General features: G+C 39.7%; 104 protein-coding genes and 1 pseudogene (2 of these 105 cut by a window edge). 98 read left to right on the top strand and 7 right to left on the bottom strand.

The window, feature by feature from the left end; genetic code table 11:
• The 5 genes from dapA to BMY66_RS08565 all read left to right on the top strand — a co-directional run.
• A protein-coding gene (gene dapA, locus BMY66_RS08585) for a 4-hydroxy-tetrahydrodipicolinate synthase (RefSeq protein ID WP_090394851.1) crosses the window boundary here: on the top strand, positions 1 to 719 show its 3' portion. It extends 175 nt beyond the left edge of the window; only the last 719 of its 894 coding nucleotides appear in the window; its start codon lies beyond the left edge, outside the window; the stop codon is at positions 717 to 719.
• 2 nt (positions 720 to 721) lie between these two features.
• Positions 722 to 1393 carry a rhomboid family intramembrane serine protease gene (locus BMY66_RS08580; protein ID WP_242942692.1) on the top strand — a complete coding sequence of 224 codons (672 nt, stop codon included), beginning with the start codon at positions 722 to 724 and terminating at the stop codon, positions 1391 to 1393.
• Between the two features lie 3 nt (positions 1394 to 1396).
• Complete coding sequence (locus tag BMY66_RS08575) at positions 1397 to 2389, top strand: SCP-2 sterol transfer family protein (RefSeq protein ID WP_090394850.1); 993 nt, start codon at positions 1397 to 1399, stop codon at positions 2387 to 2389.
• Between the two features lie 12 nt (positions 2390 to 2401).
• Positions 2402 to 2818, top strand: coding sequence for an HIT family protein (locus BMY66_RS08570; RefSeq protein WP_044936516.1), 417 nt, complete (start codon positions 2402 to 2404; stop codon positions 2816 to 2818).
• Between the two features lie 114 nt (positions 2819 to 2932).
• Complete coding sequence (locus BMY66_RS08565) at positions 2933 to 3232, top strand: hypothetical protein (RefSeq protein ID WP_207645497.1); 300 nt, start codon at positions 2933 to 2935, stop codon at positions 3230 to 3232.
• Between the two features lie 44 nt (positions 3233 to 3276).
• Here the strand turns inward: BMY66_RS08565 and BMY66_RS08560 are convergent, their stop codons facing one another.
• The gene (locus tag BMY66_RS08560; protein ID WP_090394849.1) at positions 3277 to 4341 is read right to left on the bottom strand and encodes an undecaprenyldiphospho-muramoylpentapeptide beta-N-acetylglucosaminyltransferase; all 1065 of its coding nucleotides are present in this window, start codon (positions 4339 to 4341) and stop codon (positions 3277 to 3279) included.
• A gap of 155 nt (positions 4342 to 4496) precedes the next feature.
• Here BMY66_RS08560 and BMY66_RS08555 point away from each other — a divergent pair, with 155 nt between their 5' ends.
• From BMY66_RS08555 to BMY66_RS08495, 13 genes are all read left to right on the top strand, one after another.
• Positions 4497 to 4844, top strand: a complete 348-nt coding sequence (locus tag BMY66_RS08555) for a response regulator (RefSeq protein WP_044936511.1) — start codon at positions 4497 to 4499, stop codon at positions 4842 to 4844.
• An 83-nt stretch (positions 4845 to 4927) separates the two neighbouring features.
• Positions 4928 to 6121, top strand: coding sequence for a cell wall hydrolase (locus BMY66_RS08550; RefSeq protein WP_049960334.1), 1194 nt, complete (start codon positions 4928 to 4930; stop codon positions 6119 to 6121).
• A gap of 119 nt (positions 6122 to 6240) precedes the next feature.
• Positions 6241 to 7236: an ornithine carbamoyltransferase gene (argF, locus tag BMY66_RS08545; protein WP_044936509.1), complete on the top strand. Its 996-nt coding sequence runs from the start codon at positions 6241 to 6243 to the stop codon at positions 7234 to 7236.
• On the top strand, positions 7230 to 8000 hold the full coding sequence (locus tag BMY66_RS08540; RefSeq protein WP_090394848.1) for a biotin--[acetyl-CoA-carboxylase] ligase: 771 nt from the start codon (positions 7230 to 7232) through the stop codon (positions 7998 to 8000). Before argF ends, BMY66_RS08540 begins: the two co-directional genes overlap by 7 nt.
• Positions 7987 to 8328 (top strand): DUF6145 family protein, encoded by a 342-nt coding sequence (locus tag BMY66_RS08535; RefSeq protein WP_330371741.1) that lies wholly within the window; start codon positions 7987 to 7989, stop codon positions 8326 to 8328. The genes BMY66_RS08540 and BMY66_RS08535 overlap by 14 nt, the downstream gene beginning before the upstream one ends.
• A complete protein-coding gene (locus tag BMY66_RS08530) occupies positions 8328 to 9098 on the top strand; it encodes a type III pantothenate kinase (RefSeq protein ID WP_074791469.1) in 771 nt (256 codons plus the stop codon). The genes BMY66_RS08535 and BMY66_RS08530 overlap by 1 nt, the downstream gene beginning before the upstream one ends.
• A complete protein-coding gene (dusB, locus tag BMY66_RS08525; protein ID WP_177175627.1) occupies positions 9098 to 10075 on the top strand; it encodes a tRNA dihydrouridine synthase DusB in 978 nt (325 codons plus the stop codon). The genes BMY66_RS08530 and dusB overlap by 1 nt, the downstream gene beginning before the upstream one ends.
• A gap of 127 nt (positions 10076 to 10202) precedes the next feature.
• On the top strand, positions 10203 to 10682 hold the full coding sequence (gene greA / locus BMY66_RS08520) for a transcription elongation factor GreA (RefSeq protein WP_044936502.1): 480 nt from the start codon (positions 10203 to 10205) through the stop codon (positions 10680 to 10682).
• Positions 10683 to 10759: 77 nt separating this feature from the next.
• A complete protein-coding gene (locus BMY66_RS08515; RefSeq protein ID WP_090394847.1) occupies positions 10760 to 12145 on the top strand; it encodes an MATE family efflux transporter in 1386 nt (461 codons plus the stop codon).
• Between the two features lie 84 nt (positions 12146 to 12229).
• Positions 12230 to 14251, top strand: a complete 2022-nt coding sequence (gene lysS, locus BMY66_RS08510) for a lysine--tRNA ligase (protein WP_090394846.1) — start codon at positions 12230 to 12232, stop codon at positions 14249 to 14251.
• A gap of 213 nt (positions 14252 to 14464) precedes the next feature.
• Positions 14465 to 16018 (top strand): glutamate/gamma-aminobutyrate family transporter YjeM, encoded by a 1554-nt coding sequence (yjeM, locus tag BMY66_RS08505; protein ID WP_090394845.1) that lies wholly within the window; start codon positions 14465 to 14467, stop codon positions 16016 to 16018.
• A gap of 174 nt (positions 16019 to 16192) precedes the next feature.
• Positions 16193 to 17668, top strand: coding sequence for a methyl-accepting chemotaxis protein (locus BMY66_RS08500; RefSeq protein WP_090394844.1), 1476 nt, complete (start codon positions 16193 to 16195; stop codon positions 17666 to 17668).
• 138 nt (positions 17669 to 17806) lie between these two features.
• Positions 17807 to 18997: a pyridoxal phosphate-dependent aminotransferase gene (locus BMY66_RS08495; protein ID WP_090394843.1), complete on the top strand. Its 1191-nt coding sequence runs from the start codon at positions 17807 to 17809 to the stop codon at positions 18995 to 18997.
• Here the strand turns inward: BMY66_RS08495 and BMY66_RS08490 are convergent.
• Positions 18994 to 19869: a LysR family transcriptional regulator gene (locus tag BMY66_RS08490; RefSeq protein ID WP_044936490.1), complete on the bottom strand. Its 876-nt coding sequence runs from the start codon at positions 19867 to 19869 to the stop codon at positions 18994 to 18996. The genes BMY66_RS08495 and BMY66_RS08490 overlap by 4 nt on opposite strands.
• Before the next feature lie 85 nt (positions 19870 to 19954).
• Positions 19955 to 21328, bottom strand: coding sequence for an LVIVD repeat-containing protein (locus BMY66_RS08485; RefSeq protein WP_044936489.1), 1374 nt, complete (start codon positions 21326 to 21328; stop codon positions 19955 to 19957).
• Positions 21329 to 21659: 331 nt separating this feature from the next.
• Between BMY66_RS08485 and BMY66_RS08480 the strand changes: the two genes are divergently transcribed.
• From BMY66_RS08480 to BMY66_RS08210, 55 genes and pseudogenes are all read left to right on the top strand, one after another.
• Positions 21660 to 22511, top strand: coding sequence for a hypothetical protein (locus tag BMY66_RS08480; RefSeq protein WP_044936487.1), 852 nt, complete (start codon positions 21660 to 21662; stop codon positions 22509 to 22511).
• Between the two features lie 31 nt (positions 22512 to 22542).
• On the top strand, positions 22543 to 23241 hold the full coding sequence (locus BMY66_RS08475; protein ID WP_090394842.1) for a nucleotide-binding protein: 699 nt from the start codon (positions 22543 to 22545) through the stop codon (positions 23239 to 23241).
• 36 nt (positions 23242 to 23277) lie between these two features.
• Positions 23278 to 23493 carry a 4Fe-4S dicluster domain-containing protein gene (locus tag BMY66_RS08470; protein WP_074791453.1) on the top strand — a complete coding sequence of 72 codons (216 nt, stop codon included), beginning with the start codon at positions 23278 to 23280 and terminating at the stop codon, positions 23491 to 23493.
• Positions 23494 to 23496: 3 nt separating this feature from the next.
• Positions 23497 to 24585, top strand: coding sequence for a 3-methyl-2-oxobutanoate dehydrogenase subunit VorB (gene vorB / locus BMY66_RS08465; RefSeq protein ID WP_044936484.1), 1089 nt, complete (start codon positions 23497 to 23499; stop codon positions 24583 to 24585).
• A 1-nt stretch (position 24586) separates the two neighbouring features.
• Positions 24587 to 25342: a thiamine pyrophosphate-dependent enzyme gene (locus BMY66_RS08460; protein WP_044936482.1), complete on the top strand. Its 756-nt coding sequence runs from the start codon at positions 24587 to 24589 to the stop codon at positions 25340 to 25342.
• Entirely contained in the window at positions 25342 to 25905 is a 564-nt protein-coding gene (locus BMY66_RS08455; RefSeq protein WP_033152747.1) for a 2-oxoacid:acceptor oxidoreductase family protein, read from the top strand. Before BMY66_RS08460 ends, BMY66_RS08455 begins: the two co-directional genes overlap by 1 nt.
• A gap of 21 nt (positions 25906 to 25926) precedes the next feature.
• Complete coding sequence (locus BMY66_RS08450; protein WP_074791449.1) at positions 25927 to 26838, top strand: phosphate acyltransferase; 912 nt, start codon at positions 25927 to 25929, stop codon at positions 26836 to 26838.
• Between the two features lie 10 nt (positions 26839 to 26848).
• Entirely contained in the window at positions 26849 to 27916 is a 1068-nt protein-coding gene (buk, locus tag BMY66_RS08445; protein WP_044936478.1) for a butyrate kinase, read from the top strand.
• A 26-nt stretch (positions 27917 to 27942) separates the two neighbouring features.
• Positions 27943 to 29157, top strand: a complete 1215-nt coding sequence (locus BMY66_RS08440; RefSeq protein ID WP_090394841.1) for an MFS transporter — start codon at positions 27943 to 27945, stop codon at positions 29155 to 29157.
• Positions 29158 to 29159: 2 nt separating this feature from the next.
• Positions 29160 to 29591 (top strand): hypothetical protein, encoded by a 432-nt coding sequence (locus tag BMY66_RS08435; protein WP_090394840.1) that lies wholly within the window; start codon positions 29160 to 29162, stop codon positions 29589 to 29591.
• A 67-nt stretch (positions 29592 to 29658) separates the two neighbouring features.
• The gene (locus tag BMY66_RS08430; protein WP_044936475.1) at positions 29659 to 30603 is read left to right on the top strand and encodes a flavodoxin family protein; all 945 of its coding nucleotides are present in this window, start codon (positions 29659 to 29661) and stop codon (positions 30601 to 30603) included.
• A gap of 24 nt (positions 30604 to 30627) precedes the next feature.
• Positions 30628 to 31104, top strand: a complete 477-nt coding sequence (locus BMY66_RS08425; protein WP_044936473.1) for a hypothetical protein — start codon at positions 30628 to 30630, stop codon at positions 31102 to 31104.
• Between the two features lie 142 nt (positions 31105 to 31246).
• The gene (locus BMY66_RS08420) at positions 31247 to 34276 is read left to right on the top strand and encodes an EAL domain-containing protein (protein ID WP_090394839.1); all 3030 of its coding nucleotides are present in this window, start codon (positions 31247 to 31249) and stop codon (positions 34274 to 34276) included.
• A gap of 205 nt (positions 34277 to 34481) precedes the next feature.
• On the top strand, positions 34482 to 35234 hold the full coding sequence (locus BMY66_RS08415) for a DeoR/GlpR family DNA-binding transcription regulator (RefSeq protein WP_074791441.1): 753 nt from the start codon (positions 34482 to 34484) through the stop codon (positions 35232 to 35234).
• Between the two features lie 16 nt (positions 35235 to 35250).
• Positions 35251 to 36156 carry a 1-phosphofructokinase gene (pfkB, locus tag BMY66_RS08410; protein ID WP_033152758.1) on the top strand — a complete coding sequence of 302 codons (906 nt, stop codon included), beginning with the start codon at positions 35251 to 35253 and terminating at the stop codon, positions 36154 to 36156.
• Between the two features lie 64 nt (positions 36157 to 36220).
• Positions 36221 to 38137: a PTS fructose transporter subunit IIABC gene (locus BMY66_RS08405; RefSeq protein WP_090394838.1), complete on the top strand. Its 1917-nt coding sequence runs from the start codon at positions 36221 to 36223 to the stop codon at positions 38135 to 38137.
• A gap of 166 nt (positions 38138 to 38303) precedes the next feature.
• Positions 38304 to 38567 carry an HPr family phosphocarrier protein gene (locus BMY66_RS08400; protein WP_044936468.1) on the top strand — a complete coding sequence of 88 codons (264 nt, stop codon included), beginning with the start codon at positions 38304 to 38306 and terminating at the stop codon, positions 38565 to 38567.
• Between the two features lie 15 nt (positions 38568 to 38582).
• Positions 38583 to 40286, top strand: a complete 1704-nt coding sequence (gene ptsP, locus BMY66_RS08395; protein WP_090394837.1) for a phosphoenolpyruvate--protein phosphotransferase — start codon at positions 38583 to 38585, stop codon at positions 40284 to 40286.
• Between the two features lie 114 nt (positions 40287 to 40400).
• Entirely contained in the window at positions 40401 to 40625 is a 225-nt protein-coding gene (locus BMY66_RS08390; protein WP_074791433.1) for a Lar family restriction alleviation protein, read from the top strand.
• 21 nt (positions 40626 to 40646) lie between these two features.
• A complete protein-coding gene (locus BMY66_RS08385; protein ID WP_090394901.1) occupies positions 40647 to 42149 on the top strand; it encodes a nicotinate phosphoribosyltransferase in 1503 nt (500 codons plus the stop codon).
• A gap of 3 nt (positions 42150 to 42152) precedes the next feature.
• On the top strand, positions 42153 to 42842 hold the full coding sequence (locus BMY66_RS08380; RefSeq protein WP_090394836.1) for a class I SAM-dependent methyltransferase: 690 nt from the start codon (positions 42153 to 42155) through the stop codon (positions 42840 to 42842).
• 86 nt (positions 42843 to 42928) lie between these two features.
• Positions 42929 to 44344 carry a methyl-accepting chemotaxis protein gene (locus BMY66_RS08375; protein ID WP_090394835.1) on the top strand — a complete coding sequence of 472 codons (1416 nt, stop codon included), beginning with the start codon at positions 42929 to 42931 and terminating at the stop codon, positions 44342 to 44344.
• Between the two features lie 117 nt (positions 44345 to 44461).
• Positions 44462 to 44722, top strand: coding sequence for a DUF1292 domain-containing protein (locus BMY66_RS08370; RefSeq protein WP_044936461.1), 261 nt, complete (start codon positions 44462 to 44464; stop codon positions 44720 to 44722).
• An 83-nt stretch (positions 44723 to 44805) separates the two neighbouring features.
• On the top strand, positions 44806 to 45465 hold the full coding sequence (gene larB, locus BMY66_RS08365; RefSeq protein ID WP_090394834.1) for a nickel pincer cofactor biosynthesis protein LarB: 660 nt from the start codon (positions 44806 to 44808) through the stop codon (positions 45463 to 45465).
• A 34-nt stretch (positions 45466 to 45499) separates the two neighbouring features.
• The gene (locus tag BMY66_RS08360; protein ID WP_090394833.1) at positions 45500 to 46243 is read left to right on the top strand and encodes an alpha/beta hydrolase; all 744 of its coding nucleotides are present in this window, start codon (positions 45500 to 45502) and stop codon (positions 46241 to 46243) included.
• 11 nt (positions 46244 to 46254) lie between these two features.
• A complete protein-coding gene (locus BMY66_RS08355) occupies positions 46255 to 47622 on the top strand; it encodes a hypothetical protein (protein WP_090394832.1) in 1368 nt (455 codons plus the stop codon).
• On the top strand, positions 47619 to 48281 hold the full coding sequence (locus BMY66_RS08350) for a ribulose-phosphate 3-epimerase (protein ID WP_090394831.1): 663 nt from the start codon (positions 47619 to 47621) through the stop codon (positions 48279 to 48281). Before BMY66_RS08355 ends, BMY66_RS08350 begins: the two co-directional genes overlap by 4 nt.
• An 8-nt stretch (positions 48282 to 48289) precedes the next feature.
• Positions 48290 to 48991: an IspD/TarI family cytidylyltransferase gene (locus tag BMY66_RS08345; protein ID WP_090394830.1), complete on the top strand. Its 702-nt coding sequence runs from the start codon at positions 48290 to 48292 to the stop codon at positions 48989 to 48991.
• Positions 48988 to 50049: a galactitol-1-phosphate 5-dehydrogenase gene (locus BMY66_RS08340; RefSeq protein ID WP_090394829.1), complete on the top strand. Its 1062-nt coding sequence runs from the start codon at positions 48988 to 48990 to the stop codon at positions 50047 to 50049. Before BMY66_RS08345 ends, BMY66_RS08340 begins: the two co-directional genes overlap by 4 nt.
• A 38-nt stretch (positions 50050 to 50087) precedes the next feature.
• A complete protein-coding gene (locus tag BMY66_RS08335; protein ID WP_090394828.1) occupies positions 50088 to 50525 on the top strand; it encodes a DUF4869 domain-containing protein in 438 nt (145 codons plus the stop codon).
• A 9-nt stretch (positions 50526 to 50534) separates the two neighbouring features.
• Complete coding sequence (locus BMY66_RS08330; RefSeq protein WP_090394827.1) at positions 50535 to 51509, top strand: hypothetical protein; 975 nt, start codon at positions 50535 to 50537, stop codon at positions 51507 to 51509.
• 115 nt (positions 51510 to 51624) lie between these two features.
• Positions 51625 to 51903, top strand: coding sequence for a helix-turn-helix domain-containing protein (locus tag BMY66_RS08325; RefSeq protein WP_090394826.1), 279 nt, complete (start codon positions 51625 to 51627; stop codon positions 51901 to 51903).
• Positions 51890 to 53005: a type II toxin-antitoxin system HipA family toxin gene (locus BMY66_RS08320; RefSeq protein ID WP_090394825.1), complete on the top strand. Its 1116-nt coding sequence runs from the start codon at positions 51890 to 51892 to the stop codon at positions 53003 to 53005. The genes BMY66_RS08325 and BMY66_RS08320 overlap by 14 nt, the downstream gene beginning before the upstream one ends.
• Before the next feature lie 575 nt (positions 53006 to 53580).
• A complete protein-coding gene (locus tag BMY66_RS08315) occupies positions 53581 to 54108 on the top strand; it encodes a hypothetical protein (protein ID WP_090394824.1) in 528 nt (175 codons plus the stop codon).
• Positions 54109 to 54189: 81 nt separating this feature from the next.
• Positions 54190 to 55239, top strand: coding sequence for a hypothetical protein (locus tag BMY66_RS08310; protein ID WP_090394823.1), 1050 nt, complete (start codon positions 54190 to 54192; stop codon positions 55237 to 55239).
• A 469-nt stretch (positions 55240 to 55708) separates the two neighbouring features.
• Positions 55709 to 55858: pseudogene (locus BMY66_RS13980) on the top strand (sugar O-acetyltransferase); the annotation flags it as partial.
• An 11-nt stretch (positions 55859 to 55869) separates the two neighbouring features.
• The gene (locus BMY66_RS08300) at positions 55870 to 56850 is read left to right on the top strand and encodes a hypothetical protein (RefSeq protein WP_090394821.1); all 981 of its coding nucleotides are present in this window, start codon (positions 55870 to 55872) and stop codon (positions 56848 to 56850) included.
• Positions 56851 to 56873: 23 nt separating this feature from the next.
• Positions 56874 to 57971, top strand: coding sequence for a Coenzyme F420 hydrogenase/dehydrogenase, beta subunit C-terminal domain (locus tag BMY66_RS08295; protein WP_090394820.1), 1098 nt, complete (start codon positions 56874 to 56876; stop codon positions 57969 to 57971).
• A gap of 2 nt (positions 57972 to 57973) precedes the next feature.
• Positions 57974 to 58828 carry an aldo/keto reductase family protein gene (locus BMY66_RS08290; protein ID WP_090394819.1) on the top strand — a complete coding sequence of 285 codons (855 nt, stop codon included), beginning with the start codon at positions 57974 to 57976 and terminating at the stop codon, positions 58826 to 58828.
• 36 nt (positions 58829 to 58864) lie between these two features.
• Positions 58865 to 59275 (top strand): Rossmann-fold NAD(P)-binding domain-containing protein, encoded by a 411-nt coding sequence (locus BMY66_RS08285; protein WP_090394818.1) that lies wholly within the window; start codon positions 58865 to 58867, stop codon positions 59273 to 59275.
• A complete protein-coding gene (locus BMY66_RS08280) occupies positions 59272 to 60399 on the top strand; it encodes a polysaccharide pyruvyl transferase family protein (protein WP_090394817.1) in 1128 nt (375 codons plus the stop codon). Before BMY66_RS08285 ends, BMY66_RS08280 begins: the two co-directional genes overlap by 4 nt.
• Before the next feature lie 106 nt (positions 60400 to 60505).
• Complete coding sequence (locus BMY66_RS08275) at positions 60506 to 61879, top strand: glycosyltransferase family 2 protein (RefSeq protein WP_090394816.1); 1374 nt, start codon at positions 60506 to 60508, stop codon at positions 61877 to 61879.
• A 110-nt stretch (positions 61880 to 61989) separates the two neighbouring features.
• Positions 61990 to 63264: a glycosyltransferase family 2 protein gene (locus tag BMY66_RS08270; RefSeq protein ID WP_090394815.1), complete on the top strand. Its 1275-nt coding sequence runs from the start codon at positions 61990 to 61992 to the stop codon at positions 63262 to 63264.
• A gap of 18 nt (positions 63265 to 63282) precedes the next feature.
• Entirely contained in the window at positions 63283 to 64407 is a 1125-nt protein-coding gene (locus BMY66_RS08265) for a DUF4422 domain-containing protein (RefSeq protein WP_090394814.1), read from the top strand.
• 18 nt (positions 64408 to 64425) lie between these two features.
• Positions 64426 to 65712: a glycosyltransferase family 61 protein gene (locus tag BMY66_RS08260; protein WP_090394813.1), complete on the top strand. Its 1287-nt coding sequence runs from the start codon at positions 64426 to 64428 to the stop codon at positions 65710 to 65712.
• Positions 65713 to 65720: 8 nt separating this feature from the next.
• Entirely contained in the window at positions 65721 to 66659 is a 939-nt protein-coding gene (locus BMY66_RS08255) for a UDP-glucuronic acid decarboxylase family protein (RefSeq protein ID WP_090394812.1), read from the top strand.
• Positions 66660 to 66671: 12 nt separating this feature from the next.
• Positions 66672 to 67586: an FkbM family methyltransferase gene (locus tag BMY66_RS08250; RefSeq protein ID WP_090394811.1), complete on the top strand. Its 915-nt coding sequence runs from the start codon at positions 66672 to 66674 to the stop codon at positions 67584 to 67586.
• A 48-nt stretch (positions 67587 to 67634) separates the two neighbouring features.
• A complete protein-coding gene (locus BMY66_RS08245; RefSeq protein ID WP_090394810.1) occupies positions 67635 to 68723 on the top strand; it encodes a DUF4422 domain-containing protein in 1089 nt (362 codons plus the stop codon).
• A 109-nt stretch (positions 68724 to 68832) separates the two neighbouring features.
• Positions 68833 to 70008, top strand: a complete 1176-nt coding sequence (locus BMY66_RS08240; protein ID WP_090394809.1) for a hypothetical protein — start codon at positions 68833 to 68835, stop codon at positions 70006 to 70008.
• A gap of 311 nt (positions 70009 to 70319) precedes the next feature.
• A complete protein-coding gene (locus BMY66_RS08235; RefSeq protein ID WP_033152811.1) occupies positions 70320 to 70532 on the top strand; it encodes a helix-turn-helix domain-containing protein in 213 nt (70 codons plus the stop codon).
• A gap of 3 nt (positions 70533 to 70535) precedes the next feature.
• Positions 70536 to 71807, top strand: coding sequence for a type II toxin-antitoxin system HipA family toxin (locus tag BMY66_RS08230; protein WP_090394808.1), 1272 nt, complete (start codon positions 70536 to 70538; stop codon positions 71805 to 71807).
• Between the two features lie 362 nt (positions 71808 to 72169).
• Entirely contained in the window at positions 72170 to 74191 is a 2022-nt protein-coding gene (locus BMY66_RS08225; protein ID WP_177175626.1) for a methyl-accepting chemotaxis protein, read from the top strand.
• 117 nt (positions 74192 to 74308) lie between these two features.
• Positions 74309 to 75892, top strand: coding sequence for a glucose-6-phosphate isomerase (locus BMY66_RS08220; protein ID WP_074790861.1), 1584 nt, complete (start codon positions 74309 to 74311; stop codon positions 75890 to 75892).
• 99 nt (positions 75893 to 75991) lie between these two features.
• The gene (locus BMY66_RS08215; RefSeq protein WP_090394806.1) at positions 75992 to 76687 is read left to right on the top strand and encodes a hypothetical protein; all 696 of its coding nucleotides are present in this window, start codon (positions 75992 to 75994) and stop codon (positions 76685 to 76687) included.
• 3 nt (positions 76688 to 76690) lie between these two features.
• The gene (locus BMY66_RS08210; RefSeq protein WP_044936428.1) at positions 76691 to 77317 is read left to right on the top strand and encodes a YesL family protein; all 627 of its coding nucleotides are present in this window, start codon (positions 76691 to 76693) and stop codon (positions 77315 to 77317) included.
• Between the two features lie 64 nt (positions 77318 to 77381).
• On the opposite strand, the gene BMY66_RS08205 is transcribed toward BMY66_RS08210, so the two are convergent.
• Complete coding sequence (locus BMY66_RS08205; protein ID WP_090394805.1) at positions 77382 to 78245, bottom strand: hypothetical protein; 864 nt, start codon at positions 78243 to 78245, stop codon at positions 77382 to 77384.
• Between the two features lie 769 nt (positions 78246 to 79014).
• Here BMY66_RS08205 and uvrB point away from each other — a divergent pair.
• The 7 genes from uvrB (at position 79015) to recD2 (ending at position 89940) form a co-directional block, all read left to right on the top strand.
• The gene (gene uvrB, locus BMY66_RS08200; protein ID WP_044936427.1) at positions 79015 to 81003 is read left to right on the top strand and encodes an excinuclease ABC subunit UvrB; all 1989 of its coding nucleotides are present in this window, start codon (positions 79015 to 79017) and stop codon (positions 81001 to 81003) included.
• A 54-nt stretch (positions 81004 to 81057) separates the two neighbouring features.
• Complete coding sequence (gene uvrA, locus BMY66_RS08195; protein WP_090394804.1) at positions 81058 to 83880, top strand: excinuclease ABC subunit UvrA; 2823 nt, start codon at positions 81058 to 81060, stop codon at positions 83878 to 83880.
• Positions 83881 to 84235: 355 nt separating this feature from the next.
• Positions 84236 to 85219, top strand: a complete 984-nt coding sequence (locus BMY66_RS08190) for a rod shape-determining protein (RefSeq protein WP_044936425.1) — start codon at positions 84236 to 84238, stop codon at positions 85217 to 85219.
• Between the two features lie 149 nt (positions 85220 to 85368).
• Positions 85369 to 86175 (top strand): flagellar hook-basal body protein, encoded by an 807-nt coding sequence (locus BMY66_RS08185; protein ID WP_044936424.1) that lies wholly within the window; start codon positions 85369 to 85371, stop codon positions 86173 to 86175.
• Positions 86176 to 86287: 112 nt separating this feature from the next.
• Positions 86288 to 87106, top strand: a complete 819-nt coding sequence (locus BMY66_RS08180) for a flagellar hook-basal body protein (RefSeq protein ID WP_090394803.1) — start codon at positions 86288 to 86290, stop codon at positions 87104 to 87106.
• 90 nt (positions 87107 to 87196) lie between these two features.
• Positions 87197 to 87655: a hypothetical protein gene (locus tag BMY66_RS08175; protein WP_074790870.1), complete on the top strand. Its 459-nt coding sequence runs from the start codon at positions 87197 to 87199 to the stop codon at positions 87653 to 87655.
• A gap of 53 nt (positions 87656 to 87708) precedes the next feature.
• Positions 87709 to 89940, top strand: a complete 2232-nt coding sequence (recD2, locus tag BMY66_RS08170; protein ID WP_177175625.1) for an SF1B family DNA helicase RecD2 — start codon at positions 87709 to 87711, stop codon at positions 89938 to 89940.
• Here recD2 and BMY66_RS08165 read toward each other — a convergent pair.
• Complete coding sequence (locus BMY66_RS08165; RefSeq protein WP_090394802.1) at positions 89930 to 91057, bottom strand: HD-GYP domain-containing protein; 1128 nt, start codon at positions 91055 to 91057, stop codon at positions 89930 to 89932. The two genes, recD2 and BMY66_RS08165, sit on opposite strands and share 11 nt — an antisense overlap.
• Positions 91058 to 91240: 183 nt before the next feature.
• Between BMY66_RS08165 and metK the strand changes: the two genes are divergently transcribed.
• The 16 genes from metK (at position 91241) to BMY66_RS08085 (ending at position 109782) form a co-directional block, all read left to right on the top strand.
• On the top strand, positions 91241 to 92422 hold the full coding sequence (gene metK / locus BMY66_RS08160; protein WP_090394801.1) for a methionine adenosyltransferase: 1182 nt from the start codon (positions 91241 to 91243) through the stop codon (positions 92420 to 92422).
• Positions 92423 to 92487: 65 nt separating this feature from the next.
• Entirely contained in the window at positions 92488 to 93642 is a 1155-nt protein-coding gene (locus BMY66_RS08155) for a sensor histidine kinase (RefSeq protein WP_044936419.1), read from the top strand.
• Positions 93635 to 94324, top strand: a complete 690-nt coding sequence (locus BMY66_RS08150) for a response regulator transcription factor (protein WP_033152829.1) — start codon at positions 93635 to 93637, stop codon at positions 94322 to 94324. Before BMY66_RS08155 ends, BMY66_RS08150 begins: the two co-directional genes overlap by 8 nt.
• 79 nt (positions 94325 to 94403) lie before the next feature.
• Positions 94404 to 95060: an RluA family pseudouridine synthase gene (locus BMY66_RS08145; RefSeq protein WP_044936418.1), complete on the top strand. Its 657-nt coding sequence runs from the start codon at positions 94404 to 94406 to the stop codon at positions 95058 to 95060.
• A gap of 46 nt (positions 95061 to 95106) precedes the next feature.
• Positions 95107 to 97368, top strand: a complete 2262-nt coding sequence (locus BMY66_RS08140) for an EAL domain-containing protein (RefSeq protein WP_090394800.1) — start codon at positions 95107 to 95109, stop codon at positions 97366 to 97368.
• Positions 97369 to 98142: 774 nt separating this feature from the next.
• Positions 98143 to 99582, top strand: a complete 1440-nt coding sequence (gene proS, locus BMY66_RS08135) for a proline--tRNA ligase (protein ID WP_044936417.1) — start codon at positions 98143 to 98145, stop codon at positions 99580 to 99582.
• Positions 99578 to 100909 carry a CCA tRNA nucleotidyltransferase gene (locus tag BMY66_RS08130; RefSeq protein WP_442960175.1) on the top strand — a complete coding sequence of 444 codons (1332 nt, stop codon included), beginning with the start codon at positions 99578 to 99580 and terminating at the stop codon, positions 100907 to 100909. Before proS ends, BMY66_RS08130 begins: the two co-directional genes overlap by 5 nt.
• Positions 100910 to 100913: 4 nt before the next feature.
• Positions 100914 to 102134, top strand: coding sequence for a hypothetical protein (locus tag BMY66_RS08125; RefSeq protein WP_143064520.1), 1221 nt, complete (start codon positions 100914 to 100916; stop codon positions 102132 to 102134).
• 229 nt (positions 102135 to 102363) lie between these two features.
• Positions 102364 to 102636 (top strand): HU family DNA-binding protein, encoded by a 273-nt coding sequence (locus tag BMY66_RS08120; RefSeq protein WP_044936413.1) that lies wholly within the window; start codon positions 102364 to 102366, stop codon positions 102634 to 102636.
• A 74-nt stretch (positions 102637 to 102710) separates the two neighbouring features.
• The gene (locus BMY66_RS08115; RefSeq protein WP_033152845.1) at positions 102711 to 102950 is read left to right on the top strand and encodes an RNA-binding S4 domain-containing protein; all 240 of its coding nucleotides are present in this window, start codon (positions 102711 to 102713) and stop codon (positions 102948 to 102950) included.
• Positions 102951 to 102971: 21 nt separating this feature from the next.
• On the top strand, positions 102972 to 103280 hold the full coding sequence (locus BMY66_RS08110; protein ID WP_033152846.1) for a septum formation initiator family protein: 309 nt from the start codon (positions 102972 to 102974) through the stop codon (positions 103278 to 103280).
• Positions 103243 to 104601 carry a tRNA lysidine(34) synthetase TilS gene (gene tilS, locus BMY66_RS08105; RefSeq protein ID WP_044936407.1) on the top strand — a complete coding sequence of 453 codons (1359 nt, stop codon included), beginning with the start codon at positions 103243 to 103245 and terminating at the stop codon, positions 104599 to 104601. Before BMY66_RS08110 ends, tilS begins: the two co-directional genes overlap by 38 nt.
• A gap of 4 nt (positions 104602 to 104605) precedes the next feature.
• Positions 104606 to 105130 (top strand): hypoxanthine phosphoribosyltransferase, encoded by a 525-nt coding sequence (gene hpt / locus BMY66_RS08100; RefSeq protein WP_044936405.1) that lies wholly within the window; start codon positions 104606 to 104608, stop codon positions 105128 to 105130.
• Positions 105131 to 105163: 33 nt separating this feature from the next.
• Positions 105164 to 106999: an ATP-dependent zinc metalloprotease FtsH gene (gene ftsH / locus BMY66_RS08095; RefSeq protein WP_044936772.1), complete on the top strand. Its 1836-nt coding sequence runs from the start codon at positions 105164 to 105166 to the stop codon at positions 106997 to 106999.
• 202 nt (positions 107000 to 107201) lie between these two features.
• Positions 107202 to 109226, top strand: coding sequence for a glycoside hydrolase family 13 protein (locus tag BMY66_RS08090; RefSeq protein WP_044936403.1), 2025 nt, complete (start codon positions 107202 to 107204; stop codon positions 109224 to 109226).
• A gap of 106 nt (positions 109227 to 109332) precedes the next feature.
• Positions 109333 to 109782: a J domain-containing protein gene (locus BMY66_RS08085; RefSeq protein WP_044936401.1), complete on the top strand. Its 450-nt coding sequence runs from the start codon at positions 109333 to 109335 to the stop codon at positions 109780 to 109782.
• Here the strand turns inward: BMY66_RS08085 and BMY66_RS08080 are convergent.
• Entirely contained in the window at positions 109773 to 110660 is an 888-nt protein-coding gene (locus BMY66_RS08080; RefSeq protein WP_044936398.1) for an RluA family pseudouridine synthase, read from the bottom strand. The genes BMY66_RS08085 and BMY66_RS08080 overlap by 10 nt on opposite strands.
• A 119-nt stretch (positions 110661 to 110779) precedes the next feature.
• Entirely contained in the window at positions 110780 to 113215 is a 2436-nt protein-coding gene (locus BMY66_RS08075; RefSeq protein ID WP_044936396.1) for a glycoside hydrolase family 94 protein, read from the bottom strand.
• 320 nt (positions 113216 to 113535) lie between these two features.
• Between BMY66_RS08075 and BMY66_RS08070 the strand changes: the two genes are divergently transcribed.
• Positions 113536 to 114549, top strand: coding sequence for a LacI family DNA-binding transcriptional regulator (locus BMY66_RS08070; RefSeq protein WP_090394798.1), 1014 nt, complete (start codon positions 113536 to 113538; stop codon positions 114547 to 114549).
• A gap of 119 nt (positions 114550 to 114668) precedes the next feature.
• On the top strand, positions 114669 to 115343 hold the 5' portion of the coding sequence (locus BMY66_RS08065) for an ABC transporter substrate-binding protein (protein ID WP_044936392.1). The gene runs 723 nt beyond the window's last position; the window shows 675 of its 1398 coding nt (coding positions 1-675); the start codon lies at positions 114669 to 114671; the stop codon falls past the right edge of the window.

The raw sequence follows: 115343 nt of genomic DNA, 5'->3' as shown, positions 1-115343 counted from the left end.
TTTCGGTTATAGATTTTACAGTAAAACGTGTTAATCATAGAATTCCTGTTATTGCGGGAGCAGGCGCCAATTCTACAAAGCTTGTTATCGATTTTTCAAAGAAGCTTGAAAAGCTTGATGTAGATGGTCTTCTTATTGTTACACCTTTCTACAACAAGGCTACACAGCAGGGCTTGTACGAGCACTACACAGCAATCGCTCATGAAGTAAAACTTCCAATCATCATGTACAACGTGCCTAGCCGTACAGGATGCAACATCCAGCCAGAAACAGCTATGCGTCTTGGCCTTGAGAATTCAAATATCGTAGGAATCAAGGAAGCAAGCGGAGATATTTCTCAGATTACAAAGCTTGCCAGCCTCTGCAGAGGATGCCTTGATATCTATTCAGGAAATGATGACCAGGTTATTCCAATTCTTTCACTTGGTGGAATCGGAGTAATTTCTGTTCTTTCAAATGTTGCACCACAGGGTACACATGACATGGTTATGGAATACCTCAATGGCAACGAAGAAAAGGCTAGAAGATTACAGCTTGATTACCTCGAGCTAGTAGATGCATTGTTCTGCGAAGTAAATCCAATCCCTGTTAAATCCACAATGAATATGTTAGGATTTAATGTAGGAAGCCTTAGACTTCCACTTACGGAGATGGAGGAAGAGCACAAAGTGGCAATGAGTAAGCTCTTGCACAGAATGCCACAGGAAATGCTAGCATAGTTTTGAGGGACGAGTATTTTAATCCAAAGGAAACACCAATAACATATATATTGGTAGCTATAAATATCATTACATTCGTAGTGTTGGAAATCATGGGGGACACTACGGATGGTTTATTCATGCTGTTAAATGGTGCCATGAACCCAAACAAAGTACTTGCGGAGGGGGAGTGGTATCGTCTTCTTACAGCTACATTCATGCATTTTGGAATTGAACATTTGATGAATAACATGCTGCTTTTATTCTTGCTTGGTCAGATTTTCGAGCGAGCAGTGGGGCCAGTGCGTTATTTAGGAATTTATTTAGGGTCAGGACTTACTGGCTCTTTTTTGTCATTCTTTTTTATGTGTTTGATGGGAAAAAATGATATTGTGGCTGGAGCATCCGGCGGAATATTTGGAATAGTTGGTGGAATGCTTATCGTTATTCTTGTACATAAAGGCAAATATAAAGGAATAAGCACCAAGAGAATGCTGATTATGGCAGGACTTACACTTTATTTTGGATTTGCCTACGCCGGAACAGATAATGTAGGTCACCTGGGAGGACTTACTGCAGGCATAATCATTACATTCTTTACCTACGGAATTCCTACATTAATAAAGGGGTCACACGTTGATTTTGAGTCCGAAAAAAATTATACTTTAAAACAGGATGATATCAATGAGGAATGATGTATGAAAGTTAATATCTATTACGGCGGAAGAGGCCTTTTGGAGGACCCAACTTTATATGTAATTAACAAAATGGAGCAGGTTTTGACAGAGCTTCAGGTTGAGGTTCGCCTTTACAATATTTACGAACAAAAGAATGCAATCTCTATGCTTCCACAGACACTTAAGGATGCAGATGGAATCATTCTTGCAACCACAGTGGAATGGCTTGGAATTGGTGGCTATATGAACCAGTTTTTGGATGCATGTTGGTTATATGCAGACAAATCAGCCCTTGCTACCACATATATGCAGCCAGTTGTAATGTCTACAACCTACGGCGAGCGTGAGGCTATGGTTACACTTGAAAATGCTTGGGAGATTCTTGGCGGTTTGCCATGTTCTGGCTTCTGCGGATACGTGGAAGATCTTAAAGAATTCAGAGAAAATGCGGAATATGCTCACATCATCGAAAAGAAAGTTGAGACACTTTACCGTACAATTTCACAGCACACAAAGGGACTCCCTACCAGCAATCAGGCTGTCACACGAAGCATTCTTAGAACAGCTCAGCTTGAGCTTTCTCCACAGGAATCAGAGCAGCTTTCAAAGTTTGTATCTGACGATGAATATGTTCAAACACAGAAGGCAGATATCGCTGATTTGACAAGCATGTTCAGAGATATGATGGGACAGAAGCAGGAAGACAGCACCAATGAATACATAAATGATTTCAAGGTTCACTTTAGAGGAAACCCAGAATTCTATGCAAAATATCTCTTTATGGTAGAGGGAAAAAGCCAGCCATTATTTATGAATGTAATGGGTGAGCAGCTTGAATGTCACTACGGCAAAGAGGACAATATCGACGTTTACATGAAGCTTACAGGCTCAATCATGGACAACATCGTAGCAGGCCGCGAAACATTCCAGCGTGCATTTTCAGTAGGAGACATGACAGCAAAGGGCAATTTCAGAACCCTTCGCATGCTTGACGAAATATTCACTTTTAGCTAGGAGGATAATGTAATGAAGGACAACAATTGTATTTTCTGTAAGTTGGCAAATGGAGATATTCCAACAAATTCTATTTTTGAGGATAATGATTTTAAGGTAATTTTGGATGCAGATCCTGCTACAAAAGGACATGCCCTTATCCTTCCAAAGAATCATTTTGCAAACCTTCTTGAGGCAGATGATGATGTGCTTGAAAAGGCATTACCACTTGCTAAAAAAATAGCAAATAAAATGAAGGCAGAACTTGGCTGCGCCGGTGTAAATATCGTACAAAACAATGGTGAAGCAGCAGGTCAGACAGTCCATCATTTGCACATCCACATTATTCCAAGATATGAGGATGATCCTGATAAAACAATCTGCGGATGGAGCCATCAGTCATTTACTGATGAAGAGACAGCAGAAGTTGTAAAGAAACTATCATTATAAAAGAATAGTAAGAAGAATTATTTTAAATTATTTAACTAATCTCTTGACTCTGATTGTTAAGAAATTTATAATTTACAGGTATGTTAATTTCATAACAAAAAGGAGAGAAGAGATATGGACAACAATATGAACTTTGACCCAATGACAGGTCAGCCAGTTAATCAGCAGCCTGTATACCAGCAGCCTGTAGTTGATGAGACAGTTGGTGTAGGTGAGTGGATGCTTACAACACTTCTTTGCTGTATTCCAATCGTTAACATCGTTATGATGTTCGTTTGGTCTTTCAGCGCTAACACAAAGCCATCAAAGAAGAATTGGGCAAGAGCTGCACTTATCTGGACAGCTATCGTGTTAGTACTTTACATTATTTTCATCGCTGTTTTTGGCGCTGCAATTGCATCATCAATGTACTAAGATAAAAATAGGAGCAGGTACTTAATGTACCGGCTCCTTTCTTTTTACTTATTTATATCTGTTATAAGCTTCAAAATAGTGCTATTAGCATCTAGCAAATGGCTTGATGCCATGGTTTCTTTTATAGAATCTCTTCTATCATAAACATCTTTTACAGCATTAATAAGAATCTCTGATGTAAGTTCCTCTTCCTGAAGAACAGTTGAAAATCCTTGTTTTTTATAGCTTTCAGCGTTAAGAATCTGATCTCCACGACTAGCTGCAGCTGAAAGTGGAATAAGGATATTTGGAATCTTTAATGCAAGAATCTCGCAGATTGAATTTGCGCCTGCACGGCTAATCATCAAATCTGTCATAGCGAACACATCGTTTAATTGTTCACTGACAAACTCATATTGTTGATAACCTGCCTTGCCTTCCAAATCTTTGTTGATATTTCCCTTACCAACTAAATGAACAATCTGGAAATCTGCAAGTAAAGTATCAAGGGATTCCCAAACAGCATTGTTTATAAAACGGGAACCAATGCTTCCGCCCATAATTAAAATAACTGGCTTGTCGGCAGTAAATCCCGTGAACTCAAGCCCCTTTTCCTTTGAGCCAGTGAAAAGCTCGCGACGAATTGGTGAGCCTGTATGAACTGCTTTGCCTTCTGGAAGATACTGAAGTGTCTCAGGGAAGTTGCAGCACACTTTTGTAGCAAATGGAATAGCAAGCTTGTTGGCAAGTCCTGGAGTCATATCAGACTCATGAATAATAGAAGGAATATGCTGACGAGCAGCCGCCATAACAACTGGTACAGAAACAAATCCACCTTTTGAGAACACAACATCTGGTTGAATGTGCTTGAGCAATTGATTTGCCTCGGAAAAGCCCTTGATTACTCTGAAAGGATCAGTAAAGTTCTTCCAGTCGTGATATCTGCGAAGCTTACCAGATGAAATACCATAGTAAGTGATACCAGCATTTTCTACCAATTTCTTTTCGATTCCAGTGTATGAACCGATGTAGTAGATTTCATAGCCCTGCTCCTTGAGAAGAGGAGCCAAAGCTAGGTTTGGTGTGACATGACCAGCGGTGCCTCCGCCTGTCATTACTATCTTTTTCATATAGAACCTCTTATATAAATATTAAGTATTTTTATTTGAACATTTACATGATAACAATCGTGCATTAAAAGTCAAATAATAGTACAAACCTGCGAAAATACGTGATAGAATTAGTTATGGAGAATAACTATTATGAAAAAAGGGGAATATAGTTAATGAAAGTATTAATAGTTGATGACGAACTTTTTGCGAGACGCACTTTGGAAAGAATTCTTTCTGATGACGCAGAAATTATCGAGGCACAGGATTGTTACGACGCATACACTATGTATGAAGTATTTCATCCTGATGTAGTAATCACAGATATTATGATGAAGGGTGGCATCGGTGGAGATTGGCTGATAGATAAATTACTCCAGTTGGATGAGCAGGCCAAAATCATAGTTTGTTCAGGCAGACAGAAGACAGATTTGCTTAAATATAAGCTTATGGGAGCAAAGTATTGCATCCAAAAACCAATCAAATATCAAGAGCTTTGGGACTGTATTGATGCCGTAATTTGACAAAAAATTGTAAGAATGTTATATTAGCCTTCGTAACAAAGTTGTAATAAATAGAATTTTTTTGTAAAAAACAACGGAGGCTTATGGTTAAATTTAGCAATTATCTTGCTGCAGCGTACGATAAAAATCGAAAGTATATCAATAAACGTACTATGCAGTCAGGAGCTCTTGCAGTAGCATTGATGCTCTTATTTACAGGCGCATACACAGGCGCACCTGAGGAAGAGGTTTCTACTACAGCTGTAGAAGTTCAGCCAACTAGCACAGCAGGTGTATTCTCAGCAGTATCATCAATGGAGCTCACAGCAGGAGATTCAAGTCTGGTTTATGCATCAGCGGATGTTACAGTGGTTGCGTCTACAACAGATCAGGTTGAGCCTGATTTAGAAGATGAATATGATGAGTGGGCAGACAAGGTTATGGCACAGGTTGACGATTATCTTTCTATTCGTTCAGAAGCCAGCTCAGATTCAGAAGTTATTGGAAAGCTTCGTTCTGGCGATGTTGCTACACTCGTAGATGTTTTTGACGGATGGTACGAAATCGAGTCAGGTAATGCACACGGCTTTGTATCAGCAGATTTCTGCGTCACAGGCATCGAAGCTTACGAGCTTGCAATGGATGTATGTGATACATACGCTACAACAGATGTAGCAGGACTTCGCATTCGTAGCGAAGCTTCAGAGGATTCTAGCATCCTCAAGGTTGTTTCTAAGGGAACAAAGCTTACAGTTAATTCTGATGCAGAGGTAGTTGATGGCTGGGTAGCAGTTACATCAGCAGGCGTATCAGGATATGTTAAGGCAGAGTATGTCCAGGTGGACATGGTTACTGGCGAAGCTATCACTCTTGAAGAAGAGGCAGAGGCTAAGGCTGCAGCAGAGGAAGCAGCACGTCAGGCAAAGGAGGCAGCAGCTGCTGCCGCTGCAGCAAATCAAAGCATTATTGATTCTGCAGACGATGTTACTCTTCTTGCAGCAATCATTCAGATTGAAGCAGGAAACGAGATTTACGAGGGCCAGGTTGCAGTTGGTTCTGTTGTTATGAACAGAGTTCGCAGCGGTTCTTATGCAAACACAATCAGCGGAGTTATTTTCGCTAAGGGACAGTTTGCAACTTCACGTATGTCATCAGTTATCTCAAAGGGACCAAAGGCTTCTTGTATTCAGGCAGCTTACGATGCCCTTGCAGGTGTTGATACAACAGGTGGCGCAACACACTTTAGACGCGCAGGTTCAAAAGATGGACTTATCATTGGTAACCACGTTTTCTACTAGTTTTAAATATATTGATGCAAAAATCCGAGCTCTTGGGCTTTACCCAAGGGCTCTTTTATTGTATAATGCATAATTAATTACAATAAATGCATAAATATACATCGCTAAGGAGGTACGTTATGAGCTTAAAAGGAAAGAACTATTTAAAGATGTTGGACTTAACTACTGAGGAAATCAATTATCTTATTGATTTATCTATTCAGCTTAAGGCTGAAAAGAAGCAGGGTAAGTCTCAAAAGGATTACATGGCCGGAAAGAATATTGCTTTGATTTTTGAAAAGACATCAACACGTACCAGATGTTCATTTGAAGTTGCAGCCTACGATATGGGGGCTAATGTAACTTACCTGGATCCATCAGGCTCTCAGATTGGCAAAAAAGAATCTATCGCCGATACAGCACGCGTCCTTGGTCGCATGTATGACGGAATCGAGTACCGTGGATTTGAGCAGACTATCGTAGAGGATCTTGCAAAATATGCAGGCGTACCAGTATGGAATGGTCTTACAAATGAATCACATCCTACACAGATGATTGCAGATATGATGACAATAAAGGAACATTTTGGCAAACTTGAGGGAATAAAGTTTGTATATATGGGCGATGCCCGTTATAATATGGGTAATTCCCTTATGGTTACTTGTGCAAAGCTTGGTATGGATTTTGTGGCTTGCACAAACAAAAAATATTTCCCAGAGGAGTCACTTGTAAAGCAGTGCCAGGACATTGCAAGCCAGACAGGAGCTACAATCACACTTACAGAAGATGTAGCAGAGGGCTGCAAGGATGCTGATGTTATCTACACAGATGTGTGGGTATCAATGGGCGAGCCTGATGAGGTTTGGGCAGAGCGTATTAACGACCTTAGCCCATATCAGGTGAATGCAAAGGCATTTTCTTATGCAAAGCCTGATGCAAAATTCATGCATTGCCTTCCTGCTTTCCACGATTTGAATACCACAATCGGCAAGCAGATTCATGACAAATTTGGAATAGACTGTATGGAAGTTACAGACGAAATTTTTGAAGGCGAGCATTCAATAGTATTTGATGAGGCAGAAAATCGCATGCATTCCATCAAGGCTATTATGTATGCAACATTAGGTTCATGTTAGAGGAAATACGATACGAATATTACGAATCAGTAGATTCAACAAACGACAGAATTAAAGAACGTGCTCATGACAACGAAGCACAGGGACTAGTTATTTCAGCAGGCACACAAACTGCAGGAAAGGGCCGCATCGGAAGAAAGTGGGAATCACCTACAAAGGATTCAGTATCCACTTCGCTTTTGCTTAGACCAGATGACATCTCATTAGAAGCTATTCCAACAATCACTGTAGTTGCGGCAATGGCAGTTAGGGATGCGTTATCAAATCTATATGGCCTAGAGGGCAAAATAAAATGGCCAAACGATATCGTGTTGGGTGGCAAGAAAATCTGCGGTATCCTCACCGAAATGGAAATGAAGGACAACAAGGTTTGGTACGTTGTAGTAGGTATTGGTGTCAACGTTCACAACACTCAGTTCCCAGAAGAGATTGCATTCAAGGCCACATCTGTAGATATTGAGCTGCAGAAACAATCCGGGGAAAAAGGACATCGTTCCGAAATCACAAAGGCTATCTGGGAGAGCTTTCAGAAGTACTACAACATCTTCATAAAGACCCAGGATATGTCCGGCCTAAAGGAAGAATACGAAAGATATCTTGCTAATCTGAACGAACGTGTTAGAATAGAGGCTCAGGAGAATTCCTACGAAGCTATTGCAAAAGGAATCGATGACCGAGGCCAGCTCATCATAGAAGTTGACGGTCAGCAAAAAATAATTAGTACAGGAGAGGTTTCTGTTAGAGGAATCTATGGATACATTTGATATGGAAGAAGAAGTAGTATTATGCGGCGCTAGCTGCTACACTAAGAAATTTTATTTGAATCCGGACTTCGAGGGACTCCCTCCAATGATTAAGGATGAATTAAAAATCATGTGCGTTATGTACACCGAAGAAGTAAGTGGAACAATCCAGTTCATTTACGAAGAGGATGGCAGCCTCAGAATCGACGTAGATCACAACGAGGATGATTTACTCTATGACGAGATTGGTTCTGCACTTGAAGTAAAAAGAATGCAGAGAGAGCGCACAGAGTTATTCGAGGCACTTGAGACATACTATAAAGTAGTTTTCCTTGGGGAGGGCATGTAATGTTACTTACAATCGACGTTGGAAATACAAATATCACTATGGGAGTTTTTGATGGAGACAACCTCCTTGGCAACTTCCGTATCACTACAAAGATAAACAGAACATCAGATGAATTTGGTATCGTAATCAAGGATATCCTTCGTTCAAACGATTTGGATGCATCCAAGGTAAACGATGTAATCATCGCATCTGTAGTTCCTAATGTAATGCACTCTCTTACAAGTGCAATCATCAAGTATTTTGATATTCAGCCTATCATCGTTGAGGCTGGTATCAAGACCGGCATTCGAATCGCTACAGAGAATCCAAAGCAGATTGGTGCAGACAGAATTGTTGATGCAGCAGGTGCTTACGAGCTTTACGGTGGCCCAGTTCTTGTAATTGATTACGGTACAGCTACCACATACGATTTGGTTGATGGAAATGGAGCATTCGTTTCAGGTGTAACAGCTCCTGGTATCCGCATCAGCGCAAAGGCTCTTTGGGAGGATGCAGCAAAGCTTCCTGAAATCGAAATCAAGAAGCCTGAGAAAATCCTTGCAAAGGAAACAATCTCATCTATGCAGGCAGGTCTTGTATACGGTCAGATTGGTCAGACAGAATACATCGTAAAACACATGATAGAAGAGAGTGGCTATGATAATGTGAAGGTTGTAGCAACAGGTGGACTTGGCAATCTTATCGCTAGCGAAACAAAGTGCATCGATATCTACAATCCAAATCTTACACTCTATGGAATGAAGTTTATTTATAACAAGCAAAAGAGATAATGATTAATAAATTAAAAATTGGAAATGTAACACTAGACAATAATTTAATTTTGGCACCAATGGCAGGCGTAACAGACCTGCCATTTCGTCTGTTATGCAAAGAGCAGGGAGCAGCCCTTTGCTGCATGGAAATGGTCAGCGCCAAGGGCATCTACTACAACAATAAAAATACAGAAAGCCTTCTTACTGTAGATGAAAGAGAGCGCCCTGTTAGCCTTCAGCTTTTTGGCTCGGACCCAGATATCATGGCAGCTATGGCGGCCAAAATCGAGCATCGTAATTTCGACATCCTTGATATCAATATGGGATGCCCGGTGCCAAAGGTAGTTAATAACGGCGACGGTTCTGCCCTCATGAAGAATCCTAAACTGGCGGGCGAAATCATCGAAAAGATGGTAAAGGCAATCGACAAGCCTGTCACTGTTAAGATTCGCAAGGGATTTGACGATGAACATATTAACGCGGTAGAGATGGCTCACATCGCACAGGAATCCGGTGCAGCTGCAGTTGCAGTCCACGGACGTACCCGTGAGCAATATTATTCTGGAAAAGCGGATTGGAGTATTATTGCTGACGTTAAAAATGCAGTATCAATTCCGGTAATCGGCAATGGCGACATTCTTGATGCAAAGGATGTGATTGCCATGAAGGAGCAGACAAACTGCGATGGCTTTATGATTGGTCGTGGAGCACAGGGCAATCCTTGGATATTCCATCAGATTCTCCATTACTTCGAAACAGGAGAGCTGATTGGCAAACCACCTATCGAGGAGATGATTGACACCATGCTTCGTCATGCCAGACTTCAAATTGAGTTCAAGGGAGACTACCTTGGAATCAGAGAAATGCGAAAGCATGCAGCTTGGTATACCGCTGGATACAAGGGAGCAAGCAAGCTTAGAGGCATGATAAACGATGTAGAATCATACGAAGAATTAGAAGCCCTTTTCCACAACTTTTTGGCAAATTTTAAATAATTTATGAATTAATTTGGAATTCTTGACATCAATATGTGGGTGGCTTATAATTCACTAAGTTATTGAAGTTAGTAGGGTCTTGCTTAGCAAGGCTCTTTTGAAAATTATAGACCCTGGAGGAAATAATATGGAAGCAAAGAAGAATTTACTTACTGCTGAAGGACTTAGAATATTAGAGGACGAACTTGAGGATCTCAAGGTCAATAAACGTAAAGAAGTATCACAGAAGATTAAGGAAGCTCGTGAGCAGGGTGACCTTTCAGAAAACGCAGAATACGATGCAGCTAAGGATGAGCAGAGAGATATCGAAGCTCGTATCGAAGAAATCGAAAAGATTCTTAAAAACGCTGAGGTCGTTACAGAAGAACACGATACAAAGAACATTAACATTGGATGGACCGTTACACTTCTTGATGTAGAGTTCGACGAGGAAGTTGAGTACAAAATCGTAGGTTCTACAGAGGCAAACAGCCTTAAGGGCAAGATTTCTAACGAGTCTCCTGTAGGTAAGGCTATTCTTGGACACAAGAAGGGCGATACAGTTACAGTAGAGACAGAAGCTGGAGAATTCCAGTACAAGATTCTTGCTGCAAAGAAGAACAAGTAATATCGCACATTAAGGCGGCCTATTCAGGGCCGCTTTTTTTGTACCTATAAATAATCACACAACAAAAGGAGGAAAATATGCTAGCTAGACTTAAGAAAAAATACATCGGTGACAAGGCGTTTTACAGACGATATATTTTCCTGGCAACACCTATGATTATCCAGAATGCAATTACCAATTTCGTAAGTTTCTTGGATAATATCATGGTTGGACAATTGGGGCAGGAAGCAATATCTGCTGTCGCAACAGTCAATCAGTTAAACTTTGTTTTTTCACTGGCAGTTTTTGGTGCAGCTTCCGCAGGAAGCATCTACGGAGCACAGTACTTTGGTAAGGGCGACCACAAAGGTCATATGTACACCTTCCGATTTAAGCTCTACACCACATTGCTTGTAACTATACTAGGTATTTTGATGTTCAAGGTTTGGGGAAGCCAGCTTATTTCCCTTTTCCTTACAGAAAGCGAAGGTGCATCTCCAGAGCTTGCACTTTCACTTGGACTTAAATACTTGAGTATTATTTTAGTTGGATTGATTCCATTTGCTGTAAACCAGGCATACGCTACCAACATCAAAGAAACAGGCCAGACGGTAGTTCCTATGGTAGCAGGTATGGTGGCAGTTGCTACAAACGCTATTTTGGATTACTGCTTGATTTTCGGATTTGGACCATTCCCACAGCTTGGAGTTGAGGGTGCTGCTATTGCAACTGTTATCGCAAGATATATCGAAGCAGCCATCGTTATTATTTGGGCTCACACTCACGCAGACAAAAACAAATATCTTGCAGGAGCTTATCTTGGTTTTGGAATCCCAAGAAAGATTTTTAATCAGATTCTCATCAAAGGTGCGCCACTTATGCTCAACGAAGTACTTTGGGCAGCAGGCGTTAGCGCTGTAACACAGAGTTACTCAATTCGTGGAATGAATGTACTTACAGCACTCAGCATTTCAAATACAGTAGGAAACCTTTTCAACATTGTATTTATCCAGCTTGGCGCATGTATCAGTATTATTGTTGGACAGTACCTTGGAGCAGGAGAGCTTGAGGAAGCAAAGGATGCAGATAATAAGATGATTGCATTCAGCGTATTCTGCTGTACAATCATGGCGGTTATCATGTTTGCATTTGGAGGATTGTTCCCTCACATTTACAATGTCACACCAGAAATCAGAGCACTTGCTACAAAATTTATTGCTGTAGCTGCTCTATGGATGCCATTCTGTTCATTTAGCCACTGCTCGTACTTTACACTTCGTTCAGGTGGCAAGACACTTGTAACATTCCTTTTCGACTCAGTATTTACATGGGTTGTTATGGCTCCACTTGCATTTGTATTGGCTCATTTTACAGGCCTTGGAATCGTTTCGGTATACTTCTTTGTACAGGGAACAGAAATCATCAAAAACATCATGGGATATTTCATGGTAAAGAGCAATGTATGGCTTCAGCAGATAGTATAGTTCCTTGACACAATTGAGGAAACTAGACTATAATCAAGTAGTTTGACAATAATTAAAATGTTTTTAAATAGATAAGGAGAAATTATGGCAGAGCAGGATATTAATCAGTTACTTCAGGTTCGCCGTGAAAAGCTTTCTGCACTTCAGGAAGCTGGCAAGGATCCATTCCAGATCACAAAATTCGATCAGACTCATCACAGCGATGAAGTTCGCGCTCTTTACGAGGAGCATGAGGCAAAGCTTTTAGCAGGTCGTCCAGCTGTTAACACAGATGGAATGGATGAGGAGGCTGCAAAGCAGGCCATTAATGATGATTACAACGAGCGTCGTGCTATCATGGATGCAGATCCAATCCACGTTAGCATTGCAGGTCGTATGATGTTCAAGCGTGTTATGGGTAAGGCAAGCTTCTGCAATATCCAGGACTTACAGAACAGCATTCAGGTTTATGTTGCTCGTGATGCAATCGGCGAAGATACATATGCAGATTTCAAGAAGTCAGATATCGGTGATATCTACGGTGTAAAGGGATATGCATTCAGAACAAAGACAGGTGAGATTTCTATCCATGCTGAGGAGATGACTCTTCTTTCAAAGTCACTCCAGATTCTTCCAGAGAAGTTCCACGGTCTTACAGATACAGACACACGTTATCGTCAGCGTTATGTTGACCTTATCATGAACAAGGATTCAAAGGATGTATTTATCAAGCGTTCACTTATGATGCGCGAAATCCGTAACTTCCTTGCAAATCGTGATTTCATGGAAGTTGAGACACCTATGCTTGTTGAGAACGCAGGTGGTGCAGCAGCTCGTCCATTCTTCACACACTACAACGCACTTGGCGAGGAGCGTAAGCTTCGTATCTCTCTTGAGCTTTACCTTAAGAGACTTATCGTTGGTGGTCTTGAGCGTGTATTCGAGATTGGCCGTGTATTCCGTAACGAGGGTGTTGATGCTCGTCACAACCCAGAGTTCACTCTTATGGAGCTTTACCAGGCATACACAGATTACGAAGGTATGATGGAGCTCACAGAGAGCATGTTCAGATATCTTGCTGAAAAGGTTGTTGGTTCTACAAAGATTTCTTACAACGGAGTAGAAATCGACCTTGGCAAGCCATTCGAAAGACTTACAATGACAGATGCTGTTAAGAAGTACGCAGGCATCGATTTTGATACAGTTGCAGACGATGAGGCTGCAAAAGCACTTGCTCGTGAGAAGGGTATCGAGTTTGAGGACCGTCACAAGAAGGGAGATATCCTTAATCTCTTCTTCGAGGAGTTCTGTGAGGAGAATCTTATCCAGCCTACATTTATTATGGATCATCCAATCGAGATTTCTCCACTTACAAAGAAGAAGCCATCTGACCCTACAAAGGTAGAGCGTTTCGAGCTTTTCATCAACGGATGGGAGATGTGTAACGCATACTCAGAGCTTAATGACCCTATCGATCAGCGTGAGCGTTTCGCAGCACAGGATGCAAATGCAGAAGCTGGTGATGACGAAGCTGAGCACACAGATGAGGACTTCCTTAACGCACTTGAAATTGGTATGCCACCTACAGGCGGTATTGGATACGGTCTCGACAGACTTTGCATGCTTCTTACAGATAGCGCTGCAATCCGTGACGTATTATTATTCCCTACTATGAAGTCACTTAACCCTGCAAAGCCACAGGCAGCAGGTGCTGATAATGGATTCTTTGCTCCAAACGAGGGTTTAGATTTTTCAAACGTAAAGATTGAGCCACTTTTCGAGGAGCAGGTTGATTTCGAGACATTCTCAAAGAGTGATTTCAGAGCAGTAAAGGTAAAGGCTTGCCAGGCAGTACCAAAGTCAAAGAAGCTTCTTCAGTTCACACTTGATGACGGTACAGGCACAGACCGCACAATCCTTTCAGGAATTCATGCATTCTATGAGCCAGAGGAGCTTGTTGGAAAGACACTTGTAGCAATTACAAACCTTCCACCAAGACCAATGATGGGTATCGAATCATGCGGTATGCTTCTTTCAGCTGTCAACAACCTTAAGGACAGCGATGATGAGGAGCTTCACCTTCTTATGATTGACAACCACATCCCAGCTGGTGCTAAGTTATACTAAAATAAATTTTCAAAACCTTCTTGGATAGAAATATCCAGGGAGGTTTTTTTGTTGCATGAAATTTTAGTGTTTAAAGTTTTAAAGTTTAAAGTGCTAATGCATTGTATTTTCTGTGTTTAAGAGCCCTAAAAACATTGAGAATCATGGTATAATCGAGGACGCTGCGTGTATAAGAAAATTAAATACAGAATATATTTTATAAAGGAAGTAGTAATGAAAGAAGAAAAGAAATTAGGGCTCATGGCCCTCATACTGATGATCTTTACATCAGTATACGGATTCAACAATATCCCACGTTCATATTATTTGATGGGATATGCAGCAATTCCTTGGTTTGTAATTGCTGGTATTTTATTCTTTATACCATTTGCATTTATGGTAGCAGAGTTTGGTTCTGCATTTAAGGATGAGACAGGTGGTATGTATTCTTGGATGTGCAAGTCAGTAGGTCCTAAGTATGCATTCATCGGAACATTCATGTGGTACACATCATATGTACTTTGGATGGTAAATGTTTCATCAGGTATCTGGGTACCTGTATCAAACCTTATTTTTGGTGAAGATTGCACATCAAGCTGGTCATTCTTTGGTTCAGAAATCCTTTCTGGCTCAAGACTTCTTGGTATCATGGCAATCATCTTCTTTATCTTTATCACATACTTTGATTCAAAGGGTATTGATAAGATTAGCAAGGTTACATCAATCGGTGGTACAGCAGTTCTTGTAATCAACATCATGGTAGTAGTTGGTTCAATCGTTATGATTATCGCTCGTCATGGTCAGCTTGAGCAGCCATTCCTTGGCACAGAGTCATTGATGGTCCCTCTTAATGCAGCATACCAGGGCAGCCCAATCATGATTTTATCATTTATTGTATATGCACTTTTCGCTTACGGCGGAATCGAAGCAGTTGGTGGTCTTGTTGATAAGACAGAGAACCCTAAGAAGAACTTCCCTAAGGGAATCGTTACAGCAGCTATGGTAATCGTAGTTGGTTATGCTCTTCTTATCATGCTTGTAGGTTCATTTACAAACTACAGCGAGATCCTTGGCTCAGACAACATTACACTTGGAAATGTTTCATATGTAATCATGTCAAACTTTGCAGCAGCATTTGGTAAGGCTTTTGGCGCTTCAGCTGCTACACAGGTAGCTCTTGCTCACGGATTCGCTAGAGTATATGCACTTATTATGCTTCTTGCACTTATGGGTGCTATGTTTACACTTGTTTATTCACCACTTAAGCAGATTATCGACGGAACTCCAAAGGAGCTTTGGCCAGGTAAGATGGGTGAAATCGCAGAGGATGGTATGCCAAAGAACGCTATGTGGATTCAGTGTGCAATTGTTTGCATCATGGTTCTTTTAGTTTCATTTGGTGGAGATACAATGCAGCAGTTCTTCGTTATCCTTACAGCTATGGTAAACGTTGGTATGACAGTACCATACATGTTTATTTCATTTGCATTCCCTAAGTTTAAGAAGATGAAGAACATCGACAGAAGCTTCGAAGTATTCAAGACACAGAAGTCTGCAAATATCTGGGGCTATGTTGTAACACTTACATTGTTCTTTGCAAATGCATTTGCAATTGTTCAGCCAGCTCTTGATGGCGATTGGAAGACAACATTCTGGTCATTAAGTGGTCCTGTAATCTTTGGATTAGCTGCATGGATTATTTACACACGTTATGAAAAGAGATTAGCAGCAGGTGAATTCAATAAAGAAAATACATCTGATGTTGATGAAAACGTTGTAACAGAATAATAAATTTGAGCTATAATACCTTCTTGGAATGATATTTCAAGAAGGTATTTTTTATTGTTATAAATAGCTAATGATGAACATTTATATGAAAAAAGCGTAACAATCTGTGAACCTTGTTGAAAATAAATGGAAATGAATATATTCTCTTAATTATAAGGGATAGGAGGACTTTTTATGGATTTAAAAGAAAGACATATATACGAAAGTAATAAGCTTGGATTCAAGTTGGCATGTATTATCCAGGTATTCGAATTAGCAGCTACAATCCTATATAGCGCTCAGCGAGTGGGATTTTCATTTATAAATACTACGACTATGTCTATACTGCAGATAATTGTGTTCATATTCTCAATTTATGCATACCTCCGATACAGCCGCAGAACAAGAGGCAGATATTTGATGATAGGCTCAATGCTCATTGGATACGCTGTATTGATGGCAGGATGTGTTCATGTCACATACATGTGGGCATTTGGACCAGCATTTATTATTCTTTCCCTTTTATTTAACGATGTTAAATTGACAATAGCTACATCTATAATTACAGCTGTTATTAATCTATTGTATATTCCATTGTTTTACATGTTCTCAGTTGAGGTAGCAGACAGACATTTTGCAGTTATGACTGATAGCATATTTATGGTTTTACTTTCTCTTATGGGCATCTTCTATGTACGCCTTAATTCACTTCAGAATAAAGAAACAATGGATGAAATCGAAGAGAATGTAAGACTTCAAGAAGAAAGTTCTGAGGTTATTAAAAATACAGGTATTACTATTGCTAAGAAGCTTGAGGATGCAAACGATGCAATGGAGGCATTGGCGTCAAAGGTTAGCTCCAGTGCAGAGGCTGCGCAGCAGATTAGTGAGTCTGTAAACCTTACAGCAGAGGCTATCCAGACTCAAACTGAAATGAATTCAAACATTACAGATTCCCTTGAAGAGATTGCTCATCAGGCTAGAGCGATGAGAAAGAACTCAGATGAAGTATCAGAGAACATCAGCGATGGTAATGCACTTATTGAAGAGCTTCGTGCTAAATCAGACGAGGCATCTACAATCAATGCAGAGACTGCCACAATGACAAGCGAGCTTCAGGAATCAGCCGTAACTGTAAAAGATATCGTTGGTACAATTCTTGATATATCTGGCCAGACAAACCTTTTGGCTCTCAACGCTTCGATTGAGGCTGCCAGAGCAGGTGAAGCTGGTAAAGGATTTGCAGTAGTAGCTGATGAAATCCGTGCCCTTTCAGAGCATACCAAAGAATCTGCAGAGCAGATTTCATCAACAATTGACGAGTTAATTCAGCGTGTAAATACAGCATCTACAAACATGCAAAAGAGTGTGGAATCAGCAAATCAGCAGGGTGAAATGATTGCAGAAACTGGAGAGAAATTCGAAATCATCCTTGAGAAAATCACAGATCTTGCTCGCCGCGTAGCTACAATCTCTGACAATGTAGATGGCTGTGTAGATGCCAACAGTAAGGTAATGGATGCTATCAGCAACCTATCTGCAACATCACAGGAAGTTGCTGCATCTTCAGAATCCAGCATCACTCTCAACCAGGATTGTGAAGCAGATATGGAAAGCACCAAAGAAATCCTCCATGACATCCTCACAATTTCTCGTGGTAGCATGAATTAAAGGAATGAATGAGTATAGATAAAAATGAGAGACTAACATTTGTTTAGTCTCTTATTTTTTTTGCATGGACATTGGTTGAAAAGAGGCATATAATACAAAGTAATTTAACGATTTAAAGCGACAGAGAGGGTGAGAAGAATGGTTATTTCGAAGAACATGGAAGCGCTTGTAGCAGGCAGTTCTACAATCAGAAAATTATTTGAAGAGGGGTTACAGCTTGCAGCTGAGGTTGGTGCAGAGAATGTGTATGATTTCAGCTTGGGCAATCCTGCAGCGCCAGTACCTGCAAAGGTTACACAGGCAATTAAGGATATTTTAGCAGAGAATCCTGATGCATATGTTCATGGATATATGAAGAATGCAGGATTTGATGAGGTTAGATCAAATGTTGCAAACAGCTTGAATAAAAAGTTTGATATGGGCTATGGACCAGAAGATATCGTTATGACGGTAGGTGCGGCAGGGGCCATGAATTGCGTGTTTAGAGCGCTTTTAGGGTACGAGGATGAAGTAATTGCATTCGCTCCTTATTTTGGTGAATATAGAAGCTATGTGGCAAACTATGGCGGTATTCTAAAGGTAGTGCCAGCAAAGCTTGACGATTTCGATTTGAATTTGGATGAGCTTGACGCTCTTATCAACGAGAAGACAAAGTGCATCATTGTAAACAATCCAAATAATCCATCAGGAAAGGTTTACCCAGCATCTACTCTTCAGAAGCTTGCAGAGCTTTTGGAGAAGGCTGAAAAGAGAGTAGGCCATCCAATTTATGTCATTGCAGATGAGCCATACAGAGAGCTTGTTTACGATGGAGATGAGGTGCCTTACATTCCTTCTATCATCAAAAACAGCATTTACATGTATTCATTCAGCAAGACTCTTTCCCTTCCAGGAGAGCGAATTGGCTACATGGCTCTTTCTAAGAGAATGGATTACTACGAGGAAATGATTGGCGCTATGGTTGTAGCCAATAGATGCCTGGGATATATTAACGCCCCATCTCTATTCCAGCTTGTAGTATCAAGATGCCTTGATGTAGACGTAGATTTGGAATTCTACGACAAGAATAGAAAGCTTTTATATAGCAAGCTTACTGATCTTGGCTTTGAAGTTGTTAAGCCACAGGGAGCATTTTATCTGCTTGTTAAGTCCCCATATGAAAATGAGGAAGAGTTTGTAAAGGCAGCAAAGAAAAACCATATTATCCTGGTTTCTACAAAGACATTTGGTTGTCCTGGATATGTACGTATTGCATATTGTGTGGATTACAAAATGATAGAACGCTCTTTGCCAGCCTTTGAACAACTGGCAAAGGATTGCGGTCTTTAGTCGATAGATTTGAAATGCTCGTTAATCTTTTTGTAGAGCATATCAATTGAAGACGAAATAGTATTGCGCTTCCAAGCGATTGAGATTGGAAGATGATCGTTAAGATTAAAATAATGGATTCCCGGGTGGTGGATTCCCTGGTACCAACCGTCCAGCACCGCCACTCCAAGTCCATTTTCTACAGAGGCAAACACAGTATTGATGTTTGGCACTGCAGTGAATCTTGGAACAAAACCATAAGGTCTAAATAATAATTCAATGTCCTGACACAGCTCGCCGACACGTGGATCGTCAATCATATAGAAAGTATATGATGCGAAATCGGCAGCTGTTTTTATTTTGTCAAAATCTGGTAAAAGCTCAGAGTATACAACGATACGAGGTATGCTTGTGAACTTGTATCTAACCAAATCAGCTCTTCCCTCAACATAATCCGATGAAGTAATAATTGCATCTAAATGCTTGTCCTCAAGGGCCTGGAGAAGGTCTCTAAAGCCAAGACATTCAAATGAAATCATGAAGTCTGGATCCTCACTACGGCATTCATTAACAACCTTTGGAAGAAAGCTTGAAACGTTCCAACCGATGTTGTATCCCAGGCGGATATGGTTGGTGGTGTTGGCAAGCATCTTGCGGATGTTGTGTAACTCAGCAAAATAGCGCTGGAAGAAATTGAAATAAAGTGTGCCTTCATCGGACAGAGAAATGTGTCTGCTGTTTTCTCTGATGAAAAGATTCACACCAAGCTCTTCTTCCAAGGCAGAAATATATCTGCTGACTGCTGGCTGAGGAAGATATAAATTTTGGGCAGCTTTTGTAAAGCTTAAATGTTTTGCTGTTTGTAAAAAACATTCTATCTGTTTATCATTCATGCCCCCTATTATAGCAAAAAAATAACAGCTGTCACGTGGGCAACTGTTATTAATATATGGAGAATTTAAAATTAGTAGAAATAACCTATACTAAACATTTAAGGATATAAACGCCATCATGCATAGCATTCATGTAGATATATCCTCTATCATCAACAACCAAATCCTCAGCTGTGCCAAGAGGCTTGTTAGGCATCTTTACATCGAAGCAAAGCTTCTCTGGGTTTGGTGGGATGAAGTAAGCAATTTCCTTTGGTACGTATGGATCAGAGATATCGTATACACGAAGTCCTGCATGGAAATAACAGTCATAAGCTCTGTCACTTCTATCCTCAAGCCAAGGCTTACCAGTCATTGGCTCATGAAGGTTGTGTGGACCAAAGGATGTAGGATAACCGTATCCTAAATCATTAAAGTTTTTATATGGGAAGTCCTCTGGAACCTCAGGATAAGGAAGTACTGAAATAAGTACTGGATCCTCAGGATCAGAGATATCAAACATCTCAATACCGCACATAGCCTGTACGCCGAACTTATCAAAATCATTTTTGTTATAAGTCCACTGACGCTCACCTTCCTGCATACCAATAGCATATTTTGTGCCATGGATTGGCATGAATGTGTGGCAAAGTGCACCGCCAAACTTTGTAGCGAAAGGTGGAGTCATTTTTGCTTCACCGATTACCTGTGGCCATTCTGGATTTGAAACATCAAGAATCTTGAATCCGGCACCAGCGCAGCTAAGATAAGCTGTATCGCCATCAACATATGGGAAATGTACGAAACCAGGGTATGTATTGTAGCCCTGCCATCCATTCCATTCTTTTTCTCTAGTCTTCTTGGTCTGATTTCCATAGAACTGACCAGGATTCCACCAACGTCCAACCTCATGTGGATTTGTTGGGTCTGAAATATCTACGATTCTGTAGATGAAATCCTTAAATCCAACTGCAGTAGCAGAAAGATGTAAATACTTGCCACCGTTATATGTGAAACGATGAACACCAGCACCTGGGTTGCCTTCATCACCTGTTGACCAGAATGAAAGCTTCTTTGGATGCTCTGGGTCTTCCTTAAGAGAGAAGATATGTACTCCGCCTGGAGCTGGAGTGTACTTCTCTGGAGCAGGTCCATGAAGGAACTCAAGACAGTTACCATTTGAAACAATCATGAGATCATCTGCAATCTGAACCTTTGGTGTAGACATGTAAGGGTAAACCTCTGGATCCATAACAGGCATGTACTGTACATGACGAGGATTTGCAGGGTCTGTTACATCGATAATTTCAACACCATATCCGTAGAAGCAGCCGCCGTAAAGATAATACTTGCCGTCAGCTGTTTTATATAACTGTGACTGGAATAAGTAATGATTGTCAGCATCGTGATATGCGACAACTTCCATATTCTTTATATAGCCTTCGTTTCCTGGGCTTTTAGCATAAAACTTTTCGCTCATAAAAACCTCCTTATAAGTGATTGCCTTAATTATAGGTCTCAAATTTTGGCTAAGTCCAATATTAAAAAGTGGTCATCAATAATATCAATTTTGTTATTGAAAAAATTTTCTCACTTAGATCCAAATCTGGATAAAAATTTTCTTTCATTATATGGGTTAAAAATTTAACAGACTTATATCAATTTTGTTATCAATGTCCAACAATATTGATATTTTTTATCAAGAATCTGCGGTGTTATTATCACAAATAGTTAAATATGCACAATAAATGTGCCTAAAAGAGAAGTCCAGTTGGTTAGTATTGTCTAACCGATGTAGAAGGAGGATTGTTATGGCTTACGAGTTTAACTTAATGAGAAGCTTAATCTATGTGGGGTTAGCAAAGGAAGAATACAGACCTAAGCTTGAGCACTGGCTCTACTATCATCATGTGCCAGAAAGCATCAGCAAGTTTTCCCCATATGTAACAAAGTATGCGTTCTACCAGGCATACCCAACACCACCAGAAGGAAAAAGATTTGGTGCAAGAGAGATGCAGCTTACAGAGCATTACTGGTTAGTAAATGAGCATCTTCCAGAGATGGCAAACAACATCTTCTGTGAATATATGCCAATGGATGTACTTCGCTGGCAGGGATGTATTCCTGATGTAGAAAGCGCAACAGTACACGATAATTCAGAGTCTGGCGACGCAGGTCGCGCAGCAGGTGGCGGAGATTTCCCACCATTTATTTTCTCATTCGTTCCAATCAACTGGGAGGAAGATTTCAAGGGAAAAGATAGAACAATGGAAGATGGACCAAACTTCCGTTGGCAGTTCCTTATCAAGTATCCAGAGGAGTGCGGTAAGGAAGAAGGAGAAAGATGGTTCCATGAAGAAGTGGTTCCATTCCTTACAGGATCTGTTCGAGTAAACAGAGTAGTAAGTAGCAAGGTAATCGTAAACTACGGTGCTCCAGAAGCACAGTTCGATAGAGTTGTTGAGGTTTGGTTTGAAGGACCAGAAGAATGGCATGAGCTTTGTGTAAACCTTGCAAAGACACATCTTACAAAGCCAGCTTGGGCACAGCAGGATGAGTTCCCATTCTTAAAGCCACAGCACAATATAGCTTCAGTATTCCTTGGTGACAGATGTACATCTGACAACTTAAGACAGTACAAGGGCTATATCACACTTAGATAAATTCACTTATAGGTTTTAGCGAGGTAGAAAAATGCAACTAATCAAAAATGCATTAGCAATGAACAAAACAAATTTCATTCTCATTGGAGAGGCGGGATGCGGAAAGAGCGAGATAGCTCTTAATCTTGCTGAATACCTTGCTAAAAATATTGATAAGCATGTCCATCTGATTGATATGGACATGACAAAACCTCTATTTAGATCCAGGGATTTGCTAAACAGCGGGAAGCTCTCTGAAGTAAATATCCACTATGAAGAACAATTCTTTGATGCTCCAACAGTAGTAGGAGGAGTCAGAGAGCTTTTAGCAGATCCGGAAAGCATTGTTGTTATGGATGTAGGCGGTGATGATATCGGCGCCAGATCCATAGGAGGATTCATGCTTGGTGTGGACAAAAAATCCTTATGTGTCATGTATGTACTAAATTACTACAGACCATTCTGCCAGGACATTGATCACATTGATCGATTCCTTTCGGAAATTCTCGCAGTTTCCCATTTAACACTTGAGGATATTCACTTTGTGGATAATCCAAATGCAGGCCTGACAACAACTATTGATGAGGTTGTTGATGGCGCAAACAAAATGAATGAAATCATTTCTGAATACAGAGAAATAGAGATGAATGTGGTTCATGAAGGATTATACGAATCCGTTAAAAACAAGCTCCAAAAAGAAAAGATTATGCCTATACACTTGTTCCTAACCTATGAATGGCTTAGGGACTAAGTTTATGGATAGATATTAGATAAAGGAGGTCTAATAATGGCAAAGTTTAAAGTTAATGTAGTTGCCGAACGTTGCAAAAGCTGTGGTTATTGCATGAAATTCTGTCCAAAGAATGTTCTAGAAGTTGGAACAGAAGTAAATGCAAAAGGCTATGAATATGTAGTGGCTGCAAGACAAGATGACTGTATAGGTTGTCTCACATGCGGTCGCATTTGTCCAGATGGGGCAATTGAGATTTATAAGGAGGATTAAAAAATGGCTAGAACATTTATGAAGGGCAGCGAGGCTGTAGCTGAAGCAGCAGTACGTGCCGGTTGCCGTTTTTTCGCAGGTTATCCTATCACACCTCAGAACGAAGTCCCAGAGTATTTCTCAAGAAGACTTCCAGAAGTTGGTGGAACATTTATACAGGGTGAGTCTGAAGTTGCATCAATCAATATGGTTTACGGTGCAGCATCAGCAGGTGTCAGAGCAATGACATCTTCATCATCACCAGGAATCGCACTTAAGAGTGAGGGTATCTCATATTGTGCATCAGCTCGTATTCCAATTGTGTATACAAACTTCGCAAGAGGGGGCCCTGGAGTAGGTTCAATCCAGCCAGCACAGATGGATTACTTTGAGGCTACAAAGGCAGCTGGTAACGGTGGTTTCCAGATGATGGTACTTGCTCCTTCAACAGTACAGGAAGCTGTAGATCTTACAGTTAAGGCTTTCGAGCTTGCTGATAGAGATAGAAACCCAGTTCACATCCTTGCTGATGGTGTTATCGCAACAATGATGGAGCCAGTTGAGCTTCCAGAGATGATGTCTGAGGAAAAGGTTGCTGAAATCAGAGAGTCAAAGAAGAAGTGGGCTTGCGTAGGACATGAGCTTGATTATGCAAATCGTGCTTGGATCCAGCCAGGTCAGTGGCAGACAACTGTTATGCAGAAATGTAACGAAGAGGCTGCAGCACTTTATGAGTCATGGAAGAAGAATGACGTAATGGTTGAGGAATACATGGTTGAGGATGCTGAAATCATCCTTACAGCTTATGGTATTTCAGGACGTATTGCTAAGTCTTCTGTAGACATTCTCAGAAAGCAGGGAATCAAGGTTGGACTTATTCGTCCTATCACACTTAACCCATTCCCAACAGAAGCATTTGAGAAGTTAGATTACTCAAAGGTAAAGGCAATTCTTGATGTTGAGATGTCAATCCCAGCTCAGTATGCAACAGATGTTGAAGCAGTTGTTAGACGTCGTTGCCCAGTTGAGAAGTGCTTATGCTCTGGTGGTAACGTAATGTCAAGAGAGGCCGTGCTTGAGGCTGTAATGAAAATAGCAGGACAGGAGGCTTAACATGGCAGAATTATTATATAGCAGAACAAAAACAATTCAGGAGGACAAGGTTTCAGGATTTTGTCCAGGATGTATGCATTCTTCAGTTATGAAGTTAATCGGAGAAGTTATCGATGAGCTCGGTATCGTTGATAAGACAGCAGCTGTTCTTGGTATTGGTTGCTGTGGTCTTCAGATGGACTACATGGCATACGACAACATCACAGCTCCACACGGTAGAGCATGTGCTGTTGCAACAGGTATGAAGAGAGCAAATCCAGATACTATTTACTATACATATCAGGGTGATGGTGACCTTGCATCAATCGGTCTTGCAGAGACAATGTCTGCAGCAAACCGTGGCGAGAACTTCACAGTTATCTTCGTTAACAACGGAATTTATGGTATGACAGGTGGTCAGCTTGCTCCTACTACACTTTTCGGAATGAAGGCATCAACTGCTCCTAAGGGACGTATCGCTGAAGAGCATGGTTATCCAATGCACGTTTGTGAGACACTTAACCAGCTTACAGCTCCTTACTATCTTGAGAGAACAAGCTGCAACACTCCAGCAAATGTATTAAAGACAAAGAAGGCCATTAAGAAGGCATTCCAGTATCAGATGGAAGGCAAGGGCTTCTCACTTGTTGAAATCGTTACAAGCTGCCCAACAAACTGGGGACTTGATTCACTTAAGGCACTTGATTTCCTTGAGGAGAACATGCTTAAGGAATACCCACTTGGTGTCATCAGAGACAAAGGAATGGAGGAGAAATAATGGAAACAAATTTATGTGTAGCCGGATTCGGCGGACAGGGCGTTATGACCCTCGGAAAATTCCTTGCTTCTGCAACATGTGATTCTACAGATAAGAATGTAACATTCTTCCCTTCATACGGCGCAGAGCAGCGTGGTGGTACAGCAAACTGCTACGTAGTTATTTCAGATGAAATGATCGGTGCACCACTTGGTGACACAATGGACGATCTTATCGTTATGAATGGTCCTTCATTAAACAAGTTCATCGGAACTCTTAAGCCGGGCGGACGCCTTTTCATCAACAGCTCAATCGTAAAGGACAAGATTGAAAGAACAGATGTTGAAATCGTAGAGGCACCTGTAACAGAGCTTGCTCTTGAGATGGGTAATGCAAAGGTTCTTAACGTAATCATGCTTGGTGTTTACGTAGGTTATACAGAGGTTATCGCTCCAGAAATCGTTTGGGGCACAGTAGAGCACAAGCTTTCAAGCAAGCCAAAGCTTTTACCTCTCAACAAGGCAGCATTTGATAAAGGTCTTGAAATTGGACGTGAGTTCAAGGTTAAGAACGGAAAGAACTAATTATATTGAAAGGCAAAGCATATGGTATTTCATAATTTTGATGAGCTTATCGCAAAGGTAAAGGGCAACCCTTCAAGAAAGATTATGGCAGTTGCATGTGCAAACGATGATCACACACTTGAGGCAGTTGTTCACGCTAGACGCGAAGGCATTGTTGAGCCAATTCTTGTTGGCGAGAAGGCAATCATTACAGAAATCTTAGCAGAGCTTAAGGAAGAGATTCCTGAGGAGAATATCATCGATGTTCCTGCTGATGATTTACAGAAGGCCTGCGAAACAGCTGTAAAGCTTGTTAGCTCAGGCAAGGCAGATTTCCTTATGAAGGGTAAGGTTGATACAAAAATTATCCTTAAGGAAGTTGTTAATAAGGAATACGGACTTGGACAGGGAAGACTTATGTCTCACTTCACAATGTTTGAAGTTCCAACTTATCACAAAGTAATTCTTCCAGTTGATGGCGGTATGGTTACATATCCAGACCTTCAGCAGAAGAAAGAGATTATCCAGAACACAGTGGACACACTTGTAGCTATGGGATATGACTGCCCAAAGGTTGGTGTTCTTGCATGTGTTGAGAAGGTTAATCCAAAGATGCCAGAGTCTGTTGATGCAGCAGAGCTCCAGGCAATGAATGAAAGAGGCGAGATTACAAATTGTATCGTAGAAGGACCTATCCAGTACGACTGCGTTATGAGAAAAGACCTTGCTGATTTCAAGGGACTTGAGTCTAGAATCGCTGGCGACCCAGATGTACTTGTTGCTCCAAACATTCATGCTGGAAACATCATGGGAAAGATGTATGCAATAAGCTGTGGTGCAAAGATGGCCGGATTTATCGTAGGTGCAAAGTGCCCAATCGTTATGGTTTCAAGAGGTTCATCGGCTGAGGAGAAATATCTTTCAATAGTTGTTTCTGCAGCAGCTGTTAAATAAGGAGAAAAACATGGCAAATGAAAAAATTCTTGTCATCAATCCAGGTTCTACTTCAACAAAAATTGCTGTTTATCAAGCTGATGAACAGCAGTGGGTTGAAAGTATTGCTCACTCGATGGATGACTTAAAGAACTACCCAACAATCTATGATCAGCTTGATATGAGAAAAGAACTAATCATGGCATGCCTTGCAAAGCATGGCGATAAGCTTGATTCTCTTGGAGCAATCGTAGGTCGTGGTGGAGCACTTCCTCCAGTAAAGACTGGTGCCTATGAAGTAAATGAGAAGATGGTTGATACATTACGTTTCCACCCAGTTGATCAGCATGCTTCAAATCTTGGCGCAGGTATTGCATATAGCCTTGCACAGGAAATCGGCGTAAAGGCTTACATCTACGATGCTATCACAGTTGACGAGATGACAGAGGTAAACAAAATCACAGGACTTAAGGGCGTCAGAGTTCCAGCCAAGGGACACAACTTAAATACAAGAGCAGCAGCCCTCAAGCTTTGTGCAGATAAGGGGATTGATTATAACAAGGTAAACATCATCGTAGCTCACCTTGGTGGAGGTATCACAGTAAACCTTCATTCTAATGGTCAGATTGTTGATTTCTTCAACGATGAAATCGGAACATTTGCACCAGAGCGTGCCGGCGGACTTCCTACATACGCACTTGTAGATTTGTGCTACAGCGGCGAGTACACAAAGGAAGAGATGATGAAGAAGCTCCAGCGTAAGGGTGGTATCGCTTCTTACCTTGGAACAGCAGACATGCGCGAAGTTGAGCAGATGGTTGTTGACGGAAACGAAGAGGCAGCTCTTCTTTTCGAAGCAATGGCCCTCAATACAGCAAAGACAATTGCACGTATCGCTCCATCAGTTGACGGAAAGGTTGACTACATCGTACTTACAGGCGGTCTTGCTTATTCAGATATGTTCGTAGACTCAATCAAAAAGCACGTTGGTTTCGTTGGACCTATCGAAGTAATTCCAGGTGAAAACGAAATGAAGGCTCTTGCTGAAGGCACTCTTCGTGTTATGAGAGGCCAGGAAAAGGCAAGAATTTACGAATAATCTTATTGGAAATTTGGAGTTTATAAATGAATAAAACAAATAGATGGATTTATGCAATCGCAGGAGTAATTGTGCTTCTGTTTGCAGGACTAATCTACGCATGGAGTGTACTTTCAAGTCCAATCGCTGCAGAGTTTACATCTTGGAGTAAGGGAGCTCTTTCCCTTACCTTCACACTTGCAATGAGCTTCTTTTGTATAGGAGGTCTTGTTGCAGGACTTGTGGCAGACAAGGTAAAGACAAGATACATCTTCATTGCATCTGCAGTGCTTTTCTTAATCGGATTTGAGTTAGTCGGCATGATTTCTTCTATTGGAATGCTTTATTTAGGTTTTGGAGTGTTAGCTGGCCTTGGTGCAGGTTTTTCTTATAACGCTGTAATGGGAAGTGTTACAAAATGGTTCCCAGACAAAAAGGGACTTATCTCTGGAATCCTTCTTATGGGATTTGGAATAGGTGCTTTCATTATAGGAAAAGTCTACGCAGCTCTTTTAAGCTCTTTCGGATGGAGAGCTGAGTTTAAGGCTCTTGGAATTATCGTATTTGCGGTAATTTTTATAGGCGCATTTATCGTTAGAAAACCTACTGCTGAAGAGCAGAAAGTATATGCAGTAGAGGATAAAGAAACTAAGAAGAACACTTCAGAGGATTTCACCACAATAGAAATGGTGTCGAAGGTAAGCTTCTGGCTTTACTTCGTATATGCGATATTGCTTAGTGCAGCAGCATTAGCTTTAATCGCGCAGGCAAGTGGAATTGTTACAGAGACAGCCCCTGCACTTGCAGCAGGCTCTATCGCAACAATTGTAGGACTTATTTCCGTATTCAACGGAATAGGACGAGTTATCTTTGGTGGCTTGTATGACAAGCTGGGACAGAAGAAAACAATGCTTTTAAACTGCGGACTTTTCTTGGTTTCAGTTCTTATCAACATCGTAGCAATCAACTCAGTTAGTTTGCCACTTGTTGTAATTGGATTTATATTCTTCGGTCTTTCATACGGAGGTGTAACACCTACAAACTCTGCATACATAATGGATTTTTACGGTGTTAAGAATTATCCAGTTAACTTTTCGATTATAAATTTGAATTTGCTATTGGCATCATTCGGAGGGACTCTTGCAGGTATGATTTATGACATGCAAGGCACATATCTTAGCATTTTCATGATTATGATTGGTGCAGTAGTTCTTGCAACAATCTGTACTTTATTAATTAAAAGACCTGCGAAAGGAAAATAAAAATGGATGATAAAATTCGCTTTTTCAGATGGAATGTAATCATCAATGTATGTATGGCGCTTTCTATCAATACTACAGCAACCATACTAGCAGGCGGAGATTCTTTGGCCGGATGGGTAAGAGGATGCTGCTGTGCTTTTACAATCAACACAGTTGCAGCAGTTATTCTTCCGATGGGGATGATTGGAAGCTGGTTTGCAGAAAAAGTTTGCAACCAGAAACTTGGTACCTTCCTTGAAATGTTGGCAAGGAATTTCATCGTAAATGCAATATACGTGACCATAGTAAGCTTCTGTATGGCCATTATTAATGTTGGAGTTGGGGATTCGCTTATAGCAGTTTGGTTTTCAACCTATCCTATTCTTCATATTGTAGGCCTTATTACAAGTCTTGTTATAGAGAAGCCAGTAACTAAATTAGCGTATGGCAAATAACTAGATAAAAATGTTCAGCGGAACAATTTTATAAAAGGAACTAATAACTATTTAGGAGGTTTATGGTATGAAAATTTTAGGACTTTCATGCGGAACAAGAAACGGCAACAACGATACAATGTGCCGTGTTGCTCTTGAAGCAGCAAAAGAAATGGGGGCAGAAATCGAGTTTATCCACGTATTTGATTGGGACATCAAGTACTGTACAGGCTGTGTTGCTTGCTCTAGAAGTTTAGTAATGGGTAAGGGCATGGTTTGCTCTCAGAAGGACGATTTTGCAAAGCTTTTCGATAAGATGGCTGAGGCAGATGGCGTTCTTGTAGTTGACCCTATTTATGAGTCAGGTGGATCTGGATTATTCCACGTATTATGTGACCGTATGGGCCCTGGACATGACATCGGAATGATGTACATGCTTGATGGAAAGCTCAAGGAGCAAGGTAAGGAAGGTCTTGATCCTAAGTACTTAAAGAAGAAGGCAATTTCTTTCGTAGGTATCGGTGGATCTGACTGGGCATGCCGTGTTGAGACAGATCACGCTATGCTTGCTATGAGCCCAGCTTGGACTGTAGTAAACAATGAGTTCTTCTCATGGTCAAAGGATGTAATCATGCAGGATGAGAAGGTTGAGCGTATGAGACAGATCGGACGCAACCTTGTTGAAGCTGCAAAGGATGTTGACAATGCTAAGTGGATGGGCGAGCCAGGTGCATGTCCTCACTGCAATGGTAACAACTTCTACATCTTCCCAGGCACAACTCACTGTGTATGTGAGCTTTGCGGTCTTGAGGGAACACTTGAGGTTGTAGACGGTGCATTCAAGTTCAAGTTTGCTCCAGAAGATGAGCACAAGGCTCATGACACAATCTCAGGAAAGAAGCTTCACGGCGATGATATCTTTGAGAACGAGGGACGTCTTATGAACCTCTTCAAGGATCCTGAGTTTAAGGCTCGTAAAGAGCACTTCACATCAGTATGTGAGCCAACTCCTTCACCATCGAAGGCAGTCTAATTGAATTATTGGGAGGGTAACAAAATGGGAAAACCAAGTTTAAAGTTCTTTATTGTATTTAACTTAGTAATGAATATTCCATTGGCAACAGCTATGTCAATTGGTGGAATGATTTTTTCAGGAAATGCTGCAAATTTAGCTACTCCAGCACTTCCAATTAATATACTGCTAGGATTCATATTAGCGTGTATCGTAAATGCGCTATTCCCTATTCCACTTATTGCAATGAAGTTCCCTGGATTATTTAAAGTAGATCCTGAGAGCGTTCCAGGAAGATTCCTAGGAAATGTTCCAGTTGTACTTATCTTTGTTGCAATCATTGGACTTGCAATGAATTTTGTAAATGTACAGCTCTTTGCAGGAGCTCCAGCGCCAGCATTCTTGTTTGCGTTTATCGGAACTTTCATTCCTATGTATGTACTTTGCTACATCATTGCTATGATTTTTATTCCAATCGCTCAGGGAGCAGCTGCTAAGGCAGATGGAAAAGCAATTGCATAAATAAACTTGTTAGCCATCATGAGGGCCATCTTTCTTGATTTTATCAGGAAAGGTGGCCCTTATTTTATAATACATGGAATGTATAAAATTTATTCACAAATGAGTGATAGAATGTATTATCGGAGAAGAAAAGGGCTAAGTAATGGGGAAGAGTGAGTTTTTAAAGGACAATCGAGACGAATTGACAGGCCTTCTGGATAAACACGCTTTTATAGAGTGGGGGCAGGAGCTTATCAACACAAGAGACAAACAAGTGGAATACGGGTTTGTCTTCTTTGATATGGAAAATTTTAAGCTCTACAACGCAAACTACGGTTACGAAAAAGGTGATGAGCTTTTAATTAGTATAGGTAATATTTTAAAAGATATTTTCAAAAATCAGCTTGTAGCCAGATTCTCTGGGGACCATTTTGTAGTTTGTACAAATAGTATACAGATAGTGCCTTCAATAGTTGAAACAAGAAAACGTGTAAAGGCACTACAAAGAAAAATAAATATTGAGCTAAAAGCTGGTGTTTACATATTAGAAGATGACAACATAGATGTTTCAAGATGCGTGGACCGAGCAAGAATGGCTTGCGTTAGCATAAAGAAAAAATATGATATCGATTATAGATTCTATGATGATGAGCTAGGCGGAACGGTACATAGAAAGCAAAAGATAATTGATTCCCTGGATGAGGCATTGGAAAAGGGATATATTAAAGTCTACTATCAGCCAATTGTTAGAAGCCTAACGGGAAATATTTGTGGTTGGGAAGCTTTGGTTCGTTGGATTACTCCGAAGGGAGTTTATTATCCTGATGAATTTATACCTGTTTTGGAAGAATACAGAATGATTCACAGGATTGATTGTTATGTAATTGAGCAGGTTGTAAAAACTTTTTCAGAAATGAAAAAAGCAGGTATAAAAGCAGCTGTTCCGGTTTCAGTCAATCTTTCAAGAATAGATTTTGAAACCCTGGATATTTTGACTTATGTGGATAGTTTGATTGAAAAATATGACACAGAAAAAGAAATAATCAGACTTGAAGTGACTGAAAGTGTCATGATAGATAATCCTAGATTCATTCAGGAACAAATATCCAGATTAAGAACAAATGGCTATATTGTCTGGATGGATGACTTTGGAAGTGGATATTCATCCTTGAATTTGCTGAAGGATTTTCAGTTTGATTTGGCAAAAATTGATATGGAATTCCTCCAGAATTTTGATACATCTGATAATGGAAAGATTGTATTAAAGCACGCGGTTTCTATGCTTAAAAATGTGGGTATTCATACATTGACAGAGGGCGTAGAAACAAAAGAGCAATATGATTTCTTGAAGCGTTTAGGCTGCGAGTTGTTGCAGGGATACTATATCGGAAGGCCTTTGCCACTTGAAGAGAGCATGGAGGAAATGGAGAGGTCTGGCCATAATTACGAGAATCTTGATTACAGAAAATTCCTGGACATGGTTGGAAAGACGGACTTTCTTCGCCAGAATCCATTGGAAGGTACTCCGAACAATGTTACAGAAAATGACCTCCCTCTTGCCATGGGATTAGTGCGCAATAATAGATGGCGTTTTGCATATGCAAATGAGGGATACGAAAAAGCTATAAAGATTCATGGCGATGAGGATATGCAGGTAGCTCAGGACATGATAAATAACGATAATGGACGGACTTGGGTACAAAGAGATGATTTTTGGAAAATGTGTTTACGAGCAAAGGAATCTGGTGAGGCAGAGAGCATAGAGTTCGTGGAAAATGGCCAGATTGTTAATATGAGAGCCCGTCACATTGCATATGATATTGATACTGATACAGATGCATATTTAGTTTCAATCAGAGCATTGGCAAGTTATCTGAATGAAAGTTACGAACAAAAAACAAAGATGGTAAGCAATTATATTTTCTCATTTTATGAGTGCATTGATGTATTTGGATTAGATGGGATTTATTATGAGAATGTTTATCTTTCTAGTGGAAGCGTGCATGTGCGTAACATGAATTTAAAAGCAAATGAAATGATAAAGGAGTTGGGAGAAAAAAGAGTATTAGAAGAGGATAGAGAATACTTCTATAAGCTTATGGACTTGAAGACTGCAAAAGCAAGACTTCTATATGAACCGGGTGGAGTCAAAATCGGATTGTTTAGAATTCTGGATTCAAGTGGTGATTATGTGTGGAAATCTGTCACCACAAGAATTGTTGATATATATGGTAGGGAGGCACTTTTGAGCTGTGTATCAGAGGCTACTACTGCAATGTCTCATTATATGAGTGACTTTATCAATCATAAAAAGATAGATGAAATTGAAGTAAATCCTGAAATGGTGAAGGATTATACATATGCAAATATCCTGGACCAGGTGCCGGTAGGTGTCTTCTGGAAGGATAAAGACCGTAGATTCTTAGGAGCAAATAAGATGTTCCTGGATTACTATGGCCTAAAATCAGTGGATAGCATCAAGGGCAAAAACGATGAAGATATGGGATGGCATATTAATCCAGAACCATTTAAGCAGGATGAACTTTCTGTAATAAATGAAGGAAAGGCTATTAGAAATGTCCATGGTGAGTGCATCGTTAGAGGAGAGCTTAGAAATATTGCTGCCAGCAAACAACCATTAGTAATCAATGGAGAAACAGCAGGATTACTGGGCTTCTTTATGGACATTACTGATAATGAAAAAGAAAAGGCTAATTTGGAAATCCTCTCTACCACAGATGAATTAACAGGTGTGCTTAACAGAAGAGCATTCGAAGTAATTATTGATAAATATATAGAGCAATACAATATGGATAAAACTGATTTTGCTCTGATGATTTTCGATGTGGACAAGTTTAAGCATGTAAATGATCATTATGGTCACGGATTTGGCGATTTAGTTCTTAAGGCTGTAAGCAAATGCGTAAAGGAAGTAACCTATAACAACAGTCTCGCTTTTAGAATAGGCGGAGACGAGTTTGCAATTTTGCACCAGTTCCAGTGTAAGGAAGAGATTGAAAGCATCACGCAGGAATTTAATAGTAAGATTTCTAGGATTAAACGAATAGACAATGAGCCTATAAAGATAAAGGTCTCAGTTGGAGTGTCTGCCTATACAGAGTCTATGGATAAGGACCGCATGTACGAATTATCAGATAAACGCATGTATGAGGACAAGTTGTCGGAGAAATAAACATATATAGGAAGGCATTATCACAGTGTCTTCCTTTTTCTGTTAGTAAAATAGTTACAAAATATACCACCTTGAAATGGTAATAGTGACAGAATTTGATTACATGTGCTCATTTGTGAGCGTTTATGATTGCAATGCCCGAAATATGGTGTTATATTTTCCTTAGAACAATCAAATTCAATCGAATTTGTTCAAGGGGTGGAAAATGCTAACAGAAGAACGAAGGGCAAAAATAATTGAAATAGTCAATGAAAAAAAGGCGGTTTCAGTAAATGAGTTGGTAGATTTGCTTGATACATCAGCAGCTACCATACGAAGAGACATCAATGCACTCAATCGTTCTAAGCAACTGGTGAAGGTATTTGGAGGTGCTACTGCAATCTCTACTTTGGATGTAAACACCAAAGAAGACGCAGTAAAAGCAAAGGCTAGCAAAAATGTAGCTGAAAAAGATTGCATCAGCAAATATGCAGCAGGGCTTATACAGGACAATGATTTTGTGTACATCGATGCAGGAACTACAACACTGACCATGATTGATTACATAGATAATCGCAAGGCAAAGTACATTACAAACGGTGTAGTTCATGCAAAGAAGCTTATGGACAAAGGCCTAGAAACCATAATGATTGGTGGAAGGCTCAAAGCACCAACAGAAGCGGTGGTTGGTCCAGATTGTGTCGAGTTTATTCGTAAATATCATTTCACAAAAGCCTTCATGGGAACCAATGGCATTTCAATTCATGCAGGGTTTACCACACCAGATGTGGACGAGGCCATGATTAAGACAGAAGCAATCAGACATGCTTATATGTCATACGTTTTGGCGGACCACACCAAATTTGACCAGATTAATTCGGTCACATTTGCGCAGATTGGTGATTGCTGCATCATCACAGATAAGCTACAGGCTAGAGATTATATTAATCACACAGTAGTAAAAGTATGTGCAGAATAAACTAGGAGGAAACGCAATGATTTATACTGTTACATTCAATCCAGCATTGGATTATGTTGTGCGTATGGATGGAGATTTACTTCCAGGCATGACAAACCGTTCTTCAAGTGAGGAATACTATTTCGGAGGTAAGGGAATCAACGTATCAATGGTTCTCTCAGAGCTTGGATTAAAGAGTACAGCATTAGGATTTATCGCAGGTTTCACAGGTCATGCAATTGACGCAGGTGTTAAGGCTGCAGGAATCGACACAGATTTCATCGAATTAAAAGAAGGTATTTCACGAATCAATGTAAAGCTTAAGGCAACAGAGGAAACAGAGATTAACGCTCAGGGACCAAAGATTGACGAAGCTGCACAGATGGAACTTTTCAATAAGCTTTCAAAGCTGGTAGAGGGCGACGTACTTATTCTTGCTGGATCAATTCCAAATTCTTTACCAGATGATGTATATGAAAGAATTCTCTCTGCTTTAGATGGCAAGGGAATTGAGTTTGTAGTTGATGCTACTAAGGATCTTCTTACAAACGTATTAAAGTATCATCCATTCTTAATCAAGCCAAACAACTTTGAGCTTGGCGAAATCGTAGGCAAAGAGCTTAAGACAGACGACGAGATTTACGAGGGAGCATTAAAGCTTCAGGAAATGGGCGCTAGAAACGTTCTTATCTCAATGGCTGGCGACGGCGCAATGCTTGTTGATGAAAATGGAAACAGATATCGCATCGGCGTACCTAAGGGAAAGGTTCGCAACTCAGTAGGAGCTGGTGATTCAATGGTTGCTGGTTTCGTTGCAGGTTACATGAAGACAAAGGACTACGATGTAGCGTTAAAGATGGGAACAGCTGCAGGTTCTGCAACAGCATTCTCTGATGGTCTTGCACAGGCTGCAGATATCGATGCACTTTATAAAACATTGTAATTAGCTGCTTACTCGGAGAAGGCAGTTAATATATATTAATTTTTAAACACATGTAGGAGGGAATATGAAAATTTCAGAGTTTATCGATCCTAGAGGGATCAAGCTTCAAGAGGCGATAGCTTCTCAGGACGAAGCAATCGACAAGCTTATTGCTCTTCATAACGAAGTAGGCAACTTAAGCGATGTAGCAGGATTTAAAGAGGCAATCCTTGCACGTGAGGCAAAGGGCACAACAGCTATTGGAAATGGTATTGCAGTACCACACGGAAAGTCAGCAGCAGTTAAGAAGGCTGGTCTTGTTGCAATCACATGCCCAGCAGGTGTTGATTACAAGGCTCTTGATGGTAAGCCAAGTAATTTATTATTCATGATCGCAGCTCCAGAGGGTGGCGCTGATACACATCTTGAGGTCCTTTCAAAGCTTATGCAGATGCTTATGGACCCTGCATTCTGCAAGACTCTTGTTGAGTCAAAGTCAGTTGATGAGTTCCTTGCACACATCGATGCAAAGGAAGCTGAGAAGGACGCAGCAAACGCAAACAAGACAGATCTTTCAAAGGCTGCTTCAGGCACAAAGAAGATCGTTGCAGTTACAGCATGCCCAACAGGTATTGCACATACATTTATGGCAGCTGAGTCTCTTGAGCAGAAGGCTAAAGAGCTTGGTATTGCATTTAGAGTAGAAAAAGATGGTTCTGGCGGAGCTAAGGATCCTCTTACAGCAAAGGAAATTGAAGAAGCAGATGCAGTTATCATCGCTGCAGATAAGAACGTAGATATGAGCGTATTCGATGGTAAGAAGGTTGTACTTGCATCTACAAAGGATGCTATCCACACACCAGAGAAGCTTTTCGACAAGGCTGAGACAGCTTCTGTTTATCATCACACAGGTGCAGTTTCTAAGAGATCTGACGATAGCAACGAGTCAATCGGACGTCAGCTTTACAAGCACCTTATGAATGGTGTATCACACATGCTTCCATTCGTTATCGGTGGTGGTATCCTTATCGCTATCGCATTCTTACTTGATGATTACTCAATTGATCCAAGCAACTTTGGTATGAACACTCCAGTAGCAGCTTGGTTCAAGACAGTTGGTGGTGCAGCATTTGGATTCATGCTTCCAATTCTTGCTGGTTTCATCGCTCAGTCAATCGCAGACAGACCAGGTCTTGCAGTTGGTTTCGTTGGTGGTGCTCTTGCAGCTTCTGGTGCTACATTTGCAGCTCCAGGTGGAAACATTCCATCAGCATTCCTTGGCGCTTTAGTAGCAGGTTTTGCAGCTGGTTACTTCATGAAGTGGCTCGAGAAGCTTTGCGACAAGCTTCCACAGTCTCTTGAAGGTATCAAGCCAGTTCTTATTTACCCACTTTGCGGTATTACAGTAATCGGTGTTATCATGTGCGCTGTTAACCCAATCGTTGGTGCACTTAACGCTTGGATTTCTGGTGTTCTTTCAAGCATGGGAACAACATCACTTGTACCACTTGGAATTATCCTTGGTGCTATGATGGCAACAGATATGGGTGGCCCACTTAACAAGGCAGCATACGTATTCGGTACAGCAGCTCTTGCAGAGCAGAACGAAGTAGGCTGGATGATCATGGCAGCAGTTATGGTTGGTGGTATGGTTCCTCCAATCGCTATCGCTCTTGCAACACTTATCTTCCCTAAGAAGTTTACAGTTGCTGAGAGAAAGGCTGGCCCAGTTAACTTCATCATGGGCTTCTGCTTCATCACAGAGGGTGCTATCCCTTACGCAGCAGCAGATCCACTTCACGTAATCCCATCTCTTATGGTTGGTTCTGGTGTAGCTGGTGCACTTTCAATGGTATTTAGATGTACTCTTATGGCTCCACACGGTGGAATCTTCGTATTCCCTGTAGTTGGTCACTGGGCACTTTACCTTGTAGCACTTGCAGTTGGTTCAATCGTAAGCTGTGTACTTCTTGGCTTATTGAAAAAAACTGTAGAAGAATAGTTCAGAATCTGTTAATATATTGAACGATAAAAAACCATTCTGGGGGACTAGGCTCCCCCGGAATGGATTTTATGTTTTTGTACTTTATAGACTTCCCGTTTATTCTATAAAGTATAGACACATAAAATAGATAATTGTATTTTGCGAAACGAAAGGAGTTTTATTTATGGTTTCACAGAAGGTAAAGGTAACTAACGAACAGGGTATGCACATGCGCCCAGCTACAGTATTCAGCGCAGCAGTTACACCATTCGATTCAGATGTTAAGATTGTATTCAACGGTAACTCATACGACGGAAAGAGCGTTATGATGCTTATGGCTGCATGCATTAAGTGTGGTGCTGAAATCGAGATCCAGTGTGATGGTTCTGATGAGGAAGCTGCACTTGCAAAGGCAGTAGAGTTAGTAGAGAGCGGTCTCGGAGACTAATACAGGAGGATACTTATGTACAAAGGCATTGAAGCGTCTAGAGGTATTGGTATCGGAAGCATTTGTCTTATTGTTGAGCACGATTTAAGCTTTGAATCTAAGCACATCGATGATACTGAGGCAGAGAAGGCTAGATTCAATAACGCAATCGAAGCATTCAAGACAGAGACATCAGCTATGGCTGAAAACATCAGAAAGAACATCGGTCCTAAGGAAGCAGAAATCATGGAAGGTCACCTTGCAATGATCGCTGATCCTACAATGGCTGGCGAGATGACAAAGATGATCGAAGCTGGTCAGTGCGCAGAAGCTGCAGTTACAGCTGTTTGCGATATGTTCATTGGCATGTTCTCAAAGATGGAAGATGATATGATGCGTCAGCGTGCATCAGATATTTCTGATATCAAGATCAGCTTACTCAAGCTTTTACTTGGCATTGAGGATGTTGATATTAGTAAGGTAGCACCAGGTACAGTACTTGTTGCTCATGATCTTACACCTTCTATGTGTTCTCAGATTGTTAAGGAGAACGTTGTAGGTATCATTACAGAAGTTGGTGGTAAGACATCTCACTCTGCAATTCTTGCTAGAGCACTTGAGATCCCAGCTGTACTTTCAGTTCCTAACATCACAGAAATCGTTAAGGACAAGGATACAGCAATCGTAGATGGTACTGAGGGTGATGTTTACATCAACCCAGACGGAGAAGTTATTTCTCAGTACGTAATTAAGCGTGAAGAGTTCGTTAAGGCTCAGGCAGAGCTTAAGAAGTTCATTGGACAGAAGACAGTTACAGCTGATGGAACAGAGCTTGAATTATTCTGCAACATCGGTACTCCAAAGGATGCTAGAAAAGCTGTTGAATGCGACGGCGAAGGCATCGGTCTTTTCCGTTCAGAGTTCTTATTTATGGATAGACCACACCTTCCTACAGAGGAAGAGCAGTTCGAGGCTTACAAAGAAGCTGTAGAAATCATGGGTGGCCGCACAGTTATCATTCGTACACTTGATATCGGTGGTGACAAGGATATTCCATATCTCGGACTTGAAAAAGAGGAAAACCCATTCCTCGGATATAGAGCAGTTAGATATTGCTTAGCAAATTCTGATATGTACAAGATTCAGCTTAGAGGTATCCTCAGAGCTAGTGCATTCGGAAATGTTAAGATCATGGTTCCACTTGTTACTTGTGTAGACGAGGTTCGTGCCGTTAAGGCTCTCGTTGAGGAGTGCAAGAATGAGCTTAGAGCAGAAGGCGTTAAGTTCGATGAGAACATCGAGGTTGGTTGCATGGTAGAGACAGCAGCTGCTTCACTTATCGCTGACATCCTTGCAAAGGAAGCTGATTTCTTCTCAATTGGAACAAACGATTTAACACAGTACACAATGAGTGTTGATAGAGGAAATGCAGAAGTTGCATATCTTTACTCAGCATTCCAGCCAGCTGTACTTCGTTCTATCAAGAACATTATCGAGGCAGGTAACGCTGCTGGTATCACTGTTGGTATGTGTGGCGAGGCCGCTGCAGATCCACTTATGATTCCACTCCTTATCTCATTCGGATTAAAGGAATACAGTGTTAACCCTGTACTTGTGCTTACAGCACGTTCAATTATTTCTAAGTGGTCAAAGGCAGAGGCTGACGCTCTTGCAGAGAAGGTTCTTGCCCTCACTACAGAAAAGGAAATCGTTGAATTGCTCAAAGCATCAGCTAAATAAATATAGATATTCATAGTCTATGTAGCTATCTTGTAAGGTTTAGTGCTTACAAGATAGCTTTTTTAGTGTAATTAAACTATAATGATTTAGAAATACGGTTTTAAGGAGATACACATGAGCGATTTTACTGAGAACATTGACATACATGATTGCCCAATCTGCGGAGGAGCAGGTTTGATTGAGGCAGAGGATCACGGATACTATGTGGCATGCCTTGATTGCGGAAGCTACACAGGTACTGTTGGCTTCAAGACAGAAGAAGGCAGACAGGAAGCTGCCGAGAAAGCAGCAATGCTTTGGAATACTGGCAAAGTAATTAACAGTGCACCAGGAGAGTAAACTGGGAGAAAGAAGGAAATGATGAAGCAGACACAGGATAAAGCTCGTAATCTTACCATGATGATGGATGAGTACGAACTTACTATGGCAAATGCGTACTTTAACGACCCTACTATTGATAACAATACTAGGGTTAGCTTTGATGTGTTTTATAGAATGAATCCAGATGGAGGCGGTTTTGCAATTTTTGCAGGACTTCAGCAGGTTAAGGACTATCTTCTTAACATGCACTTCACTGATGAGGATATTGAGTACCTTAGAAGTGTGGGACACTTCACTGAGAACTTCCTTGAGTATCTTAAGGATTTCAAGTTTACAGGTGATGTGGATGCATTCCCTGAGGGAACTATCATGTACCCTAATGAGCCAATCATCACAGTTACTGCACCTATCATTGAGGCGCAGCTTGTGGAGACAGAGATTTTGGCTCAGGTTAACCATCAGTCTTTGATTGCAACAAAGGCTAGTCGTATTGTTCGTGCAGCAGCAGGCCGTGCAGTTTCAGATTTTGGTGCAAGACGTGCTCATAACAATGACGCTGCAATCTACGGTGCTAGAGCAGCATATATCGGTGGTGCCAGCGGTACAGCAACAGTATCTGCAGGCCAGTACTTCGATATTCCAATCGGCGGAACTATGGCCCACAGCTATGTAATGTACTTTACATCAGATGACAACGATTACCGTACTTCTGAGCTTGCAGCTTTCAGAAGTTTTGCAAAGAGCTATCCTAACAACTGCATCCTTTTGGTAGATACATATAATGTTTTGAAATCTGGTGTGCCAAACGCTATCAAGGTATTCCAGGAGATGAAGGATGCTGGAATAGAATCAAAGAGCTTTGGTATCAGAATCGATTCTGGTGACTTGGCATACCTTACAAAGAAAGCTAGAAAGATGCTTGATGATGCCGGCTTTACAGATGCCAAAATCATCGTCAGCAATTCTTTGGATGAGTACACCATAACATCTATCCTCCAGCAGGGGGGACAGGTAAATTCATTTGGTGTAGGTGAGCGACTTATCACTGCAAAGTCTGAGCCTGTATTTGGCGCAGTTTACAAGCTTTGTGCCGTTACAGATTCAAAGACTGGTCAGGTGATTCCAAAGATAAAGATTTCTGAAACAGTTGAGAAGATTACAAATCCTGGTTTGAAGGATGTATATAGAATCAAGGACGAGCACGGCAGAGCAGTTGCAGATTTGCTTGCTATCAAGGGTGAGGATGTTGATATGTCCGTGGAAGGCGGCTACAAGTTCGTTGACCCAGAGCAGCCATGGAAGAGTACACATATCTTTGAAAACTGCACAGCAGAGTTGTTGCAGCAGCCTCTTATCCGCGGCGGAAAGCAGGTAGTTGAGGATGAGGATATGCAGACAATCCGCAATCGTGTTAAGACTCAGTTGGAGACAAGTGTATGGCCTGAGGAGCAGCGTTTCGAGAATCCTCACAAGCACTACCTTGATATGACTCCAAACTACTACAACATGAAGATGGATCTTCTTCGCAAAGAGGACAAATAGTTCATGACAAATGAAGAATTATTAAGATTTAATGCAAAGCTTGCCACAGTTAATCTGAGCCTTCAGCAAAATGCTGAGGGGCTCACTTTGACTGACGGTGAGCTTTCTATAATGGTTGATTTTAGGGAAATGCTTCCAAGATTAAAGCAGAGCAATCTTCAGCGAGAGATGCTTGTGAAGGCCGCCAGGATAAAGGGGCAGCCAATGCCACAGACTCTTATCGATGCAACTGCAGGATTTGGAGAGGATTCCCTTATTTTAGCGGCAGCAGGTTTTCAGGTGCAGCTTTATGAATTTGATGAAGTTATAGCTGTCCTTTTGAAGGATGGTATGGAACGAGCATTGGAAATTCCAGAGCTTAAGGATGCGGTAGGGCGCATGAAGCTGGTGTGTGGAGACAGCACAGAGGGCATGAGAAAACTGGATTTCAAGCCAGATATCGTGCTACTTGATCCTATGTTTCCAGCTAGACAAAAGAGCGCTTTGATAAAGAAAAAATTCCAACTGATTCAGCGATTAGAAAGCCCATGCTCTACAGAAGAACAGCTGCTTGATGCAGCAGTGGCTGCAGATCCAAAAAGAATCGTTATTAAGCGTCCTTTAAAGGGACCATACTTGGCGGACAGAAAGCCAAGTTATAGTTTGGAGGGCAAAGCGATTCGCTATGATTGCTTTGTTTTTGCGAGAAATTAAATAGTTTTTTCACAGAATTCTCTTATTTATATACTAAGATACTCGTATAGTACCTTAGTGACATTGTGAATTTGAGAGGATTCAGAATGAAAAATAGTAAGCGTTCATCTATCAGAAGAAAGATAACAAGACATGTGATTGCAGCGTTGGTAATTACTATTACAGTTATGACAGTTATCAACCTGGTTTATTTGTCTAGAAGAATAATAGAACAGCAGGAGACTAAGCTTGAATTGGCTACTCAGATGAGTGCTAATGAGGTTCAAAGCTGGTTGAATGATATGGCCACAGTAACCGAGGATATGGCAACCAGCCTTACGGCAATCGGAGATTTAAATGAGGCTACAGTAAGGGCGGTTGTAGATAGAGTGGCTCTTAATCATCCTGAGTTTTTCTATGTATACTTCTCTGACTATCATGGAAACATGACAATGGCTAGGGGAATCGATTTTAAATCAACTGGTGTGGATCCAAGAAGGAGAGGCTGGTATCAAAAAGCTGCAAAATACGGTCACACAGTTGTGATTGACCCATATGCAAGTGCAACCAGGCCAGATGTAATGATGGTTACGGTGGCAACGCCAGTATATTGGGGAACCACAATGGTTGGCGTAGTGGCAGTGGATGCAGATATAGAAAGCATTCAGGAGTTCATGAATACAATCGATTTCGAGGCTGGTTCATATGGATTCCTGCTTGATAGCCAGGATAATATCATCGTTCATCCAAATTCTCAGTACAACCCAACATCAGAAGCTATAGTTTCTGCAGTGGAAGTAATGCCAGAGCTTGAGGAAGTGCTTGATTCCAAGGATGAATTTATAACAGCTCCAGATTACACTGGAACAGAGATGGTATATTCGGTAACAAAGCTCCACGATAGTGGATGGACTGTAGCTGTGGCATATCCAAGAAAGGGATTTTTGTCACACGTTGATAGAGGCATAAGAATCAGTTTGTTCGTGGCGTTAGTATGTGCGCTACTTGCAGTTGGAGATATTACATACACAGTTAGAAAAGTGCTAAAGCCTTTGGATAAGATTAATCCAGCAATGGACAGAATTATGGAAGGCGATTTTTCTACACCTATTGATTTTGCAACAGCCGATGACGAGATTGGTGATTTGCAGAACAAGCTGGCTATGACTTTGGCCGAGCTTTCAGATATTATCCATATTCAGCAGCATGTTCTGTCCGAGATGGAGCAGGGAAATTTGGCTGTGGCAGATATGGATGAATTCCCAGGTGAGATGAATGATATCAGTATGTCGGTTAATTCTATCAAAGCTAGGTTTAACGATATGATTTCCGATATTCAGTTTTCTGCTATCAATTTGCAGAGCTTTGCAATGGGAATAAATGAGACAGACGATATAGAGGAAATAAAAGCAATATTTGAAGAATTGTCAGCAGAAGCAAATGCGTTGATGGAAAAGACATCTAGGTTCACGACTATGCCAACAACATATGAAGTTTCGGATGAGGATGATAACTGGGGATAGTTTTCACCGGATATTCGCTTTTAATTCATAAATTTTGCTAAACTTATACACAAATCTATTGTACAATATTTCCTATAGTCGGGGAGAGATATGAATCCTAAAAGGAGGTTCCCAACGATGGATAATGAATTCAAAGAGTACATCACATTTGTGGTTAATACAAAAGATGGCGATGAAGTTGAGATGGCTGTAATAGACCAGTTCGAGTTTGAGAACAAAGGCTATGTTGCAGCAGCTTTGGTGGATGGAGATACAGTCAGTGACGAGGGCTGCTTCATCTACAGAGTAAAGGTTGGAGAGGAAGATTTCAAAGTAGAAAAGATTACCAACCAGATTGACTATAAGAGAATCGCAGAAGCTTATATGGAAATGATGTAAACGATAATGTAGGGGTAGCAATGCTACCCCGTTTTATTTTTGTTGCATTTCCATTATAATAATGGTATCTAGGAGGATTCTGAATGGAATTTGCAAACTTGGATTTTGATCGAAAGAATCGGACAGGATTCCCAGAAGTGATTTTTTGCCAGGGCAAAATGGACGATTTTCTGGTAGATATCTATCAAAAGATGTACGAAAGAGATGGCTGCGTGTTTGGTACCAGAGCAACGGAGCATCAATACGAAATCGTAAAGGCGGTATTGCCAACAGCCACTTATGATAAAGTGAGCAGGATTCTCAAGGCAAAAAAGCCTGATTTTAAAGAGCAGGAGCTTATCGGAAATGTGGCAGTGCTTACAGCTGGCACAGCAGATATTCCTGTAGCTGAGGAAGCAGCACAAACAATCGAGTATTTTGGAAGTAAGGCAACTAGGGTTTTCGATGTGGGAGTAAGCGGAATACATAGATTGCTTGAAAACGTAGATGTGTTGAACGAAGCCAACTGCGTGGTGGCAGTGGCAGGAATGGAAGGCGCACTGGCGTCAGTGGTAGGCGGATTGGTTAAGGTTCCGGTTATTGCTGTGCCAACAAGCGTAGGCTATGGGGCCAACATGGGTGGTATATCAGCACTTCTTACCATGATTAATTCCTGTGCTAACGGAATTTCGGTGGTAAACATCGACAATGGTTACGGAGCAGGTTATATCGCAACCCAGATTAACAGACTGGCAGTGCATTGAGGGGCATTCTAGAAAAGGGTTAATAAGGGGATAAATGAAAAGTAATAAGGGTAAAAAGTTAAGAATCACAGGGATTATTGTCCTTGTATTAATCATTGCAATTGTGGCTAAGTTTTTTAGCTATGTGAACAATTATTATCAGGCTACAGACCGTGCTATGGAGTATATCAACAATCCAGCAGAGGGAGTAACTGTGGAGTATGTTGATAATACAATCGTATTTGAGCCAGAAAATCCAGTGGCCGGGTTTATTTTCTATCCAGGTGGCTTGGTGGAATCTGAGGCATATGCGCCTTTGATGGAGCAGCTTGCAGAGCAGGATATCATGTGCATCATCGTAGAAATGCCACATTACCTGGCTATGTTTGATGCAAATGGAGCTAGAGGTATCCAGGCAAAGTATCCTGAAATTGACGACTGGTACTTGGGCGGCCACAGCTTAGGCGGCGCCATGGCATCACTCTATGCTGACAGACATCAGAGCGAGTACGAAGGATTGATTCTACTTGCCGCATATTCTACCAAGGATTTGACTGATGAACCAGCTATGAACGTTTTATCAATCCGTGGTTCAGAAGACGGCGTTTTAAATATGGAGAAGTATAATGAATACTTAGCAAATCTGCCTGCAGATTACCAAGAGGTGATTATCGAGGGCGGCTGCCATGGATATTTTGGGGACTATGGCATGCAGTCTGGGGACGGCGAGCCTACAATCACTGTGGAGGAGCAGACAGAGGCTACAGTTGAGGCGATTGGGGAGTTTGTAGAAAAATAGGAGACTAATTGATGCGACAGTCTAAGGCTAAACAAATCACTAATTACATTGCATTATTTAGGAAGATTGTAGAGGGAATCTACACAAGTTTATCCGCAAAAAATGTGGATATTGAAGGGGCATGTTCATATCTGGAAATGTGCCAACAGCGCGCCATTGATTTCGGCACTTTTATCGAGGGTGAAGAGGGGGAAGGTCATCCTACTGTAAAAATGCTGGAAGAATTTTGCGAAGTTCTATATGAAATTCACGAGGAGATTCAGTCTGAAAGGGGCTTATCGGCAGACTCTGCCAAGGCCCGCCTTGATACCATGGTTAATAGAATTGAAGAAAGTGCAAACAAGGATATCATCCTTACTACAGTGAAGCTGTTTTTGCCATATAAGGCAAGCATGTGGGATTCCCTTGAAAGTGTTTGGATGAAGGCAAACGAGGATCCAAACTGTACGGCTATCGTAATTCCGATACCATATTTCGACAAGAACCCAGATGGTTCGGTAAAACAAATGCACTACGAAGGAAATGATTATCCTGATAATGTGCCAGTGGTATCATTTGAAAACTTTGATTTTATGGGTGTTCATCCGGATGAGGTGTATATTCATAATCCATACGATGATTGGAATTATGTAACATCGGTACATCCATATTTCTACACGGATAACATCAAAAAGTTTACAGACAAGCTCATCTACATCCCATACTTCGTATTGGCGGAGCCGGACGTGGACAATCCAGATGTGCTTGAGAGCTTGAAGGGATACGTGCTGTCGAAGGGCGTGGTAAATGCAGATGAGGTCATTGTTCAGTCGGAACAGATGAGAGAGGCCTACATCAGAGTGCTTTCTGCACAGTTCGGTGAGGATACCAGACCTAGCTGGGAAGCCAAAATAAAAGGTACAGGCTCACCAAAGGTTGAAAGACTTCTTCGCCTGTCCAAAGAAGAGCAGGATATTCCAGAGGATTGGAAGAAGATTATCACTAAACCAGATGGTAGTAGAAAGAAAATTATTTTTTACAATACAAGCGTAGTTGCTATGCTCAATCAGAAGCAAAAGATGATTGATAAGATAAAGGATGCCTTGGAAGTGTTCAAGGAGTGCAAGGATGATGTAGCCCTTTTGTGGCGTCCACATCCACTTACTATGGCAACAATCGAAAGCATGGTTCCTGAAATCAGAGACCAGTATAAAAAGATAATCGAGGATTATCGTGCTGAAGGCTGGGGAATCTATGACGATACTCCAAATATGGATAGGGCAATTATCATTAGCGACGCTTATTACGGGGACCCAAGTAGTCTTGTGCAGTTGTATGAGAAATTAGAAAAACCAATCATGATCCAAAATGTGGATGTGCTTGAAAAGGAGAGCGTATGAGCTTTGAATTAAATGCATCAATGATGTGTGCCAACTATGGACATTTGTCCAGAGAAGTAAACGATTTGGAAAACGCAGGTATCGATTCATTCCATATCGATATTATGGATGGTCGTTATGTGCCAAACTTTGCCATGTCTTTGAATGATATGACATATATTTCCAGAGTTACTTTCAAGCCATTGGATGTTCATCTGATGGTGGAGCACCCTAGCAACACAATCGAATTGTTTATCAAGAATCTGAGAAAGGGCGACACCATCTACATCCATCCTGAGGCAGAGTATCATCCATCTACAACACTGCAGAAGATTATCGATGCGGGAATGATACCAGGAATTGCTATCAATCCAGGTACAAGTGTGGAGACAGTTATGGAGATGCTTCGCATTGTAGATAAAGTACTTGTAATGTCTGTAAATCCAGGAAATGCTGGCCAGATGTATCTGCCTTACGTTGGTCAGAAGGTTGAGCGTCTTCTGGAGTTGAAAGAGGAAATGGACTTCAAGCTTTACTGGGATGGCGCCTGTGCAAAGGACAAGATTATGAAGTACGCGCCAATGGGACTTGATGGATTCGTTCTTGGAACTACACTTTTGTTTGGACAGGGACGCCCATACGAAGAGATTATCAAAGATATTAGAAACATGAACTTGTAGGTAAGCGTATGAATATAGCGATTTTACTTTCAGGGGGAACCGGCAGCAGGCTTGGTTCGCAGAAGCCAAAGCAGTATCTGGATGTGGAAGGCAAGCCTATCATCATGTATTGCATGGAGACCCTTGAGAAAAGCGAATTAATCGATAAGATTCAAATCGTAGCTCATGATGAATGGGCCGATTTGATTAAATATTGGGCTGCGCAGTACGGTGTTGAGGATAAGATTTGTGGTTTCTCAAAGCCAGGGGAGAATAGGCAGTTGTCTATTTATAATGGGCTGAAGGATATCAGAAATTTTGCCAGCGACGATGACAATGTGTTTATCCACGATGCAGCCAGACCGAATCTTAGGTTATCAACAATCCAGGATTCATTTGAAGCTATAAGTGGATACGATGGAGTTATTCCGGTCCTTTCAATGAAAGATACAGTTTATTTGAGCAAGGACGGATTGGAAATCGATTCTCTTTTGAATCGACAGGAAATATTTGCAGGCCAGGCACCAGAGACTTTCGTGTATGGGAAATATTTGGAGGCCAATGAGAGGCTTGTAAATTCTGGTGAGATTATGAAAATCAACGGCTCCACAGAACCTGCAGTGATGGCTGGCATGAAAATGCACATGATTGTTGGTGACGAGGGCAATTTCAAAATCACTACAAGCGATGATTTAGAACGATTTACTGAACAGATAAAGGCGATGAAATGAAGGCATTAGTTTTAGAAGATGTTGGAAAAATCAAGATAGATGAAATATCAAAACCTTCCCCTAAGCAGGGGGAGGTTTTAGTGCATGTAAAGGCCTGCGGTATATGCGGCTCGGACATACCAAGAGCCTACAAGGACGGCGCCCATAACATGCCACTTGTGATAGGTCACGAGTTCGCAGGCGAGGTCTGTGAAGTAGGAGAAGGCGTGTCTGGTGACTGGGCTGGTAAGGCTGTTGGAATCTTTCCACTTATCCCATGCAAGAAATGTCCTTGCTGTGTGGAAAAGAAATATGAAATGTGCAAAAACTATTCTTATTTGGGCTCTCGTGTGGATGGCGGCTTCGCCGAGTATGTGGCGGTGCCAGAATGGAATCTGATGGAGCTTGGTAGCGGCATTGCCATGGAGCAGGCTGCAATGATGGAACCTATGGCTGTAGCAGTGCATGCCATTAGGCAGGGGCTGAGAGCCTGCGGTAAGGACTTGCAGGATTTGGGCCAGCTTCGCAAAGCTAAGGTGGCTGTAATAGGCCTTGGTACTATCGGCTTGCTAGTGACCATGTTTTTGAAGGACATGGGATTTGAAAATGTGTATACCATCGGAAAAAAAGAAATACAAAGGCAGAAAGCCTTTGAGTTTGGCGTGGACGAAGCTCACTATGTAAAAGAGATTTCAGATGTGGACCTTTTCTTCGAGTGCGTGGGCTCCACAGAAAGCCTCATCACCGGAATCAACGCAGCTGCACCTGGCGGCGTGGTCTGCACAGTGGGCAATCCATCCAGTGACATGAATATCGACCGCCACGCATACTGGCAAATCCTCCGCAACCAGCTTACCCTGGTGGGTACCTGGAACTCATCCTTCACCCACGACACCACCGACGACTGGCACTACGTGCTTGGCAGATTGCAGCAGGGCGCAGTGAAGCCAGAGAAGCTGATTACTCATAAGTTCGGGCTGGAGGAGATTCTGGAAGGCTTTGAGATTATGAGGGATAAGAAGGAAGAGTATGTGAAGGTGATGGGGGAGATTATAAAAGTTTCAGATTCTATGTTATAATCGTATTTACGATATAGCGTTGTATATGAGGAGAGATTATGCTTTCAATTTATTTTGGTGAAAAAGAAAATGTAATGCACGGTCCATCATGGTTTAAGTTTAATTACAATCCGGAATGGTTTAAAGATGAGTTAGTTCAGCAAATGATTGAAGATATTGATAAATCAAAGGTTGTAAGCAATCAATTGATACAAAGTGAAGTTCTTGGGCCTATCCCTCCTGAAAGATTGTCAGGTGGCGTTCAGACATTGATTAGTGCTTATGGTAGACCGGATTTAGTTTTTAATGCAACAAGCTGTGGTGAAAATTGCGCAAAATGGTTGCTGAAGATAGGAGAAGTAAAAGATATTACTGTAAATCTGAGATATTTTATGCCATTCAATGACATGGAACCTTTTAAAATTAAAATATTGAATAATGATACTATCGTCACGAATATGGATGAGTATACAGACGTAGCATTGGATTATATTTAAGGTGAACGTATGAAGGGAAAACATAAAGTAATAATAGAAGCTGAAAGACTTAAATATGAGTTTACAATAAAAAGAAATATCACAGTAATCCAAGGTAATAGTGCTACGGGCAAGACTACATTAATTGATTTGTTGCAGACCTATGGAAGATTCAGGGAAGAGTCAGGGATAAGAATAACCTCAGATGCTCCTTGTGTTGCTTTTACTGGTGATTCTAGTATATGGGATGTGCTAATAAAATCTTATGAAAATACAATAGTGTTTATCGATGAAGACTATTCGTTTGTTTTCACAGAAGAATTTGCCAGTGTAATTAAAAATACATCAAATTACTATGTTTTGATAACTAGACAGCCATTATATAATTTGCCATATAGTGTAAATGAGATATATGGAATAAGAACAACAGGGAAATATCATTTCCCTGAAAAAATATATAATGAGTTTTATCCAATTTATTCACCACTGAAAGTTGATAAAAAGAAATATGTTATTTTAGTTGAGGACGAAAAATCAGGTTTTCAATTTTTTTCTAAGATATTAAATGAAAATAAGTGCGTTAGCGCAGGTGGAAATTCTAATATAATTCCGAAATTAAAGGAATTATCAAGTGATAATCCAGTTATTGTTATAGCTGATGGCGCAGCTTTTGGTGCCTATGTTGCACAAGTGGTAGCTCATTCAAATATGAGTGGAAATGTAGGTATGTATTTTCCTGAGTCTTTTGAATGGCTGATTTTAAAGTCCGGTGTTATTGATATCAAAGGAATAGATGATATTTTAGAACGTACTGAAGAATATGTTGAAAGTAGCGATTTCTTTAGTTGGGAGCGATACTATACAAAACTATTAGAGGATGCTACTAAGGATGATTCTGTTAAAAGATATCAGAAAGCACATTTAGGTGAATATTATCTAGAGGGAAAGAATAAAGACAGTATACTACGAATTCTTCCGAAGGATGTTCTTAATGTATTGAAGTAGAGACAAAAATGGCTTCGCGGCTGATGTTGCGAAGCCATTTGTGCTAAGAAGGAGATAAGAGACTAATATATTAGCTATATTTGCCAATTTTGGCAAAAAAGACTAATATATTAGCATGGTTAATTTATATCAAAAGACTTGGAAAGAAATAAATAATGAAGTAGCATCCAATGTTCAAAAGCTTCGCAAGAGAAAGAAGATATCACAAAAAGAGCTTGCTGAAAGATCAGGGGTAAGCTTAGGTTCTATAAAAAGATTTGAACAGACAGGTGAGATATCGTTGCAATCTCTGACTAAGATTGCAATAGCGCTTCGCGCCGAAGACGAACTGGAGTCGCTATTTACAAGTGCTAATTTTGAATCTATAGAGGAAATATTAAATGGACAGAGTTAAGAAATTAGATGTTTTCTATCACGATAGATTAGTTGGAACAATGGCACTCTATAATGGGACATTGTATGCATTTGAATATAGCAAGGAATGGCTGACAGAGGGATTTTCTATCAGCCCTTTTTCGCTTCCATTAGAAAAAGGCGTATTTATGCCAAAGATAGATCCTTTTGAAGGCTTGTTCGGAGTATTTGCCGATAGTTTGCCTGATGGCTGGGGCCGTTTATTAGTAGATTGCCTAATTAGGAAGAAGAGAATAGATCCTTTTTCTTATGGAAATATGGAGCGTCTCGCAATAGTTGGCGAGACTGGAATGGGTGCGCTTACTTATCGTCCTGTGATAGATATGGATGAAGAATATGACGACTATTCGTTGGACGAAATTGCCAAGGAATGTGAAAAAATCTTATTGTCCGAGTCTAGTGATAAATTGGACTATTTATTTGCAAAGGGCGGCTCATCAGGCGGTGCACGTCCAAAGATTTTAACAAAGGTGGATGGAGACGATTGGATAATTAAATTTCCTGCAACCTTTGATGATAAAAATATTGGAAAGCAAGAATATGAATACGCTTTGTGTGCAAGGGAGTGTGGAATAAATTTAGAGGAAGTACGACTTTTGGATTCTGAAGATACAGAAGGGTATTTTGGAATGAAAAGATTCGATAGAGTGGGGAATCGTATTTGCGATAGAGTGCACATGGTTTCCGCCGCAGGCTTGCTGGAGACATCCCATAGAACACCAAATCTTGATTACAATATACTCATGCGGTTGACTCTACAGCTCACAGGTTCAATGGAAGAGTGTGAACAGTTATTTAGACGTATGTGCTTTAATGTGTACGCTCATAATAGGGATGATCATGCTAAGAACTTTAGCTATTTGTATATAGAAAATGAAAATCGCTGGATTCTTTCACCGGCATATGATATGACATACAGCAACTCCATTAGAGGCGAGCACGCAACTACAGTCAATGGAAATGGAACTAATCCAGGGGAGAATGACTTGTTGGCTGTGGCCGAGAATATAGGATTGAGCTTGCCAAAGGCGAAGAGGATTTTGGTAGAAGTTGAGGAATGCGTGAGGGGGTATTTGGGGTAGGAAAGCCTGTGACAATTCTGTGTCCACACCCCATATTTATTGAATAACCCTACCATATTCAATATAATTAATACATAATGATTAATCCGTGGAGTAAATCTGGCCACGGACGGGGAAGCTAGGCTAATTTAAAAACTGAATGCTTGGTGGGGAGTAAAGGTAATATGGTAATTATTTAATGGCTTCGCACATAGTGGTGCGGGACCCTTTTTGCTAAAGAAATGGGGCATAATTGACGATATATATTATGTAATACTGTAAACAGATTAAGATAAATAAGATATATAGCACATTGAAAAATGAATATAGAGGGCGCTTTATTAATTCCTTGAAAAAGTAAATTACGAACATGCTTTCTTGGCAGTATTGCCAATATATATTACTTTAATTTTGTGAAAAATCCTGAAATATAATAAATAATAATGTTTGACACACAATTTTAATATATAGAGGGTAATATAATCACATATTCGCTCCGATATCAAAAGATATAGGAGGTGAATTGCGCGAAACAAAATGAAAAAGTTAATATTGAGAATGGAGAACAACACAGAAGAATTTGGAGGGCTAAAAACGTGTCAGAAAATGCAAACAACAAGAGTAATAATGGATTAAAGATAGCAATAGTTATTGGTATAGTTGTTATTGTTGCTTTGTTGGGGGTAATTATTTTCCTGCTATTAGGAAGGGGGAACACTGAGGAACCTGAAAAACGAAATGTGGTAGTCTCTCAAGACAATGTCGAGGAGGTAGTAGAAGAAATGGCTCAAGAAGAATACGTAGAGCCAGGATACTACGAGGCCTCTATGAATACGACATGGACATTTCCTACAGGGGCTGATGCATCAGAAGATGCTTATGTCGCAAACGAAGTAGGAAACACAAATGATGTTTATTTCGATGTTGTTTTGGCAGAGGACGAGGATGAAGTGATATACAAGTCTCCAATATTACCAAGAGGAAGTGAACTTGAAAATATTACTTTAGATACTCCATTAGAAGCAGGTACTTACGACTGTGTCTGCATATACCATCTAGTTGATGATGAGCAGAATACAATAAGCACAGTTCGAGTAGGTATCACTATTGTTGTTCAACAATAGGAAGAAAAACTGAATATTGGAACTAGTTAAATGCTTTGCCAAGGAAGGTGAAGTAAGATTTTTTTCAAGGAGGAAGCTTATATGAAAGCAAAAAAAATTTTAGCTGTTTTAACAGCAGCAACTATGGTTATGGCTATGTCCATTACAGCATTTGCAGCAGATGGCGATACAACAGGAACTGGAACAGTAGATGGTACAGGTGCATCAGAAGGTCACGTTGAGCAAAAGCATATGAATGTTGTTCTTCCAACAGCAACAGAGCAAACATTTGCTTACACAATGGATCCTGAAAGATTGATTCAGACAACAAATGGTGGTAAATATGCTGAAGGTACAACATTCCCTGAAGCAAATGAAGATACAGGTGTTTATTTCCTTACAGGTGAAAAAACATATTCAAATGAAAGTAATGAATTGCAGATAATTAATAAATCAAGCCATGATATAAAGGTTGATGTAAAGGTTAAAACGACAGCTTCGGCAGGTGGAAAAGATATTGCATTAGCTACAGATGCACTTGCAGCTGACGAGACATCTCCAAAGCTCTATTTGGCAGCAGTAGTGGGTGAAGGTGAAAATGCTACTAATCAGATTCTTTCAGCAACAGAAACTCCTGTAACAAAGAAATTAGCAGGAAACCCTGGTAATTATGAAATCGTTGTTGAAGAAAATGCAGAAACTGATGCGAAAGAGTATGTTTATAAGCAGAAAACAACAGGTCTTACTGATTGGACAGCACTTAAGTTTAAGATAAAGGGTGCAGTTTCTAACGCAGCAATTACTGCTGATACAACTGCTCCAAAGATTACTGTTACATGGAGTTTTGCTGAGCCTGAATCGACAGATACAAATCTTAGTACAGATGGTGTAGGAACTTATAGCGATGAACCTGCAGCTACTGCAGTGGCATCATGCTCATATGTTAACGGTAAAGCGTTTATTCGCTTAGTAGCAGATGCTAATGCAGATACAGCAAATATTACGTCTATAAAGGTTGATGGTACAGATACATCAGATTATAGCGTAACTGCAAGTGGTGCGATTGGTATTCCAGTAACTGGAACTGGTAGTCACACAATTTTGATTGTATATGACGGAGTAACATATACAGCAACAGCTACAGTAGAGTAGTTCAATTGTAAAATAATTTAGGTAAGGAGAATGCCCAACAATGCTTAATACATTGTTGGGCATATTTAAGTGTATGGAAAAAATAATAAATAGTGGAAATATTAATGATTATACTCGACCAGATGATATAAATATTATTTTGGCTGAGAATTCAGAATTAGTAATTAAGGGAACTCATTATTTTGATAAAGGTGCTCCTATTTTATTTAGATCAAGTCTAATACAGTTAAAAGAGCATTCTAGATTAATTATTGAAGACAATTTTAAATTTTATTATGGCGCAGATATTTTGATATTTGAAGGGGGAATACTAGAACTAGGGAGCAACAGTTTTATTAATTCATATTGCGAAATCAGATGCAAAAAAAGAATTAAAGTCGGAAAAGATTGCGCTATTGGACGGCATTTTTGTGCATTAGATTCCGATTTCCATAAAATTAATGGTGTGGAGCATGCTTCTGAGATAATCATTGGTAATCATGTTTGGATTGCACAGAATGTAACTATACTTAAGGGAGTAAAGGTTGGAGATGGCGCGATTATAGGTGCAGGCAGTATTGTGACTAAAGATGTGCCGTCACGCTGTATGGTGGTTGGAAATCCTGCAAGAATAATAAAGGAGAATGTAGAATGGGAATAAATAGTTTATTTATTCAAAACGCAATAATTAAAGAAAATTGCATTCTTTTTGCGTGCAGAAATATTTTTTGCAGTATTGATATTTTTTCATGGGAAATAAGGGGAAAACTAGTATTTGAGAAAAATGGAGTTATGTGGGGAGTTCGAAAATACCGAGATGATATATTGATTTATTCAAATGGATTGGCAGGATATTATTTATTTGATAGTAATAATAATTCATTATCTTTTAAAGAAATAAAAAAAATAACAAAATATTTAACAGCGTTTGTATATGACGATAAGATTATATTTATCCCTTATAATACTAGTGATGAATTAATAATTATTGATAAGGATGAGAAAGAAATAGCATCAGCAAAATGGAATGAAGAAATTATTAATAAGTGCTCAGATTTTGAGATATATAAATGGAATTATAAAGATGGAATTTTAACGTTAGTATTAAAAAATAGCAATAAAATTTTAATTTATGAAATAGAAAATGATGAAGTCGAGATACTTGATACCATATTTCAAGGAAAAGTTGAGGATGCATTTGTACTACAAGATAATCTATATTTTATAGATGAATCAGGAAAGAGGTTTTGCATTTATTCAATAAAAAACAAGAAGTTAGAACATGAAGGCTGGACAAAGGGAGGATTGTATAAAAAAATATTAATTGCCAATGAAGATATTTTTATATCCACAGAAACCGAATTAGTAAAATACGATAAGTTTGAAGAAAAAGTTGTTTATAATTTTACTAGAAAGTTTGAAGGATCAGCTTTTTTGACTGCATTAGAAAAAGAGAATAAATCTTTTATTTTGCCTTGGTTAGATGATAGTTTTATTGAAATTGATGACCATGATGGTGTGAAAGCGCATCAGATACCGTTGAAACGTATCCTCCTTACTCTTAATAAAATAAATGAGGATTATGTTAAATTGATAGATTTTTTAAAATATATTGAGGAAGTGACATTGTAAATTAAAAGATAACGAGGAAAAATATGATTGATATGTGGATAAGTGATGGAAAATGCACAGGATGTGCAGCTTGTAGTAATGTATGTCCTACCAATTCTATCAAAATGGAAATGAAAACCAATGGTTTTGTCTCACCGGTGATTATTAAGACATGCATAAACTGTGGTAAATGCAGGGAAGTCTGTGAAAGACGAATTGATTTAATAGATAATAGGCATAGAAAAAAATATGAGAGAAAAGCATATTTAGCATGGAGTAATGATGAAGGAAATCGATTTGAAAGCACTTCTGGAGGGATTTTTACAGAAATAGCAAGGTTCGTATTGCGTGATAATGGTGTGGTTTTTGGAGCTAGATATGATGAAAAATTGGATGTAAATCACTCGGTAATTGAAAACGAACAAGATTTGATTATTTTAAAACAATCTAAATATGTACAAAGTAATATTAATAATACATTTAGTTTGGTAAAAAAATATTTAGATAGTGGTAAAAAGGTGCTGTTTTGCGGAACTCCTTGTCAGATTGTTGGACTATACGCATTTTTAGGTAAAGACAAGTACGAAAACTTGCAAACAGTAGATTTTATATGTATGGGAGTAAATTCACCACTCGCGTATAAAAAATGGATACAAGGCTTACATATTCCAGTAAAAGGAATTTGGTTTAAATATAAAAAGTATGGATGGAAAAAATCTCCGAGAGTTACAAAAGTTTTGTGTGAAGATGAAGAAATAGTAATATCGGGTAATGATAATACTTATATGAAAGCATTTCTTGAAGCTAGATGTATCATTCGTAGAAGTTGTGCCTCTTGTGATTTTAAGAGTGATAAGAGATTGTCAGATATTACTTTAGGTGATTTTTGGGGAGTGGATAATGCTTATGATGATGATAAGGGTACTTCAGCAGTTATAATTAATACAGAGAAAGGCGAAGGACTGTTTGAAGCTATAAAAAAAAGTATTACTTTTAAAAGCGTTGGTTTAGAGGAAATTAAAAAAGGAAATTATCATTATGATAATGCGGTAGTGATTCCTGATAATAGTGAGGATTTTATTAAATTATTAAAAGAAAATGAGTTTGATGTTGCGCTCGGAAAGTTCAAATACGAGGTATAGTGATGAAGGAGTTCGAATTACTAAATGGATTATTAGTTCCACCGGTTGGTTTGGGAGCACAAGGTTTATGGGAAATAGAAAAAAAATCAGAATTATTTGCTAAAACATATGAAATATATAAATATGCATTAGAAGAAGGGAAATGCAAATTATTTGATACATCGGAATCATATGGGCTTAACGAAGACGCATTAGGGGAAGCACTAAGATACACGCGAAAAAGGGAAGAGGTATTATTAATGACAAAAATTGGTAATATATCCCAGCGCGAAAAACGAGTTAGAGGAGCTTTAGAAGACTCATTAAAAAGGTTAGGTACGGATTATATTGATATATATCTTATACATTGGCCTCAAACTGGAACATATATTTCAACATGGCGTGAGATAGAAAAATTATATGAAGAAGGTATAGTAAAAGCAATAGGTGTTTGTAACTGTAATAAGCATCATTTGCAAGAGATTGAGCAACTTGGAAGAATAATGCCAATGATAAATGAGATTGAAGTACATCCTTTATTTACACAAGATGCTTTAGTTAATTATTGTTACGCAAAAGATATACAAGTAGTATCATATTCACCACTTGCGAGAATGCATGATGTTTTGATTAAATCAAAACCGATAAGAATGCTGTCGGAAAAATATAACGTTTCAAGGGTGCAGTTGATTTTGAGATGGCATTATCAGAGAGGTTTCATTTCAATTCCAAGAACTCTAAATAAAGAGCATTTAAACGAGTATTATTCAATTGATACATTCGAATTAACAGATAAGGACATTGCTTTAATAAATTCTTTAAATGATAATATTAGATTAAGATATAATCCAGATGATTGTGACTTCTTTGCGCTATAGCATAGTTTATAGGATTATATTTGAGGAGAAATATAGATGGTAAATATTATTGATTTCGGATTTAGATTATTTGATAAATGGCTATATATTATGAGAAGCGGTAACACATTAAAAAGTTTTTTTGATGACAATGATTATAAAAAAATAGCAATTTATGGGATGGGAAGAATTGGAAAACAACTATATGCTGAATTAAAAGCTGTAGATGTGGATATTAGTATTTTAATTGATCGGAATGCTAAGTGTTTAAAGGATTTATATAATAATATTATTACTTTAAACGAATTACCGACATTTAAAAATATAGATGTGATAGTAATAACTCCGGTTCAGTTTTATTCAGAAATTGAACGGCAGATTTATGAGATAAATCAGGATATTGATGTAGTATCCGTTGAAGACGTAGTCGAATATGTGTATAGAAAACAAGTGGGAGAAAATGGATGAAATCTGTAGCAATATTTACGTGGTGTTTACAAAAATTCAGTAATTACGGACAAACACTTCAATGCTATGCTATGCAAGAAATTTTAACTGGATTAGGGTGCAAATGTAAGGTAATTAGGTATAGAAGTTTGAATGATGACGAAAAAAGTATTAATATACCCGCTAAAGGAAAGATAAGAGATTATTATGAATTAATTTATAGAAATAATCATTATGAGAACCAAGCGTGTGGGAAAATATTAAAATTTATTGATTTTATCGAAAATAATATAACAATATCGGAGCAGTGCTATACAATACCAGATTTGAAAGAAGAAACAGATGATTATGAAGTTTTACTTCTAGGAAGTGATCAGTTATGGAATCCGATGTGGACTGAAGATGCGTATCTTTTTGATTGGGCTGATAACAGGCATCGGAAAATAACATATGCAACAGGAGGGATTACAAGATTTCAAGGAAGAGATGCCTTAAATCTGGCTGAAAAAATATTTAAAGAAGGAAAATATGATTATATATCTGTTAGAGAAAATTCTGGGAAGGAGATTTTGACTAGATATTTAAGCCAAGATGTAGAGGTTGTGTTGGATCCAACATTAATGATTGAAAGAAAAAAATGGGATTTAATCTGTTCTAATATAAGTATTAATGAACAATATATATTGTGCTTTTTTATTGGGAAATATAGCGCGCATAATCATGTGTTAGAATATTTTGCGAAGAGTAACAATGTAAAAAAGATATATATAATTAAATCGAATTTATTAGAAGAAATAATTGTTAATGGAGACAAGAAAATTATCGAAGATGTGGGCCCAACAGATTTTATTTCGTTAATAAAGAATGCTAGTTATGTATTTACTGATTCTTTTCACGGAGTAGCATTTTCTATTTTGTATAATAAAAATTTTTATTATATGGATAGAGCATATGTGGATTCAAAATTGGCTGACATAGATCGAATTGTGAATATATGTAATACACTTGGTATAGGAAATCGATATGTCAATTGTAAAAAAGATTTGAATAATATTTCTCCTATTAATTATAGTGAAGTGGAATCAAAATTAGCGATTGAACGTGAAAAGTCGTTGGCATATTTGAATAATGCAATATATAAATAATGGATTCATATATACAAAAGAAATATGAATATGAGGGATTGTTAAAATTTATTGATTTTCATTTTAAATATAAATATAGAGCAAAATAATAAAATATGAGGTTGAAATGATTTCAATTATAATTCCATTTTACAATACTGAAAAATATATAGAACAATGTATTATCTCAATAATACATCAGACATATGAGGATTTTGAGGCTATATTTATAAATGATGGCTCAACAGATAATAGTGTAAAGATTGTTGAAGAATATATCAAAAAAGATAGGCGTTTAGTTTTATATAATTCAGATTGTAAAGGTGCGGGAAATGCAAGAAATTATGGAATTAGCAAAGCCCTAGGGGAGTATATAATTTGTCTAGATAGTGATGATTTTTTTGAAAAAGAGTTGCTTGAAAAAATGATAAATCGAATTCAAATAGACTGTGCAGAAATATGTGTATGTAATGCCGATAGATATCATCAGGACACGGGTATATATGAAAATGATGGATATAAATATTTAGATTATGAGGATTTTTCAACAAATAAAATTAATCCAGTAAAAAGGAGAGATGATGTTTTAAAAATAGTATCAATGGTTTGTTGGAATAAATTGATACAAAGAAAATTCTTAATTAAGAATGAAATAAAATTTCAAGATATTAAAGTATGTGAGGACAATATTTATAGTATCAAAGCTGTGGTAAAAGCTGAAACGGTGTCGCTGCTCGATGAAATATTGATCCATCATAGAGTTTCTCATGGTGGAAATTTGATGATGAGTTTTTATGATAATACTAAGTCAGTAATAGAAGCTATAAGATACGTTCAAAATGAAATACTTTTGACTAACGAAGCCTATAGATGGGCTTATGCTGTCATGCGTTGGTATACTAATGTTATAGATTCTTTTTTTATTGAATACAAAAAAAGAAAAGATGATAGTTTTGTTAAAACATTGAAAAATAGTGGAATACTTGTGTCACTTAATCAAAATTTAAATATGTTATTTGATAAAAAAAATGAATTTTACTTAGAGGATTTTATTGATTTAACTTTGGAAGTAGAGAGGTTAAAAAAGGTATTAGATAATAATAATTATACAAATGATTTTGATTTAACGTTGAGGGAGTATGAAAAGATTTCATATTCTAGTTTGCTAGAGGAAATACCATTTGACGATTCCGGTAAGACAATTGCGCTATTTGGAAAAGGTAAACATACTGAAGGTTTATTAAATATATATAACGAGTTGTTTGGAAATATTAATGCAAAGATTGTATATTTGGTAAGTGAAGATAAAATGCTTGGTAATAAAAAAATAATAAATATTGAGAAAATAAAAGGACGGAAAATTGATTTAATAGTTATTTCTAGCTTTATATACAGGAATGAAATGCTAGATGAACTTCAAATTATAAAAAATGAAATACCTGTTTTAGATATTTATAATAAATGGTTAAAAGGGGATTTGTTTTCTAAGTTCAGCAAGTGATAATACTATATTTTTGATGGGGAGTAAAATACTAATAATGTTGGAGTGCGCTTCACATCATATGATGTGGAGTGTTTTTATATATCGGTTTATTAAGAGAGGAAAATAGTATGGATGTTTCAGTGATAATACCAATGTATAACGTAGAAACAAAAATAGAACGTGCTATTAGTAGTGTTTTAAAACAGACAATAATTGACTCGGTGGAGATAATATGTGTTGATGACGGATCAACAGATAATACTATTAAGAAAGTAAAAGAAAAAAATGTCGATAATATACATGTATATAATCAACATCATTTAGGTCCTGGGATTGCAAGAAATCTTGGAATATCAAAAGCTACTGGACGTTATATAGCGTTTCTAGACGCGGATGATGAATTTGTTGATTCCAACGCGTTGGAAAAAATGGTTTATGCCGCTGAAGAACATAATATACCTATATGTGGAAGCCTAAGAAAAGTGGTAGAAAATGGAGAAGAAAAGGAAGTTGATTTATTTAGTGATTTTGAAATTGGTAAAGAGGGATTGGAAATATCTTATTCTGAATTTCAAAAAGACTATGATTACCAGAGTTACATATATCGAAAAAGTTTAATTGATGAATATGATATAAGCTTTCCCGTTTATGAGAGATATGAAGATCCAGTGTTTTTTGTAAAAGCGATGGCAGCAGCAAAAGAGTTTTATGTTGTGCCTGTATACTTATATAAATATTATTATGAATCAAATAAACAAGATATTATTTCAAATTGTATAGAAGATATATTAAAGGGGATGAGGGATTGCGCGCAAATCGCGTTAGATTTTAATTACAAAAATCTATTATATATAATCGAAGATCAGACGAAAAATCAATATTGGAATAATATAACCCAGAATATGACAACCTCTCGCATGGCTTTATTGATGGATATTAATGATATTTATCGTAAAGAGTTTCAATCAGATTTATCAGTAATGAAGGAAATACTAGATGTTTATAGTAATTATGTAGTAACAAAAGATCAATTAAGAAAAGTTGGTATTTCAAATGATTTAATGAGAAGATTGGTTTTAATTAATCTTAAGCAACGAAGTTGGAATATCTATTTTGAAAAAAAATCATTAAATAAAGTTGTTATACATGGCCTTGGAACATATGGAGAAATATTAGTAGATCTTTTGAATCAAAATAATGTCAATATCGTATATGCGATAGATAGAAATAAGACAGAACTCGGAAATATAGTGATAAATCAAGAGTATAAAGATGTTGATTGTGATGCAGTAATTGTATCATTGGCGGAGCCCGAAGAGATTATTAGGGGATATCGAGAAATAGGGATTAAAGCATTAGCTTTTAAAGATATGATTAATGAGTTATCCGAGGGGTTGATTTAAAAGAATAAGAGGTGATATATGTATTACGCAAATGAAATAGTCGATAGAATAAAAAAATCAAATGATGTGTATATTTATGGAGCGGGAATTGTTGCAGATGAGGTTGCGTCGTGTATTATGGATAAACCTTATAATATAATTCCGAAAGCATTTATCGTCACAGATATGAAAAACAACCCAGAAACATTTCATGGAAAAAAGGTTATAACATTCGAAGAATTTAGTAATAGTGAGAATAAAGATGTATTAATATTAGTTGCTTGTCTAGAAAAAGTTAAAAGAGAAATATTTAAAACACTAGAAGAGAATGGCTTTAAAAATATTATTAGTCTATCATTTGAATCTGATGAATGGAGTAATGTAAGGGCAAATTATATTATGCATTATTTTCATCAAAGAGGTCTGGAATATAGAAACTTACATGAAGAATTAAAAAAAGTTAATGATAAAGGACAAGGTGGAGAAATAGAAATCTATAGAGCAATAAGCGCTATGGATAAAAACTTGAAAGAAGATATTAGTAGATTTAATTGGGAAAAAAAGATTCAGGTAGGAGCTGCATTAAGTGACAGCCAGGTTTCAAATATAAGAGACAATACAGGTGAAAATATATCTGGAAAGAACAGAATGTATTGCGAATTAACAGCGCTATATTGGATGTGGAAGAATACAAGTGCTGAATATTTAGGACTATGTCATTATCGTAGACATTTCGTTCTTACCGAAGAAGAAAGAAGGAAACTACCGCAGTCAGATATTGATGTAGTGCTAACAGTTCCTATTGCGAATTTTCCAGATGTAAGGACTATCTATGCTAGAGATCACATAATAGAAGATTGGGAAATATTAAAAAAAGCTATTAAAGAAAAATATCCTGATTATTATGAGGATGTTGAAAAATTGGAAAAAGGTAATGTTTATTTTGCCTATAATATGTTTATTGCGAGAAGAGAAATATTTAATAAATACTGCGAATTTTTATTTGATGTTTTAGATTATTGCGAGTCACATTGCGTGGTAAAAAACGATCAGTATCAGAATAGATATTTAGGATTTCTAGGAGAAAGATTATTATCTATTTTTATGTTTCATCATTACGATGAATATAAGATTGCAGTAGCGGATAAGCATTTTGCAGAATAAAACAGGAGGGGAAAGATTGTGAAAAGAAAAATTGCCATATGGGGTGGCGGAGCATATGGAACATTTATTTTTGAAAAAATACAGGAATATAGATGTGATGAATATGAGATAAAGTACATAGCAGATAAAAACGCAGAAAGCTTGCAAAAGAAGTTCGATATACCAGTTGTTACACCTCAAGAAATCATCAGTTTATATAGAGATAAAAAAATTGATGGTGTGTTAGTGGGGGTGACATGGCTCCCTTACGAGCGTGAAATGTTGAAATTTTTGCATGAAAATGAAATTCCAGAGATAACTATTTTAAAGGATACGGATTTTGTACTTTCAGATAAATTAGATTATGTAGAAAAGAATGTAATCCAATGTTATCCAGGATATAGTATAAATTCAATAGAAGATGCTTATATTAAATGTAATGTAGAGTTTAATGATGTGACATATGTCTATACTAGTGACGGAACTATTATACGAGACACATGGAATGCATGGGGAGTACGAACAATACATAAAAACTATCCATTAAAATTCGATAAGTCATACTGGGATGATTGCGAGAAAATAGAAGAGCTATGTATGCTTGCTGGGTGTTTTCAATTTAATTACTGGCATGTTACATTTGAGATGCTGGATAAGCTGTTTGTAATGGTTAAATCGGGTTATAAGGGTAAATACTTGATGTATGAAACAGGATTTAATAAGCAGCTAATAGAATTATTTGATATTGAAGAAAGTAGAATAATTTGGATTAAGGATGGTGCTCCATCGCCAAAGTATTTACATGTGAGTAAGTTGTATTACGTAGTATGTGATTATAAAGATAGACATTTGCATGCATCAGTGTTAGATAAAGCGGCTGAATATTTGATTGAAAAAAGTCACTCTTGTGAGAGAGAGTTTGGGAAACGAGTATTTTTCAAGAGGATAGGTGTACGTCAATTGTTGGGGGCAGATAAAATATTAGAAGACTATGGTTTCGAAGTTGTAATCCCAGAAGAGCTTACATTGATGGAACAAATAAAGTGCTTTAATGGTGCAGATATTGTACTTTGTCCACATGGAGCTGGTTCTTCAAATTCCCTATATATGAAAAAAGGGAGTCATTTTATTGAGACCTTTAGTAGGGATTATATTAATCCTTTATGCATACAGGTGATACAAAAGCGAAATGTAAACTATCATATGCTTGTTGAATTGGAGGACTATAATCATATGGAAAAATGGGATCGTGATAGGGATTATAAACTTTTACCGGATCTACTAAAGATGACCATAGAACAAATTATTAATAATAATTATGTATAGGGGGAAATATGAGAAGAAACAGGGTGTTAGTTACCGGTGGAGCTGGATTTTTAGGATCACATTTATGTTATAAACTACTAGAAATGGGAAATGATGTGATATGCGTCGACAATTTATTCACAGGCTCAAAAGATAATATTAGAGAATTAATGGTAAATCCATATTTTGAATTTATAAGACATGATGTAACACAGCCTTTATATGTAGAATGTGATCAAATATATAATTTGGCTTGCCCTGCAAGTCCGTTATGGTATCAACGCGATCCAATATACACATTCAAAACATCGATATATGGAGCGATGAATGCGCTTGGTCTAGCTAAAAGAACAGGGGCAAGAATACTACAAGCATCAACATCAGAAATCTATGGGGACCCTCATATGCACCCTCAAGTTGAATCATATTGGGGAAACGTAAATACTATTGGTAATAGATCCTGCTATGATGAAGGAAAACGTGCAGCCGAGACATTATTTTTTGATTATCACAGGAAACATGGTGTTGATATAAAGGTAATGAGAATATTTAATACATACGGACCTAGAATGGATGTGGGTGATGGAAGAGTTGTGTCTAATTTTATTGTGCAGGCATTAAAAGAAGATGATATCACTATTTATGGCGATGGTAGTCAAACAAGGAGTTTTTGCTATGTTGATGATTTAATTAATGGCATGGTTAGTCTTATGAATAGTAGAGATGGCTTTGCCGGTCCTGTAAATATAGGAAATCCTGGGGAATTTACCATAAAAGAATTGGCTGAGATGGTGATAAAACTTACAAACTCTAATTCGAAAATCATATACAAGGAATTGCCATCAGATGATCCATTACAAAGAAAGCCAGATATATCTCTGGCAAAAAAAGAATTGGATTGGGAACCTAAGATAAAGTTAGAGGAAGGTTTGTTGAAAACAATTGAATACTTTAAAACTATTGTTTAGAAGGGGTTGGTCATGAAAATATTTTTGTTTGGGGCAGGTGAATTTGGACGAAGTTACCTATTGAATAATGGCGCAGATTTTGAGTGCTATATTGATAATAAATCTGAAAAATATAAAGACGGCATTGGTGGAAAGCAAGTATTATCTTTTTCGGAATTTGAAAACTTTTTAAAAAAATACGATATCAAAAAAGAAGAATTCAAAATAGTAGTTACTTCATCCTATCGAGATGAGATTACACAGCAAATAGCGAAAGCAGGAATGCTTTCTAATATAAGTGGCTATTATGATGGTGAAAAAGTTGTTAGTTATAAGGATAGTTTTGCTTGTAAGTCCTATTCTCAATTTGGTGAAGAATTTGGTATCGTGGCTTATCAGGTGATGACAAAAACTATTGATAAGAAAGATGGATTTTTTGTTGACATAGGATGTCATCATCCGTATGCACATAGCAATACTGCCTATTTACATAACAAGGGATGGCGCGGAATAAATATAGATGCTAATCCAAATAGTATAGAATTATTTAAAATCCATAGACCAAACGATATTAATTTGAATTGTGGTATTGGAGATAAAGAAGATACATTGAAATTTTACAGATTCAAAGATAGTTTGCGAGACTCTTTTGAAGCTGAACGTATTGATAGCAATGAATTGAAAGATATTATAGATATTCCCGTTCATACATTAGATTATGTATTAGAAACCAATGGGATAGAGCATGTTGATTTTATAGATATAGACGCAGAAGGTTTTGATGAGAAAATTGCTTTAAGCTTTAATTGGAAAAAGTATAATCCATATATAGTTCTTGTAGAGTATAGTGGCGGAATTGAAAAATTAATTGATTCTGATTTACACAAAAAATGCGAGAAGAAGGCTATAAGTTATTTAGCTACTATGTGTTCACAGCTATGTATGTAAAGTAGGCTTTGATTTCTCTGCGCAATTATTATATTCGGAGGACAAACAATGCCAAAAATCTACATCGCGGGCGTCCATTCGCGCGCTATCACAACTGGATACTACCTCAAATATCTCGACCCGGAAATGGAAATCCTCGCATATCTTTATGACGACGATGAAGACAATCCTTCCGAGGTTGATGGTATTCCTGTGCTCAAAATCGCGGCAGAATCAAATCTTGATATAGATGTTCCGGTGTATCTAGGCATGAGAGGTGTCAATCAGGAACACATCACAAGGACTCTTCAAGCATGTGGGATGAAACATATCATCCCTGTTGATGTGAAGCTTGATATGGAATTGAGAAATCGATATCTCACCCAATATTTTGCCGAGAGAAATCGTATATACGATAAGATTTATGATTATGATACAGATGAAGATACTTCAACAAGCACAGATATAAAAGAAAGTACAATCTATGTTGCCAATTCAGCTTTTGACAAAACACTGAAATCTCCATATAAGTTTGCTGAAAGCGAAAAAATAATACAGGTAGGCTCAGCCCTAACGGATGAAAGAATAGATGCGTCTTTTTTTGATAATACAGGTGATAACATATCAGAAAAAAACAAGCAGTTTTGTGAGCTGACAGCACTCTACTGGATATGGAAAAATGCCAAGGAAGATGTGGTCGGTCTAGTGCACTATAGACGTCATTTCATCCTGCCGGAAAACTGGCTTAGCTATATGGCGACAAATGACATCGATGTCATCCTTCCGGTGCCTCTATATGTGCACCCTAATTTGGAGTTAAACTATCGCAGTAGACATATTGGTGAATTCTGGGATGAGATGATGGAATATCTTAAGCAAAATCAATCCGAGGAATATGAAAAAGCTAAAGATTTTTTCAACTCCACAGGCTTATATTCGCCATGCAACATGGTGATTGCTAGAAAAGATGTCTTTGATGAGTTATGCGGTTGGCTCTTCCCCATTTTATTCTATGTTGCAGAAAAATGCGGAACTGTTGATGATAACTATCAGAATCGCTATCCAGGATTTATCTCTGAGCGACTAATAACATATTTCTTTGAACAGCATAGGGATAAGTATAAAATAGTGTACGCTGATAAGAATTTCTTAGAATGAAACACATCAAAATTTTTTAATATTTCCCTGTTATAATACTTCTATTAACAATTATTATGCCGATACATATACAAAGACTAATGGTTTTTTTGGTTAGTCGGAGGTCGATATGAAAGATATGTATGTTAAAAGGTTTTTTACAATAATGTTGGCAACGGCATTATTTATAGGAAATTTGAATATAAGCTATGCTGAGGAAACCGAGCCAGCTGAGACTGTTGATGAAGAGACAGAATCTGCAGAAGAATCAGCTAACGAAGCTACTACTGAGACTCAGCCCGAAACAGAATCATCAGCAGAAACTTCTGAGACTGAGCGTGTAACCACTGTGAAAAAAGTTACCGTCCCTGTGCAACGTGCTATGCCACAGGCGGTCTCAGTTATTCTACCGACAGTGGCAGAACCATCGCCTTTCAATTTTCTGATGGATCCACAGGAGCTTATTTATCTTACCAGTGCCGAGAAATATGGTGGTGGTACTGTTGAAGAAGGAGCCACATTACTGTTTAGAAACACCTCTGGTGCCTACGATTTTTCTAGCTACAGTGACAAACTTACTATCAAAAATGAAAGTAACGTTGCAGTGAACATCATAGTCAACGCTTCTATCAGTGACACTAGCGGAATCAATATAGTTTCATCTCCGGACTTTGGAGATAGCACAGCCTGTGACATGTACATTGCGTTGGTGGATAACAAAGGTCAGGAGATTCCTCTGGATGATGACGGAAAAATAGTTGCTAATGCAAGACTTGCTGCATCGCCAGAATCAAATTACACCTATTATTTAGACCAGGAAACTGGTAATTATGCGTGCGTGTTCAACCCAGTGGGTGGTTTTGATGAATACAGCTTTGGCCTTCGCGGTAGATGTAATCCAAACGGTGATTGGAAGTATGTTAATGTTACACCTGATATCGTTTTAACATGGAGCTTTGAAGCAGAGGATGCCGAAACAATCACCGAAGATACGGAAGTAGAAGTTACGGAAGAAATAGAAGTCCAGAAAGAGACTAAGGAAGAAACAGAAGCGGAAAAGACTGAAGATAAGAAGGAAGAAGTAAAAGAAGAGAAAGAACAATCTTCAGAAGAAACACAAAAGCCTGCAGAATCTTCTGAATCAACAGAAACTCAAGAACAGCCGGTTGAAAATACGGGTACTGAGGAGACTCAGCCGGAAAATACAAATGAAACTACTGAACCAGCTGCAGAACCTCCTGTCGAGGAGCCACAGCCTGAGAGCCCTGGAGAATTGGAGGAACCTGCTCAGACGGATGAAAATTAAACTAATTGCATTTCCTGCCGATATAAAGAATATAAAACAAAAGAATTGATTCTTTCGGCAGGAAGACCAATCTCCGTTGGTTGATTTGACAAAGGTCAGGTTGGCTGACGCGAAGGCTCAGCAGAAGGACAATTCAAGAAAGGAACTAAATCAACAAGAATAGGCGGCATTATTTGATACAAAGAATTCTAAGAAAAGCTGTGTTGACATAGCCGTACGGCGAAATGTATAATCAAAATAAGATTATATAGCCGTACGGCTAATTTTATACAATGCAAAGGTAAATATAGCCGTACGGCTAAGAGGTGTTTATGAAAGTAACAGATTCAAATTCATTTGGAACAGCAATAAAAAACAAAAGGAAAAAACTGGGATATACGCAGAAGTATATTTCAGAATTTACGGGAATAAGCGCAAGCTTTTTGTCAGATTTAGAAAATGGAAAAAAGACTATTGAATTAGACAAGGCTCTGAGAATAGCAAATCTATTAGGACTTGATGTGGAGTTGAATGAGAGAGGGTAATCCATGCGAGAATTAAGTGTATATATAGAATTGAACGGAATACAGACACTGGTTGGAAAAATCGCTGGTGAAAGTTACTTAGACGCTCGATTCAGATATGAACAAGAATATTTAGATAATAAAGATGCAGCAGCAATATCGATTTCGATTCCATTGCAACAGGAGGCTTTTTCGCCTGCAAAAACAAAGAATTTTTTTGAGAGTCTACTGCCAGAAGGCTTTTCGCGAAAAGCTGTAGCTAATTGGATGAAAGCAGATGAAAACGATTATATATCAATCCTAGCTGAGTTGGGCAAGGAATGTCTTGGTGCTATAAAAATAGTTGAAGGTCAGGATGACGAGGTGTCGGGCTACGAATTGCTATCAGCCCAAAGGGTTAAAGCGCTTGCAGCAGAGGGAGCTACAAAATCTACTGAGATATTACTAGAGACACATTTATCACTAACTGGTGCTTCAGGAAAAGTTGGACTCTACTATAATGCAGCGGATAAAACGTGGTATCTACCTAAGGGGGATGCTCCAAGTACGCATATAGTAAAACAAAGTCATGTTAGACATAAACAAATAGTTCTGAACGAACAGTTATGTATTCAAACAGCAAAGCGTATTGGCATTACGGTACCTGAAAGTTTTATTGTTTCACAGGGGTCTCAGGCAGACGAAGATATCTTATACGCAACAGCGAGATATGATAGGCCATTATCTAACAATAGAGAATTGGATGGTTTGAAATGTCCTTATAGATTACATCAAGAGGATTTTGCGCAGGCGTTAGGTATTTTTGCGGCCGACAAATATGAGAAAACTCCATCGGGATATATGGCGAGAATGTTTGAACTTTTAAGAAATAATTCGAGCAATCCAATTGAAGATCAAATAGCGTTATTAAGAATTATTATTTTTAATTATTTGATCGGAAATACAGACTGTCATGTAAAGAATTTCTCTCTATTATATAGCGAGGATTTAAAAACAAAACGACTAGCACCAGCTTATGATTTAGTAGCAACGAGAGTATATCGTACTACATCTGACATGTCGTTTTATATTGGCGATGAATTGAATATTTCAAAAATTAATAGAAGCAAGTTTGAAATGGTGGCATCGGAAATTGGTTTATCTCGTAATTTGGTACTAAATAATTTTGATGATGTGGCAAATAAGTTGGAAAAAGCCATGTCAGATGCATCGGAGGATTTAGCAGAAAAAGGATTTGAAAACGCTATAGCCTTAAAAGATGAGATTCTGAAGAGCGGTGGATATGGGATGATATAAATAGAATAACCTCTAAACCTCCCCACCCTTCCTGCCGATATAAAGAGTATAAAACAAAAGAATTGATTCTTTCGGCAGGAAGACCAAATCTCCGTTGGTTGATTTGACAAAGGTCAGGTTGGCTGACGCGAAGGCACAGCGGAAAGACAATTCAAGAAAGGAACTAATAATGACATTATCAGTATTCGCTTAGGAGCTGCTTTTTAACTTCTGAATGAAGTTGGGAGGCAGCTCTTTTTAAGTCTGTGATGTATTGACCTCAATCAATATTAGGACTATGATGAGTTTTGTGCCTTTTTGGCGAGGCAAAAAAGACATATTTTAGGATAGTGTAAAAACTACCTATGAGTGGAGGTATAATAATGAACAAAAAGAACAAAGGACAGGAGCGAGGCAATAAGAAAATTAGTAGGCAGCTATTGATGGCATTGATTCCAATGATTGCAGTTGCTATTGTTTTTGTAACTTCTTTTGTGGCAATTCGAGCAAAATCTGTAATCACAGAATCTGCTACAGATGCCTTAAATCAAGAGTCTAGAGCTAATTCCTTGGATATCGGCTCTCAGCTTGGAGACATTTTAAACTATTTTGATAGTGCTGCCGATTTAGTAGAATCGGGAACATTTATGGATGATTCGGAAATCGCAGCTATCTTGCAGCCATCATTAACAGCTTTTGAACAGGTTCCAAATGGTTGCTATATAGGATTATCAGATAAAACTTATATTGATCCATCGGGGTGGGATCCAGGAGCAGGCTACGACCCAACTCAGCGTGATTGGTACAAAGATGGTGCTGATAAATCCCAGATGACACTTGGTGCACCTTACATAGATGATTCAACAAATGAGATGATAGTATCTGCATCACGTCAGATTACATTGAAAGATGGCAGAAAAGGTGTAATGGCAATCGACATTTCCTTGTCAGATATTTCTGCTACTGCAAGTCTTTATCAGCCTAGTGGAATTGGCAAAACAATGCTTTTCTATGAGAATATGATTCTTGCTCATCCAGAGACAGAATTCATAGGAACAACAATCGATTCACACAGTGATGATCCAATGACTACAGCTATTGGAAAAGAACTATCTTCGGATCAGATTGGCAAAGTAGAAGGAATTCAAATAAAAGGCACATATTATTTTGTATCATTTAATGAGGTGCCAAATACAAACTGGATAATGGCTGCATATGTGTCTAAAAATGCTGTGTTAAAAGAACTAAACACATTCATGTATATAAGCATGATAATTGCAGCAGGCATTGTAGTTGCAATCACAGCTATACTTCTTAGTTTGATTAACAAAATGATTACAAAGCCAGTAAGCAACCTTACTGAAAATATCACAAGAATTGCTAGTGGTGATTTCACTGTTGAAATTCCAGAAGGTGGAAAAAATGAAATCGGAATCATGAATAATAATATGCATGATTACGTGGCTAGCATGAGAGAGACATTGGTAGAAATAAAATCAATGTCAGGAGCACTTGCATCAGAAGCTAACACAAGCAAAGAGGTTTCAACAGATCTTAATGAACGTGCAGAGGACCAGGCAAGTGCAATGCAGCAGATTCAGCTAACTATGGAAGACATGGCAAACGCCGTTACAGAGCTGGCTGAGAATGCGACTGATCTTGCGCAGCAGGTTGACGACCTTACACAGCAGAGTGAATCAACAAAAGAAACTATGGATGATTTAGTATCCGCAGCCCGTACTGGTCAAAAGGATATGGAAGCTGTGCAGTCTGGAATGACAGCTGTTGCTGATTCTATGCAGGAAATGAATGAGGTTGTTTGCTCTGTAGATGAATCAGCAAAGAAGATTGATTCAATTGTAGATATGATTAATTCAATCTCTAGCCAGACAAATCTACTTTCTTTGAATGCTTCAATTGAAGCTGCGCGAGCAGGTGAAGCAGGACGAGGATTTGCAGTTGTAGCAGACGAGATTGGTGCACTGGCTCAGAATTCTGCGGAAAGCACTCAGCAGATTTCGGATATCATCAAAGAAATCTCAGAGCAAATCAGGTTGTTATCTGAAAAGGCTCAGCAGAATGTTGGGGAAATCAATCAAAGCATGGAGTCTGTAAATACAGCCGGTGAAACTTTTGAACAGATTTTCAAGAGCCTTGATAATGCTAGTGAAACTGTTGGAGAAATGATTCAGAAAATTGGAAGCATTGACGGTATAGCTTCTGCTATGGCTGCTATCTCAGAGGAACAGTCAGCTAGTACAGAGGAAGTAAGCGCTACAGCAACAACACTTGCAGAGGGAGCTGAACAGGTTGCATCTCATTCAAAGAAAGTTGATGGAAGTGCTACAGCAGTCTCAGAGTCATCTGTAAGAATTGAAGATTTAATAAATCAATTTCAAGTGTAATAAATAGGAATATTGTGAAAAAGCCGTGGTGTTTCTTGAAATACCACGGCTTTTATTATAAAATTTTCACTGAAATCGTTTTCAATATACATTGTTTTATATAAAGGAGTGTTCAAAATGGTAGAATGGAAAAATTTTGATAAGCTCGAGTCATTCAAGACTCTCCAGGGGCTTAAGAATCAGGTAGAGCTCAAGACAGCCATGGCAGGCGCAAACGGTGCAAAGCGTGTTGCTGAGTACTGCGTGCCAATGTCAAACGGCATGGTTTACAACTTCGCTTCAAAGCAGGTTGATGATACAGTTCTTGATGCACTTGCAAAGCTTGCTGATGAGGCACAGCTTGTTGACAAGTTCGCAGCCCTCTACAACGGAGAGGTTATCAATACAGGTGAAAAGCGTCTCGTTCTTCACCAGCTCACACGTGGTCAGCTTGGCGATGATGTTATGGCTGATGGCGTTAACAAGAGAGAGTTCTATGTAAAGCAGCAGGAGCGCATCGCTGAGTTCGCAAACAAGGTTCACGCTGGCGAAATCGTTAACGAAGCAGGTGAGAAGTTCACATCTGTTGTTCAGATTGGTATCGGTGGATCAGACCTTGGTCCTCGCGCTATGTACCTTGCTCTTGAGAACTGGGCAAAGGTTACAGGCACATTCAAGATGGAGGCTCACTTCATTTCAAATGTAGATCCTGATGATGCAGCAGCTGTTCTTGCAGGCGTTGATGTTGCTCACTCTATCTTCATCCTCGTTTCTAAGTCAGGTACAACACTTGAGACACTTACAAACGAGTCATTCGTTAAGGATGCTCTTAAGAACGCTGGTCTTGATGCTTCAAAGCACATGATCGCTGTTACATCAGAGACATCTCCACTTGCAAAGTCATCTGATTACCTTGATGCATTCTTCATGGATGATTACATCGGCGGACGTTACTCATCTACATCTTCAGTAGGTGGCGCAGTTCTTTCACTTGCATTCGGTCCTGATGTATTTGCTCGTTTCCTTAACGGTGCAGCTGCAGAGGATGCTCTTGCAAAGAACACAGATATCCGCAAGAACCCAGCATTACTTGACGCACTTATCGGCGTATACGAGAGAAATATCCTTGGATATGAGTCTACAGCCGTTCTTCCATACTCACAGGCACTTAGCCGTTTCCCTGCTCATTTACAGCAGCTCGACATGGAGTCAAACGGCAAGAGCGTTAACCGTTTCGGCGAGGCAATTGATTACGTTACTGGTCCAGTTATCTTTGGTGAGCCAGGTACAAACGGACAGCACAGCTTCTATCAGCTCCTTCACCAGGGAACAAACATCATCCCTCTTCAGTTTGTTGGCTTCAAGAACAGCCAGATGGCAACAGATGTTGTTATCGAAGGCAGCACATCACAGCAGAAGCTTAAGGCAAACGTTGCAGCTCAGATTATGGCATTCGCTTGTGGTAAGGACGACGACAACCGCAACAAGTACTTCGAGGGCAACCGTCCATCATCAATCATCGTTGGTGATCAGCTTACACCTGAGACACTTGGTGCACTCCTTGCTCACTTTGAGAACAAGGTTATGTTCCAGGGATTTGCATGGAATGTCAACTCATTCGATCAGGAAGGTGTTCAGCTTGGTAAGGTACTTGCAAAGAAGGTACTTGCTGGCGATACATCAGATGCACTTGCAGCATACGCAAAGCTTCTTGATATTTAGTCGAATATAAAATGTTTATTAAAAATGGCTATCGCTTATTGCGGTAGCCGTTTTTTTACGTTACGATAGGTTCTAGACGAAATAATGGAGTGGGGTATTATGGCATATCAAGACAACGAGCAAGAGCAGGTTACTAAAACATGGGCAGGGGAAAAAGCAAAGCTAGCCCAGATGCCTTTAGATAAAAAGATTGGATACGTATTTACGTATTATTGGATGCACATGTTGATTGTGCTTGTCATCATCGGAGTGATTGGTTGGTTCGTCCACCATCAGATGACGTACATAGATTACAAGCTTTACGGAGTTGTTATCAATTCATCTCAGGTCGATGAGAATCTAGAAAAGACAATGCCAGATTTGCTTGGCATGGATAAGCACGAAGGCTTCTCCATGGTGGCTGGTTTGTCAGGGGATGTTGATGCAAATTCAACAGCCTACTACAATCAAATCGACATCTACACCGTATCAGGGCAGATGGATTTCGCCTTCACCGACGAAGCGGGCGTCCAGTATTTATGCGACCTTGGCACACCACTGGATGTAACAAAGCAGCTTCCTGACAATCTCTTAGATTTATGGGCAAATCGTGAAGCTACTTTCAATCAACGCAACGAAAATGATGACACGTATTTTGACAACTACGCAGCCATCGACATTTCCGGCACAAAAGTTCAGGAATATTTCGGCTTGGATGACACCATGTGTTATCTAGTGATTGTTGATCTATCAGGGAATGAAGAATACATGCAGAATTTCTACAATCTGCTTTATGAAATAGAAATAGGAGAATAGGTTTTGGAAAAATTATTTAACAACAGATTTATTGATGGGATTTCAAAAATCGCAGATGTGATTTTGATTAGTTTTTACTTTTTAGCTTGCTCATTGCCACTTGTGACAATCGGCGCCAGCTCCACAGCACTTTACTATGCCACACACAAATGTATCTACAAAGGCCGCGGCTACACCACTGAGTTCTTCCACTCATTCAAGGACAACTTCAAGCAGTCCACATTATCATGGCTGATTTTCATTTTGCTATACGCAATCCTTGGAGGCGACATCTACATCACCAGAAATTACTTATCCCCAGATAGCCCATTTGCTGCAGCATCCATTTTCTTTATGGTGCTTCTAGTATTCACGGTTCTCTGGGCAATCTACCATTTTGCTTACATTGCCCGCTTTGAAAATGGATTCAAGGAATCATTCAAAGTCTCAGCAGTTTTCATGATTGCAAACATCGGCTGGACACTTGTAATGCTTGTGCTTTTAATCGCCATCTATTACCTTTGCTATAGATTCCTATTTTTAATATTATTCGCACCAGGAATCATTTCCTGCACACTGCACCCAATCCTCGAAAAAGTCTTCCGCAAATACATGACCGAGGAAGACATCGCAAAAGAGGATGAATTATAAAAGATACGAGGATGTCAATTGATTGGCATCCTCGTTTTTTTGATAAAAAAAGAATTAGATAAGATTAAATTAGAAAAGTGACAATTTTTTCATCAATAAGCTCGGCTTGTAGTGGCTGTTCTATCGTTTCAAATGAAGGTATGACCCTTCGGCCAATTTCGAACCCATTTTTTTCATATAATGTCATTTTAATTAGATTCTGTGAAGCGTAATTAGGATTGTCGGATAAACCAAAATGTTCCCAAATAAATGATTCCCTAGTCCTTTTATTTAGAACTAAAAAATCAGGATACTTGTTGATCCCATTTAGTATAATCTTGGGTTCATAAATATAAGGAACATCCATCATTTGGAGCTTATCGGCAATTATTTTTTCTGACTTCGAGCGAACCTGCTCACCTTTATTGGTTAAATAAATTGTTTTTGCTGGAAAAGTATTTTGGCAAGCGGGTGTTAAGGCATACCATTCGCGAACATAATCTTCGATTGGACTGATAATGGGAGATATCATACTTTGTTTTCCTTGCTTAAAAGAATGATAAATTTGATCAAGCTCATAAGGAAGATTAACCTGCTGTTTATGTTCGATTCGTTTAAGCTGATTATAAAGAGCATTAAGAATCTTTAGATTATAATCTCTTTGACATATAGATGATATTAATAGTATGTCATTAGCTGAAACGTATTTACCAGTTGCCGAGTTATCAGCATAATAATAGTAACGAGGATAGCCCTTACTAGTATGCAACTGTATTCGCCCGGTAGGCGCCTTTGTCAGTGCCTTTTCAGTAGACTTAATATATGATCGAATTAGGGAGATTAGTTCTTCAGTAGTTGGCATTCTCACTATTGTCTGTGTTGGATGATTGGGCCATCCCGTATTGTTATAAAATACAGAAGGACGATTTGATTTAATCTCAGTAACCATTAAAACTCCTTTGCTAATCATGTGTCTTTTGGATAAATAATGCCAAGTGAGATGATTGTAGATAAAAGTTAAGTGGTAATTATAAGAAAAGGAAAAAAGCGCACTTTTTTTGGGAAAATGTAAGTGTATTTTTGAAGAATGAAATTAGCACTTATACATTTTTATATAAGTATAAGTGGAAATAATAAATGACTGAAAAACGCTTAACAAAAAAAGAGAGAGGATAAGCGATTTTCGAAAGATTAGAGATTGCACTTAACAAATATAGTTGGGCGGTAAACTTTTTCATAGATAAGTTGAAATACACTTAACTTTTCAGAGAAAAAGTAAGCGTAATAAGAAAATAGAAAAATGCACTTAACTATCTTAAAGAGAGAGTAAGTGGTATAAAAGGATTAAGAATAAACACTTAAATACCTAGGAGTTAAGCCCACGCTAAAAGCTGCAGAAAGTTACCGCACAACCAAAATCTACAAAAATCTACTCATATCATGCCATTATTCAATTGTCTTTGGTGGGAAAATGCCGATAAATCGGCGTGACATGCAAGTAATCCTGGTAATGCTGCTGTTCATTACGATATTGATTCTGCATGAAATTGAAATGTGTGTTGTGAGTCACACGAGTGTTATATATAACATAGATAAAACAAATTTGTCAAGTATAATAACATAAAGCGAGGCGGTACAAACAAATGTTTGACTAATCATACTGCTGTGCTATAATACATTACATACGATTGTGTACAATTGAACCGAAAGGCTAAACTATGGATTTCAAATTACATTCTGAATATAAGCCAACAGGCGACCAGCCTCAGGCAATCGCAGATTTGGTGCGAGGTTTCAAAGAAGGCAACCAGATGCAGACACTTCTTGGCGTTACCGGTTCTGGAAAGACATTCACCATGGCCAATGTTATCGAGCAGCTTAATAAGCCTACGCTGATTATCGCTCACAACAAGACTTTGGCGGGCCAGCTGTATTCCGAGTTTAAGGAATTCTTCCCAGAGAACGCTGTGGAATACTTTGTGTCTTACTATGATTATTATCAGCCAGAAGCCTATGTTCCTAGCACTGATACATACATCGCAAAGGATTCTTCGATTAACGATGAAATAGACAAGCTGCGCCTTTCGGCCACAGCTTCATTATCAGAAAGACGAGATGTAATTATTGTCTCGTCTGTTTCTTGCATTTACGGCATTGGCGAGCCGGACGATTTCCAAAACATGATGGTTAGCCTGCGCCCAGGGGATATGAAGGATAGGGACGATGTTATCCATGAGCTGATTAACATCCAGTACATGCGAAACGACATGGATTTCGATCGAGGTACATTCCGTGTTCGTGGCGACACATTGGAGGTTATCCCTGCCAATACTAGCGATTACGGCATTCGCATCGAGTTCTTCGGAGATGAAATCGATCGCATTTGCGAGACAGATATTATGACAGGCCAGGTGAAACGAGAGCTAGAGCATGTTGCGATTTTCCCAGCCAGCCACTATGTCATCCCGCAGGACAAGATTAACGCAGCTTGCGCCAGCATCGAAGCAGAGTTGGATGAGCGAGTGAAGTTCTTCAAATCAGAGGACAAGCTTATCGAGGCTCAGCGCATCGCAGAGCGTACAAACTTCGATATTGAAATGCTACGTGAAACAGGCTTTTGCTCCGGCATCGAAAATTACAGCCGTCACATGACAAATCAGCAGCCTGGGGAGCCACCAAAGTGTTTGATTGATTATTTCAACGACGACTTCCTTATTATAGTGGACGAGAGTCACATCACATTGCCACAGGTTCGCGGTATGTTTGCAGGTGACCAGGCCCGCAAAAAGACGCTGGTTGAGTATGGCTTCAGATTGCCATCAGCTCTCGACAACCGTCCTCTAAACTTCGGCGAGTTCGAATCAAAAATCGACCAGATTATGTTTGTGTCAGCTACACCAGGTGATTATGAGGAAGAGCACGAGCTGCTTCGCACAGAGCAGGTTATTCGCCCAACAGGCCTTCTTGATCCAGAGGTTGAGGTGCGCCCAGTTGAGGGGCAGATAGATGACCTTTTCAACGAAATCCAGAAGGAAGTTGAAAAGAAAAATAAGGTAATGATTACAACTCTCACCAAGCGTATGGCAGAGGATTTGACAGATTATCTGGCAGAGCTTGGAGTCAGAGTAAAATACATGCACTCCGATATCGATACCATGGAGCGGGCAGAAATCATCCGCGACCTGCGTCTGGATGTGTTTGACGTTTTGGTTGGTATAAACCTTCTTAGGGAGGGATTGGATATTCCGGAAATCACATTGGTTGCCATCCTGGATGCTGATAAAGAAGGCTTCCTTCGAAGTGAGCGTTCACTGATTCAGACAATTGGACGTGCCGCTCGAAATTCCGAGGGTCACGTTATCATGTACGCTGATACTATGACAGAATCCATGGAAAAGGCCATCTCCGAGACTGAGCGTCGACGTGAGATTCAAAAGGCTTATAACAAGGAGCACGGTATCACCCCTCAGACAATTCAAAAATCAGTCCGTGAGCTTATTTCTATTTCAAAGGAAATCGCTCATAAGGAGATGCAGTTCAAGAAGGATCCTGAGGAGATGAACAAGCAGGAGCTTGAAAAGCTCATTGGAGACATCCAAAAGAAGATGAAGAAAGCCGCAACAGAGCTTAACTTCGAGGCTGCAGCAGAATATCGCGACAAGATGGTTGAACTTAAAAACATGCTTAGAGATATGTCTGAAGAGTAATGCTATCTTGCAGGATAGACTTGTAAAACAAGTCATTTTTATGAGGAAAAGAAAATGAAAGAAAGAAAATACATAAAAATAAAGGGTGCCAATGAGCACAACCTGAAAAATGTTAGCTTGGACATTCCTCGTGATGAATTTGTTGTTCTCACGGGCTTGTCAGGTTCAGGTAAATCATCATTGGCATTTGATACAATTTTTGCCGAGGGCCAGCGTCGCTACATGGAGTCCCTTTCTTCCTATGCCCGCCAGTTCCTTGGCCAGATGGAAAAGCCAAATGTAGAGCACATGGAAGGTATGCCACCTGCTATCTCAATTGATCAGAAAAGTACCAACCACAACCCACGTTCTACAGTCGGCACAGTTACAGAGATTTACGACTACATGCGTCTCTTGTATGCTCGATGCGGCGTGCCACATTGTCCAAATTGCGGCAAGCCAATCAGCAAACAGACTGTAGACCAGATGGTTGATGCCATTATGGCACTTCCAGAGCGTACAAAGATTCAGCTTCTTGCCCCAGTTGTTCGTGGACGAAAGGGTACACATGAAAAGCTTTTTGAAAAGGCAAAGAAATCAGGCTATGTTCGTGTAAATGTAGATGGTAATGTTTACGATTTATCCGAAGAAATCAAGCTTGATAAAAATATAAAGCACAACATTGAAATCGTTGTTGACCGACTTGTTATAAAAGAGGGCATCGAAAAGCGTCTTACAGATTCTATCGAAGCAGTGCTCAAGTTGGCAGAAGGATTGATGATTGTTGATGTAATCGATGGCGAACCAATCAATTTCTCAGAGGGATTCTCATGTCCTGACTGTGGAATCAGCATTGATGAGGTGGAGCCACGAAGCTTCTCCTTCAACAATCCATTTGGTGCCTGTCCAGAGTGCTTCGGTCTTGGATATAAGATGGAGTTTGATGAGGACTTAATGATTCCTGACAAGAGCCTTTCTTTTAATGAGGGGGCAGTTCAGGTTATCGGCTGGCAGTCATCCAACAAATCCACAAGCTTTGCTCACGCCTTGCTTGAGGCACTTGCCAAAGAATACAAGTTTTCTCTCGACACTCCATACAAGGAGCTACCAGAGAAGATTCGCCACATGTTCATCCATGGATTTGACAAGTCAGTAGATGTTCATTACGAAGGCCAGCGAGGCCGCGGCGTGTATCCTACCGTATTCGAAGGCCTTATCGAAAATGTTAGCCGTAGATATAAAGAGACATATTCAGAGTCTGCAAAGAAAGAGTACGAGGAGTTCATGTTCTACAGCGATTGTCCATGCTGTCATGGTCAACGTCTGAAGAAGGAATCTCTTGCAGTTACTTTGGATGATAAAAACATTTTCGAAATGACTCAGTATCCTGTCCGTGAATTGTACGAAATGATTGACGGTCTCAGTCTTACAGAGCAGCAGAAAAAAATCGGTGCAGTTGTCTTGAAGGAAATCAAGGCTCGTCTGAAGTTCATGGTAGATGTTGGCTTGGATTATCTTACACTTAGCCGTGCAACAGCCACACTTTCAGGTGGAGAGGCACAGCGAATCCGTCTTGCAACACAGATTGGTTCAGGTCTTGTTGGCGTAGCCTACATCTTGGATGAGCCATCAATCGGCCTTCACCAAAAAGATAACGACAAGTTATTAGCATCCCTCAAAGGCCTCAGAGACCTTGGAAATACGTTGATTGTTGTTGAGCACGATGCTGATACTATGCGCGCTGCGGATTATCTTGTGGATATCGGACCTCGCGCCGGCAAGGACGGTGGAGAAGTCATCGCCGCTGGTACACCAGAGGAGATTATGGCATGCCCAGAATCTATCACAGGCCAGTATCTCAGTGGCAAGCTTTGCATCCCTGTTCCAAAGGAGCGCCGCGAGCCAAAGGGATGGCTTACTATCAAGGGCGCCCGCGAGCACAACCTTAAAAATATCGATGTTGATATTCCACTTGGAATCATGACCGTTGTTACAGGTGTGTCTGGCTCAGGAAAGAGCTCTCTTGTAAATGAGATTCTTTACAAGGATTTGGCAAAGCGCCTGAATCGTGCAAGAAAAGTATCAGGAAAGCACGATGATATTATTGGAACAGAGGCCCTTGATAAGGTTATCGATATCGACCAGTCTCCAATCGGACGTACACCTCGTTCTAACCCTGCTACTTACACAGGTGTGTTTGATTTAATCCGTGATTTGTTTGCCGGAACAACTGAGGCGAAGGAGCGCGGATATAATAAAGGAAGATTCTCCTTCAACGTAAAGGGCGGCCGATGTGAAGCCTGCTCAGGAGATGGTATCATCAAAATTGAGATGCACTTCCTTCCAGATGTTTATGTTCCTTGTGAAGTCTGCGGCGGTAAGCGTTACAACCGAGAGACTTTAGAGGTTCATTATAAAGGAAAGACAATTTACGATGTGCTTGATATGACAGTTGAAGAGGCAGTGGAATTCTTCAAAAATGTTCCAAGCATTCTTAACAAAATCCAGGCGCTTTATGATGTAGGACTTGGATATATCAAGCTTGGCCAGCCAAGCACCACACTTTCAGGTGGAGAGGCACAGCGAATTAAGCTTGCTACAGAGCTTTCACGTCGTGCTACAGGCAAGACAATCTACATCCTGGATGAGCCAACCACAGGTCTTCATTTTGACGATGTAAACAAGCTTGTTGAAATCATGCGCAAGCTTTCTGACTCAGGAAATACAGTTGTAGTAATCGAGCATAATCTTGATGTTATTAAGTGTGCAGACTACATAATTGACATGGGTCCAGATGGAGGTGATCGTGGCGGAACTGTTATAGCTAAGGGTACACCAGAAGACATCGTAAAGGTAAAAAAGAGTTATACGGGGCAATATTTGAAAGATTATATATAAAACCGCATGTTCATAGAGGTGAGGAAGATTGGTAATATGGGACATTTTTTCACAAATCTTCACATAGCCATCACATAAGCACTGTATATTACTTCATGTACTAGCGGAAAGCTAATACCAAATTTTTCATAACTCAGCGACCGAAGGAGACTTTGGTCGCACTCCCCGAGAATTACGCCAGCGTTTTACGCTGGCTTTTTTATTATCTAAAATACTAAGGCTTGTCTACGTAACTGGCAAAGAGGACACTATAAATACTTGAATAATGAAATAATTCGTATATAATAGAAACGTGAAAATGCGCAATTCTGCCGATAAGGCAGTAGAATAGATTAGAATTAGAAAGGATAATAACATGGCAGCATCAGATATCGGAATTGATTTGGGTACAGCAAGCGTTCTTGTATATGCAAAGGGCAAGGGCGTTGTTTTAAAAGAGCCTTCAGTTGTGGCTTTTGATAGAGATACTAATAAGATTAAGGAAATCGGCGAGGAGGCACGTCTTATGATTGGACGTACTCCTGGTAATATCGTGGCAGTTCGTCCACTTCGTCAGGGTGTTATCTCTGACTACACAGTTACAGAGAAAATGATTAAGTACTTCGTTCAGAAGGCAATGGGCAAGAAGAGCTATCGTAAGCCTCGTATTGCTGTTTGCGTTCCTTCTGGCGCTACAGAGGTTGAGAAGCGTGCCGTTGAGGACGCAGCTTTTGCAGCAGGCGCTCGTGAGGTTTCTATTATTGAGGAGCCTATCGCAGCAGCTATCGGTGCTGGTATCGATATTTCCCTTCCAATGGGAAATATGATCGTAGATATCGGTGGTGGTACAGCAGATATCGCTGTCATCTCACTTGGTAGCTCAGTAGTCAGCACATCTATCAAGGTTGCTGGTGATGATTTCGACGAAGCAATCGTTCGTTACATGAGAAAGAAGCACAACCTTCTTATCGGTGAGCGTACAGCCGAGGATATCAAGATCAAGATTGGTCGTTGCTTCCCACTTGGCGAAGCAGAGACTATGGACGTTAGAGGACGTAACCTTGTTTCAGGTCTTCCAAAGACAATCACTGTTTCTTCAGAGGAGACAGAGGAAGCTCTCAAGGAATCTACAATGCAGATTGTTGAGGCTATTCACTCAGTTCTCGAGAAGACTCCACCAGAGCTTGCAGCCGATGTTGCAGACAGAGGTATCGTTCTTACAGGTGGTGGTGCACTTCTTCGTGGTCTTGAGGAGCTTATCGAGGACCGCACAGGCATCAACACAATGACTGCTGATGAGGCAATGACATGTGTAGCTATCGGTACAGGTCGCTATGTAGAGCTTCTTTCAGGAGATTAATTAAATAATATTGAATGTTTGACCCCTTTATATGGTAAAATGATTATGAAAAATAATATTTTTCCATAAAAGGGGTTAATTTTATTTTTTGGAAAACCGATAAAAGAGATGGAGAGTATTGTAACCAAGTCTAAAAGAAGGGAGACTCCATGGTAAAAGGACTCTATACAGCCTATACAGGCATGATTAATGAGCAGAAGCGTCTTGATACTATTACTAACAACCTTGCCAACTCCAACACTACAGGCTTTAAAAAGGAAGGCATGGTGGCACAGTCATTTGACGAGCGCCTGGCAATCAAGATTAAGGACACATCAGCACTTGCAAACAGACCAGAGGGAATCGGATACATTTCTCTTGGTACAAAGGTAGGCGAGACCTACACTAACTGGGAGCAGGGCGGATTCCAGATTACCGACAAACCTTCAGATTTAGCAGTTGCAGGAAGCGGATTCTTCGCAGTTGCTTACACAAACAAAGCTGGTGAAACATCAGTCATGTACACAAGAGACGGTGCTTTCACAGTAGACACAGATGGTTATATCAGAACATCCAACGGAGATTACCTCCTCAATTCAGAGGGAGCCCTTACCGGACAGTACGGCGAGGACTATTACGTACAGATTGATCCAGCACTGGAATATGCAGTGGCACAGGACGGAACAATCACTCAGAATGGCGAGGAAGTCGATACAATCGGATTGGTGGATGTAGCTGATTACGATTACATCAATAAATACGGCGAAAACCTCTATTCGCTTATTGATGGAGGAGAAATAATAGAAGCAGAAAATGGCTACATCGAGCAGGGTGTTCTTGAATCATCCAATGTCAATGTAGTTGATGAAATGGTTACAATGATTACCATAGCCAGAGCATACGAGGCAGGCCAGAAAATGATTCAGGCCGAGGACGAAACATTAGATAAGACAGTTAATCAAGTAGGACAGGTATAAATAGCCAGTAGGCATCAAGCTATTTACTTACTAAAGCGAAACATGTGTTGAGCGTAGTAAGTGAATGCTTGTAGACGTAACTGGCGAGAGATAACCTAGGAGGAATTAGCTTATGATGAGATCTTTGTGGGCTGCAGCTTCAGGAATGAAGAGCCAGCAGACATCAGTAGACACAATTGCAAACAACCTTGCAAATGTTAACACCACAGCATATAAAGCTCAGAGTACACAGTTCAAGACTTTACTATATCAAACACTCCAGGCAACCAGCACAAACGCAGAGGGCGAAGCAAAGCCTACTAGCGCGCAGGTTGGTCTTGGTACAAGAGTTGCTTCAATCAACTCTAACTTCACACAGGGCGCTCAGCTTGCAAATGATAGCAACACAGCGATGTGCATCACAGGCGAAGGCTTCTTTGCTGTGCAGGATGGTGATGAAACTCACTACACCAGAAACGGTAACTTCACATGGGCCATCGACAACACAGGTGCAAAGGTTCTTACTACAGCAGAAGGCTATAAGGTACTAGATCAGGCAGGAAATGCAATTACACTTCCTGCAACAGCAGGTGAAAATGGATTTACAGTAAATCCAGATGACGGAGCTATTTCATATAGAAATGCCGATGGCACATACACAGCCACAGGCCAGTCAATTGCTTTGTATCAGTTTACAAACAGAGTTGGTCTTTCAAAAATCGGTGAAAACTTGTATGATGAGACTGTAGCTTCCGGTGAGCCAGTTTCAGAATGGAACACAAATGGAGTTATCAGAAGTTCTATTCTTCAGAACTACTTGGAAGGCTCAAACGTCAACGTTGCAGATGAAATGGTAAACCTTATCATCTCACAGCGTGCATATGAAATGAACTCAAAGGCGATTACTACTTCAGACACCATGTTGGAGCAGGCTAATAACCTTAAGAGATAAAGTGACAGGCCTACGCGGAGCGGAGGTTAACTAGCTGATAGAAGAGGGGATGCGGATGATACCAAATCTATCTAATAGGGGGATTGAGAAATGGATTTAACGAGTATGAATACGTATTTGCAATCGCAATACACCAACCAAGCAAAAGCAGCAGCGGAAACAACTGCCAAATCAATTGGCAATATTTCCCAGAATTCATCAAGAGAAGAAATCGAAGAGGCTGTTAAGAGCTTCGAGACTTACATGATGGAGCAGGTTGTAAAGCAGGTTAAGGAGTCTTTCGTAAACGAAGACGAAGAAAACAAAGACACAAACATGTCGATGTACAAGGATTTGTATATGGACAAAGCAATCACAGAGGTTGCATCTCAGCTTGTAGACCAAATTGGTGGAGATGTAACAGATGATTTTGTTGAGCAGATTATGCGCAACTATGGAATTACCGGAACAACAGGCGCTCAGACAGAATCCGCAGGTGTTGACGCAGCTACAGTTTCAGAAGATATCGCACAGACAAACGCGTCAAAAGTGACAGAAGTTTTAGCATAATGACCACCGCGTACATATAGTACGCGGTGTTTTTTTATGCTATTATTTTACCCATGGAAGAATTAACGGGTTACGTAGAAAACATAATTTTTAGAAATACAGATAATGGATACACAGTTCTGGACTTTGTGGCAGATGACGATTTGCTCACATGTACAGGACTTTTTCCTGTAATTGGAGAAGGTGAAAATCTTCTTCTTAGAGGAGAATTTGTGGAACATCCAACCTACGGCAGGCAGTTCAAGGTGACAAGCTATGAGGTGGAGGCACCGGCAGATGAGCTTTCCATGGAAAGATATTTGGGCTCTGGAGCTATCAAGGGAATCGGACCAAAGCTCGCTGCCAGAGTTGTAAAGAAGTTCGGTGCTGATACATTCAGAATCATAGAGGATGAGCCTGAGCGACTTGCGGAAGTGAAGGGCATTTCAATCACAAAGGCTATGGAAATTTCCGACCAGATTGTTGGTGCAAAAGATATCAGAAATGCCATCATTTTTCTTGATAAATACGGTCTTCATGGCAATAAGGCTATCAAAATCTACAATCGTTTCGGCAATGAAATCTACAATGTTATACAGACAAATCCATACAAGCTTGCAGATGAAATCTCAGGAATCGGATTCAAAACTGCAGATGAAATCGCAAGTCAGGTTGGCATAAAGGTGGACTCTGAATTCCGAATCAAGGGCGGAATACAATATATCCTTGGCCAGGGAGCTGGAATGGGACACACATATCTCCCAATCGAGACTCTCAATCGTATGTCTCAGGATTTGCTAAAGGTAGATGAGGACACAATCGATGCCCAGATTATGAACCTTGCTATGGATAGCAAGATAATTATAAAAAAAGACTCTGAAGGAAATCGCCAGGTGTATTCAAAGGCATTCTATCGCATGGAAGAGTCAATCGCCGGCATGCTTCGCGAGCTGGATGTGAAATATAAGGTTGATAAAGAAGACCTTTCAAACACTATCCGCAGAATCGAAATCGAGGAGAATGTGGAGCTTGATGAGCTTCAGAAAAATGCTGTAATTGCAGCGGCAGAGCGAGGATTTTTCGTTCTTACCGGTGGACCGGGTACTGGTAAAACAACAACTATCACCACCATGATTAAGCTGTTTGAGGACCAGGGCTACAATATCTTCTTGGGGGCGCCAACAGGCCGCGCAGCCAAGCGAATGAGTGAAGCTACAGGCTATGAAGCTAGAACAATTCACCGTATGCTTGAGGTTGCAGGTAACATGAATGACGATGATAGCGTCACATCATTTGCTAGATTCGACCGCAACGAGGAGAATCCTCTTGAGTGTGATGTAATCATTATTGATGAGATGTCCATGGTAGATGTTTCATTGATGTATTCACTGCTAAAGGCAATTTCTCCAGGCACCAGACTTATCCTCGTAGGTGATGAAAATCAGCTTCCAAGCGTAGGACCGGGAAATGTTTTAAAGGATATTTTAGCATCAGAAAGATTCACGGCGGTTACCCTGAAAAAGATTTTCCGTCAGGCTCAGGAAAGTGACATCGTCGTAAATGCTCATAAGATTCACCAGGGGGAGCATGTTGTACTTGATAATAAATCAAAGGATTTCTTCTTTTTAAAGAGAGATGATGCTGACACAATTATCAATGTCATGCTTACTCTTGTTAGAGATAAAATGCCAAAATATGTTGATGCTGGTATTAGCGAGATTCAGGTCCTCACCCCTACCAGAAAGGGATTGATAGGTGTAGAGCGATTAAATGGAATCCTTCAGAATTTCTTGAATCCGCCTGCCCCTAACAAAAAAGAGTGGGCAGGAGACACTCGTATTTTCCGCGAGGGCGATAAGGTTATGCAGATTCGCAACGATTATCAGCTTGAGTGGGAGGTTACTGGTGGCTATAACATCACCATTGAAAAGGGCGTTGGAGTCTTTAATGGAGATGTGGGAATCATCAAGGATATCAACGATTGGGCTAAGACAATCACAGTAGAATACGAAGAAAAACGAAAAGTGGTTTATCCATTTGCTAATCTGGATGAGTTGGAATTGGCATATGCCATTACTATTCACAAGTCTCAGGGCTCTGAATATCCAGCAGTTGTAATGCCAGTTATGGATGGCCCAAAGATGTTGATGAACAGAAACATTCTCTACACTGCCATTACCAGAGCAAAAAAATGCGTCACCATGGTAGGCGACGCAAATGTATTTTATTCTATGGTGGATAATACATCCCAGGCGGCAAGATATTCTGGCTTGAAAGACAGAATACAGGAAGCCTTTATAGAATAGCTTTAATATATAAATCTTTGTTGACAGAATCGGCGAGATTGATGATGTCGCCGTTGTCCATTTGAATAACAGGTCGTGAAAGGTTGCTCTTATTGATGTAAACCACGCGGCCTGTTTTTGCATTATTAAGAATAATGCGGCTGTTGCTGTAGGCGTTTGCAATACGCTCAAGGAATGTGAGCACGTATTTAGTGTGATATTTCTGAAGTCCTTCTTTTTCAAACTCAGCAATAACCTGGAATGAACAAAGTGGATCACGATGTGCTCTGGCGCAAGTCATTGCATCGTAAACATCAGCAATGGCAACGATACATGAGAAGTCATCCATTTCATCTTCCAGAAGGCCTCTAGGATAGCCACTACCGTCGCTTCGCTCGTGATGCTGTAAAGCAGCGGAAAGAATTCTAGAATCAAATCCCTTATTATTAAGAAGCTTTTTGCCAAGAAGAGGATGAGTCTTCATTGTGGCGTATTCCTCTGCGGTAAGCTTATCAGGCTTGTTCAGAATAGATTCTGGTATCTGTGTCTTTCCAATATCATGAAGAAGACCGGCAAGTGTAAGGACGTTCAAATCATTCTTTGGAAGCTGAAGCCATTTTCCGATTGAACGGGAAATGAGGGCTACGTTCAAAGAGTGAGTGTAAATTGGGTCATCTAAGTTACGCATGTTTGAAAGCATATCTAAAAGCTCAAGTGAAGTCTTTGATTTGAAAAGAGACTCACAGTTCTCAAGCATGAGGTCGGAGCATTCTGCGCCACCTCCTGCGATAATAGCTTCAAAGTTTTCTTTTAAGTAACCGATATTCAACGCATAGTCCGACTGGAACTTCTGAAATTTTGGAGAAGCCTTCAGGCGCTGAGTATAGGTGATCTGGTCACTGACTCTTGATTCTGGTTTAGCGGAAGCAGGAGCAGGCGTTGGTTCTGGTTCAGGCTCTGGCTCAGGTTCTGGCTCAGGGTCTTCAACAGCAACCGCTTCGATTTTGTAGAAGGCGAGCTTGGCAATAAGCTGATTTGTCAGCGTTTCACCAGCTTTTGAAATGGTCTGGCCACGCTTGGTCAAAATTGGTTCAGCTACAACCATACCAGCCTTTAGTTCGTCTACTGCTAGTGTCATTGTTCTACCTCTAATTTTTCATAATTATATACTATAATTATACGTATACAATTTCGGGATTACAAGGCAATACTTAGACGATGACAGTTATAATAATATGTATATTGCCGAAACTCCCATATGACGTTATACTATATAAGCTTAGGCAACTAATTTTTTTATTTTAAGAAAGAGAGTCAAAAAATGGAAAAGTTACTTTTTACTTCAGAGTCAGTAACAGAAGGCCATCCAGATAAGGTATGTGATGCCGTATCGGATGCCATCCTCGATGCTTGCCTAGCTGAAGATCCAATGAGCCGTGTTGCTTGTGAGACAGCTTCATGTACAGGATTCGTTCTTGTAACAGGCGAAATCACAACAAAGGCACATCTTGATGTTCCAGCTATTGTACGCAAGACTCTTCTTGAAATCGGTTATGACGATGGAAAGAAAGGCATCGATGGAAACTCTTGCGCTGTTATGGTCGCTCTTGATCAACAATCCGCTGACATTGCTATGGGTGTTGACAAGGCTCTTGAGGCAAAGGAAGGCTCACTTACAGATGACCTGGATACAGGCGCTGGTGACCAGGGTATGATGTTCGGTTACGCTACTAACGAAACAGAAGAACTCATGCCTTATCCTATTTCTCTTGCTCATAGACTTGCTCTTCAGCTTACCAATGTCCGCAAGGATGGCACACTTAGCTATCTTCGCCCAGACGGCAAAACACAGGTATCTGTAGAGTATGACGAGGCTGGCAAGCCAGTTCGACTTGAGGCTGTAGTTTTATCTACTCAGCATGATGAAGATGTTACTCAGGAACAGATTCACGAAGACATCAAAAAATACGTATTCGATCCAGTCCTTCCAAAGGATATGATTGATGACAAGACAAAGTTCTACATCAATCCAACAGGACGTTTCGTAATTGGTGGTCCTCATGGCGATGCAGGTCTTACAGGACGTAAGATTATCGTAGACACATACGGTGGATACGCTCGTCACGGCGGCGGTGCTTTCTCAGGAAAGGACTGCACAAAGGTAGACCGTTCAGGTGCATATGCAGCACGTTACGTTGCAAAGAACATCGTAGCAGCAGGTCTTGCAGATAAGTGCGAGATTCAGCTTTCATACGCTATCGGTGTTGCTGAACCTACATCAGTTATGGTTGATACATTTGGCACAGGAAAGCTTTCAGATGAAAAGATTATCGAAATCGTTCGCGAGAACTTCGATCTTCGTCCAGCAGGAATCATCAAGATGCTCGACCTTCGTCGTCCAATCTATCGTCCAACAGCAGCTTATGGTCACTTCGGCCGTACAGATGTTAAGCTTCCATGGGAAGCAACAGACAAAGCAGAGGCTTTAAAGAAATATCTTTAATAAATCACTTATGTTATAATTTAGGCAGTCCTTAGGGGCTGCCTATTTTTTATGAGGTAAGTATTATGAAACTAAAAAACAGACTTATTATTTCATTTTTTATAATTACACTTGTTCCAGTGGCACTGTTTTGCAGTTTGATGCTGGGAATGAAAAAACTTGTATTGGAGGCCACGGAAGAGCAACTAATATCCAATGAGATTATACATTCTTTCAAGGGCTATATGGATGAAGCAGGAAAGTTTGACGAGCTAGTTACCAACTTTTGTATTGCTGAGTTCATTATTTTGCTAGTGACAGCAATTATTATGGTTGTTTGGATATACCGTGGAATCGCTCCACAGCTGAAGACGTTGAAGCTTGCAGCTAACAACATCAAAGAAGGCAACCTTGATTTCAGCGTAGCAAGCCAGGGTACAGATGAAATGAGCGAGCTTTGTAATGCATTTGAAGACATGCGAGTTCGTCTTAAGAATAATGCCAAGGATAGGCTTGAGGATGAGGCAGAGCAGAGGGCGTTGATATCCAATATCGCTCACGATCTTAAAACCCCAATCACTGCTATCAAGGGATATGCAGAAGGCATGCTTGATGGTGTTGCAGACACTCCAGAAAAGCAGGAGAAATACATTCGCACAATATACAACAAGGCCAATGAAATGAATACACTTATCAATGAGTTGACCTTGTATTCAAATATCGATACCAACAAGATTCCATACAATTTCCAGAAGCTCAACCTGAGAGCGTACTTTGAGGACTGTATCGAAGAACTTGGAATGGATCTTGAAAACCAGCATATCAGGCTTGATTATGCTAATTTTGTAGATCCAGATGTTTTGATAATTGCAGACCCAGAGCAGCTTGGTCGTATCATTCACAACATCGTCAGCAACTCTGTTAAATACATGAGGGCAGATGTGGCATCCCGCGTTGGTATAGTCATAAAGGATGTTGGTGATTTTGTTCAGGTGGAAATTTCGGACAATGGCAAGGGAATTGCAACACAGGATTTGCCATATGTTTTTGATAGATTCTATAGAGCTGATACATCCCGCAATTCTGCGGCCGGTGGAAGCGGTATTGGACTTTCAATAGTAAAGAAAATTATCGAGGACCACGGCGGTAAGATTTGGGTTACAAGCAAGGAAAACGAAGGTACAACAATGTATTTCGTCATTAGAAAATTCATTGAAAATGAGGAGGTCGTAAATGAGTAGAATATTAATCATCGAAGATGAGGAAGCAATTGCAGAGCTTGAGAAAGATTACCTAGAGCTTTCTAATTTCGAAGTAGATATAGAAGCTGATGGAGAAAAGGGCTTACAGAAGGCCTTGGCAGGCAACTACGACATGTACATCCTGGATTTAATGCTTCCAGGGGTAGATGGATTTGAGCTTTGCAAGCGTATCCGCGAGGTAAAAAACGTACCTATCCTCATGGTTACAGCTAAAAAGGAAGAGATTGATAAAATCAGAGGCCTCGGCCTTGGTGCAGATGACTATATCACAAAGCCATTTTCACCAAGTGAACTTGTAGCTAGAGTAAAGGCACATCTTGCAAGATACGAGCGCCTTGTTCAGTCACCAGCTATTCAAAAGAATGAAATCAGCATTCGTGGCCTTAGAATCGACAAGGCTAGCCGTCGTGTTTGGATTAATGGCGAGGAAAAGACATTTACTGCAAAGGAATTTGATTTACTTACATTCCTTGCAGAGAATCCAAATGTTATCTACTCGAAGGAGCAGCTTTTTGAGACACTTTGGGGAGAGGAATCAATCGGTGATATCTCTACTGTTACAGTGCATGTAAATAAGATTCGCGAAAAGATTGAGTTGAACACATCAAAGCCACAGTACATCGAAACGATCTGGGGCGTAGGCTACAGATTTAAAGTGTGAGAATTTTGCGAAAACTATGAAAGAATACAGAAAAGTGCTAAAATTTTATTAAGACTCAATTAATAAGGGGGTATAATACATGGACATAATTTTTGAGGACGATAGCATTCTCGTATGCTACAAACCAGCGGGTGTGGCAACACAGACAAAAAGTATTGGCGAAAAGGACATGGTAAGCGAGATAAATAATTATCTCGTTTCCAAAAACGAAAAGCCAACGGCCCATGTGGTCCACAGACTAGACCAGCCTGTAGAGGGAGTTATGGTTTTTGCCAAAACATCAGAAGCGGCAAACAAGCTTACAAAACAGATTACAGACCACACATTTAGAAAGAAATATTATGCAGTAATCAGCAGGGAATCCTTCCCGGATGAAGGGGAGCTTGTTGATTATTTAGTAAAGGATAATCGTACAAATTTATCAAAAGTTGTTAAGGAGTCAGATCCTCGTGCCAAGAAAGCGATTCTCAGATATCGCGCAGTGGACCACTGGGATGACAAAAAGCTTCTTGATATTGATTTGTTCACCGGAAGACATCATCAGATTCGCATCCAATTGGCCAGCAGAACTGCGCCAATCGTTGGTGATGTAAAATACGGCGGAATTTCTACAGGACATAATCTTGCGTTATGCTCATATCACATTGGTTTCAATCATCCAGTGACAGGCGAAAGAATGGGATTTGATATTAAACCTAAGGGAGCAGATTTCGCAGACAGCAAGGTGGCAGGCTAGCATAAACGGGGGGTATCATTTGATTAAGATATACAGTTTACTAATCATGCTGACGGCATTCATAATGCTTGCATGTGCGGTATACATAGGGACACGACACACAATTAAACATAGTAAACTGAGCATATCTATTATCCAGTTATTTATAGTTGGAATAATTACAAGTTTGGCGTATGTGCGGGCTATATCCACTCACGATTTCAGCCAGGCAGAGTTTAGTTATGCGCTATATTTTGCGGGAATAGATTGGCTTTTGATTACATTTGTTTTCTATGCGAGACAGTATACTAGAATTTGGTTGGACACTTATTCAGCGCCACTTATAATAGCGGCAATTGCTGTGCTTGACAGCATTAGTTTGTTTGCAAATCAAAGGTGGCATCATGCTTTTTCGCTAGTGGAGCGTAGATTGAATCCAGAGGAATGGTTCTATGCCTTTGAAATCAATGACTACTATATGGTGCATTTGATATTCTGCTACATATTAGTAGCAATTATCGTTGTCGTTCTTTTAAAGAAGACAATTATAACAAGTGGCTTCCACCGAACCAGATATTTATCAATTCTCATTATGTTTGTGGGAATCATTTTATTAAATGTGCTTTATTTATTCTTTGATTATCCAGTGGATGTATCAGTTTGCTTTTATTCTGTTGCAGCAGTGTATGTAGGCTATTATTCACTTTTGTATAATCCAAAGACATTTGTGGAGTACATGCTTACCACAATCACAGAAAGAATGGAATGCGCACTTGTATCCTTTGATGAAAATGACTGTTGCATTTATTCTAACCAGTTTGCAAACAGACTGTTTTGTCCTTCTGGAGAAAAGAGGGTTTTTGAGGAGAGATTCCGAAAATGGCGTGATGGCCGTGAGACAAACTCTATTTCCAACGCCAGCTGGAATGATATTTTCAACATCAACGGAGATGAATATCGATTCGATATTCATTTCAACAAAATATACGACAAAAAAGGTTATTACTGCGGATGTTATTTATCCTTCTATGATGTAACTGGAGATTTCATTGCATACGAAGAAGAAAAATACCGTAGCACCCACGATAGTCTTACAGGCGCGTTGAACAGAGAAGCTTTCTTTGAGGACGTTCGTAACATCCTTGATGAATATCCAAATGTAGAATACGTAATGGTATGTTGCAACATCAAAGGCTTCAAGCTTATCAACGACATGTTTGGCGTGGAGGAAGCTGATCGTTTACTTATCAGATGCGCAGATACAATCAGGGAAAAGATTCAGAAGGGCTCCACATTTGCCCGTCTTGAAGCAGATAGATTTGCAGTACTCATGCCAAAGAGTCGTTACACTGAGGAACTATTTATGACTGGTATGAACATGGTAAGCAATTACCTCAACAATGCCCAGTACAGAATGGTAATCCTTGTTGGTGTATACGAAATCTTTGACAAGCAGGCACCAGTAATTTCCATGGTAGATGGTGCGTTCCTTGCAATTGATTCAATTAGCTCAAGCTTCAAAAACTCCATTGCCTATTACGGAGACATGCTTCGTCGTGAGTATTTAAGTGAGCAAAAAATACTTGGCGAGTTTGAAGAGGCATTACAGACAGGCCAGTTTGCGATGTTCCTTCAGCCAATTGTAAATATGGACCAAAAGGTAAAGCTTTCGGAAGCATTGGTTCGCTGGATTCATCCGGATCGCGGAATCATTGCGCCAGCTTCATTTATTCCACTTTTGGAAAAGACTGGCTATATCTACAAGCTTGATATGTACATCTGGGAACAGGCCGCCAAACGACTTGCATATTGGTCATCCATGGGCTTTGATGACCTATCAATTTCGGTAAACATTTCCGTAAAGGATTTCTACTACGTAGACCTATACGAAACATTAGTAGGACTGGTTGAAAAGTATCACATTCATCCATCCCGTCTAAAGCTGGAAATAACCGAGACCATTTTCATGACTGAAAAAGAGCGTCAGCTAGAAATCATCAACTCGCTCAAGGAATATGGATTCCTGGTAGAAATCGATGACTTCGGCAGTGGTTACTCTTCATTGAACATGCTGAAGGAAGTGCCAGCCGACATCCTGAAAATGGACATGGCATTCCTATCAATGGACAAAAACGTTACAAGGGGCCGCAAGATCGTCAACACAATCATCACCCTTGCCAAAGCCCTGGGAATGCTTGTAATAATCGAAGGCGTAGAGACCCAGGAGCAAATGGAATACCTTCGCGGCACCGGAGCCGACTACCTACAGGGCTACTTCTTCGACAAGCCCCTCCCAGTCAAACGCTTCGAAGAACTTTATTTGATATAACCACCGCCGCGCCCACAAACTTTGGACCGAGGCGCTATTCACATAAGGTTTAGTTTTGATTGGGCATCCCCCATGGGGAGCTTGCCACCTACTGGGCCGGTATCATTTGAGCAGATTTATAGATTATCTTAATGTGTAAAGTCGCCCATATGTAGGTGTACTTACGAAGCTTTTACTATTCGAAGGTAATGTATGGGTGGGACGGACAATGGTAATTTACATAATCATCTAGTCTTAACTAGTCTTTGTATTATTACTTTTGCTACGACCTTTACTAAGAAAAATTAAAAAAGAGATATTTGTATGTATTGGCACCGTGGCACATTCAACATCGTGTTTCAAGTGACCACTGCTGCCGCCGTCCTAGCGGCAGCTGCCAATTCATATCAAATATCTCTTTTTATTTTTCTAAGTTCATTACAAAGCAAATAGTAATAAATACAAAGCTAGCTTAAGACAGATGATTACTCAGAGTAGTGTTTGTCCGTCTCCACCCATACCTTACCGATAGAATTGTAAAACTTTGTAAGAACACCTACTAATAAATATGGGCGACTACACATTTAGATAATCATAAATCTGCGATTGTACCGGCTCAGTAGGTGGCAAGGCCCCATTGGGGGATGCCCAATCAGATTATCAAGATAATTATGTGAATAGTGCCTCGGAGGGGCTGAGGTGGGCTTGTTTTTAGTGGCGGTATGTTATAAAATAAACGGGCAAATACGGCATTTTCATAGTAAAATGCGAATAATTATTACAAAGGAGATTGAAATGGCACAGGAAAAAAAGCTGGTAGAAGCGATTACCTCTATGTCAGAGGATTTCGCACAATGGTATACCGATGTTGTTGTTAAGGCAGATTTGATTGCATACTCATCTGTAAAGGGATGCATGATTATCAAGCCCGATGGGTATGCTATTTGGGAAAATATCCAGCACGAGTTAGACAGAAGATTCAAGGCAACTGGCGTACAGAATGTATATATGCCAATGTTTATTCCAGAGAGTCTTCTACAGGTAGAGAAGGATCATGTTGAGGGATTTGCACCAGAGGTAGCTTGGGTTACACATGGTGGTCTTAACCCGCTTCAGGAGCGTCTTTGCGTTCGTCCGACTTCAGAAACTCTTTTCTGTGATTTCTATAAAGATATTATTCACTCTCACAGAGATTTACCAAAGGTTTATAACCAGTGGTGCTCTGTAGTTCGTTGGGAAAAGGAGACACGTCCATTCCTTCGTTCACGTGAGTTCTTATGGCAGGAAGGCCATACAGCTCATGCAACAGCTGAGGAGGCTGAGGAGCGTACAGTTCAGATGCTCAACCTCTATGCTGATTTCTGCGAGGAAGTACTTGCTATGCCAGTAGTTCGCGGACAGAAGACAGATAAAGAGAAATTTGCAGGTGCTGAGGCTACATACACAATCGAGGCTCTTATGCACGATGGTAAGGCTTTACAGTCTGGTACATCACACAACTTTGGCCAGAACTTCTCTAAGCCTTTCGGTATTCAGTACACAGATAAAAATAATCAGCTTCAGTATGTTCACCAGACATCATGGGGCATGACTACTCGTCTTATTGGTGCTATCATTATGGTACACGGTGATGATTCAGGTCTTGTACTTCCACCACGTATCGCACCTACACAGGTAGTTGTTATTCCTATTCAGCAGAAGAAGGAAGGCGTACTTGAAAAGGCGGGCGAGGTTTGCGAGCGCCTTGGTAAGACAATGCGTGCTAAGCTTGATGATTCAGATAAGTCACCAGGTTGGAAGTTCTCTGAGGCAGAGATGCGTGGTATCCCTGTTCGTGTAGAGCTTGGACCAAAGGATATCGAGGCAGGCAAGTGTGTACTTGTTCGCCGTGATACACGTGAAAAGATTGAGTGCCCACTTGATCAGGTAGAGGCAAAGGTAGCAGAGCTTCTTGAGACTATCCAGAAGGATATGTTTGAAAGAGCAAAGGCTCACCGTGATAGCCATATCTGGGATGCTCACAACTATGCAGAGTTCACAGAAATCGCTAACAACAAGCCAGGCTTCATTCGTGCAATGTGGTGCGGCGATGTTGAGTGCGAGAATAAGATTAAAGAAGATTTAGCTGTAACTTCACGTTGTATGCCATTTAATGATCAGGAGCATATTTCTGATGTATGTGCATGCTGCGGCAAGCCAGCTAAGAAATTAGTATATTGGGGTAAAGCTTATTAATATGAATTTACCAGCAGACGTTTCAAAAATAATAAATATTTTAGAATCTAACGGACACGAAGCCTATGCAGTAGGCGGCTGTGTCCGTGACTGCATTCTAGGGAAAATTCCTCACGATTGGGATATTACCACATCGGCCTTGCCAGAGCAGGTGAAGGCTTTGTTCGAGCGCACATTTGATACAGGCATTGAGCATGGTACTGTGACTGTATTGCTTCATGGTGAAGGATACGAGGTCACCACCTACAGAGTAGATGGCAAATACGAGGACGGTCGTCATCCTAAGGAAGTTACATTCACAGCTTCTCTTGAGGAAGATTTAAAGCGTCGCGATTTTACTATCAACGCTATGGCCTACAACGACACCAGAGGATTGGTGGATTTGTTTGGTGGCGAGCAGGATTTAGAGAATGGCATCATCAAGGCTGTAGGCAATCCTACAGAGCGATTTACAGAGGATGCTCTTCGTATGCTTCGCGCACTCAGATTCTCCGCACAGCTAGGCTTTGAAATAGAGCCAGCTACATATGAGGCAATCAAGACCTTGGCGCCAACCTTGGATAGGATTAGTGCTGAGAGAATTCAGGTAGAGCTTGTAAAATTAATTACATCAGATCATCCTGAGAGGATAAGGAATGTTTATGAGACAGGCCTTACAGATGTATTCTTCCCAGAGTTCAATGATATGATGGCTTGCGACCAGGTAAACAAGCACCACATGTACACAGTGGGAGAGCATACAATTGTTGCTTTAAACAATGTAAAGGCAGATAAGGTGCTTAGACTTACAATGCTTCTTCATGACGTGGCAAAACCAGCTTGCAAGACAATTGATGCTGAAGGCCAAAACCATTTCAAAATGCATCAGGTAGAAGGGGCTAAGATGGCTAAAGCTATATTACGTCGTTTGAAGTTTGACAACGAAACTACTGATGCAGTTTGCAATCTGATTAAAAATCATGACGATAGACCAGAGGTTACACCTAGAAACATTCGTAGGCTAATAATCAGAGTTGGTAAGGATAACTTTGAAGATTTACTAGCTGTTAAAAGAGCAGATACCATGGCCCAGAGCATGTACTGTCGTGATGAGAAGCTTGCATATATTGATTCAATCGAAGCTATGTATCGACAAATCCTAGAGCAGGAGGACTGCTTATCTATAAAGGATTTAAAGATAAATGGTAAGGATTTAATCGGAATGGGCGTGCCTCAGGGGCAAAAAATAGGCCAGATTCTGAAAACAGTTTTCGACGAAGTTGTGGACCAACCAGATTTGAACGATAGAGAATATCTGTTAAATCATGTAAAAGATATGCTACAATAATCGTATGAATGGGATTTTTGCAAAAAAACTAATTAACTTAACATTGATATTATGCATGAGCGCAGCTTTGCTTGAGGGGTGCGGAAGTCACCCTAATACTGCTACGGTTACTCAACACACAGGCTCTGCCTTGAAAAAGCAGGAGGAGACTGTGGAGGAGGATACAGCACTTGTGGAGGAAGAGCCACAGGGGCTGTATATCGTAGAAAGTCTAGATATGATGGAAGAAACCATCGCACTCTATTCTTTGGAAGAGGACAAGCAACTGCGCTATAACTATAATATGACCACGAAATTCCTTGATAAATTCGGGGGCAACACTGTGTGGGCGAACTTTACAGCTGGCACAGTTGTTACGATAGGCGATTTGCTTCCATCATCTGGAGCACTTTCATCTGTGCAGAAGTCAGATGATGTTTGGGCATATGAGGATATCTCCAAATACAAGCTGGATGCAGACAAAAACCTAATTACTATCGACGGAACCAATTACAAGATTACCGATAAAACAAAGGTCTATTCGGATACAGAAAAGATTCTTCTATCAAGTATTGGTGAAGATGATGTAATCACAGTTATTGGCCAGGATAAGCAGGTTATTTCTATAGCGGTTACCACAGGCCATGGATATATCTATCTTACAAATACAAGCCTATTTGATGATAGCCTTATCTTCATTGGAAACAAGATTGTTTCAATGGTAAATGGAGACCAGGTAATTGAAGTACCAGAAGGAACCTACAAGATTACAGTTGCAAATAATGGCTGGGGAGGCAGTGGAGAGTACACTGTCAATAGAAACGAAACTACTCCGGTAAATCTGGATGATTTGAAGGGGGAGGGGCCATCCTACTGCTTGATTACATTTATTGTTACAGTGGCAGATACCTATGTTTACATTGATGGTGAAATGATTGATCCAGCGGAGCCACAGTATGTTCAGTATGGAAATCACAAGCTGGTGGTTCAGTGCGATGGATACACTGCTTGGAACAAGACATTAGTTGTTAATTCGGAGACCGCAACAATCACTCTTGAGATGGAAACAGAATCAGACACCACTGACTCACAAGTTGTCCAGGAAGACGAGTCAACAGAAGAGGAAAATAGTGAAGAATCGTCTACAGAAAATGAGACTGAAACCGAGGAAAAATCAGACGATTATGACTATGAAGTGGACTATTTATCAACTATTTCGGATCTTATCAGTAGCCTTGGAAATTAGGGATATGTGAAAAAAAAGTGAACTTTTCTAAAATGCAAGGATTTGTAAATAGTAATAATGTTTAAAAAATGTGCAAAAAATTTGTAATAATCCATAAAAACCTTATAAAATGGGGATTTTTTGGGGTTTTATTGTTGACAGCGTAATGCAAAAGAATTATAAAGGATATTGTAGTTAAGGGCCCTTGAGCCCGCTATAATACAATACAAATTCTCGAGGAGGAATAGTAATGAACAAGACAGAATTAGTAGCAGCTATCGCTAGCAAGGCTAACATTTCTAAGAAGGACGCAGAGGCTTCTGTAAAGGCTTTTACAGAGGTTGTTGCTGAAGAGCTTAAGAAGGGGGAGAAGATTCAGCTTGTAGGCTTTGGTACATTCGAAGTATCTCAGAGAGCAGCTCGTACAGGTAGAAACCCACAGACAGGCGCAGAGATGAAGATTCCTGCATCTAAGGCTCCTAAGTTTAAGGCTGGTAAGGCTCTTAAGGATTCTATCAACTAATTGAATGTATATTTTATTTAGATGATGGTTAGGGTTCGGTTATGCCGGGCCCTATTTTTTAATGAGGTGATATAATGAGACTTGATAAATATTTAAAAGTTAGTAGACTTATAAAGCGTCGTACTGTTGCCAATGAAGCATGTGACAGCGGTAGAGTTCAAATCAATGGAAAAATTGCGAAAGCGTCCACCGATGTTAAAATTGGTGATATAATAGAAATAGCATTTGGAAACAAAAATGTTAAAGTGGAAGTTTTAGATATTCAGGACACCACAAAAAAGGATGCGGCAGCAGACTTATTTAAGTATATTTAATATCAGTTATCGAGGTATTTGATGGCAAGAGCTAGAAGAGTTAAAAGACGAAAGAAAACCTCAACAGGTAGAATATATGTTGCAGTTATCATGCTGTTCATGATTTGCGTTATGACTGTCCAGATGGTTCGTTTATACGATAAAAATCAGGACTTAAAGAAGCAGGAGGAGTCTCTCCAAAGCCAAGTAGATGAAGCGAACGAAAAAAGTGAGCAGTTGAAGGAATACGAGGAATACGTTGGTACTGACGAATACATAGAAAGTGAAGCATCACAGAAACTTGGATTGACACATGACAATTGGATTATTTTTAAAGAAAAAGAAGATTAAAGAATATATTGAAAAATACAATATGCTAAACAAAGGCGATGGAGTCGTCCTAGGTCTATCAGGTGGACCTGACTCTGTGTGCCTTTTTTTTGTACTGTTGGCACTTAAAGAAGAATACAATCTGACTATATCAGCAGTTCATATAAATCATATGATTAGAGGCAAGGACGCAGACGAGGATCAGGAATATGTGGAAAGCTTATGCAAGGAATTCAATGTTCCTTTAAATGCTCTTAGAGTCGACATTCCTGCGCTTGCAAAGGCATCAGGCCGTTCCATAGAAGAAGAGGCAAGAATTGCCAGATATGAAGCTTTTGAGGAAGCTGCAGCAGCTTTTGAGGAGCAAGGGATACCAGCAAAGATTGCGGTGGCCCATAATGCTGATGACAATGCTGAAACTGTGCTTTTCCACATGGCAAGAGGCACGGGATTGGATGGGGTCTGCGGAATCGCACCAAAGCGTGATAAAATCATCCGCCCACTGCTTACAGTTCCAAAGAAGGATATTTTGGAATTCCTCAATGAAAACGAAGTGGCATACTGCATCGATGGGACAAATGCCGAAACTGATTACGACCGCAATCGAATCAGACACAACATCATGCCTGAATTAGCCAAAATAAATGATAGAGCCCTGGAGCATATTTCAGATATGACAGAGCGACTATCTGAAATCGCGGATTATATCAGCCTGGAGTCAAACGGATTGCTTCAGATGGCTAAGCTTGAGGGCGATAAGCTTAGAAAAAGAACTATTGCAACTGCACCACGTGTAATCGCCAGCCAGGCTATAAAGGATTATTTAAGCAAGTTTATGCCATATCAGAAGGATGTGGCTGCTGTTCACGTGGATTCTATCCTGGACCTATTAAACGAAGATGGAGAGCGTCAAATTCAGCTTCCATACAAAAAGACCCTTATCATATCCTATGAAGAAATATACGTAATCGATACAGCGAATGAGGATAATCAAAAACAGATTAATCCTACTTTTAACTATCGAGAATTTGATTACAAAGAGGGCATGAAATACCCTACCGAAACCTATACGAAATGGTTTGATTGTGATAGAATAGGGGCTAATATTGTAATAAGAACCCGTGCAGAGGGTGACTATCTATGCATCGATTCAGATGGAAATCGCAAATCTATACAGGATTATTTTGTAGATGAAAAAATTCCACGACATTTAAGAGATGAGGTGCCACTTGTATGTGATGGAAATCATGTAATGTGGGTGGTCGGTCACCGAGTCAGCGAGTATTACAAAATTTCAAAAAATACCACTCGAGTATTAGAGATTAGTTATACGGAGGAATAGTAAAATGAGTGAGAACATCAGAGTTCTTTTGCCTGAAGAAGAATTGGCAGCACGTATTTCAGAATTAGGAGCACAAATCAGCAAGGATTACGAAGGAGAATCAGTATTTCTCGTTTGCATCTTAAAGGGCGCAGCATTCTTTGCTTGTGAGTTGGCAAAAAGAATCACAGTTCCAGTAATTATCGATTTTATGGCTACATCAAGCTATGGTAGCGGCACAGTTTCTTCTGGTGTAGTTAAGATTAAAAAGGATTTGGATTTAGATCCAACAGGCCAGAACGTTATTATCGTTGAAGATATCATTGATAGTGGAAATACATTAAACTACCTTGGTCAGCTTTTCAAAGATCGTGGAGCTAAGTCAGTTCGCATGGTTACAATGCTTGATAAGCCAGATCGTCGTGAGGTAGATGTGCATGTTGATTACACTGGATTTACTATTCCAGATCAGTTCGTAGTTGGTTACGGCCTTGATTACGACCAGAAGTATCGTAACCTTCCATACATTGGCGTTGTAGAGCTAGACTAGGAGGCGGATTTGAAGAAAAACAGAGCTTCAGGAATGATTATCTATGCTTTGTTTGTATTTGTTGTGTTAGCTATACTTTACACAAGCATGGGTAAATCAACTACCACATACACCCGAAAAGAATTTGACAAGGCCTTGGCAAGAGATGAGGTAAAATCAGTCAATATTACTCAGAATGAAGAGGTGCCAACTGGCGCAGCAGAAATCACTCTTACTGATGGTACAGAGGCTACTCTTTATGTTTCGGATGTAAACGAGATTCAGGAAGAATTAAAAGAAGCAAAGGTTGCCTATACTATTTCAGATATCCCACATGACAGTTGGATTTCTGAATTGTTACCAATGCTCATTGTCTTAGGCGCAGTATTCATTCTCTTTATGATTATGATGAATGCGCAGGGCGCTGGTGGTGGCGGTGCCAATGCTAGAATGATGAATTTTGGCAAGAGCAGAGCTAAGCTTACAAACAAAGAAGATATCAACACTACTTTCGATAATGTAGCTGGATTAAAAGAAGAAAAAGAAGAAGTTGAAGAACTTGTTGATTTCTTAAAAGATCCTGCTAAATATACAAAAATCGGTGCCAGAATCCCTAAGGGCGTTATCTTAGTAGGCCCTCCAGGAACAGGTAAGACACTTCTTGCAAAGGCTATCGCTGGAGAGGCAGGAGTACCATTCTTCTCAATCTCTGGTTCGGATTTTGTTGAGATGTTTGTTGGTGTTGGTGCTTCCCGCGTCCGTGATTTGTTCCAGGAAGCAAAGCAGAATGCACCATGTATCGTTTTTATTGACGAGATTGATGCGGTAGCTAGACGCCGTGGTACAGGTATGGGCGGCGGCCACGATGAGCGCGAGCAGACACTGAATCAGCTCCTTGTAGAGATGGATGGTTTTGGTGTTAACGAAGGCATCATTGTTATGGCGGCTACAAACCGTGTAGATATTTTAGACCAGGCTATTATGCGTCCAGGACGTTTTGATAGAAAGGTTTATGTTGGCAGTCCTGATGTGAAGGGACGCGAGGAAATCCTCAAGGTACACGCTAGCAACAAGGCGTTGGCGGAGGATGTAGATTTGAAACAGGTTGCTCAGGCAACAGTTGGTTTCACAGGAGCAGATTTAGAGAATCTTCTCAACGAAGCAGCTATTCTTGCAGCAGGTGAGAAAAGACAGTACATCCTTCAGGAAGACATCAAAAGATCTTTCGTAAAGGTCGGAATTGGTAAAGAAAAGAAGAGCAAGATTGTTTCAGATAAAGAAAAGAAGATTACAGCATACCACGAGGCTGGACATGCAATTCTTTTCCATGTACTTCCAGATGTAGGGCCTGTATATTCAGTGTCAATCATTCCTACAGGTGCAAGTGCAGCAGGCTATACAATGCCTATAAATGAAAATGACGAAATCTTTAATACAAAAGGCAAGATGACCCAGGATATTATTGTTTCTCTGGGGGGACGTGTTGCCGAGGAACTTATATTTGACGATGTTACCACTGGTGCCTCTAATGACATCAAGCAGGCTACAAAGATGGCAAGAAACATGGTAACAAAGTATGGATTCTCAAAAAATATAGGTATGATTCACTACGGTGATGACGATGAAGAAGTATTCATCGGCCGTGATTTGGCTCATACAAAAGGCTTTTCAGAAGCAACAGCTAAAGCTATCGATGAGGAAGTTAAACGCATCATTGATGAATGTTATGAAAAAGCTGTGAAAATTTTGCGAGAAAACGAACAGATACTACACAAATGTGCTAATCTATTATTAGAAAAAGAAAAGATAGGACGAAGCGAGTTTGAGGCCCTATTTGAATCTTCAGGTACGAATGAGACCGCTGTAGAGGGTATAAACTGGGGAGAATAGTGCAACATGCACAAAAACCTAAGTCAGTATTTGTTATATTTGTGCACACTTAAGTATTGTGAGGTCATATAATAAACATCGTAAAAACCCCCCAATACATTATATAATTTTTACTAACCCCATAGTAAAAATACCTTCTCCTAAAAAGACAGCGATCGTTGCTGTCTTTTTTACTATCTAAAAATATCTAAGGGGAGTTGGAATGAACATCCAAGCTATTTACTCGGACGGTACAGCTGAATATAGAACTCCTATGGAACCGGAGCCTTTTGACTTAGTAACTATCAGACTGCGCGTTTACCATCAGGAAGACCTGGAGGCCTTTTTAGTATCTGGTGATAAGAATATAAGAATGCATCTAGAGAGAGCTCGTGGAGAGTTTGATTACTATGCATGCGACGTTAAGCTCGAAGATAAAGAGTTTAGATATCACTTTGAAATAGTCGGCGACTATGGCCTTTATTATTACGATAGAGTAGGTCTCTGGCGTGATCATAGAGAACATTACGAGTTTTCTATTATGCCAGGTTTTTCCACACCTTCCTGGTCGAAGGGTGCAGTTATGTACCAAATCCTTGTGGATAGATTCTATAAGGGCGACCCAAGCACAGATGTAGAAACAAATGAATATCATTATGTAGGAGCACCAGTTGAGCGTGTTGATAACTGGGATGCTATACCTGCAAATCTTGATATAGGAAGATTTTACGGCGGAGACCTAGAGGGAGTCAGACAGAAGCTCCATTATCTCAGAAGCTTGGGGGTTGAAGTAATATATTTTAATCCGTTGTTTGTTTCCCCTTCTAACCATAAATACGATACCTCTGATTATGACTATATAGACCCTCACCTCACCGTAATTAAAAAGGATGGGGGAGAGTGTTTAAAGGACGGGGATTATGACAATTCCCATGCCACTAAATACAAGCTAAGAGTGACCAATAAGGAAAACCTCGAGGCAAGTAACCAATTCTTTGCAGACTTTGTTAGAGAGGCCCATGAGAAGGGAATACGAGTGATTATAGATGGTGTATTTAATCACTGCGGTTCTTTCAACAAATGGCTCAACAGAGAAAAGATTTATTCAAAGGAAGAGGGATATGCTCCTGGAGCTTACGAGAGTAAGGACAGCCCATATCACAATTTCTTTTACTTTTATGAGGATACATGGCCAGACAACAAATCATATGACGGCTGGTGGAGTCATGATACGTTGCCAAAGCTAAATTATGAGGAGTCACCTGAGCTGTGTCAGTATGTCCTCAATATAGGCAAAAAATGGGTTAGCGAACCATATAATTGTGATGGTTGGAGACTTGATGTAGCTGCTGATTTAGGTCATTCAGAAGAGTTTAATCATAAATTCTGGCATGATTTTAGAGACGCAGTAAAATCGGCAAATCCAAACGCAATTATACTTGCAGAGCATTATGGTAATCCAAGTGCATGGCTGGCTGGTGACCAGTGGGATACGGTTATGAACTATGATGCTTTTATGGAGCCACTTACCTTCTTTTTGACAGGAATGGAGAAGCATTCTGATGAGTTCCAGCCTAGTGCTATTGGCGATGGTGAAAGATTCAAAAACACAATGCTGCACTTCATGGCAAGGCTGAAAACTCCATCACTGTATTGCGCAATGAATCAGCTGTCCAACCATGACCATTCCAGATTTTTGACAAGAACAAACCATACGGTAGGAAGACTCGCCACAAAAGGGGCTAAGGCTGCTGAGGATGGTGTAAGTATTCCTGTTATGAAGCTAGCTGAAATGGTACAGATGACTTGGCCTGGTGCGCCAACATTGTATTACGGCGATGAAGCTGGGGTGTGTGGATTTACGGACCCAGATAGCCGTAGAACATATCCATGGGGCCACTGCAACTATGATCTTATCGATTACACAAGGGATATGATTATGGTTCATAAACTAAGTCCAGCCATTAAGCAGGGCTCGTTTAGATTTTTAAATTGTGGCCAGGGATTTATTAGCTATGCCAGATTCACAGCCAATGAGCAAGTTATCGTAGTTATCAACAGCAATGGCAATGGCATAGAAGTGGATATACCAGTTTGGATAGCTGGCGTTCCACTAAATTGCAACTTGGAAAGAGTAATTATGACCAATGAGGTTGGCTATTCAATAATGCCTACCGATATAATTGTTGAAGGAGGAAACCTTCACGTCAGCCTTCAACCATATACCGGCATAGTGTACAAAAGATAGAATTGATATTTTATTTTACAAGCATGCACAACATATAGTATAATCATTACAAGTTTTGGGAAAGTTCCACAATACCTAGAATGTAATACTATACGGGAGAGTTATTATGGCAAAGGATCTCACATGTCAAGGCAAGATCGACATGCAAGCACTTGAGGACCGACATAAAGAGTTAGAAAAAGCATGGAATGATTTGCTAAAAGAAAGAAGAGAGTTTGAAGCAAGGATTCATACTCTAGAACAGCAGGAAAAACAGTTTGAGTTGAAATGGGAATTATTAATCCAGGAGACTCAGAAGCTTGCTGACGATAAATTACAATTTGAGAGAAAGAAGAAATTCTTTGATCAAGTACAGGCTCACTCTGTGGAGCCTTATGTAGCTGAGGATAACATCGTCCACGGGGAGATGTTCTTTTCTGGTGTCACCACACCAAAGGCCCTTAAAAAGCGTTATAAGGACCTTATTAAGATTTACCATCCTGATGGAGAATCTGGCGACACAGCTACCGTGGCAGAGATAAATCGTGAGTACGAGGATCTCAAAAATCAAATGTAAATGAAATTCATATCATTAGGCAATGGGGCGATAAACTCCATTGCCTTTTTTGTTATAGGGTGAACAAAACTGATTTTGTGGGAATGCAATGCTTGTCTTGTCATATATTCAAAATCGGGATTGTACAAATGGTCTCCAATTAATGGATGACCAATATATTTAAAATGGACACGAATTTGATGGGTGCGGCCTGTCTCAAGATGGATTGAGATTAGGCTGTGCCCTTTTTTCTCGTCTATCACTTTATAGTGAGTGACTGCGCGTTCACCATTTTCAAAATCTACCTGCCTTGTAATGATAGAATCGTCTACACGTCCTATAGGTGCATCTATTGTGCCTTCAGGCTCATCAAGATGACCGCGGACGATGGCATAATACTCTCTATGAAACTCACGGTTTTTTACCATTGTAGATAAGATATTGCCAGAAACTAAATGCTTGGCAATGACGGTAAGTCCAGAGGTGTTCTTATCTAGTCGATTAGCACATCTAAATATAAAAGGCTTGTCCTGAGCCTCGTAATAATATGCCAGACCGTTTGCTAAGGAATCTTCGTAGTGATTTAAACTTGGATGAATTGGAAGTCCTGCAGGCTTATTGATAACGATAATATCATCATCCTCATAAACGATATCCAAATCAATTTTTACTGGTGGAATCTTTTCTGATGAATTATCCTCGGAGATATTTACAGTTAAAATCTCGCCGGCTTGGAGTTTGCGATTCATATGTACCCACTCACCATCGATAACCACATTATTAGGCATCTTTTTGATTGCGGTGATATTGGCGCTGGAATAGCCCTGGGATTTCAGATATTTGTCAATAGAATACCCTGCATATTCAGAATTGATTTCATAAGTTAATGTTCTGTTCATAGCTATAATTTATCTGTATATAGACAAAAAGTCAAAAATAAAGAGCTCATACTGGGGCGTATGAGCTCTTATTGAAGAAGGAGAATTGGTTAAATGAAGAAAGTAAAGCTATTACTCTTTTACTTCATTGTAGCAACCACGCTAACTGTTTTTTTAGAAGAATCGAATGGGATAACGTTTCCTTCGATTTCCTTGCCATCAACAGTAAGGCTTGCAACACCCTTTTGAACCTGGTTAGGATTCTTGATTTCGATGTTGTATATTACACCTCTGTATTCACGAGTGATATTGAAATCACCAAATGCAGCAGGTGTACATGGATTTACAGATAATCCCTCTAAGGTTGGGTAGATTCCTAAGATATACTGGGAAATATTTGTAAATGTCCAAGCAGCAGTACCTGTGAGCCAGCTGTTCTTAGCCTCACCGTGGAATCTGGCATCTACGCCAGCAACCATCTGTGAGTAAACGTATGGCTCAGTTCTATGAATTTCTGAAATGTCCTCGATGTATGAAGGACAGGTCTTTTTGTAAACTTCAAATGCTCTGTCACCACGACCAATGCATGTCTCAGCAATTGAAATCCATGGATTGTTGTGACAGAAGATACCAGCATTCTCTTTGTATCCTGGTGGATATGATGTGATCTCACCAAGCTCAAGATGATATCTTGTGTAAGCAGGCTGTAAAATCATTACGCCGTATTTTGTATCAAGCTTTTCTTTTACAGAATCAAGGGCTTTCTTTGCGTTACCATCATCAACGCCAACACCGGCCATTACGCACATACCTTGTGGCTCGATGTAAATCTGTCCCTCATCACATTCCTTTGAACCAACTTTGTGGCTGTAAGCGTCGTAAGCTCTTACGAACCAATCGCCGTCCCAACCATCTTTTTCGATTGCAGCAGTCATCTTATCTACTTCTGCAAGAACACGAGCTTCTTCAGCAGTGTCACCCATAAGCTTTGCAAGAGCTGCATATTCGCGACCATATTTTACAAACATACCAGCAATAAATACTGATTCTGCAACAGGTCCTTCACTAGGTCCGAAGCACTGGAAGCTTTCGCCTGGATGCTCTGAGAAGCAGTTAAGGTTGAGGCAGTCGTTCCAGTCAGCACGACCAATAAGTGGAAGGTCATGTGGACCCTTGTGATTTACAATGTAATTAAATGAGCGCTTTAAGTGCTCCATAAGTGTTGTAGCAACTGACATATCATTATCGTAAGGAACCATTTCCTTAAGAATTGATGTGTCTCCTGTTTCGCGTATGTATGCGCTTGTTCCAGCAATTAACCAAAGTGGATCGTCGTTAAATCCTGAACCGATATCAGAATTACCCTTCTTTGTAAGAGGCTGATACTGGTGATATGCTGAACCGTCCTGGAACTGAGTTGAAGCAATATCAATGATTCTCTCGCGAGCTCTATCTGGAATCAGATGTACGAATCCAAGTAAATCCTGGCAAGAATCTCTGAATCCCATTCCACGGCCAATACCTGTCTCATAGTAAGAAGCTGAACGAGACATGTTAAATGTAACCATACACTGGTATTGGTTCCAAATATTTACCATACGGTTTACATGCTCATCATTTGATTCAACATGGAACTTGCTGAGAAGTCCATCCCAGTATGTATTAAGCTTTGCAAGAGCGTTGTCAAAATCTTCAGTAGTTTGATATTTAGCGAGAAGAGCATTAGCTCTCTTTTTATTAATGATTCCTGGTTTTTCCCACTTTTCATCTTCAGGGTTTTCCACATATCCTAAAGCGAATACGAAAGTTTTGCACTCTCCAGCATCAAGTGAAAGATTAATCTGATGTGAAGCGATTGGATACCATCCTGAAGCGATAGTATTGTGAAGCTTTCCTTCAATTACAGCTGCAGGTCTATCTGGACCATTGTAAGCACCTCTGAATTCATCTCGGCTTGTCTCGAAACCATCAATCTTAGTATTTACTGAATATACAGCGTAGTGATTACGACGCTCGCGATATTCTGTCTTGTGATAGATAGTTGAATCAATAACTTCAACTTCACCGATTGAAAGGTTACGCTGATAATTCTTCATATCATCATCAGCATTCCAAAGGCACCATTCTACATATGAGAAAAGTTGAATATCTTTGTGAGCTGAGCTGTTATTTGTAATTGTTACCTTTGTTAATTCAACTGGATCACCAATTGGAACAAAAGTAATAAGTTCTGCTTTTACATCATTTTTAACACCAGTAAACTTGCTGTAGCCGATACCATGACGACATTCATAAGAATCTAATTCAGTCTTGGTTGGCTGCCAGCCAGGATTCCAAATTGTATCTCCATCCTTAATATAGAAATACTTACCGTTTGTATCTGGAGTTGTGTCGTTATAGCGATAACGTGTCATGCGTAAAAGCTTTGCATCTTTATAGAAAGTATAGCCACCGCATGTGTTTGAGATCAAAGAAAAGAAATCGGTACAACCCAAGTAGTTAATCCATGGTAATGGAGTCTTTGGAGTTGTGATTACATATTCTTTGTTTTGATCGTCGAAATGTCCGAACTTCATATATTCCTCCCTAAAACTAAGAAACAATTATTCATACAGAAAACGATTAAGTGAATAATCTGAGAGAAAATCGGTCAATTTAAAGAAAACGAAGCGTAAACGTTTAAGTTAAAAGATATAATTTCTCGGCATTAGAATACCATAATTATCCTAAAATGCAATTAGGCTGTTAAATATTTGGCGATATTTCACTAAAACAGGTTACGAAACTTTAACGAAAAGACAAATTTTCGAAAAACTATTGTACATTTCGTGAAAAGGGGCTATATTGAAATTACGAAAACGATTAAGCAGATGTTTAACACACTAGGGAGAGAGTGATGGTTTCATTAAAAGATATTGCCGGTCGATGCGGTGTATCAGTTGCTACAGTTAGTAAAGCATTGAATGATCACAGTGACATCGGCGCAGAAACAAAGGAAAGAATCAGAAAAGTTGCTAATGAATTAGGATATGTTCCTAATGCAGCAGCAAAATCCATGAAAACAAATCGCACACATAATATAGGAGTTCTTTTCATGGACGATGCCAACAGTGGTTTACAGCATGACTTTTTCGCAAGTGTTCTTGAAGGCTTTAAAAGAGAAGTTGAAAAAGAGGGATATGATATAACCTTTATTTCAAATGACAGATCAAGGCCTGGAAGAGATTCTTATCTTACACATGCAAGATATAGAAGATTCGATGGTGTAATTATTGCAAATGTTCACTTCGGAGATCCTGAAGTAGTTGAGCTAGTAAAAAGTGATATACCAGTTGTAACAATTGATCATATTTATAATGATACAACAACAATCCTTTCAGATAATGTTGGAGGCATGACTGAGCTGGTTGATTTTGCAGTAGCTTCTGGCCATAGAAAAATCGCTTACATACACGGTGCTGATTCTTCGGTAACACGCACAAGATTAGTTACCTTCCATAAAAAGATGGAGGAATATGGAATAGAAACTCCAGATGAGTACTTAATGGAATCTCCATATAGAGATACACATGGTGCTTATGAATGCACATTAAAGCTGTTGGAATTAGAAGATAGACCAACTTGCATTTTCTATCCTGATGATTATGCATCTTATGGTGGTATGAGGGCAATATCAGAAAAAGGGTTAAAGGTTCCGGATGATGTATCAGTAGTTGGATTTGATGGAATCAAAGTAGCAAGACATATTAGGCCACGTCTTACTACTTATAGACAGGATACAGAAGAGTTAGGAAGACAAGCAGGAAAGAATCTAATCGATTTAATTGAAAGACCAAAAACTACATTAGTACAACGAGTTGTAGTAAAAGGAAGATTGCTTGAAGGAGATACCCTAAAGAAACTAAATTAGGCATTGGGTTGAGAAATCAACTTATATAAATGCAAACAAATTAATGTAGATATGATGTTGATGTGTTATCAGCATCAAAGGACGAAAGTCCAGGAAAAATATTTTGGGAGGAACACACAATGAAAAAAAGATTAGTTAGTTTGCTCGCAATGGCAACAATGACAGCAACAATGTTTGCTGGCTGTGGAAGCTCAGAAACAGCTTCTACAGAAGAAGCAGCAGCTCCAGCATCAACAGAGGAGATTGATGCTGAGGCAGAAGCAGTAGAACTTCCTGAGGACACAGGTAAAGTTCTTAACATCTATTGTTGGAACGATGAGTGGCAGACACGTGTAAAGGATTTCTATCCTGGATACGAAGAAGTAGATGCTACTCACGGTAAGATTGGTGATGTTGAAGTAGTTTGGAACATTACACCATCTACAGACAATGCATATCAGAACAACCTTGATGAGGCTCTTATCGCTCAGCCAGACGCAGCTGCAGATGATAAGGTAGATTTATTCTTGGTAGAAGCTGATTACGCTCTTAAGTATGTTGACGAGGATGTAACAATGCCATTATCTGACCTCGGCATTACATCTGATGTTCTTTCAGATCAGTACACATATACACAGAGCATCGTAACAGATAGCAATGGTAAACTTAAAGGTTCTTCATGGCAGGCATGCTCAGCAGGTCTTATCTACAACAGAGAGGCAGCAAAGGAAGTTCTTGGAACAGATGATCCAGAAGAAGTTCAGGCAGCAGTAGCTGATTGGGATAAGTACAATGAGACAGCTAAGAAGGTCGCT

This window comes from Pseudobutyrivibrio sp. C4 (assembly GCF_900111635.1).
GTDB lineage: Bacteria > Bacillota > Clostridia > Lachnospirales > Lachnospiraceae > Pseudobutyrivibrio > Pseudobutyrivibrio ruminis.
The sequence above is the reverse complement of the archived record's forward strand: the minus strand, read 5'-3'. Positions and strand labels throughout refer to the sequence as shown.

Coding starts and splice junctions, on each gene's coding strand:
- BMY66_RS08400 (WP_044936468.1), top strand. CDS start 38,304: ATGGTTTCACAGAAGGTAAAGGTAACTAACGAACAGGGTATGCACATG.
- BMY66_RS08220 (WP_074790861.1), top strand. CDS start 74,309: ATGGTAGAATGGAAAAATTTTGATAAGCTCGAGTCATTCAAGACTCTC.
- hpt (WP_044936405.1), top strand. CDS start 104,606: ATGAGTGAGAACATCAGAGTTCTTTTGCCTGAAGAAGAATTGGCAGCA.
- BMY66_RS08455 (WP_033152747.1), top strand. CDS start 25,342: ATGGAAACAAATTTATGTGTAGCCGGATTCGGCGGACAGGGCGTTATG.
- ptsP (WP_090394837.1), top strand. CDS start 38,583: ATGTACAAAGGCATTGAAGCGTCTAGAGGTATTGGTATCGGAAGCATT.
- BMY66_RS08080 (WP_044936398.1), bottom strand. CDS start 110,660: ATGAACAGAACATTAACTTATGAAATCAATTCTGAATATGCAGGGTAT.
- buk (WP_044936478.1), top strand. CDS start 26,849: ATGGCAAATGAAAAAATTCTTGTCATCAATCCAGGTTCTACTTCAACA.
- BMY66_RS08390 (WP_074791433.1), top strand. CDS start 40,401: ATGAGCGATTTTACTGAGAACATTGACATACATGATTGCCCAATCTGC.
- yjeM (WP_090394845.1), top strand. CDS start 14,465: ATGAAAGAAGAAAAGAAATTAGGGCTCATGGCCCTCATACTGATGATC.
- BMY66_RS08550 (WP_049960334.1), top strand. CDS start 4,928: ATGGTTAAATTTAGCAATTATCTTGCTGCAGCGTACGATAAAAATCGA.
- BMY66_RS08415 (WP_074791441.1), top strand. CDS start 34,482: ATGCTAACAGAAGAACGAAGGGCAAAAATAATTGAAATAGTCAATGAA.
- greA (WP_044936502.1), top strand. CDS start 10,203: ATGGAAGCAAAGAAGAATTTACTTACTGCTGAAGGACTTAGAATATTA.
- BMY66_RS08140 (WP_090394800.1), top strand. CDS start 95,107: ATGCTGACGGCATTCATAATGCTTGCATGTGCGGTATACATAGGGACA.
- proS (WP_044936417.1), top strand. CDS start 98,143: ATGGCACAGGAAAAAAAGCTGGTAGAAGCGATTACCTCTATGTCAGAG.
- BMY66_RS08435 (WP_090394840.1), top strand. CDS start 29,160: ATGGATGATAAAATTCGCTTTTTCAGATGGAATGTAATCATCAATGTA.
- BMY66_RS08290 (WP_090394819.1), top strand. CDS start 57,974: ATGAAGGAGTTCGAATTACTAAATGGATTATTAGTTCCACCGGTTGGT.
- BMY66_RS08335 (WP_090394828.1), top strand. CDS start 50,088: ATGCTTTCAATTTATTTTGGTGAAAAAGAAAATGTAATGCACGGTCCA.
- BMY66_RS08325 (WP_090394826.1), top strand. CDS start 51,625: ATGGTTAATTTATATCAAAAGACTTGGAAAGAAATAAATAATGAAGTA.
- BMY66_RS08070 (WP_090394798.1), top strand. CDS start 113,536: ATGGTTTCATTAAAAGATATTGCCGGTCGATGCGGTGTATCAGTTGCT.
- BMY66_RS08320 (WP_090394825.1), top strand. CDS start 51,890: ATGGACAGAGTTAAGAAATTAGATGTTTTCTATCACGATAGATTAGTT.
- BMY66_RS08145 (WP_044936418.1), top strand. CDS start 94,404: ATGGACATAATTTTTGAGGACGATAGCATTCTCGTATGCTACAAACCA.
- BMY66_RS08205 (WP_090394805.1), bottom strand. CDS start 78,245: ATGGTTACTGAGATTAAATCAAATCGTCCTTCTGTATTTTATAACAAT.
- BMY66_RS08085 (WP_044936401.1), top strand. CDS start 109,333: ATGGCAAAGGATCTCACATGTCAAGGCAAGATCGACATGCAAGCACTT.
- tilS (WP_044936407.1), top strand. CDS start 103,243: ATGACAATTGGATTATTTTTAAAGAAAAAGAAGATTAAAGAATATATT.
- vorB (WP_044936484.1), top strand. CDS start 23,497: ATGGCTAGAACATTTATGAAGGGCAGCGAGGCTGTAGCTGAAGCAGCA.
- metK (WP_090394801.1), top strand. CDS start 91,241: ATGGAAAAGTTACTTTTTACTTCAGAGTCAGTAACAGAAGGCCATCCA.
- BMY66_RS08490 (WP_044936490.1), bottom strand. CDS start 19,869: ATGAATGATAAACAGATAGAATGTTTTTTACAAACAGCAAAACATTTA.
- BMY66_RS08330 (WP_090394827.1), top strand. CDS start 50,535: ATGAAGGGAAAACATAAAGTAATAATAGAAGCTGAAAGACTTAAATAT.
- BMY66_RS08175 (WP_074790870.1), top strand. CDS start 87,197: ATGGATTTAACGAGTATGAATACGTATTTGCAATCGCAATACACCAAC.
- BMY66_RS08495 (WP_090394843.1), top strand. CDS start 17,807: ATGGTTATTTCGAAGAACATGGAAGCGCTTGTAGCAGGCAGTTCTACA.
- ftsH (WP_044936772.1), top strand. CDS start 105,164: ATGATTATCTATGCTTTGTTTGTATTTGTTGTGTTAGCTATACTTTAC.
- BMY66_RS08405 (WP_090394838.1), top strand. CDS start 36,221: ATGAAAATTTCAGAGTTTATCGATCCTAGAGGGATCAAGCTTCAAGAG.
- BMY66_RS08190 (WP_044936425.1), top strand. CDS start 84,236: ATGGCAGCATCAGATATCGGAATTGATTTGGGTACAGCAAGCGTTCTT.
- BMY66_RS08125 (WP_143064520.1), top strand. CDS start 100,914: ATGAATGGGATTTTTGCAAAAAAACTAATTAACTTAACATTGATATTA.
- BMY66_RS08180 (WP_090394803.1), top strand. CDS start 86,288: ATGATGAGATCTTTGTGGGCTGCAGCTTCAGGAATGAAGAGCCAGCAG.
- BMY66_RS08120 (WP_044936413.1), top strand. CDS start 102,364: ATGAACAAGACAGAATTAGTAGCAGCTATCGCTAGCAAGGCTAACATT.
- BMY66_RS08280 (WP_090394817.1), top strand. CDS start 59,272: ATGAAATCTGTAGCAATATTTACGTGGTGTTTACAAAAATTCAGTAAT.
- BMY66_RS08225 (WP_177175626.1), top strand. CDS start 72,170: ATGAACAAAAAGAACAAAGGACAGGAGCGAGGCAATAAGAAAATTAGT.
- BMY66_RS08565 (WP_207645497.1), top strand. CDS start 2,933: ATGGACAACAATATGAACTTTGACCCAATGACAGGTCAGCCAGTTAAT.
- BMY66_RS08265 (WP_090394814.1), top strand. CDS start 63,283: ATGTATTACGCAAATGAAATAGTCGATAGAATAAAAAAATCAAATGAT.
- recD2 (WP_177175625.1), top strand. CDS start 87,709: ATGGAAGAATTAACGGGTTACGTAGAAAACATAATTTTTAGAAATACA.
- BMY66_RS08450 (WP_074791449.1), top strand. CDS start 25,927: ATGGTATTTCATAATTTTGATGAGCTTATCGCAAAGGTAAAGGGCAAC.
- uvrA (WP_090394804.1), top strand. CDS start 81,058: ATGAAAGAAAGAAAATACATAAAAATAAAGGGTGCCAATGAGCACAAC.
- BMY66_RS08245 (WP_090394810.1), top strand. CDS start 67,635: ATGCCAAAAATCTACATCGCGGGCGTCCATTCGCGCGCTATCACAACT.
- BMY66_RS08425 (WP_044936473.1), top strand. CDS start 30,628: ATGGGAAAACCAAGTTTAAAGTTCTTTATTGTATTTAACTTAGTAATG.
- BMY66_RS08540 (WP_090394848.1), top strand. CDS start 7,230: ATGTTAGAGGAAATACGATACGAATATTACGAATCAGTAGATTCAACA.
- BMY66_RS08475 (WP_090394842.1), top strand. CDS start 22,543: ATGCAACTAATCAAAAATGCATTAGCAATGAACAAAACAAATTTCATT.
- BMY66_RS08150 (WP_033152829.1), top strand. CDS start 93,635: ATGAGTAGAATATTAATCATCGAAGATGAGGAAGCAATTGCAGAGCTT.
- BMY66_RS08560 (WP_090394849.1), bottom strand. CDS start 4,341: ATGAAAAAGATAGTAATGACAGGCGGAGGCACCGCTGGTCATGTCACA.
- BMY66_RS08235 (WP_033152811.1), top strand. CDS start 70,320: ATGAAAGTAACAGATTCAAATTCATTTGGAACAGCAATAAAAAACAAA.
- BMY66_RS08370 (WP_044936461.1), top strand. CDS start 44,462: ATGGATAATGAATTCAAAGAGTACATCACATTTGTGGTTAATACAAAA.
- larB (WP_090394834.1), top strand. CDS start 44,806: ATGGAATTTGCAAACTTGGATTTTGATCGAAAGAATCGGACAGGATTC.
- BMY66_RS08345 (WP_090394830.1), top strand. CDS start 48,290: ATGAATATAGCGATTTTACTTTCAGGGGGAACCGGCAGCAGGCTTGGT.
- BMY66_RS08515 (WP_090394847.1), top strand. CDS start 10,760: ATGCTAGCTAGACTTAAGAAAAAATACATCGGTGACAAGGCGTTTTAC.
- BMY66_RS08215 (WP_090394806.1), top strand. CDS start 75,992: ATGGCATATCAAGACAACGAGCAAGAGCAGGTTACTAAAACATGGGCA.
- BMY66_RS08350 (WP_090394831.1), top strand. CDS start 47,619: ATGAGCTTTGAATTAAATGCATCAATGATGTGTGCCAACTATGGACAT.
- BMY66_RS08385 (WP_090394901.1), top strand. CDS start 40,647: ATGAAGCAGACACAGGATAAAGCTCGTAATCTTACCATGATGATGGAT.
- BMY66_RS08480 (WP_044936487.1), top strand. CDS start 21,660: ATGGCTTACGAGTTTAACTTAATGAGAAGCTTAATCTATGTGGGGTTA.
- BMY66_RS08555 (WP_044936511.1), top strand. CDS start 4,497: ATGAAAGTATTAATAGTTGATGACGAACTTTTTGCGAGACGCACTTTG.
- BMY66_RS08570 (WP_044936516.1), top strand. CDS start 2,402: ATGAAGGACAACAATTGTATTTTCTGTAAGTTGGCAAATGGAGATATT.
- BMY66_RS08115 (WP_033152845.1), top strand. CDS start 102,711: ATGAGACTTGATAAATATTTAAAAGTTAGTAGACTTATAAAGCGTCGT.
- BMY66_RS08380 (WP_090394836.1), top strand. CDS start 42,153: ATGACAAATGAAGAATTATTAAGATTTAATGCAAAGCTTGCCACAGTT.
- BMY66_RS08270 (WP_090394815.1), top strand. CDS start 61,990: ATGGATGTTTCAGTGATAATACCAATGTATAACGTAGAAACAAAAATA.
- BMY66_RS08310 (WP_090394823.1), top strand. CDS start 54,190: ATGAAAGCAAAAAAAATTTTAGCTGTTTTAACAGCAGCAACTATGGTT.
- BMY66_RS08355 (WP_090394832.1), top strand. CDS start 46,255: ATGCGACAGTCTAAGGCTAAACAAATCACTAATTACATTGCATTATTT.
- BMY66_RS08110 (WP_033152846.1), top strand. CDS start 102,972: ATGGCAAGAGCTAGAAGAGTTAAAAGACGAAAGAAAACCTCAACAGGT.
- BMY66_RS08340 (WP_090394829.1), top strand. CDS start 48,988: ATGAAGGCATTAGTTTTAGAAGATGTTGGAAAAATCAAGATAGATGAA.
- BMY66_RS08530 (WP_074791469.1), top strand. CDS start 8,328: ATGTTACTTACAATCGACGTTGGAAATACAAATATCACTATGGGAGTT.
- lysS (WP_090394846.1), top strand. CDS start 12,230: ATGGCAGAGCAGGATATTAATCAGTTACTTCAGGTTCGCCGTGAAAAG.
- BMY66_RS08440 (WP_090394841.1), top strand. CDS start 27,943: ATGAATAAAACAAATAGATGGATTTATGCAATCGCAGGAGTAATTGTG.
- BMY66_RS08250 (WP_090394811.1), top strand. CDS start 66,672: ATGAAAATATTTTTGTTTGGGGCAGGTGAATTTGGACGAAGTTACCTA.
- BMY66_RS08275 (WP_090394816.1), top strand. CDS start 60,506: ATGATTTCAATTATAATTCCATTTTACAATACTGAAAAATATATAGAA.
- BMY66_RS08420 (WP_090394839.1), top strand. CDS start 31,247: ATGGGGAAGAGTGAGTTTTTAAAGGACAATCGAGACGAATTGACAGGC.
- pfkB (WP_033152758.1), top strand. CDS start 35,251: ATGATTTATACTGTTACATTCAATCCAGCATTGGATTATGTTGTGCGT.
- BMY66_RS08485 (WP_044936489.1), bottom strand. CDS start 21,328: ATGAGCGAAAAGTTTTATGCTAAAAGCCCAGGAAACGAAGGCTATATA.
- BMY66_RS08460 (WP_044936482.1), top strand. CDS start 24,587: ATGGCAGAATTATTATATAGCAGAACAAAAACAATTCAGGAGGACAAG.
- BMY66_RS08075 (WP_044936396.1), bottom strand. CDS start 113,215: ATGAAGTTCGGACATTTCGACGATCAAAACAAAGAATATGTAATCACA.
- BMY66_RS08240 (WP_090394809.1), top strand. CDS start 68,833: ATGAAAGATATGTATGTTAAAAGGTTTTTTACAATAATGTTGGCAACG.
- BMY66_RS08430 (WP_044936475.1), top strand. CDS start 29,659: ATGAAAATTTTAGGACTTTCATGCGGAACAAGAAACGGCAACAACGAT.
- BMY66_RS08155 (WP_044936419.1), top strand. CDS start 92,488: ATGAAACTAAAAAACAGACTTATTATTTCATTTTTTATAATTACACTT.
- BMY66_RS08295 (WP_090394820.1), top strand. CDS start 56,874: ATGATTGATATGTGGATAAGTGATGGAAAATGCACAGGATGTGCAGCT.
- BMY66_RS08090 (WP_044936403.1), top strand. CDS start 107,202: ATGAACATCCAAGCTATTTACTCGGACGGTACAGCTGAATATAGAACT.
- BMY66_RS08255 (WP_090394812.1), top strand. CDS start 65,721: ATGAGAAGAAACAGGGTGTTAGTTACCGGTGGAGCTGGATTTTTAGGA.
- BMY66_RS08470 (WP_074791453.1), top strand. CDS start 23,278: ATGGCAAAGTTTAAAGTTAATGTAGTTGCCGAACGTTGCAAAAGCTGT.
- BMY66_RS08360 (WP_090394833.1), top strand. CDS start 45,500: ATGAAAAGTAATAAGGGTAAAAAGTTAAGAATCACAGGGATTATTGTC.
- argF (WP_044936509.1), top strand. CDS start 6,241: ATGAGCTTAAAAGGAAAGAACTATTTAAAGATGTTGGACTTAACTACT.
- BMY66_RS08285 (WP_090394818.1), top strand. CDS start 58,865: ATGGTAAATATTATTGATTTCGGATTTAGATTATTTGATAAATGGCTA.
- dusB (WP_177175627.1), top strand. CDS start 9,098: ATGATTAATAAATTAAAAATTGGAAATGTAACACTAGACAATAATTTA.
- BMY66_RS08500 (WP_090394844.1), top strand. CDS start 16,193: ATGGATTTAAAAGAAAGACATATATACGAAAGTAATAAGCTTGGATTC.
- BMY66_RS08575 (WP_090394850.1), top strand. CDS start 1,397: ATGAAAGTTAATATCTATTACGGCGGAAGAGGCCTTTTGGAGGACCCA.
- BMY66_RS08375 (WP_090394835.1), top strand. CDS start 42,929: ATGAAAAATAGTAAGCGTTCATCTATCAGAAGAAAGATAACAAGACAT.
- BMY66_RS08185 (WP_044936424.1), top strand. CDS start 85,369: ATGGTAAAAGGACTCTATACAGCCTATACAGGCATGATTAATGAGCAG.
- BMY66_RS08300 (WP_090394821.1), top strand. CDS start 55,870: ATGGGAATAAATAGTTTATTTATTCAAAACGCAATAATTAAAGAAAAT.
- BMY66_RS08230 (WP_090394808.1), top strand. CDS start 70,536: ATGCGAGAATTAAGTGTATATATAGAATTGAACGGAATACAGACACTG.
- BMY66_RS08535 (WP_330371741.1), top strand. CDS start 7,987: ATGGATACATTTGATATGGAAGAAGAAGTAGTATTATGCGGCGCTAGC.
- BMY66_RS08165 (WP_090394802.1), bottom strand. CDS start 91,057: ATGACACTAGCAGTAGACGAACTAAAGGCTGGTATGGTTGTAGCTGAA.
- uvrB (WP_044936427.1), top strand. CDS start 79,015: ATGGATTTCAAATTACATTCTGAATATAAGCCAACAGGCGACCAGCCT.